This is a genomic window from Sporosarcina aquimarina, assembly GCF_033253705.1.
GTDB lineage: Bacteria > Bacillota > Bacilli > Bacillales_A > Planococcaceae > Sporosarcina > Sporosarcina aquimarina.
Map to the genome: position 1 here is coordinate 1 of NZ_JAUBDH010000008.1, position 115,343 is coordinate 115,343.

A 115,343-nucleotide genomic window follows, 5' to 3' on the forward strand; every position below is an offset into this window, starting at 1 on the left:
CCCACGTGTTACTCACCCGTCCGCCGCTAATCTCAAGGAGCAAGCTCCTATTGATTCGCTCGACTTGCATGTATTAGGCATGCCGCCAGCGTTCGTCCTGAGCCAGGATCAAACTCTCCATAAGTTCTGAGCACCGATGCATAGCACATCACGTCGTCTGCTTCACTCTCTCAGTCGGTCACGTACGTTAGTGCGCTCCCTTCTTCGTTCGATCGCATCCTAGTGCTGCACCATGCCTCGGCACTCAGACATTCCACTCATCAAAGATAAATGAAATGCTATAGAAGAATTGATTGCTCAATTCGTACTGGCATCATTTAAGATGTCTATCAGATCGTTCGATCTGTTTGTGTTCGTTCCGCCGGCAAAGCCGGTTTCCCAAACGATAATTCGTTGACATTTTGCTGTTCAGTTTTCAAGGTTCATGTCGCCGTTCTCTCGAAGCGACTTGATTATCTTAACATGTCTGATAAACTCAGTCAAGTTATTTTTGAAAAAATTTTTACGCTCGTTTCAGTGGCTAACAATGCTAGTTAGTTACCTCCGCGGCGACAAGAACTATAATACCATCGAATCCAATTCCGCGTCAACACTTTTTCTAAAAAAGTTTAGAAACCCTTTAACATCAATACTTGGGCAGGAAAAAACAGCCGTTGTTAACGGCTGTTAATCAATTACGCTGTACATTCGATGATATAGAAACTCATTTTTTGAATCCACACACTCTACCTTAATAATGTTTTTCTCTATTAAGAATTCAATAAGCATCTCAAGATCGACTGAATACATTTTCAGTTCTTCGTGTTCATGAAGTTCTTGTATGGTCCACGTCTTCTTTTGCGCCATCACATTAATAATGTGCCGTGCTCCATAATCAGTTCGGTTGTGGATAAAGAATTCACTTGCTAGAAACATTAATTCTAATCTTTTTTCGATTGGCTCGTCACTCATTATCAGTTCTTCATAGAGTTTATATATAGAAGGATCGATTTTCTTAACTTGTGACCATACAGTCACTTCTGGAAGGATTCCTTTTTCAATCACAGATAAACGTGCCAGATGATGAAGCGACTGCACAGCATGATGATAAGCATCCATATAATGATGTTGTTCGTAAAAAGTCTTTCCTTCCATATACCGTCTTACTAATTTCGCCAGTTCAATTCCCATTTTTAAATCTCTGCCGAAGAAAGGGTATTCTCTTAGTTCAGCTTTTAAGCTTTCCACATACTCATTACGATCAAAGAAAACTTTTCCGTAAAAAAGCCAATCGACGACTTTTCGTTTAGTACCTAACAATAACCACTTCTTCAGCTGATTTTCACTAATAATATGAAGTGCTGATTTCTCTTCACCGTCTGTGTAATGTTTTGTTTGGATTGGGATTGTGTTAGAAGACGAGATAATTAGCAGAATCTCATCGAATGTATCAGTTAGCGGATCGCCTTCCCAGCGCTTACTTACCAGCAGCACCCCTAATGTATCAGGAGAACTAGCTCTTTCTTGATAGATGGGTCTAAGTGTTTGTTCCATTGTAATTCCTCCCTAGATGCTAGTATGTTCGCCAGCGGCACCATGAAATCCTCCTTCTGAGAGACTCCTATGTTGCTTCAGTTGATTCTATGCTATATTAAGAGAGCGAATCATAAGGAGGTCTTGTAGTGAAACCTTACAAGAATAAAATCAATCGTATCCGATCATTTGCCCTTTCACTTATCTTTATCGGTGTGATTGTTATGTATATCGGTTTGTTTTTTAGAAAGTACGAAATTATCATGCTGTTGTTCATGGTAATCGGTGTCATTAGTATTTTAGCAAGTGTTGTCGTATATGCATGGATAGGAACGCTATCCACGCGAGCCGTGCAGATTGTTTGTCCGAACTGCGGCAAGCAAACTAAGATGCTTGGACGAGTCGATATGTGCGGACACTGCAGAGAACCGCTTACTTTAGATCCTACTCTTGAAGGTAAAGAATTTGATGAACTATATAATAAGCGAAAAAGCGAAAAGAATTAAAAAAACACCCATTTCTCAGTTGAGAAATGGGTGTTTTTTAATAAGCTGTTGCGGCGTGACCTGATTTAGCCTCACACGCAGGACATACTCCATATACTTCTAATCGGTGAGAATTCACTTTAAAACCGGTTACATAGGAAGCCAAACGCTCTACTTCTTCAAGTCCCGGATGATGAAAATCGACAATACTTCCACATTCATCGCAAATGATGTGATAGTGGTCATGTGTTACAAAATCGAATCTGCTGGATGCATCTCCATAAGTTAATTCCTTTACGAGACCGGAATTTTTGAATACGCGCAGATTATTGTAGACTGTCGCAACACTCATATTTGGAAAATCCTTTTCGAGTGCTTTGTAAATTTCATCCGCCGTTGGATGGGATTCAGAAGAAATGAGGAATTCTAAAATGGCATGTCGTTGCGGAGTAATCCTGACACCGCTCTCCTTTAATGTAACTAGCGCATCTTTAAGCATAGCACCAGACATAAACGAACACCTCTATTCCATAAGGATTACTAATTTATAATCATTATAATTAGTTTACTTAAAAAGGTGTAGGCTGTCAACCAATCCGGATTAATAAGCGAGCCGATATCCCATCAATATCCTCGATCTGTTTCAATTACGTTCTTGTATCCTTCATCACCCGAAAGCCACATTTCAAGATTCTCTTTAAAAATCTCTAACGCACGTTCCACATATTTTGCCGAAAGGGCAGATACATGAGGAGATACAGTACAGTTGGACAGTTCCCAAAGAGGACTGTCCGACGGCAGAGGCTCTTGCTCAAAAACGTCTAAAACTGCATGAGCGATCTGTTCGTTTTGAAGTGCGTGAACGACTACTCGTTCACGCACTAGATCCCCGCGTCCAAAGTTCATAAAAACAGCAGTCTTTTTCATTTTCTCAAAATGGGATTCGTCCAATAACCAGCGTGTTTCGGATGTACTAGGTAAAACTGATATGACGTAATCTGCCCTAGGCAACGTATTCTCAATCTCATTAAAAAGAATATCCTCATGCATTCCATCATGTCTATTTCCAGATCGACTGCACCCAATCGTATTCACTCCGAAAGCTTGAAGTAATCTGCCTACTTCCCCACCAATTGAACCTGGACCTAAAATGAGTGCGGTTGAACCTTTCAACTCATTTGACTTCATCTTCTCCCAGATTTTCTGTTTTTGCTGTTCCTGAATAATCGGAAGTGCTCGATTTAATGAAAGGATGTGTGCAAGAATGGATTCCGCCATAGGAGTTTTGTGAATCCCGCTAACATTCGTGACGAGTATTCCCCGTTCTCCTAATCCGGCCAGCGGCATTTGGTCTACGCCTGCAGAAGCAACCATTACCCACTTTAATTCGGTCAGTCCATCTAAGACTTTCTCTGTTAAATCCGAACCATATGTAACGAGTATCTCTACTTCTTTCTCGTCCGCTCCTTCAATCGTATCCGAAAAGTCAAAGTTAACCTTCGGGAATTGATCTTTTAAAGCATTCCTGAACCGCTCCTTAATCGGGAAGGTCAACAACACATTCGTCATTTTGAATCACCAAGCCCTTCATTAAGAACTTGAAGCAAAGTTTGATAGACCTCGTCAATATGACCGTCTACTTTTACTTTACGCCATTCTTTCACAACCGTTCCTGTTGGATCGATTAAGAACGTAGAGCGTTCGATTCCCATATATTCTTTACCAAAAGATTTCTTCAATTTCCATACGCCGTACTTCTCGGCTACGGCATGCTCTGTGTCAGATAGAAGAGAAAAAGGAAGCTGCTGCTTACTGCTGAATTTCTCATGAGAAACTTCATCATCAGGGCTAACACCTAAAATTACGGTATCACGTTCAGCAAAATCCTCGTAATTGTCTCTGAACGTTTGTGCTTGCAGTGTACAACCTGGCGTTGCATCCTTTGGATAAAAGTAAAGAACGACATGCTTCTTCCCCGTATAATCTGAAAGGGATACCCATTCGCCACTTTCGTTCTGTAATGAAAATTCCGGTGCGTGCATTCCTTCAAGCGTCGACATTTTCCATTCCCCCTATCGGATTCCTTCCTATAATAGTATCGGACTAATCCGTCTTTTTCAATTCCTTTGGTGTTTCGTCTAATCTTAGGTAAAATGGTAAAGAAGTTATTTGAACGGAGGAATAAATATGGAACGATCGAATTCAGAAATGATTTACGCAGAAGCATGCGAGCATATTGTAGGCGGAGTGAACAGCCCATCGCGAGGCTATAAAGCAGTAGGCGGCGGTGCTCCTACAGTAATGGAACGTGGAGAAGGTCCTTATTTCTGGGATGTGGATGGAAATAAGTACATTGACTATTTAGGCGCTTATGGTCCTATCATCACAGGGCATGCTCACCCCCATATAACAGCTGCAGTGACAAAAGCTGCAGAAAACGGATTGCTCTATGGAACTCCTACCAAGCACGAAGTGAAATTCGCAAAAATGATCAAAGACGCAATTCCAGGATTGGACAAAGTCCGATTCGTCAATTCCGGAACTGAAGCTGTCATGACAACGATACGTGTTTCAAGAGCATATACAGGCCGTACAAAAATCATGAAATTCGCAGGCTGTTACCACGGCCATTCGGATCTTGTGCTTGTTGCAGCAGGATCTGGTCCCGCAACTTTAGGTACACCCGATTCAGCAGGGGTTCCTAAAACAATTGCTGAAGAAGTTATCACGATTCCTTTCAATAATCCAGAAGCATTTAAAGAAGCAATGGACCGTTGGGGAGAAGAAATTGCTTGCATCTTAGTTGAACCGATAGTCGGGAACTTCGGTATCGTAGAACCTCAAGAAGGCTTTCTTCCATTAGTGCATGAAATCGCTAAAGAGAAAGGTGCTCTTATCGTCTACGATGAAGTCATTACAGCATTCCGTTTCCATTATGGATCAGCCTCAGAACTTCTAGGCTTGACACCTGACTTAATGGCCCTTGGTAAAATTATCGGCGGCGGCCTGCCGATTGGCGCTTATGGCGGCAGAACAGAAATTATGGACAATGTTGCCCCTCTCGGTCCAGCCTATCAAGCAGGAACAATGGCAGGAAATCCGGCATCCATGCTTTCAGGAATTGCATGTTTGGAAGTACTCCAAACACCAGGTCTTTATGCAGAGTTAGATCGCCTCGGTGCAATGTTAGAAGAAGGAATTCTTCAATCGGCACAAAAACATCATGTTCCGATTACCATCAACCGCAAAGGCGGAGCATTAACAGTATTCTTTACAGACGTAACTATTGAAAACTACGACCAAGCCGAAGCAACTGATGGTGAACGATTCGGTAAGTTTTTCAAACTGCTTCTTAAAAACGGAGTGAACCTGGCACCATCTAAGTATGAAGCTTGGTTCATCACATCTGCACATACAGAAAAAGATATTCAAGATACTTTAGTAGCAGTAGATCTTGCGTTTGCAGAATTACTCTAAGAATCACCTATTGACCAGTACCGGCATTTATTGTAAAGTAGCGCAAAAGAGACCGATGAAGAGAGGAATACATTCATGAAACTTGGTGCCCGAAGTGTAAAAACGGGTATTGCAATTGTGTTCTCATTATTCCTTGCCCAATTGCTCAACCTGCCCAATCCTGTATTCGCAGGAATTGCTGCCATTTTCGCAATCCAACCAAGCATTTACAGGTCTTATTTACAAGTTATTGAACGCATCCAAGGTAACTTAATCGGTGCAACAGTTGCAGTTGTCTTTGTTCTTATTTTCGGCCATCAGCTGGTCATTGTCGGGCTTGCAGCTGTGATTGTTATTTTGATTATGCTAAAACTCGGTCTTGAGAAGTCGATCGGCATATCACTAGTTACGATGGTTGCGGTTATGGAAGTTCAGGGAGATTCATTTCTCTTATTTGCATCACTTCGTGTATTAACAATACTAATTGGAGTATTGGCAGCGTTCTTAGTGAATTTGGTATTCTTGCCGCCAAAGTATGAAGTAAAGCTATTTCAATCCATTCATCAGGTGCAGGACGAAATTATCCGCTGGATCCGTTTAACCGGACGACAAGCATCAGATTACCTTGCTACTAAAAATGTCATTGTAAATTCAAGAGACCAACTGACTAAAATCGATCAGTTATATGCTCTTTATAAAGAAGAACGATATTATTTAAAAAAGAACCAATATGCCAAAGCACGAAAACTTGTCCTGTATCGTCAAATGATTGTCACTTCAAATGCCAGTTTACAAGTGCTCAAGAAACTTCATCTGCACGAAAACGAACTCGGTGTTTTACCAGAGCAATTTAAAATGATGATTCAAGAAAGACTGGATGCGTTACTCACGTATCACGAACAGCTTCACTTGAAGTTCGTAGGAAAGCTGAAAGCAGATCAGATGAGTACGGGGCTTCATGACGAATACATTCAGCGCCATGAAGTGATGGATATCTTTTTGAATGAAATTGCGTTATCTAAAGAGGAGAAAGAAGAATTCTCCACTTACTATTTGCTTCATATTTTGTCTTCCATCCTTAACTACGAAGAGCAGCTGGAACATTTGGACAGCCTGGTTGTGACGTATCAACGGAGATACGACAGTGAAGCAAATACTAAATTTGATGATGAAATCTATTGAAAAACTAGCGGCCTCGTTTAAGGCCGCTAGTTTTTTCGTATTAGCTTTTCATTTTCGGATCCAGCGCATCACGCAATCCGTCTCCCATTAAGTTGAATCCTAATACAGTGAGCATAATCGCAAGTCCTGGAAAAATCATCGTCCAAGGAGCTGATTGTAAATAATCTTTTGAATCCGCTAACATCTTCCCCCACTCCGGTTGTGGTGCCTGTGCACCCAATCCTAGGAAACCAAGTGCAGCCGCCTCTAGAATTGCAGTTGCGATTGCGAGCGTCCCTTGAACAATAACCGGTGCCATAGAGTTTGGCAGAATGTGCGAGAACAGTATCCTTGCATCCTTCATTCCGATCGCTTTCGCTGATGTAATGTATTCATCTTCTTTAATACTAAGAACTTTTGAGCGTATCAGTCGGCCGAAGTTCGGTACGTTGATGGTTGCAATGGCGATCAAGGCATTTCGTAAACTCGGCCCGAGTACTGCAACAATCGCAATGGCAAGTAAGATAGATGGAAACGCGAGCATAATGTCAAAAATACGAGAAATAATGACATCCACCCATCGGCCATAGTATCCTGCGATAATACCAAGGATACTGCCGACAACAACCGATCCGATTACCGAGAAGAATCCAACAGCTAGTGAAATTCGAGCACCATGTATAATTCGTGAAAGTATATCCCGACCAAAATCATCCGTTCCAAACCAGTATTCGGCAGAAGGTGGATGGAGCCGGTCAGCCATATTCTGATCATTGATACCTTGAGAGGCAATCCAAGGAGCAAAAACCGCGATAAGGATAAAGAAGATAACAACCGCCATTCCAACAACAGCTACTTTACTCTTTCGAAATCCCCTCCACGCATCACGCCAAGGTCCTGATTCTTTTTCAAGCTGCGCTTCTGCAATTCCATCAACCTTCGGGGTTAGTTCAGACATGGTTCCAACCTCCTTCCTCAATCATATTTTATCCTCGGATCAATGACGCCATAGAGCAAGTCAACGATTAGGTTAATCATTACAAAGAAGAACGCAACGACTAAAATTCCTGATTGAATGACCGGATAATCACGATAATTGATAGCGTCATAAATATAGCGTCCAATTCCCGGCCAAGCAAAGATTGTTTCTGTTAGAATCGCTCCGCCTAAAAGCATTCCCATCTGTAATCCTACAATCGTCAATACCGGAATAATTGCATTTTTTAAAGCATGCTTGTAAACGACCCAAAACATTTTTTGACCTTTCGCCCGAGCAGTTCGTATATAATCAGAACGCATTACTTCCAACATACTAGAACGAGTCATTCGTGCAATAATCGCCATTGGAATAGTTGCCAGCGCCAAGCCTGGAAGTATTAAATGTTTAAACACAATCCATAGCTGATCAAACCTGCCATTGAGCATGGCGTCAATCATATACAAATTCGTAATGGGCGAGACCGGATCTCGTACTTGTTCCCGACCTGTTGTCGGCAGCCATTGAAGTTCAATGGAGAACGCCCATTGGCCAAGCAAGCCAAGCCAAAAGATCGGCATCGATACACCTACAAGGGCTAAAATCATTGCTGTATAATCGAACCAAGAGTTTTGGAACCAAGCAGAAATGATTCCCGCATTGATGCCGATTACTACTGCAATAATCATGGCAAACAAAGCAAGTTCAAGTGTTGCAGCAAGATAGGGCCAAATTTCATCAGCAACCGGTAATTTTGTTCTCATCGATTCACCTAGATCACCAGTAAAAAGCCCCTTTAGATAACTGAAAAATTGTGTATACCATGGCTGGTCAAGACCTAATTTCGCGTTGAGTGCAGCGACCGCCTCAGGTGTAGCTTGTTGACCTAAAATTGTTTGTGCAGGGTTTCCAGGTATCGCGCGAATCATCATGAATACCACAAACGTCATCCCTAGTAATACGGGGATTAGTTGAAACAATCGTTTTCCTATGTAACTGAGCATTCGGTTCACCTCTCATGGCTCTTTTTTTCGTTCGCATGCAGCACAATCATTTTTAAAAAACAGGAAAGGGGGATATGGCGAATGGCCTCCCCCCTTCACTTTTACATGTGCATTACATACTTACTTGAAGTCTACGTTCGAAAGTAAGTCAGAACCAGTTGGGTGTGGCACAAATCCAGTAAGATCTGCTGCTCCGCCAAGTAGTGGTGTTGAGTGAGCAAGTGGTACCCACGGTGCTTCTTCGTGAAGAATTTCTTGTGCTTTCATGTAAAGCTCATTACGCTTATCTTCGTCAACTTCTGTTTGTGCTTCAAGGAATAACTTATGGGTTTCTTCATTTTTGAAGTACGTGTAGTTGTTGCTTCCGATGTTGTCTTCATCAAGCAGAACATAAAGGAAGTTGTCGGCGTCGCCATTATCCCCTGTCCATCCAAGCATGAAGGCATCTGCTTCACCCTTACTTGCTTTGTCTAGATAAGTTGCCCACTCGTATGAAACGATTTTTGCTTTAATGCCGACATCAGCCAAATTACTTTGGATAACTTCTGCGACTTTTGTGCCGTCCGGCATGTACGGACGAGGAACTGGCATTGCCCATAGTTCCATGTCAAATCCGTCTTCAAGTCCAGCTTCTTTCAACAATTCTTTTGCTTTTTCTGGATCATATGCATATTCTTCAATATCATCGTTGTAACCTGAGATTGAAGAAGGCATTGGGTTTTTCGCTGATTCTGCACGTCCTTCGAAAAATGATTCGATGATAGTCTGCTTATCGATTGCGTAGTTCATCGCCTGGCGTACTTCTTTCTTATCAAATGGAGGACGTGTTACTGTAAGTCCCAAGTATCCAACGTTCATAGATGGACGTTCGAACAATTGAAGTTTTGAATCTCCTTCGATTTTCGCACCATCAGCAGGGTTGATGCCATCAGCCAGGTCAATTTCTCCTGTAGTCAATGCATTCAAACGTGCCGCGTTGTCAGGAATTGCGCGGAATACGACTTTGTCCAACTTAGGAAGTCCTTCTTGCCAGTAATCTGCGTTCTTTTCAATTGTAATGGAATCATTCGCTTTCCATTCTACAAACTTGAATGGACCAGTTCCTACTGGATTACGCGCAAACTCGTCGTCCCCTTTTGCATAAGCTTCAGGGCTTGCGATTGCGAACATGCTCATAGCTAGGTTTTTCAAGAATGGCGCTTGCGGACGCTTTAGTTTGAAAACAACTGTGTTTTCATCTTCAGCTGTCACGGATTCGATAACTGCATCTTCGTCTCCTTCAAATCCACCAAACATCGAGCTATAGTATGGGAACATTTCAGCATCCCCGCTTGCCCAACGTTCAAAGTTCGCAACAACTGCGTCAGCGTTGAAGTCTGTTCCATCATGGAACTTAACGCCTTCTTCTAACTTGAATGTATACGTCAAACCGTCTTCAGATGGCTCCCACTCTTTAGCAAGACCCGGCTGAATCGTTGTATCTTCCTCACCGAAGTTTACAAGCGTTTCGAAAAGGTTGACTGTTACTTTAAATGTCTCTCCTTCAGTTACACGAGACGGATCTAGAGAAGTTGAATCGCCCCCGCGACCAAATACTAACGTCTTCTCCTTCGCACTCGCTTTCCCACCATCTTCTTTCGCGCCCTCATCGCTGTCGTCATTTCCACAAGCAGCTAGTGCAGTAGAAAGAACAAGAAGCATTACGAGAGCAAGTGACCATAATTTCCCTTTCCTCATACAGACCCCTCCATCTCTTTTTCTTTCATTTCTATGTCAGTGCCTTCTTGCCCACTGTAAAGGTGGCAAGCGACAGATTGACCATTCTCACGTTCGACCAATTTCGGGGAAACTTTCGTACAAATATCCATTTTAAACGGACAGCGTGTATGGAACGTACACCCTGAAGGCGGATTTGCCGGACTGGGTATATCACCATCAATCAGCACTTGTTCTTTTACATAATCCGGATCTGGTACAGGCACTGCAGATAGCAGCGCTTGTGTGTAAGGATGGAGAGGGTTTGCATACAACTGCTCACTTGGTGCGATCTCAACCATCTTACCTAAATACATCACACCGACCCGATCACTGATGTGTCGGACGACGCCAAGATCATGCGCTATGAAGATATACGTCAAATCGAATTCTTTCTGTAGGTCCTGCATTAAATTCAGTACTTGAGCTTGGATGGAGACATCAAGCGCAGATACAGGCTCATCTGCAATAATAAGCTTGGGATTGGTCATCAGTGCACGAGCAATCCCAATCCGTTGACGCTGTCCACCACTAAATTGGTGGGGATATCGTTTTGCGTGATAAGCATTCAATCCAACGATTTCCAAGAACTTCACTACGGACTTTCTCCGTTCTTTCGCATCGGAAATTCCATGAACAAGAAGCGGTTCTTCTAGAATTTTCCCGATTGTATGTCTCGGATTTAACGATGCATATGGATCTTGGAAAACCATTTGAATATCACGGCGCATCTTTCTCATTTCTGAGGTGGATAAAGAGGTCAACTCTTTTCCGTCAAATTCTACTGTACCTTCGGTAGGTTCCAGCAGTCTCATGAGCACCCTTCCCGTCGTCGACTTACCGCAGCCGCTTTCCCCAACAATTCCTAGAGTTTCTCCCTTGTTCACATAAAACGATATGTCGTCGACCGCTTTTACATAACCAGTGGTTCGGCCGAGCATGCCTTTTTTAATAGGGAAATACTTTTTAAGACCTTCAACTTTCAACAAAGGCTTTTGGTCCATCTTGAGTCACTCCTTCCTCACTGTATAAGAAGCATCTTGTTTGATGGCCTGTTTCTGTGTGAATCAGCTCAGGATTTTCCGCCAGGCACCGGTCGAACGCGAACTCACAGCGAGCTGCAAATTTACATCCTTTTTTAATTGAACCAGGTTTCGGAACGTTTCCACGAATCGAGAATAGGCGATCTTTTTTGTAACGCATATCTGGAACAGATTGAATGAGACCTTTTGTATAGGGATGCTGAGGATTTTCAAAAATCTTTTTTACCGGCGCTTCTTCGATAACTTGACCCGCATACATGACAATGACACGCTCACATGTCTCAGCTACGACACCTAGGTCGTGTGTAATCAGCATAATCGCTGTATCTAGCCGTGTATTCAAGTCTTTCATCAACTTCAAAATCTGAGCTTGAATCGTTACGTCTAATGCAGTAGTCGGCTCATCTGCAATCAGTAGTTTTGGATCGCATACAAGCGCCATCGCTATCATCACTCTTTGTCGCATTCCGCCAGACAGCTGATGAGGATACTCGTTTATCAATTCATCTGCGCGGGGCAAACCTACCAGTTTCAACATTTCAATAGCTTTGGCTTTCGCTTTTTTCTTAGACCATTTCTTTTCATGGAGTAAAATTGCTTCGGACATTTGGTTACCGATTGTGAATAATGGATTCAAAGAGGTCATCGGTTCTTGGAAGATCATCGCAATATCGTTGCCACGTATGTATCGCATTTCTTTCTCACTTTTCTTCAGTAAATCGTTACCTTGAAATAGTATTTCGCCACCCGTAATTTTACCAGGAGGTTTCGGCACTAGACCCATCACTGAAAGCGAGGTAACGCTTTTTCCACATCCGGATTCCCCTACAATTCCGAGTACTTCCCCTTCTTTTACATGGAAATCTACGTGATCCACTGCGGGAATTTCTCCTGAGTCTGTAAAGAAAGTGGTCTGCAAGTCTTTCACATCTAAGACCTTTTTTCGTTCGCTCATGGTACCGCCCTCTCCCAATACTATTTTTCTAAACATAACTTCTATTCAATATTATACGTTTTTTCAGACTTAAATCAAGGAAATTTTCTGACTATCAAAAAAAATAGACAATTGGGAAGTAGTTTCCCAATTGCCTAGTATAGAAATTATATGGATTGAACTTGAAATAGGTCGTAGTACGTTCCTTGCTTTTGCATAAGCTCTGCATGTGTTCCTTGTTCTTTCAGTTCTCCATGATCGATTACCAATATTTTGTCTGCATGTGTAATAGTCGAAAGTCTGTGCGCCACGATCACTGTCGTTCGATCGTGTGCAAGTCGATTCAATGAGTCTTGAATTAGTGCTTCACTTTCTAAATCGAGTGCCGATGTTGCCTCATCCAATATTAGCATTGGAGGATTCTTTAAAAATACACGCGCTATAGAAAGTCGTTGTTTTTGTCCGCCGGAAAGTTTAACTCCGCGTTCTCCAACTGTTGTATCGTATCCTTCCGGAAGTTCCATTATGAAGTCATGTGCATTTGCAGCTTGTGCCGCAGCGATTACTTCTTCATCAGTCGCATCAGGTTTACCCATTAAAATATTACTGCGAACAGAATCGCTGAACAAAATACTATCTTGCAGCACCATTCCAATTTGGTCACGAAGTGTTTTCGTTTGAATACCGCGTAAATCATGACCATCTATCTTGATAGCCCCACCCGTTACATCGTAAAAGCGGGGTATTAAGCTGACAATCGTTGACTTTCCTCCGCCACTCATCCCAACAAGCGCAACCGTTTCTCCAGGATTCACTGTAAAGTTCATATCTTTCAAAATCGGAAAGCCTTCTTTTTCATAAGCAAAATTCACATGATCGAATTGAATCTCTCCTTGAATTCTCGGAAGAGCTTGGGCGTCGTTTTTGTCAGTGACTTCGTATGGCTCTTCCATAAGTTCAAACACCCGGTCCATAGAAGCAAAAGATTGGGTAAGTGATGTCGAGGCGTTTACTAGACGCCGCAACGGATTGTACAGCCGATCGATATAGGCGATGAAGGCAACCATTGTACCTACAGAAAGATTGCCGTGAATAACATGGTACCCCGCATAAGTGATAACAAGCAGCGGAGCAACGTCTGTAATAGTATTTACAACAGCAAATGCTTTTGCATTCCATCTGGTGTGCTCAATTGCCTTATCCAAAAACTCACCATTTGTTTCATCAAAACGTTTTTGTTCTTTATCCTCTAAAGAAAAACTTTTAATGACGCTGACACCTGCAACTCGCTCATGTAAATAACTTTGAACGTTTGCCAAAGCTTGTGAACGCTCCCTTGTCAAAATCCGCAGTTTACCAAAGAAGTGTTTTACACTATATGCGTAGAAAGGGAATGCAAAAAGTGTTACTAGTGTTAACGGAACGTCCAGCGTCAACATAATCGAAATAGCAATCAGAATCGTTGCAAGGTCCAGCCAAACATTCATTAAGCCGATCATGACGAAATTCTTTGTTTGTTCCACGTCGTTAATGACTCTTGAAATAACTTCCCCAGCACGTGTTTCTGTATAGAAACGCAAGCTGAGTTTTTGTAAATGTCCATATAGACTTTGACGGATATCATATAATATTTTGTTGCTGACTAATTGTGCTAAATATTGCCGGTAGTATTCAACAGGAGGCCGGACGATGAAGAAGACCAGAGCTGTTCCGCCTAACCAGTAAAATAACTGCATCGTTTTTTCGTCTGGTGTCATTGTAGTTGAACCGATGACATCGTCAATTACGATTTTAATGAGAAAAGGAAGGAATAGCGGAATTGCAAATTTCACTATCCCTATCAAGACCGTTAATATAATTTGCCAATTATATGGTTTGACGAACTTTAAATAGCGTTTAATACTAGGACCCATTCCATCCCTCCTATTTAAAAAAGCCAGCCGCGATACAGCGCAGCCCGGCTACTTATTCTTCGTGCTTTAAATTTTTGTAAAACTCGTACCTTGAGGTCCAGACGTTTATAAAGTCTGGAGCAAATGGGCCTTTGCGTTGTTTGATCCAACTCAAAAGCGTTTCCAGGTTGCGTCTTAAAATTTTATCAATGACTTCAGGGTAACCCATCTTCTTCTTATGATCAGCGTATTCATCCTCATCTAATATGAGATAGCTCATGTCTGGGAACACTTTAACGTCTAAATCATAATCGATATATTTTATGGAATTGTTGTCAAAAACAAATGGAGAGCTGATGTTGACATAGTAATACACACCATCCTCGCGCAGCATGCAAATGATATTAAACCAGCGCTCTGCATGAAAATAGCAGATGGAAGGTTCACGCGTAATCCACGTTCGTCCATCTGATTCAGTCACGAGCGTACGGTCATTGGCGCCGATTATTATGTTGCGAGTCCCTTTTAAAACCATCGTTTCCTGCCAAACTCTGTGGATATGTCCATTATGCTTATAACTATGTACTTGTACAATTTCCCCTTCTTTTGGAATTTCCATATTTACTACCACCTTTTTATCCCCCATAATTTCCCGTTCTATTCTTATCACAACATTATACCAATGCAAGTTAAAAATAGAAAATGATTGACCCTGCAGTCAAATAAAAGCCGGCAGAGGACTATTTCCTCTGCCGGTTCCGGTGGTGTTTATCCAATTACTTTGTTTGGTTCCCGTACTTGTTCGCATATTTACCAGAAGCTTGTTGCTTATTCGCTTCAGCCTGCTGGTTTTGCTGCTTAACATGCTGCACATCTGTTTCGGCTCCAAACTCTTCGTTCATGAGCGGATTGTTTTGTTGGTTTTGTTGTTTGTATTGCTCTTGCTGGTTGTTTTTCTGATTCCGCTGGTTGTTTGTTGTCATGGATATTCACCTCCGTAACAACTAGCATATCCAGCTGGATGAAAATTATCCTGTCCTAAAAAAAATATTTTCCGAGCGCGGCTAAAATTTTACTCATTGGTTTCGATTGTGGAATCGCACGTAATTCCTCTTCTGAGAAAAAACGATATCCTTCAGGGAGAGGTGACGCATCCTGAAGGATTGCAAAGTGCCCTGTTACTTCCCATGTTACATGGGAAAAGACATGCTTGAAATGGACATACTCTTCATTTAAATCGAGTATAAGACCTGTGTTGTCTTTCATTTCCTGTTGAATGGTGTCCTGATTAGCAGTCTCTATTTGTGGGAACTCCCAAAAGTCTCCAAGCAAACCACCTGAAGGACGTTTTCTTAGTAACCACTGACCCCCTGGTTCTTGGATTGCAAAAGAATGAATAGACACCACTTTCTTTTTCATCTTTTTCGTCTTTATGGGAAGGCTTTCTTGGACTCCTTCTTCAAATGCATCACAAAACTCTCTTACTGGACAAAGTAAACAGCGTGGTTTCGGTGTACAAATCGTTGCCCCTAGCTCCATGATGGCCTGATTAAACGATGAAGGATCTGTTTCGTCAATCACTTCCATAACCCGCTGTTCAAATATCTTTTTCGTTTTAGGCAGCGCAATGTCTTCTTCTATTAAAAACAATCTGGAAAACACTCTCATTACATTGCCGTCCACTGCATGTTCTGGAACTCCGTAAGCAATACTGAGTACCGCTCCAGCCGTGTATGGTCCGATACCTTTTAAATTCAAAATTTCAGACCGCGTTTGCGGAATGACACTGCCGTAATTTTCCACGACCTCTTTTACACCTGCTTGTAAATTACGAACTCGGGAATAATAACCAAGACCTTCCCAATGCTTCAATACGTGTTCCTCTTCAGCATCAGCTAAACACTCCATTGTTGGAAATGAGGATATAAAACGTTCATAATAAGGAATCACGGTATCTACCCGTGTTTGCTGGAGCATCACTTCTGATATCCAAATGTAATAGGGATTTGAAGTATGCCGCCATGGTAAGTCGCGCTTCTCGCGATGATACCAAGCAAGTAGCAGTTCGTTAAATTCTTTTTTCTGGATGATTTGCATGCTTTAACTCCTTCAATCGTTTATTACTTTTAGGTTGTTCAAATTTGGGTATATAATATTAAGAGAACTGCTGAATTGAAACTTCAGTATGTATTTTCAAAACAAAGGGGTGATGTAGTGGACACAGGAACACATATTGCAATGGGTATCGCAATTAGTGGACTTGCAATGGCAGATCCTGTAGTTGCGTCACATTCAGCAACGATGGGACCAGTATTTGCTGGCATCATGCTGGGTTCACTGGCACCAGATACAGATACAGTTTTAAAATTACGAAATAATGCAGTTTATATACGGAACCATAGAGGCATAACACATTCTGTTCCGGCAGTATTATTATGGCCGATTCTTATATCCATCGTCTTATCACTTTTCGTTCCGAATGCGAATTATATTCATCTATGGGCATGGACTTTTCTAGCGGTATTCATCCATGTTTTTGTGGATATCTTTAATTCTTATGGCACACAGGCTCTTCGGCCGTTTTCACAAAAATGGGTCGCCTTAAGTGTTATCAATACATTTGATCCTATAATTTTCGGATTGCATGTCGTGGCCATTGCCGCTTGGTTGTTCGGGGCTCCTCCCGTTCTGACAATGAGTATTCTGTACGGCGTTGTATTCGTTTATTATTTGCTGCGATTCGCCGTTCGCGGCGCTGTAAAACGTGCAGTTTACAATACAATACCGAATGCTGTCGAAGTTTACGTCGCTCCAACTATGCGTTTTTTTCAATGGAGAATTGCAGCTTCCACAGAAAAAGACCACTACGTAGGCAGAGCATACGGTCGATCCGTTAATATTTACGATCGATTCGACAAAAAACCATTACCTGATTCACCTTACGTTGCAGCTGCGTTGACAGACAAAAACGTTGCCGCTTTCGTATCATTTTCCCCCATTTACCGGTGGGAAATCAGCAAAGTCGATGTGTTAACGGAAGTTCGTCTAATCGATTTGCGCTACCGCAGTAAAACGTTCTATCCGTTTGTTGCAGTAGCACATGTTGATGAAGACTTAACTGTTGTGAATTCATATACAGGTTGGATTTTCTCTGAAGACAAGTTGAAAAAGAAACTGAACTTCGTAGAAGAATCCTAAGTAATTGAAAGTTACTTACCTGTTTTTGCTGATGAAAGCATGGCAATAGGCAATGCTTCCGCGGCTAAGTCGCCGCCCATGCGATATCCCCATGCAAAACGGCCTTTTAAATAATCGACTTTGAAAAAATAGCCCTCATCTCCCTGGATTTTATAGATTTCTCCGGGGATGATTGTGGCTGGATCCACCAAATAAGATTGTGCCATTACTGCTTTTCGTTGGTAAACGGCATACTCATTCAAGATTCCAAGCTGTTCTGCTTTTCTTGCCTTCTCCATCAGTTTGGCAATTTCAGTACGCAGCTCTTGCTCAGTCATTTGACTATATTTCTTTTCATTCTCCATCTTCTTCAAGCTCCTTTTTTTCGATGAACGCATCGATGCGATCGAATGGAATTCCTTTGCGGTACATGGATTCTTTTACACGTCGTTTACGATCGTATCCTTTGTATTTAATGCTGACCCGACGCCAAGCTTTTTCACCGGTAGTTTCAGTTATGGCTGTCCATTCATCCTCATCAGGTTCAAATTCTACTCTAGATAGCGCTTCTTTAATAATATCAAATGAAAAACCTTTCCGCTGTAAAGCGTTTTGGATACGTTGTTTGAGTTGTGCGGGAGCGATCGATGAATGTTTACTTGCTGCCTTTTCCGCTAATCGGGTGGCAGTCGCCAGTTGTTCTTCTGGGTCATATTCCTCGAGAACTTCATCTTGAATTTCAGGATCTATTCCTTTTTTCTTCATTTCCTGTTTGATAGCATTCGGCCCCTTATCAGATGTATTTTTTTGAGTTCTAAGCAGTGCTTCTGAAAAAGCTTGATCATCTAAAAAACCTAACCTTTTCAACTTGAGAATAGCTTCCTTAATCACTGTCTCACCAAACTCAGCTTGAAGCAGCTTCTCTTTGACTTCATATTCACTTCTCATTCTAAAGCCGAGATAGTGAAGTGCTCGATTGAAAGCACGCTGAATCTCTTCTTCATAGACTAAGTCTTCTTTTTCCCAATTGTCTAGCTGCATCCCTTTGGTCAATCCAAACTTCACTAGGTTCGATTCGTGTACACTGAATGTGTAGACATCATCTAAAAAGATATTGTAGCGTTCTTTGTCCTTCTTCTGTTGCGTTATTTTCGTAATGACTGGCATATTATCACCTCGTTAACTACTAGTATACCTGTTCTCATTAAGTCGGTCAGCTGAACCGTTTTCACCACTCTCGAAAGGAGCTTACTACATGGATATTTTAATAACTGGCGGTACTGGTTTCATCGGTTCACGCCTCACTGAATTATTGATGGATGAAGGCCACGATCTCACAATTTTAACTCGAAGTGAATCTAAAAAAGAAAACGGAATCCAATACGTTCAATGGTTACATAAAGACTCTTCGCCTGAAAGAGAAATAACACCACCTAATGCTGTCATCAATTTGGCAGGCGTTTCAATTAATGATGGCAGCTGGTCAGAAGCGCATCAAGAAAAAATTTATAACAGCCGAATGGAAGCAACAGACGAACTTTTGCGCATTATGGATGCACTTGGTAAGAAGCCGGATGTATTTGTGAATGCGAGTGCAGTGGGAATCTATCCAACTTCAGAAATGCATGTATACACGGAAGAGTCCACAGAAGTTGCGCATGATTTTCTAGGTAAAACAGTTTACGACTGGGAACAAAAAGCATCCAAAATGAAAGAATACGGGACTCGAGTCGTTTATACACGTTTTGGCACAGTATTCGGTAAAGGCGGCGGTGCTTTGCCACTTATCGTCCTTCCTTATAAACTGTTCGCCGGCGGCCCGATCGGATCAGGTCAGCAATGGATCTCATGGGTCCATGTGGAGGATGTGGTGCGTGCCATTTCTTTTGCTATTCAAACCCCTTCTTTACATGGCCCAGTTAATGTAACTGCGCCTGCTCCAGTTCGAATGTCTGATTTAGGCAAAGCCATTGGTTCGGTCACGCACCGGCCGCATTGGCTTCCCGTACCAAGCATCGCTATGAAAATCGCACTTGGTAAGAAAAGTAAACTCGTATTGGAAGGACAGCATGTACTGCCTGAGAAGCTGAACAGCAGCAATTTCACTTTCAACTATCCTGCAATTCGTCCTGCACTTGAAAACATTTTAACTTAAGATTCGTGTATAGAAATAGCTTGAAAGCACACTCTATGTGAAAAGGAGTGTGCTTTTTATGTTGGAACAACATGGTCCTGGAATTTTAATGGCTGCCTTCGTGATCGTGGTTGGACTTGCTTTCAATCCTTTTGCAGCACATGCTGAAGAATTTCATTGGGGCTTTAAAAAATCAGCGAACGGTGAACCACCAAATGCGGGTTCAGTTTTAGAGTCAATGTTGAATGAGTATGGAGCAATATACAAAGGCAAACCTGACGAAAAAGTCGTTTATCTAACGTTTGACAACGGATATGAAAACGGGGAAACGGAGAGTATTTTAGATACCCTAAAAAAAGAAGATGCACCTGCAACGTTCTTCTTGACCGGGCACTATTTAAAGAGTGCCGCGCCACTCGTGAAACGGATGGTAAAAGACGGACATGGGATCGGCAATCACTCTTTCGATCACCCCAACATGGCAAAATTGAGTCCTGAAAAAATGCAGGATGAATGGCAGCGTTTTGACGAATTGCTGGAAAAGACGACTGGCGTCAAACGAACTGTTTACGCAAGGCCACCTGAAGGTATCTTCAACGAAGAATTGCTTGCCGTAGGGAATTCACTCGGTTACCGTCACATATTTTGGTCTGTAGCTTTCATCGACTGGTATGCGGATAAACCCCAAGGTAAGGCTTTTGCTTATAACGAGCTGATGAATCAACTGCATCCAGGAGCAGTGATTCTCATGCACACCGTCTCCTCCGATAACGCAGAAGCACTTCCAGACTTCATAAGGGATGCTAAAAAACAAGGGTATTCGTTCGGTTCTTTGGACGAACTCGTCATGGAATACGAAGACATTCAACTCGGGATGGCCCAATAGATTGTAATCCATCAAAAAACAGAGACCTTTATCGACGGTCTCTGTTTTTAACGTTGAGAAGTGAAGTAAGGATAGTGTTAATTCGAAACTCGATGCTTCATTGACTTCTTCCCGGTCATCGTCAATAAAAACAAGATTCCAAGCAACAAACCAAACAAGAAAAGATAACTTTGCTGGTGTGCTTCGAGAACGTATCCGCCTAATATTGGACCGGTTAAACTGCCGAAACTAAAGAAAATACCACACAATAAGTTACCTGTTGGAAGTAAATGCTTAGGTGTCAGATCAGACATATAGGCAACCCCAAGTGAAAAGAGCGAACCGGAAAAAATTCCTCCTATGAAAAACATCGCCATAATAGCAAATGCATAGCTGCTCAATAATGCAGCTCCAGTGAAGGCAAGCATTCCGCCACCTAGACCGAGCAGCAACACGGGCCGTCGTCCGATTTTATCGGACAAGATTCCAAGTGGAATTTGAGACAGAATCCCTCCGAATGCAAAAGCAGGAATGATCAAAGACACCATTGTCAGTGGAATTCCATTTCTAAGTGCAAAAACAGGAAACATCGCATTTAAAGAGGATTCTAAAAATCCATAAGCAAACGGCCCAAGTAAGGCGACCCATGCAACTACGATTGTAGCAATTGCCCGTTTTCCAAAATGTCCTGCTGAAGCGGTTCCTGCCATGACTTCAGGTAAGTCATTTTTCAATGTGAACACAAGTCCCCAGGCGCATAACGTTAAGAAAGCTGAGACAATAAAAGGTAATCCTTCATTGATGGACACAAGCGGAACGAACATTGGACCAATCGCGAATCCAACGCCTACAGACAATCCATAGATGGAAATGCTTTTTCCTAGACGGTCTGGGGAAACGGTGCTCGTCACCCATGTTTGCGTCGCAAAATGCAGCGCATGGTCACCAATACCGATGAATAAGCGAAGAACAAACCAAAATAAGACACTCTTCCATAACGGAAAAGCGAGCAATGAAATCATGACTATCAGACCGCCCGCAATGATGACGGGCTTGTATCCAAACTTTCGCAGCGGTGCTTCCATGAAAGGAGATATTAAAAGTGTTCCTATGTATAAGCCGGTCGCATTCAGTCCATTTAAAGTTCCCGAGATACCGTCTTGTTCAAAAATAGCCGAAATGAGCGGCAGCAACATTCCTTGAGAAAAACCAGAGATGGACACGATAATGACGAGCACCCAAAACCGGTGCTTTTGTCTAGTTTCAATGTTGTTCAATCAGCAAACACCCCTTTTTCCGCAAAAACATCTATAATGATAGCATATAAAGGGAGGGAATATTAATGAAATTTGAAATGACAGAATACGGTTTTGAAACAGAAACAGAATTCGGCAAGCTTGAAATCTCTTCTAATGAAGAAAAAGGATTCCGTCCCTACCAATTAATGGTCGGATCTATTGCTGCTTGTACGGGTGGAGTCATGCGAAAAATATTGGAAAAGAAACGGATGCCTGCTCAATCGATTACGATTGAAGTGAAAGAAGTGGTCCGTTCGCAGGATGATGCAAGCCGTCTAGAAAAGATCCATTATCACATTACTGTTCAAGCGGATGGTCTTACAGAAGAAAAGATGCCCAAAATTTTAGAGCTAACTCACAAAAACTGTTCGATGTATCAGTCCGTTGCGAATTGTATTGAAATTGAACAAACGGTTGAGATTTTAAAATAATTTTCAGACACAAAAAGACCCGGCCTCTTATGTATCCACTGAGAGCCGGGCTTTATGTTGAAATTAAATTATCCATAAGTTTGTTGCGAATTCGCCGATAGAATTTCCGTTTCCAGACGTCTTCGAATCGCCTCCTTTTTCTTGTACGAATACTTCGTTCTTCCCTCCTTTATTAGATTAGTTACATCATAACACATTAACTTTCAATTGTGAATAGTTAAAATGAATTTTATTTTCGACTTATTGTGCTGTTTGCTTATTTCCGTTAAACTGAAGGTATAGAAAGAGGTGTTGATCATTCAGAACTCTCCATCTAACCAAGTAGATGATTTAAAAATTCGACTCAATCAATTTTTAGAAACTCTTGATTCAATTGAACCTGAAACTACTGACTTAGAAGAAATTGACCGACTCATTAGTCTTGTTGATGATTTAGAAGTACGTATGGGAAAATTGAAGTAATCCAATTGAATTGCTCCTTGAGTGCTAAAGGTGCTGTCTACATCAAGTCATGAAAATGGCTTTTTGAGGCAGCACCTTTTAATTTATGTTTCCAATCTCTCATTTTCTTAGGTCTTCAGAGATATCTTACCTTCTAGTTCCCTTTTTAAAAAGTGATCTATAGCTCTATACATAATAATTATTCTTTCTTGTAACACTTATTTCTCAAGTATGATATACTACTATTAATAGTCATTATAAAGTAGTAACAGTTTTCATTTCAGTCGGATTCCCCTGTGGAATTCGACTTTGTGTCTTTTATAAGGTAAATGAAAGTGAAATTCATTCTCAATTAGGAGGGGTATTATGACAACTCATGCAAATAAAGAGCTGCCAAAGTCTATTGATTGGAAAGAACATATTGAACTCATTTTAGCAATTCTTTCAGGAGTGCTAATTATTGCGGCTTGGCTCAGCGGTAAAAATGGTTCGGAGCTATTTTCCATTTCCTTATATGTGGTAGCTTTTCTTATCGGCGGCTACGCGAAAGCAAAAGAAGGTATTGAGGAAACGATTGCAAATAAGGAACTCAATGTGGAAATGCTTATGATTCTAGCCGCTGTAGGATCCGCGATTATCGGGTATTGGGCGGAAGGTGCGGTTTTGATCTTCATATTTGCGTTAAGTGGCGCTTTAGAAACGTACACATTGAACAAAAGCCACAAAGAGATTTCGTCACTCATGGAATTACAACCTGAAGAAGCTTGGCTAATTCTAGAAGACGATTCTGAAGTAAGTGTTCCGACAAGTTCTTTAGCAGTTGGAGCGCGCATTCTTGTTAAGCCAGGCGAACGTATTCCAGTAGACGGGGTCATTTTAAATGGTAATACCTCTGTCGATATGTCTGCGATAAACGGAGAATCTGTTCCCGCAGACAAACGCATAGATGATGAATTATTTGCTGGAACAGTGAATATCAGCGGCGTAATTGAAATGGAAATGACAAAACCAAGCAGCGAATCTTTATTTCAAAAGATTATTACGATGGTTCAAAATGCACAAAGCGAAAAATCTCCATCCCAGCAATTCATCGAACGATTTGAAGGCAGCTATGTAAAGGTCGTTCTATTCACTGTAGCGCTTATGCTTTTCCTTCCCCACTTTGTATTCGGATGGGATTGGACTACAACATTTTACCGGGCAATTGTACTTTTGGTTGTCGCTTCTCCTTGTGCGCTCGTAGCTTCTATTATGCCTGCAACACTTGCAGCCGTTTCGAATGGCGCAAAGCGTGGCGTGTTATTTAAAGGCGGTATTCACTTAGAGCACCTTAGCTCATTACGGGCTATTGTTTTTGACAAAACAGGCACGTTAACAACAGGTAAACCTGTTGTAACCGATTTTCTAGTAAGAGAAGGGGCGTCTTCTACTGAATCACTTTCACTATTAGCTGGTATTGAATCTCGTTCGAATCATCCCCTCGCTATGGCCATTACAGCATACGCTAAAGACCAAGCTATTCAAATGAGACGCGATTTTCAGATTGAAGAAGTTCCTGGTAATGGCTTAAGAGCTTTCCCACCCGAAGGTGAAGTACTCGTAGGAAGTCCTCGTTTCGTCGGAACGGAAGAAGCTAAACTATTTGAGAATGGGGCTGCGTACGCACTATCTGAAGAAGGTAAAACGGTACTATTCATCAAAGACCAGAATGGAATTTTGGCAGCTGCCGCATTGCAAGACGTCCTGCGTCCTGAAGCCATTACTGCAATTCAAGAACTTAAAAAAGCAGGTCTTCAAACAATCATGCTGACGGGAGACAATGAAAAAACTGCAAAGGCGATTGCCGCCCAAGCCGGCATCGACTCGTATACTGCGGAATGCTTGCCCGATATGAAAGTGCAAAAAGTGAAAGAGTTAATGGAGAAATACGGAGCTGTTGGAATGGTTGGAGACGGCATTAATGACGCTCCTGCGCTTGCGACTGCTACAAGTGGTATTTCTATGGGTGAAGGAACCGATGTCGCTCTTGAAACAGCGGATGTCGTGCTGATGAAAAATGATTTAACCAAACTTCCTTACGCTATCAAACTATCACGCAAAATGCAGCGTATTGTTAAACAGAACGTTTTCTTCTCCATCATGGTAATCGTTATGCTGATCATTTCGAACTTCATGCAAGTTGTCGATTTGCCGCTAGGTGTTATTGGTCACGAAGGAAGTACTATTTTGGTCATCCTTAACGGACTGCGCATGTTAAATACAACAAAGTAAAAAGCAATGCCGCCGGTTTAAACCGTGGCATTGCTTTTTTCATCTTGTAGTAGCTCTGCTCTTTCTTTTGCAACTGCGTTAATCTGTCCGCCAATCATGAGAATGATGGCTGAGAAGTAGAGCCACAACATAAGGATAATAATTGTTCCAATACTGCCATATGTGTTTGCGTAACTGCCAAAGTTAGATACATAGAATGAAAATCCAAGAGTCGTGACAATCCACCCTACCGTAGCGAATAGTGCTCCAGGTAATGCAGTTTTAAAAGGAAGTTTAATATCCGGAACTAACCAATAAATGAGTGTAAATACTACGGCTATTAAAACTGGCGGCAATATGAACCGCAACTGATTCCAAAGTTCATTAAATCCATTTTCAAATCCAACATAAGAGAAGATAACAGAACCGATTTGTTCGCCAAATACAGGTAAAACAAGCGCTACGATTACAACAACGACGAGCATAATCGTAAATACAATAGACATCCCTCTTTGAACGATAAATGAACGGGAGTCTTCTTTGAAATAAGAACGGTTCAACGCCTTAGTCAGTGCATTCATTCCTTTAGAAGCCGACCACAACGTTGCTAAAATACCAATAGAAAGCAAGCCGCCATTTTTGTTCGTAAGTACTTCTTTCAAAATATCTTCAATCATTTTAGCAACTTCAGCTGGTGCATAATCTCTTATGAACAGCATGACTTGAGTCTGGTCTAAGTTTAAGTAGGGCAACAAAGTAAATAGGAAAATAAGTAGCGGGAACATGGAAAGCAAGAAAAAGTAAGAAAGCTCTGCTCCAAGACCAGACACGTCAACCGTCTTAATGCGTAAAATCAGTTCTTTTAAAAAACCATCTTTCGTTCTTACATCAAATGTGTGAAGTTCACCATCTTGAATATCTGTAACAAATCCACCTAATTTGGTATCCGAGAATCCACTTTTTTCGTCATGAGCCCGATGAGACATCTCGTTTATGTAGTTTTTGTCCTGATGGGCCTTTTCGAGAGAAGGTGACCCATCGGACGTTTTCTTATTGTTTTCTTCTTTCAACTCGTGTCACTCCTTTCCAGACATCAGGTTTAAGAGGTGGCTGGTGACTCTTTAATAATCGTTTCGTACTCTTCTTTTGAGTCTGCAAATGTATCTTTTGTATCTGTAACCAGTTCTTTCACTTGCGGTGTTAATGTCTTAAGCTCCTCAACTTGTTCTTTAATGTATGATACGTCGCCAGAGAGCTGTTCATACGCAGCTTGGAACTTATCTTTCTGATCAACTAGCTTTTGTTTTAGTTCATCCTGATTTTTAGCATAGTAGGAAATGGCATTTGACGCTTTTTTTGAATTGTCTACTATCGTATTTCGTGTAGAACGATCGATCATTGCAGCGGCTGCTCCAAGTAATGCACCAAACAAAATAAATCTACCTAGTTTACTATTCCCCATCATTATTACCTCCAAAATTATTAGTTATTTACTTAACGTATTATACCCTAGCAAGCAAAAAACAAACAAATTGGATTCGTCCTTTTAAAAATAGTTCTTGACGTATCAACAGAAATTTCGCAATATTAATACTTAATACAACTTAGTTAGCACGAATAACAATTTTAAGGAGGTGGATTTTCTTCTTTTTAGAAACATCTACGCATACTTTAGACAACCATTTAAGAGGGGGGAATTGGGATGGATAAAACGCTGGAAATATTGGGGAAAATGAGTGATATAATTTGGGGGCCGCCCTTACTTATCTTGCTCGTCGGGACAGGAATCTTTTTAACATTCCGACTTACGTTCATTCAATTTAGACTTCTCCCATACTCATTAAAACAAGTGTTTTCTCGAAATCATGATAAAAAGGCGACTGGGGACATTTCTCAATTCCAAGCCCTGATGACCGCAATGGCAGCTACTGTTGGGGTAGGTAATATTGTCGGGGTCGCAAGTGCTGTTGCCACAGGCGGACCAGGAGCAATTTTCTGGATGTGGGTCGCAGGTATTTTCGGGATGGCCACAAAATATGGTGAAGCGGTTCTAGCCGTCAAATACCGTGTGAAAGATTCAAAAGGCCAAATGGCTGGAGGACCCATGTATTATCTTGAACACGGACTGAAGCAAAAATGGCTAGGTGTCCTGTTTGCAATCTTTGGTGCATTTGCAGCATTTGGAATTGGTAACGGTACTCAATCCAAAGCAGTAGCAGATGCTATGAACAACGCATTTAATGTCCCTTTCTGGGTGACAGGTATTGCACTCGTTATTTTCGGAGCACTCGTTATTCTAGGTGGAATCAAGTCAATTGGGCGAGTAACTGCTTTCTTCGTACCGATTATGGCACTTTTCTATTTTATTGCAGGCGCAATTATTATTATTACAAATTTAGAATTAGTTCCCGCAGCATTCAGCTTAATCTTTAGTGACGCATTCTCAGGTGAGGCAATTGCAGGTGGTGCTATTGGAACAGTTATCCGACTTGGCGTTGCGCGAGGACTTTTCTCAAACGAGGCTGGACTTGGATCAGCACCAATTGCAGCTGCTGCTGCAAGAACAGATATGCCTGGACGTCAGGCCTTGATTTCAATGACACAAGTATTGTTCGATACACTCATCATTTGTACAATTACTGGAGTTACAATCGTCATGTCTGGTCAGTGGGACAAAGGAATTGACAAAGGCGCTTTAACAGGCGAGGCATTTGGAACGTTCCTAGGAAGCGCTGGTCCGATGCTAGTCACGATTGGGCTGATATTCTTTGCTACTTCTACAATTCTAGGCTGGAGTTACTATGGGGAGAAGTGCTTCCAATACTTATTCCCGAACCCAGCAGCTGTTTTCACGTACCGCATTGTATTTGTTCTCTTCATCTTTGTAGGAGCAACAGCATCTTTGGACGTGGTTTGGACACTGGCAGATGTATTAAACGGTCTAATGGCCATTCCGAACTTAATTGGTCTTCTCGGCTTGTCTGGAGTGATTGTGCTTGAATCTAAGCGATTCCAAGCGAAGATGGAAGAAGAGAAACGCATAAAAGCTGGGCTTCCTGTTGACAGTAAGTCGAAATAATGGAATGATTAAGTCCATAGATAGCGAAAGGCGGAAATTACTATGGACTTAACTCAACCAACTCCTGAAAACGTTTCGTATATGATCAACCAAATTAAAGAAAAACTGCGTATGGTGAACGTAGACGCGATGAAAGCTGAGAACTTCAGTACTTCACAATATGAAGACCTTCAATACATCTACAACATGGTGATGAAGCGCGATACGATTACACCGAATGAAATGCAAGCAATCGTTGCCGAACTCGGATCCCTACGCAACTGAGCATCTGTTACGCATACAAACAAAAGCGGCTTCCCCAGTTATATTAGGGGAAGCCGCTTTTTGTTATGAATCACTCAGTTGTTGAACCATCTTTAAATACAAGCGGTTGAATGAGCACTTCAACTCTTCTGTTTTTTGCACGTCCTGCTTCCGTATCATTTTTTGCAATAGGACGGAACTCTCCATACCCTTTTGCGCTGAATGCTACAGGGTTCACTTGCTTATTCTCGGCAATAATGGTCAAGAAGTTCACTGCTCTCATAACGCTCAATTCCCAGTTCGATGAATATTGTCCGGTTTGCATCGGCACATTATCTGTATGGCCAGCCACTACAATCGAACGTGGCTTTTCGAATATAAGTAACTTCGCAATGTCTTCTACGAGCTCACGATACTGGTGGTCAATTTCAGCCTTGCCTGGACTAAATAACACACTGTCTCGTATCGTTACAAGCAATCCTTCTTCAGTCAGTTTCGTATCAAACTGTCCTTCCAGCTCGTTTTCAGCGATATAGTTTTCTAGATTATCTTGGATTTCACCTAGAGAACGCTGATCTTCTAAATAGGAGGAGTTTTCATTCTCCCCGCCTAAGTCATCTTGAGGTACAGGAACGGTTGTCGGAGATGAACTATCCATCACCCCTCTCCCCCCGTCAAAAATATCATTAAAGACCGAAGACATCTGGTTAAATCTCGCTTCGTCTATTGTACTGGAAGCAAATAACACGATGAATAGTGCGAGAAGCAAGGTGAGTAAATCTGAATAAGGCAATAGCCAGGACTCATCCACGTGACCGTCATCTCTTTTACGTTTACGTTTCTTCGGCAAAATCCCCAGCCTCCTTACCTTTCGGGCTTTCGTTCGCAAGCTTACGACGTTCCTCCATTGAAAGATAAGATGACAGTTTTTGTTCTATGACACGCGGTGCTTCTCCCTCTAGCACAGAAAGAATACCTTCAATCATCATATTCTTTTGGCGAACTTCTTCTGCTGATTTGCGCTTTAACTTATTAGCAAATGGGTGCCATAGTACATACCCAGTAAAGATACCAAGTAACGTGGCAATGAATGCCGCGGAAATCGCATGACCCAGCGCGTCAATATCATTCATATTTCCAAGTGCGGCAATTAGACCAATAACGGCACCTAATACACCTAGCGTCGGTGCATATGTACCTGCTTGGGAGAAAATTAGCGATCCGGCACTATGTCTATCCGACATCGCTTCAACCTCTTCAGCGAGAACGTCCCGAATATAATCTGCATTTTGACCGTCAATCGCAAGCCCTAATCCGTTCTTCAAGAAAGGATCTTCAATTGAATCCGTTTGGGCTTCCAGTGATAGTAAGCCTTCCCTTCTGGCAATGTCTGCCCAAGAAGAAAACATCCGGATTATATTTGCATCTGAAGATAGTTTCTGCTCTTTAAAAATCACCCCGAATAGTTTAGGGATACGTTTAATTTCATTCATCGGAAAAGCGATCACGACCGATGCAACAGTTCCGAAGATAATAATCAAAATAGCTGCGGGGTTCAACAGGCTTGAAAGCGCGGCGCCTTTTAAAAACATCCCGACGACGATTGCGACAACCCCGATAATTAAACCAAATACGGTTGATAAATCCATGCAAAGACCTCCATGTCTTTCATTCTTCTTCTTATTTCGTCAGATTTCGTGATTTCTTTAGGAATTCCAACTGAGAATCTCAGGAAACTTTCGCTACAATTTTGTAAGCGGATTCAAAACTTTCTTTTTGCACTTTTCAAGCCTGTATTGTTACTATAGAAATAGATTGCGAAAGGGGTAGGAATGACTTGAATACATTTGAACAGCAATTGCAGAACTATGCAGAACTCGCGGTAAAAGTAGGCGTGAATATCCAGCCGAATCAATATCTCTTTATAAGCGCTTCAACGGACGTCCGGGATTTTGTCCGGATTATTGTAGAAAAAGCTTATGCAGCAGGAGCGCGCCAAGTATTTGTCGACTGGAGCGATGATGTCGTCTCACGCATTCGCTATGAACAAGCACCTGCGGATTCTTTCTCTGAATTCCCATCATGGAAAATTGCAGAGCGTGAACAGCTTGCTGAAAAAGGGGCAGCATTTATGAGCATTGTCTCACAAAGCCCTGACTTATTTAAAAATGTAGAAGCATCTCGAATCCGTGATGCTCAAAAAGCTAGCGGGCAAGCATTGGATCGATATCGGCAGATGATGCAGGCGGATAAGTTCAGCTGGACGGTAATAGCAGCCCCTTCAGCCGATTGGGCGTCACTTGTGTTCCCTGAATTACCAGTATCTGAACAAGTTCCTGCGTTGTGGAACGCCATCCTTAAAGCAGTTCGCGCAAACACTGCTAATCCTGTAGAAGAGTGGAAATTACATGATCAGACACTGCATGAAAAAGTAGATTATTTAAATAGCAAACATTACCACAAACTTCATTATACTGCGCCAGGAACTGATTTAACAATTGAGTTACCTGAATTACACACATGGTGTGGAGCTGGCAGTGTAAATGCTGATGGCGCAACATTTATGGCAAATATGCCGACTGAAGAAGTGTTTACTGCACCACTCAAAACCGGGGTAAATGGTGTGGTCTCAAGTACAAAGCCTTTAAGTTATGGCGGGACAATCATTGACGACTTTAAGATTACATTCAAAGATGGTCAAATTACGGATATCACTGCAGGTCAAGGTCAAGACGTTCTCGAAAACATGATCCAGGCGGATGAAGGTGCAAAGTATTTAGGAGAAGTTGCGCTTGTTCCTCATGAGTCGCCAATTTCAGCATCAGGTCTATTGTTTTATAACACGCTATTCGACGAGAATGCTTCGAATCACTTAGCAATTGGAAGTGCGTATGCATTCAACTTGGATGGCGGAAAAGAAATGGATCGCAAAGAACTTGAACAAAATGGCTTAAACCAGAGTATCACTCATGTTGACTTCATGATTGGATCCGGTGAAATGGATATCGACGGAATTCTCGCTGACGGTACTAAGGAGCCTGTCTTCCGTAATGGAAGTTGGGCATTTTAACACGACATTCACATAAAGTTCTTCAAGGCTCTTAAATTATTCATCAAAATGCGGTATACTAGTATTAGTCACTGATTACCAATAAGAGAGGAGACTAATAATGGGCTTACTTATCGTAACAATCATCGGTTTCGCAGTTACTTTCGGTCTCGCTGCGATGTTCATGATCCATTATATGAACGATTCTTTAGTTTCGCATGATTCAGAAGTAATTGATCCAAAACCGGACGTCCGCTATTAACCATTTCACCAATATGGACGATTGAGATATTTAAAAAGGGCGGCCAAACGGCGCCCTTTTTCTCTATAAATTAATAAAACTTCATCACTTTAAAAACGGAGGATTTCTAATGACAATACTTTCAACTATTTTAGATCATAACGACAAATTTGTAGGTGAACATCAATATGAACAATACGAAACAACAAAGTTCCCAAACAAACGGATTGTAATTTTGTCTTGCATGGACACACGTCTTACAGAATTGCTGCCAGCTGCTATGAATTTAAAAAATGGTGATGCTAAAATCGTTAAAAGTGCTGGTGCGCTTGTTGCACATCCGTTCGGCAGTATTATGCGAAGTTTGCTGATTGCAGTTTATGAACTTCAAGCAGACGAAGTCTACATAATTGGGCACTACGACTGCGGAATGAGCTCTATAGATACAGAGTCGATTATTGACAAAATGGTGGATCGTGGAATCAATAGAAACTTATTTAATACACTTGCTTATTCTGGCGTAGATCTTAAAGGATGGCTGCATGGCTTTAAAGACGTGACAGCGAGCGTTAAGCAAAGTGTTGATGCAGTTCGCAATCACCCTCTAATGGACAAAACAGTACCTGTGCACGGACTTGTCATTCATCCTGACACTGGAAAACTTGATGTAATTGACGACGGTTATAAGGACGTTAAGCCATCAAATGACTAATTTCTAACTATTTCCCGGGAAATAGACAAAAAAAACACACCCTTTTAAGCTGAAAGGGTGTGTTTTTTTAGTTAAACAGAATCCGGATGCGACTTTTTAAAAATCGCCACGCGGCCTTACCTTTTCAATAATCTCCTTCTAATTGGGCATACATATAATGATCTTCCCACACTCCGTTAATGTAAAGTAGTTTGCGGTGAAGGCCTTCGCGCTCAAAATCCGTTTTTTCAAGAACTCGGATTGACGCATGGTTGCGGGGGGAAACGTAGGCTTCGATTCGATGCAACCCGACTGTTTCAAAACCAAATTGAGTGATCAATTTCAGTGCTTCTGTCCCCATTCCTTTTCCAACACATTCGTGGTCAATGGAATATCCTACGAAACCACTCGAAAACGGCAGCCGTTTAATGCTGTATAAAGAGATTTGTCCAACTAATTTACTCGTTTCGCTATCAAAAATCCCGAAGTTATACTCGCGTCGGTCTCTCATTTGGTAAAGGGACTCGCGAATTTTTTCCTTTTGCATAGGTACCGTATAGTAACTTGCGTCGTGTCTGGGTTCAAATATTGTCCAATATTCTTTGTTGCGCAAGACAAGATCTGTAAACACCACCGCATCTTCTTCTGTTAAAATTCGCAAGTAACACGTGCTGCCTTCAAGTATAATCACGCTCTATTCACCCTTTGTCTGATCGTTGTCTTTTTCTCAATCGTATATGTACACGGATATGTCATCTTTTCGCTTAGTATACCATGTTTTTCCCAACATCTTCTGTCCTATACGCAGTATTTTTGGTAATTGTTGCGAAAACTTCATAATTCCTTTTTCATAACGTGTTTTTAACTAGTATACTGATACGAGGAGGGCATTACATGAAAAAATTTCTACTATCCATTGTTTTTCTGATTTTAACAACGGCACTTATCGTTGCAAATATAGCACCGCTTAACGGGTTAACAACTATTCAAATAGCTCATAAATTACCTATCCTTCTAATGCCTGCTGATTTCACTTTACTCATTCGGCCCGTAATATTCATATTTCTCGCATATTGGATCTATAAGTTCAACACTTCTGAAACAAAGACGACACTTCGTGTTACTTTATTCATAACTGCTTGTTTAACAAATACAGTTTGGTTCCCATTATGGCACTACGGCTTTTTCGGCTGGGCTTGCCTATCCACATTCGTCGCGTTATTTTCACTTTATGCACTCTATCGAACGTATCCCAAAAAACAAAATCTCTTTAGCCAACGGGTACCCGTTTCACTGTATTTTTCTTGGACATTACTCGATTTTGTCATCAATGCGAATTACTTACTCGTTTTGGATGAGTGGAATCGTTTTGGAATTAGTACTGTTCTTTGGACCATCCTTAACTTAACTATATTAACAGCCGTGGCGCTGCATTTTAGTTATCATCATTGTGAACGCATGATGTCATACGTATTCATATGGGTGTTTATAGGTATTATAGTGAATATCGGATTGGAAGAATTATTCGTTTCACTTGCCACTCTCTTTTTAATGACAATATTAGTGTTAGGCATGATGATGTGTTCTCCTTCCCAAAGTTCAAAAAACATAAAAGAGACTTCACTCCAGCAAAACTAATCAGCTGGAGAAAGTCTCTTTGTTTGTGTGAAAATGTTATTCTTTCCGTTGCTTTTGTAGAGTATTGGGCAATGCTGTTATAAAGCGTGTTAACGAAAGGATTTGAACGAGTATGGATCAGACAAGATTACTATCTTCTCTTAGTTATTTCAGTGTATTTTTCGCTCCTCTTCTTCTGCCATTCATTGTCTGGCTTGTCGCTGACAATCAAAAAGTAAAGTACCATTCGAAAAGAGCACTTATCTCACATCTCATTCCGACCATTCTATTAGTAGCTGCTTCGCTAATTTCGTTTTTCAGTTTGTTGCCTATGCGACAGCAGTCTTACGATTTCTTCCAAGATCCATTCATGATGTCACCAACCAGTCCATTCGGTTTTTGGGGCGCTGCGCCTATTTTGTTCATGATGATGTACAGTGTATTATTTTTAATTGTACTCATTTGGAACGTGGTGCAGGGTGTGAAAGTGTTTAAGTAAAAGTCAAACCGTCTTCTCGAGTAGTATTCCTGAAGTATGGTATAGTAATTAGTGACAATGAATGTACAGAAAGAAGGATTTCACATGATTGCAAAGACAGAAGAAGAAATTGCTGCCCTTCGAAAAATCGGGAAAATTGTAGCCGAAATTCGTGAAGAGATGAAAGCAGCAGCTACACCTGGCATGACAACGAAGGAACTTGACGAACTTGGAGGCAAACTTTTTGCTGAAAAAGGCGCTGTTTCTGCACCGATTGATCAGTACGATTTTCCTGGCTATACGTGCATCAGTGTTAATCATGAAGTTGCTCACGGCATCCCTGGTAAGCGCGTTCTTAAAGACGGCGATTTGATCAACATCGATGTCTCAGGTTCTTTCGGTGGTTACTTTGCAGATACAGGCATCTCTTTTGTACTTGGCACAAGTACAGAAGCAAAACAAAAGTTATGCGATACTGCAAAGAGTGCATTCGATCGTGCCATGACGAAAGTGAAAGCCGGCTCACGTTTAAACCAAATCGGTAAAGCTGTTGAACGTGAAGCGAAAGACAACGGACTGAAGGTCATTAAGAACCTGACAGGACACGGCATCGGAACAACGTTGCATGAGGAACCACAGCATGTCTTAAATTATTACGATCCTTGGGAACCGACCATCATGAAAGAGGGTATGGTGATCGCTGTTGAACCCTTCATCTCTGAAAAAGCCGAGCATATTATCGAAGAAGGCGATGGCTGGACGTTCATCACTCCTGATAAGTCACTCGTAGCTCAGATTGAACATACTATTATCGTTACGAAAGACAAGCCTATTATTTTGACAGAAATTTAAGCAAAAATGCAGTGCATGAGTAACTCATGCACTGCGTTTTTATTATTTCTTCTTTTTAGCGGGTGCTGTTTTTTGCCCGCTAACTGTTTTGGAATTCCCTTCAATCAGCTTGCCGCCGTGCCACACTTTTTGAACAGGTTTGTAGCCTTTGGCAAGTTTTCGGTAATCCCGCTCTTCAGGATAGGATAACAGCGTGAGGACTTCCCCGTCTGCACCCGCGCGGCCTGTTCTGCCGGACCGATGGACGTATTGTTCCACAGTATGGGGTACATTTACGTGAATGACATGTGTCAGTCCATCAATGTCTAATCCACGAGCCGCCAAGTCTGTTGCAATTAGGATCCTGATCTCCCCTTTACGGAACTTATCAAGCGTTTCTTGTCGTTCGAACTTGTTCATATCTGAATAGAGGACAGCTACAGGAGCCCCTTCGTATTGCAGCTTCATTTCTTTCATACGCAATTGGTCAACGTTGTTGATGAATGCCAGTGCGCGGAGTCCTTGTATATGGGACAATCCACGCAATACATCAGTTTTGTCCCGTATTTCTGTTTTGACATACGAATGGACAATTTTACCGGATGACGGCATTTCTGCTGCAGTTACTTTTAGACGAAGCGGGTTATTCATGAATCGGAGTGCAACGTCTTCAATATCCTCAGTAATCGTTGCAGACACTACCGCTACTTGGCGTGATTCATGAGCCGCCTCAATCATATTTTTCACGCCAACCCGATGATCACGAGATAACAACTGATCTCCTTCATCGAGGATGATATGACGAATGTCACCCATTTTCAGCTTTTTGTTTTTTATCAACTCAGCTAGACGCCCCGGTGTTCCGACTACAATCGTCGGTTTCTTTTTCAGTTTTTCAATTTGACGCTGCATATTAGCCCCGCCAATCAGTTGTGTGACAGTGACAGGTGTACCTTCTGTCCATTCTCGGATTACGTTGACAATCTGCATCGATAATTCCTGAGAAGGTGTGATAATTAGCGCTTGCGTTTGCTGTTTTGTACCATCTGTCAACTCTAATAGCGGCAGTACATACGCTAATGTTTTGCCTGAACCTGTTGGAGATTCCGCTACTACATCCCGACCGGCCAGCATTTCTGGAATCATTTGTTCTTGTATCGGCATAACGTTTTCAAATTTCCATTTTTCTTTAACTTCTTGACTCATTCCTTCTAAAAAGGACATTTCCATCCCCACTTTCGCTCTCTTCTTTTCAGTTTACCATACTCCTGCCTTTGCTTGTTTATTTCTTATTAGACGAATTCAATAGACGTCTAGACTGTGTCTGTTGTTCAAAAGCATAGGCATATCCAAGTAACGCGGGTTCTGAATAGGCAGTCCCTGTAAATGTTAGCCCAAATGGCTCCCCCGACCTTGAAACTGCCGCTGGAATTGTGATGGATGGATAACCAGCTGCAGCTTGCAAACTGCACCCGTGGTCTTGTGGAAAGGCTAAAATATCGACATGGTTATCTTTCAATGCTTTACCAAGAGCTATGCCCTCTGCTAAATGTCGATTGCGCATCAATGCCTCAATGTACTGTGGTTCAGTCAGCGTGCCGCTGCGTGAATTTATCGTCTCGAGTAGTTCTTGTCCATAGCGTAACGTTTGTTTTGCATGTTTTTTGTTGAATTCAAGTAGGTCATCTATCGAACGAATCGGATTTGTTTCCGCCGTTTTTCCTAAATAGGAATTGAAAGCGGCTTTGCATTCATGTAATAGCACATTATAAGCAAGATCATCCTCCTGCGTTCCAATGTCGATGTCTGGAACAACTTCTGCACCCAATTGTTCCAGTGTCATCAGCGCATCTTTAAATAATTCCATTCGTTCCTCGGACACTTCGTTTCTGAATATCGAACTGGCAATCCCTATTCTAACTCCTTGTAGTGCGTCTTTCTTTAAGCACTCCATCCAGTTAACTGAGGCATACTTTTTAGAATAGATTGTGATGGGGTCCTCTGGATCGTAACCAAGTAACGCTTGAAAAATAAGTGCAGCGTCTGTCACCGTCCGTGTCATAGGGCCAGGAGTATCTTGTGTGATGGATAAAGGAATAATCCCGTTTCGACTGATAGCGCCTATCGTCGGTTTAAGTCCAACAACACCGTTCTGTGAAGCTGGATGGATAATCGACCCTGTCGTCTCGGTTCCAATGGAGGCCGATGCTAAACTTGTTGCAGCTGCTGCTGCAGCTCCCGAGCTCGAACCACCGACTTCAAACTCACCATGCGGATTGTGTACTTGGCCGCCGCGTGAGCTCCATCCATTTGGCATCTGATCGGACATGAAGTTCGCCAGTTCCGTCATATTTGTTTTCCCTAAAATCACGGCCCCCGCTTTTCTCAGCTGTTTAACTAAAAAAGCATCTTGTTCGGCATAGTAGTCGGCCAGCGCCAAGGTTCCTGCACTTGTATGCATTGCGTCACCAGTGTCCATATTGTCTTTCAGCAAAATAGGAATACCATGCAGCACCGAGCGTTTCCCTGATAGCGTTCTTTCGTAATCCAGTGCTTGCGCAATTTGCACTGCATGCGGATTGACTTCCAAAACCGCATTACTCGTTTGGCCTTCTGTTGAGATCCGGTCCAAGTAGAACAGCACTAATTCTTCAGAGGTCAGTGTTTCCTCTTCTAATGCAGTTTGAATCATGGGTATTGAAGCTTCTGTCACCCATTGGAATCGATTTCGAATAGATTGGTTGTTTTCCATTTTTGCTCCTTTCTTCAATCATCTAGTAGTATGAGAAAACCGGTTAAGGAAAACTCCCCAACCGGCATACGTTATTTAATCTGATTATAGTATTCTTTCATTAATAGAAATAAGGGCAGTTCATACAACTGTTTACCTTCAATTTTAAAGATTCCCCGCTCTACGAGCCGCTGGATGACATCTTCTCTTTTCATATCCATTTTAGTTTCTTCGATTTTCAACATGGTACTGTTCCTCCTTGATAATGTACACACTGTTCTATTCCTTTAATTAGGAAATCATAAACATGAAATACTTATTATCATTTCAACTGAAAGAGGTTTTTTTTACGTGAACTTGTTGTTCAATTACGGATTTTTCCACCGCACTGAACAATTGCTGTTTCCGCTAATACACGCAATGCATCTAAGAATCTATAGTCCAGTTGGAGTTCTTTTTTCACGATAGAAAGTTCTGTGCATCCTAGAATAATCCGCTCACATTCCAACGTTTCCATCGCTTTTGTGATTTTCTCCCATTGCTTTCTATCTGTAGGACGTCCTGCCTTCACTTGGTCGTAGATAACAGACATTACATCTTGTTGAATTTCTTCATCAGGCAGTAACGGGATCAGTCCTGCTTCCATACACGATTGTTGGAAAACACCTGCTTGGATTGTGCCGGTTGTCGCTAAAATTCCTACACGTATAGCACCTTCAGCTGCTGCACGTTGAACCGTCTCATTGATCATATGAATCACGGGGACATTCACTGCACTTTGAATTTCCTTGAAAAAAGTATGTGCGGTATTACAGGGGATGGTAATGACTTCAGCCCCCATTGCTTCTAGTTGCTGAGCATCTTGTTGAAGGACTGGCACTGGATTTGTTTTTGTGGGATCTACTATATATGCCGTCCGATCCGGTATGTTGGTGTCATTTAAAATGATCATATTGATATGATCTTGGTCTTTTTCTGCATCTGTCAGCCGAACTAGCATATCCCCGTAATACATTGTAGCCAAGGGACCTACTCCGCCGATAATTCCTAGTGTTTTCATAAGGGCATCTTACTTTCTGTAATTAGTCTAAGCGGCTGTGCCGATTGAAAAAGTATATCACAAATACTTGAACGTTTGAAAATCGGACAAGTTGCATGTATTCGGCCATTCAAAAAAGGGATGCGTGAGCAATCCCTTCTACGTCAATTCCGTTTTAACTTTTTCTTCAACTGCTGGACCTTCGGAACAACTTTCACAAACATGTTGTACATGAATGGCTTGTACACATGGTCAATTTCACCAATATACGTCGTGACACTTTCGTCTTCATCATTAAAGAAACTCTTTTTGAATGCATAGAGCCCGTCTTCTTCTGAATTCGTACTGAATATACCGCCTAGATCGTATTGAATCGCATCTTCTTCCAGTCCCCACTTCATCATTTCAAAATTCATCAAGTGGTTTGGATTCATGTTTCTTTTCACGTTGCTGCTGCCTGCGTATAAGTAATACATTTTACCGGAATAATTGATAGTTACTGCTGCCGCTAACTTGTCTTCCTCATGTGTCATCAAGTACACGCGTAAGCCGTCATAGTTGTCGCGCAGCTTAACGAAATACTCGTATGAACGCGTCGTAATATGATTACGTTCAGCCATCGTTTTATAAATCTCAAAAAAGTCTTTTAAGTATTCGTCTGAGCGGGACCACGAAGTCTCAACGCCCTTTTTAGCAGCACTGCGGACTAGGTTCCGTGTCTTTTTACGGAATCCCGCCATCAACGAATCCTCGTCTTTTCCTTCTAACGATACGATCATGTTCATCCTCGGCTGTATCAAGTCATCTTTTCCAGCATCGGTATTGTGCACCGTGTATCCAGCGTTTCTGTAAAGCTGATCAAGTGACTCATCATACACGACTTCCGGATCCATTTTTAATGCAAAGGCTTTATGTTTTTTCGCCAACGGCTCTGCTTCTTTCAGCAGTGCTGCGACTTTACTTTCGTCATACACATCACAGACTGGTCCGCGGGGGGCATATAACAGTGAATATCCTCCGGGCACTTTTTTGATGAGTAACGACATTGCAGCAGTGATTTCACCGTTTTCTTCTAAGTATACTTGTTCGTTTCCCCAGTCATCTTTGATGAACGACCAATTCAAGTCTTGAGTTAACGAACGATACGGGGATGACCGGACAAACGCATGATAGCGTTCGACATCGGCCGCGTTGTTTTTATCCAATATAGGCACTGATTTTGACACTCCTTAGTCATGACGCCCTCAGAAATTCAGGCGTAATCTACTGTTTGAAATCAGTTTTTCTTTTTGAAATACTGTTCAAATCGTTTGTAGTAATTGCGGTAATAATTATAAAGCTTCAATGTGCGGATGAGTGACTTATCCTGGTCATAGTACAGTGTAGACGCAGTTTTTCCTTCTTTGATGAGACGCTGTACTTTTGTTTTCAACTCTGGATCCATCGTATAGTTCACCAGCAGCTTTTTAGGTACAGCATGCCACAGCACTTCGTTGCGGCCATACTCGATTGGATTGTCGTGATGATAGACACGGTCTTCCACTAAGTATTTTGCCATATTGTAGCCATTCGCAGTCACAAAGAAACTGCTTCGTCCTTGACGGATGTTGAGTTCAAAGATTTTGAACTTCCTATCGCGCCGATCGTATTTCAAGTCGATGTTGGCGTAGCCTGTAAACCCGATTGCTTCTAAAAACGTTTTGTATTGATCATAGAGCTCTTGGTTTTCTTCGCCTACAATCCCGACGTAATTCCCGATTAATACCGGCGTATAATCCTCCAGGACAACATGACCCAAGCACATCATACGCACTTTTCCATTGCGGTCACAGTAAGCATTCAACACGCGCATCACTGTATCGTCGCCCGGAATATAATCTTGGATAATCAGTTTTCCGTCATATGAAGATTGATAGATGCGTTCAATTGCATCCACATACTCTTCCTTAGAGTGTAATACGTACGCTTTTTTCTTCCCTTCAAACTGCGCGACGAAATAACGCATACTATCCGAAGGCTTGACCACTACAGGGAAATCGAAAGGCAGCGGCTGCTGCGGATCCATTCCCTTCTCAAACATGACGGTATCAGGGTAGTCCAAGTTGTACGTTTCCGCCATTTCATAGAAGTTTTCTTTAAAAATGATGGCATCCATCATTTCTTCGTCTACGAATGGCACTATGTAATGAGGCTCTAATTTACTTCGGCTTCGCACTGCAAGTTCAACGTAATTTTCGTTACTCGCAATTAATAGCAGTTTGTCTGCTTGCTGCAGCAGCTCGTCTTTTAATGTAAGAAGACTTTTCACAAATGTCTCAGGCTGATCGAAATCAGCAAAAATCCGCTTGTCTACAATTTTACTATGCATCGTTGACAAAAGTTCTCCTTTTGTTGCAACGATACTGACAATCCCATATTGTTCGTGGAAAGCACGCGCCATTCCATAAGCATTATCGTCTGATCCAAGAATAACGGGGATGAAATCTTTTTTATGCATGGTGTTCCTCCATTCCAAGACAGCAAAAAAGCGTGCTGACACACTCTATCTAACTGTCCATACCTGTCACAAGTTTAGCTTACCCCCATTTGCAAGTCAAGAAACGCAAGGGGAGTGTACGCATTAAAAAAACCACTCTTCATGAAAGAGCGGTTTTGATCAATTATTCTCCAAGATCAACGTTGTGGTACACTTGCTGGACGTCTTCAAGGTCTTCAATGGCATCAATCATTTTTTCGAATTGCTCTGCTGATTCTGCATCGAGCTCTACATCATTTTGAGCAAGCATCGTCAATTCTGCAACTGTGAATTCTGTGATGCCTTCTGCTTTAAATGCTTCTTGGACATCGTGGAATGCAGTTGGATCCGCATAGACGAGAACTTGTCCTTCTTCTTCAGCAATGTCGTTCACATCCACGTCATGCTCCATCATGAGTTCCAGCACATCGTCTGCTATTTTCCCTTCGATTCCAAACACAGCAGTGTGATCGAACATGTAAGCAACAGAACCGCTGACTCCCATGTTGCCGCCGTTTTTACCGAATGCTGCCCGGACTTCAGAAGCCGTACGGTTCACGTTATTCGTCAGCGCATCGACGATGACCATCGATCCGTTCGGACCAAACCCTTCGTAGCGAAGCTCATCATAACTTTCCTCGCCACCGCCCTTCGCTTTTTCAATCGCACGCTCAATAATTGTTTTCGGAACACTATACGTCTTCGCACGCTCCAGAACAATTTTTAATGCTTGGTTCGATTCTGGATCCGGCTCTCCCTGCTTCGCTGCTACATATATTTCACGTCCGAATTTTGCGTAGATCCGGCTTGTGTTGGCATCTTTAGACGCTTTCTTTTCCTTAATGTTATTCCATTTACGGCCCATCGTGACCACTCGCTTTCTGTTTAGATGAATCAGAGGTTAAAATCCTTTTATTAGTATATCATGAGTGAATTCATTGCGGAAAGAAAAAACGTCGATTCTACTGCACTTGCAAGTCACAGAAAAGTGTGGCAAAGTAGTAAATGAAACAAGACAACTTCATCACTGACAATATGTAGGGGTACCGGTAAACCGGTTGAGATGCATGCGAGATGCAGACCCTTTGAACCTGATCTGGGTAACGCCAGCGGAGGGAACATATTCATTTCATAATGATTATGTGACGCATACTCCCGTTGTTTGGGAGTATGCGTTTTTTGTTGCAGTGTGAAATTCAGAAAAGGGGGATTTCATTGAAACGGATACTTACAGTTTTGTTTGCGGCTTCCTTATTAACTGCTTGTGGAACAGATAGTGACTCAAGCGCCTCAAAAGACAGCGGCAATGACAAGGTTAAGAAAGTCCACTTCGCGCTCGATTGGACACCGAATACAAATCACACCGGTTTGTATGTGGCACAAGAAAAAGGGTATTTTAAAGACGAAGGTCTCGATGTGGAAATTATGCTGCCTGGTGAAGCTGGAGCTGACCAGCTCGTTGCTGCAGAAAAAGCAGATTTTGGAATTGGTGCGCAGGAAGCACTGACTGAGGCACGCGCGGCTGGTATTCCAATAGTGTCAATCGCAGCTATCATACAGCACAACACTTCCGGCTTCGCATCTTTGAAAGAAAAAGGCATTGAGTCACCTAAAGACTTTGAAGGTAAAAATTATGGCGGCTGGGGTGCTCCAGTCGAGCAGGCTGTCGTCAAATCGTTAATGGAGAAAGATAACGGAGACGTAAACAAAGTGAAATATATCAACATGGGTTCATCGGACTTCTTTACTGCAATCCAACGTGATATCGACCTGGCATGGGTCTATTATGGATGGACAGGTATTGAAGCGGAGCAGCGGGGAATGGAACTTAATATTCAATATCTAAAAGATTATTCCGAGAAACTCGATTACTACACACCCATTATTACAACTAGCGAAAAAATGATTGAAAAAGATCCTGAAACCGTGAAAGCCTTTATGGCAGCTGCCGTAAAAGGGTATGAGTTTTCAATAGAACATCCGGATGAGGCTGCAGATATATTGAGCAAAGCCGTTCCTGACTTAGATCCTGAACTCGTCAAGAAAAGCCAAGAGTGGCTGTCTCCTAAATATCAGGACGACGCTCCGCGTTTCGGTGAACAGAAGCTCAAGACATGGGAAAACTATGCAGAGTGGATGAACGAAAACGAGTTACTCGATGGCGAGTTCAATGCAGAAGACGCATTCACAAACGAGTTCTTACCTAACTGAGGAGGCATACTAAATGGCTAATGCGCTTGTGAGTATTCAAATTATCCCAAAAACACCGAATGGTGAAGATGTTATTCCCTACGTAGATGCGGCAATTGAAGTAATCGACCAAGCGGGAGTACCCTACCAGGTTTCTCCGCTGGAAACGACAATGGAAGGCGACCTTCCGAACTTGCTGAGTATTATAGAAAAGATGAATACACGCATGACCGAACTCGGAGCGACGAGTGTCATTTCTCAAGTGAAAATTTACAGTAATCCTTCAGGTGCTTCAATGGACAAACTTACGGAGAAATACAGATGAGTACCGCAGTAAAAAAAGGATGGCGGCCGCTTGCGGTCTTCATCCTTTTACTCATCCTATGGGAAGGCATCGCGCGCGTACTCAGTGTTCCGTCTTGGCTGCTTCCGCTGCCCACCCAAATTGCCAAAGAGGCGTTTACAGGATATGCGCTCTTTACGCCTCATATCCTTTCAACAATTACACTTTCCGCATCTGGTTACCTCATTGGTATTTCAGTAGGGATTTGCGTTGCAATCTTGTTGTTCCGAATTCCAATACTCCAGCAAGCGTTTTACCCGCTTCTGATTTTATCGCAAAATATTCCAATCATCGTTCTGGCACCGCTTCTGGTTATTTGGTTTGGATTTGGGATGCTGCCTAAAATTATCGTCATTGTTTTGGTTGTCTTCTTCCCCGTCACTATTGCTGCGTTAGATGGTTTCAGGCAAACGGATCGCGATATGCTGCACTACTTAAAAATGATAGGTGCAAGCGACCGTCAAATATTTTGGAAGCTGCAATGGCCTCATTCATTGGCTTCTTTGTTTTCGGGGTTGAAGATTGCCGCTACGTATAGCGTCATGGGTGCGGTAATTTCTGAATGGCTCGGTGCGAACAAAGGAATCGGCGTCTATATGACACTCGCCTCTTCTTCGTTTAAAACGGACCGCGTCTTTGTAGCCATTGTCCTTATCATGATACTCAGCTTGCTCTACTTCGGAATCATTTTAATCGTTGAAAAGAGCTTATTGAAATGGCGCGGACAAGGAAGGAGTGAGTCAAATGGGACAACTAACACTTGAACACGTATCGAAGTCTTATGGACAAAACCACGTACTTGAAGACATTACGTTAACTGTGGACGAAGGAGAATTCGTCTCGATCGTCGGTCCTTCCGGAAGCGGAAAGAGCACCATTTTTCAATTGATTGGCGGTCTATTTCCACCTGATTCGGGGACAATCTCACTCGACGGAACTGTCCTTAATAATCGTCGTGGACATATTAGCTACATGCCGCAAAGTCCTGCGCTGTTTCCTTGGCGTACGGTCGTCCAGAATGTTGAATTGAGTGCAGAAATTTCAGGATTGAAGCCAGATACTCAAAAGACACTTGAGCTGATCCGCAGTGCGGGGCTTGCTGGGTACGAGGATGCCTATCCGAGTGAATTATCCGGTGGCATGAAGCAGCGGGTTTCCTTCATTAGAAGCTTGAACGCACCACAGTCCATCATCTGTCTTGACGAACCATTTTCCGCGTTGGATGAATTCACAAGGCTCGAGATGCAGACGTGGTTACTATCCATTTGGGAAACCTATCGGAAATCGATTCTTTTCATTACACATAATATCGACGAAGCGCTGTTCCTATCCGACCGAATTGTCATTTTGTCTGACAAACCCGCAATCGTCAAAAAAGAAATTACGGTTCCGTTTGAACGGCCCCGCTCTGAAGAACTGCTACTAAGTGAACCGTTTCTTACCCTAAAAAAAGAAATCTATACTAATTTGCGAAGCTGAACGTTGGAAATTCCTTACATGTTTAAGACCTCTTACTATTTGGGAAAAGAGGTATATAACGTTGTCGAAGGAGCGAAACCTATGAAACTTGGAAGAGTTGTTAAAACAGCTATTAAATGGGGACCTATTGTATTACCCGTGATTATGAAATTTGTTAGTGATAAAAAGCAAAAAGAACAGCCGCTGAAACGCAGACGCTAAAAGAGGACAAGCCACAACCTGGCTGTCCTCTTTTTCATTGATAAGAAACTAATTCTGGAGCAGTTCCGCAAGCAAGTGCGTGTACTTCAGCTCCATCTAACGTTTCTTTTGTATATAATTCATTCACTAAATTCTCAAATTGCTCAGCATGACCGCGAATAAGCTCTTCGGTCCGTGCTACGGCTACCTGAAAGAGTTCTTGCATTTTAAGATTTTTCTCACGTTCACTAAACGTCAATGTGAACCCATCTTGAAGCAAGCCCGTATCGACCATTCGTTCAATGATGTCTTTCGCTTGCTGCACGTCACCGCTTACTCCGATACTATGTTCTCCGAGATAAATTCGTTCCGCAATACCGCCGCCTAAAATCATACTAACCTGATCGAGGAGTTCGCTCGCGGTTTGCAAGTGCATCTCTTTTTGGATTGGCGCAACATACCCAAGCGCTTGACCGCGTGGGATGATTGTTGCTTTACGGACCGAATGCGGTTTCGTAATAGCAGCTATTAGAGCATGGCCTGATTCGTGAATTGCTACACGGCGTTTAGTCAGCGGGTCGTTTAAGCTGCGAGACGTATTGCCCAGAATTGTCCGATCAATCGCAAAATCCATGTCGCTCTTGTCGATTTCTGTACGGCCTTCACGAATCGCACGTTTACTTGCCGTTGTGAATAATGCACTGATTTGTGCCCCTGAAAAGCCTGAAGTACTTTCCGCCAGCATATCGAGTGAACTCGCAACATTCGGAGCAAGAGCTTTCCCTTTTGTATGGATGTCCATAATTTCTCGACGCCCTTGTGTATCCGGGAGCGGCACTTGGAATGAGTAATCGATTCGTCCAGGCCGTAAGAAGGCTTCATCGAGCATGTCTTTCCGATTGGTTGCAGCGATGAACAATACCCCTTCATTGTCTGCTCCGCCGTCCAGCTGTACAAGAAGTTCAGTGAGTGTTTTCTCTGATTCTTCTCCGCCATGCGCCTTCCGTTTACCTGCGAGCGCATCGACTTCGTCAATGAAGATAACCGCCATTTCTTGCTTCCGTGCATTTTGGAACATCGTACGGATTCTGGATGCACCGACTCCTACGAATAGTTCTGTGAACGCGGCACCGCTGGATGAATAGAATGTAGCTCCTACTTCATGAGCGATGGCTTGTGCGAGTAATGTCTTCCCTGTTCCTGGAGGCCCTTCAAGCAAAATACCTTTTGGAGCCTTTACACCAAGCGCTTCCGATTGTGTCGGATTCTTGATGATATTTAACGTTTGATGGATTTCGTCCTTCATCTCTTGTGATAATCCGCCGATATCGTCGAGTGTAATATCTGGAAGGGCTGTCTCTTTCGAAGCGCTATGCTTCATGGAAGACGCTCCGACGCCGAGTTTCCCTTTCCTTTGGAGGATGAAAAACGTCAGTAACGCTGCCAGCAGGAGTCCTCCTACTAAATAACCTGACCCATTTCCGCCTGAGTACGTATACGATACGTTATATGTTTTCACAAGTTGTTCGACCAGTTCACTTCCCGGCCGTACTTTCGTGACGAAGAGATCATTTGCTGTTTCTAAATAGAGTGCACCTGAAGACGTTTCTTTCAAAGTGGCTGCATCTACAGATGTAAGCTTTTGTTCTAATGCGGTGAAAGAAATAGGGGTTGCACGATGAGCATCGCTTGATAGCCAAAACAAAACGGATGCTGTTCCAATGACTAGGAGGGACAGGACGATAACCACTTTTGAAGTAGAGGACTTGATAAACTTCAAATTTCCCAGCTCCTTATTTAAGATATCTCCATTATAGGGAGTCCCCTTACAAAAAGACAATAAGTTATCTCACAATTTAGTGTCTATCTAGTGAACATGCTTTTTTCATTTTAATGTAAAAAAATCCTCAATTTAAAATGACTTAACTTGCACGTACATAATCAGCTGTTTTCAGCCCATACTGTCATTGTAATGCAAAACGATATTCGGGAGGTTTTACAGTGAAAGAGGACGTAAAAAAACAAGCAAATAGTACAATTAAGACGACTTCACAAGCAGAACAAAAAGCTGATCAATCCATCAAGAATATGAAAGAGGAAATTTCACTCGAATTGTCCGAGTTGGGAAACCTGGCACCTAAACACGAGCCCATGACCCCAAACCAGAGAGATAAATCCGAACGGGAGAAGCATTATTAAGACCGCTTAAGGAGAAGCCAGCGTCTGTTCAATTACAGGCGCTGTTTGAAGTGAGGACGAATGGCTTTAGACAATACACACAAACATTACCATTGCATTTTGAACTTTATAGCAGTAAGATAAATACATAAGCTGCATTGTACGTATTCCCATAAAGTTTTAACCTTTAAGCTGTAAAAGGGAGTTTTATATAGAACTGGAAATGGCAAACCAATCATTTTATGGTTGGACAGACAGGAATAGTTCTGCGAACACCCACTTTGAGGAGTGGTGGTTTAAAACTTTCTATGAATTGTAGTACGGCAAAGGCGGCAATAAAGAAAACGCACCCTCCCTAACGGAAGGTGCGTTTTTTTAGTTATTCAGATGAAAGTTATTTGACCCACTGGTGCGCAACGTCCGCTTCTGCCAATAAGCCGCATGTAAGCAAACCTTTCATGATCCCATCGTTCGAACACGTATCGGTCACGAGATCGGCTTTTTCTTTCAACTCAGGAATCGCATTTCCCATCGCAATCCCCGTTCCTACACATTCAATCATTTCAAAATCATTCGGTCCGTCCCCGAAAGCGTAGCTGTTCTCAACTGGGATATTGAGATGCTCTATCACTTTAAGGACTCCTACAGCTTTAGAGGCACCTTTAGGCAGCATGTCCACTGCATTTTCATTCCAGCGGATGAAGTCATAGTCTGGATAATGCTCCTGATAAGAACGGATATCATCCATATTGCCATAAAGTTGAATTTGATGAACAGGAGAATGGACAAAGATTTCGGAATCCACTTCTGGATATCCGATCTTTAGACTGCCCAGACTTCCTTCAACAAGAGGATGATCCGCTTGGTTCACCGCAAACATATCATGATTGGAATACGTGATTCCATGGCCATTTTCTTTGGCGAAAGAACTTAGTTCTGTAAGCAGCTCCGTGTTCATCGGATTGGAGAAAAGCTCTTCTCCTTCAAAGACAACGTGCTGACCATTCATAGAAATGTAGGAAACGAACTCTAGCTCAATCAGCAGTTCCCGAAACATTTTAGGAGCGCGTCCTGTACAAATGACCGTAATAATCCCTTTTCCCCGCAGCGCTCGTAACGCTTCTTTTGTAGATGATAAAATTGTTTTATCGTCACTCATTAACGTTCCGTCCAAGTCAAAAAACACGACTTTCTGATCTGTCAATTTAGTTCCTCCTATTCGAAACGAGCTGGTTCCAATACTTTTTCATTCAGCTCATCTTCATACCCCGTGCTTCAATTTAGCCATAGCCCGTCATAAGTTACAACTATTCCGTTTGAGGAGTTAAAACGGGGTTATTCTACTTTCCTAAGTACATAGTGATCCTTCAACGCTTGCTGCAACGAACTGTGCGTTCGAATCATTGAAAAATCCAACCCTAATTGAATCGATGTTTGCGCAATTTCAGGACGAATTCCTGTAATTATCGCTTTTACACCTAGCAAGTCAAGCACTTGAATGATTTCATAAATTTGGTTCGCTACCATTGTATCTATAATCGATACTCCTGAAAGGTCGATGAATAAGTTTGTAATGTCTTCTTCCATGCATTTAGTCGGAACAATTTCTAAAATGCTTTTGGCACGTTCGGTATCGATATCTCCCACTAATGGTAGAATGCCGAGAGTATCATTAATTTTAATAATAGGTGAACTCAATTCATGTATTAAACTTTGCTGAGCGTTCAGTCGGGAATTCATCAACGTGACATACATTTCAGAAAAGCCAGTGAGCAATTCGTCAAACGCTAAGTGGATGGTTTCCCCCCACTGCAAAATCACCGCAACGGGAACAGGTTCAATTTGCTGACCGACGAATCGTTCAATTTGACGCCAGAAAACTTTTCGCACACGGCTGAGGGCATCGACTACTTCAGAAATCCCAGTGTTTGAAGCGAGACGGCTCTTCGCAATCAGTTCCGACCATTCTGCTTTTTTCTCATCAAAATTCCCCGATGGGCCGAGTAAACTGCTGGCAATGGTTCGGTTTGTTAAATTATTCTGTTCTCGCAATGTTTTTTCTGCTTTAGCTCCTGCACCACTTGCATAGATTGAAGCTTGCCCCGGGTCGCGCAAAGCAAGCCAGTCATTCGTTATCGCTTCAATATGGTCTATTAAATAGTCATGTAATTCTTTGTTCCAATCTATCATGCTCAACTCTACCCCTATCTGATAATCGTATGTACTCAAAAATGCCTCATCTAAGTTTACCTCATTTCCACTTTTTTTGCAGAAAAAAGCCGAAGAGCGCGCTCTCCGGTCTAGTAATTATTTGTTCAATACTTTCACTTTTACTGTTTTTACGCCCCATGCCATAGCCGAATCCTGACCGGGGATGAATACATCAATTTTGTTTCCTTTTATGGCACCGCCAGTATCTCCGGCAATGGCTTCTCCATAACCTTCGACCCAAACCCGTGAACCAAGAGGAATGACGGATGGGTCGACCGCAATGACTTTCAAGTTAGGATTGGCCCTTAAGTTGATGCCGATTTTAGTCGTTCCTGAGCAACCCGTACAATAGGCCGTATAGGCTGTAGCCCGCATCGTCATCTCTCTGCCTGTTTGGGAAGAAACTGGGGTGGTTGCTTGTGCTGACGCTGTTTTGGTTTCAGATGGCGGCTGCACTGCTGGCTGCGCTGTTTTACTCGTATTTGTGTTTGTCTGAGGTGGTTTGGTGGCTGCAGGTTTTGCTGCAAGTGTTTTGGTTTTCATCAAGTTTGTCGTTGAGCCTGGTGCTTCTATCGAGACATTTAACTGATCCCCCGGCCGTATTAAATCACTCGTTAACCCATTCCACCCCATGAGGGATTGCACAGATATGGAATGGGCCTTCGCTATACGAAACAAATTATCTCCTGCCTGAACTGTGTACGTAAGGGCAGGCTGTTGTTCTTCTAATAATGGGTTATCTACAACCAACTCTGTCGCGATTGCAGGTTGGAAAGGATAAGCATCCCGTCCTTCTTTCAATTCCGTCTTATCTGTTGTCAGCGAATCATTCGACTCGGCAACGACAGGCGATGCCAGCATAAAAATTGCCAGCAAGAAAATCATGGCTTGTACGATCTTTCTCAAATGAGTTCCTCCTTCAATGATTAAAAGTTCCGCGTCTCTAATTAGCAAAAAGCTTGGACGCTGTTTGTCAGTCTCTCCACTCGCAACCTTTTTAATCATTCATTTGAGAATTGACTAGTCTTCAAACTCAACAAAAAAAGAGCAGCTCTGTAAGTTACAAGAGTCTGCTCCTATGCATCTCGATTAATGATTACCATTTTAGAGAGTGCAGCTTATCGATTAAAGCCGTTTGACTCCAACCGCTGATCGGCCATGTCCGAATGTCTTCAGTCAATTCGGTTATAGTTCCGAACCCTTTAACAAATCCATTTAAACGCGCAGCAAACGTTGAGTCGATTAGCATGTCTTGGTCGGGAAATAAGTTTTCCATTTGCTCCAGAGCTTTTGGATATCGTTTCAAGTAATACTTTTGATGGCGTTCATCTGCAGGAGTAAATGTCTTAAATGGTTCTACTTCCGTTTCAATCGATTCACCAAGAGCTGCTTCCATCTCCGGTTGAATGCGTTGAATAGCGGCGAGCTGCTTGTCATCCTTGTACCGTATTATGGATGAATACTGGCGGCCTTTATACGCATCCCGATTCGGATAATGGTTCTTCCAGAATACGCGCAGTAAGTCTTCGTAAGCGATTCGATCAGGATTAAACACCACTTCCACCGTTTCGGTGTGGTCTCCCATTTCCTTGTAAGTCGGATGTTCAGTCGTGCCGCCAGCGAATCCAACGCGGGTTCTTATAACGCCCGGGATACTGCCGAATCGCGCTTCCGGTCCCCAAAAGCAACCCATTCCAACAATCAAGGTCTCTTCAAGATGCTCATGCAGACCCTTTTCCAGATCTGTAATAATCAGCTGTTCCGTCATGGTCTCACCTCTTTTGATATACTGTACCCCTTTTTAAGTGGGGGTATCTCAAGTTATGGAAATAAAGTTAAAAGACTCTCTGGGCTTCTTGGACACATTTGGGGGGTTGTCCGACATTGGGGGTGGGTTGTCCGACACTCGACATGGCTTCTCCATCACAAGTGGAATTTTCTCCGACATTACGCTGAGTTTCTCGATAACGGGACACAATCCGGCATGGATAAGGGATTTATTGGCAGCGCTTGGCTTAATATAAAAAACCTGCACGTATACCAACTGTCTTTGGCATGCGTGCAGGTCTCCTAGTTAAAACATTTTGGTCGTCCAAGTTTCGCCGTTCCAGATTTTATTGACGACCCCTTCATAAAAGTCGGGTTCGTGGGAAATGAGGAGGACGCTTCCTTTGAACTCTGTTAATGCGCGCTTTAGTTCCGCTTTGGCATCGACATCCAAGTGGTTGGTTGGCTCATCCAGCACAAGCAAGTTGGTTTCCTGGTTCACCAGTTTACACAAACGGACTTTCGCACGTTCTCCACCGCTTAATACTTTCACTTTACTCTCAATATGCTTCGTCGTCAGGCCTACACGAGCAAGCGCTGCGCGCACTTCATATTGCGTAAAGTGTGGGAATTCACTCCAGATCTCTTCCAGGCACGTTTTGTCACTATCCGACTTCATCTCTTGTTCGAAATAGCCGATTGCCAAATGCTCACCGCGCTCCACTGTACCAGACAATGCAGGGATTTCTCCAAGCAAACTTCTCAACAATGTTGTTTTACCGATTCCATTTGCACCTGATAATGCGATTTTCTGGCCGCGTTCCATGGAGAGATCCAATGAGCTGGATAACGGTTCGTCGTACCCGATCACGAGCTGATTTGTTTCAAACAAATATTTACTCGGTGTCCGTGCTATTTTGAAATCGAAATGCGGCTTTGGCTTTTCTGAATCCAGTTCAATCATGTCCATTTTGTCGAGCTTCTTTTGACGGGATTGCGCCATTTTACTCGTCGCCGCGTTCGCTTTGTTTCGTGCAACGAAATCTTTCAGGCCGGCAATCTCTTTTTGCTGCTTTTTATACGCTGCTTCGACTTGCTGTTTCTTCATCTCATGGACACGTAAAAAGTCATCGTAATCGCCAGGATATCGTGTGATTTGCTGATTCTCCATATGATAAATCAAGTTGACAACACTATTCAAAAACGGAATATCGTGCGAAATGAGGATGAATGAACTTGGATAGTTTTGCAAATACGTGCGCAGCCATTCAATATGCTCCACATCCAAATAGTTCGTCGGCTCGTCCAACAGCAAAATATCCGGCTTCTCTAAAAGCAATTTACCGAGCAATACTTTCGTACGCTGTCCACCGCTCAAATCGTTCACATCGCGGTCTAGTCCAAATTCATCCAATCCTAGGCCATTTGCGACTTCTTCCACTTTCGCATCTAAAATATAAAAGTCATGCTGCTCAAGATCGTCTTGAATTTGACCCGTTTCTTCTAAAATCGCTTCCAGTTCTTCCGGATCGACTTCGGCCATCTTTGCAAACAAATCGTTCATTTCACTTTCCATATCATACAAATATTGAAACGCAGTCCGTAACACATCGCGAATCGTCATTCCTTGCTTCAGCGCAGCATGCTGATCTAAATAGCCAACACGCGCACGTTTTGCCCAAGACACGGTTCCAGCATCGGGCTCCAATTTCCGCGTAATTATATTCATAAACGTCGATTTTCCTTCACCATTTGCGCCGACAAGCCCAATATGCTCGCCCGCCAACAGCCGGAACGACACGTCTTCAAAAATTGCACGGTCTCCAAAACCATGACTCAAATTCGTAACTGACAATAAACTCATGATGTACACCTATTCTTTCTTCCCAGATTCAAGTGAAACGACGGTCTCCCTCATTTCACATCTATTCGTTATCATACTAAAAACAAAGAGTCACCGCCACCTTCTCAGCAAAAAACGCCTCTATTCATAAGAGACGTTTTCCACTCAGCCTAGGTCATGACCTGTCACTAAAATATATCCGATCAGAAACACATTCAAAATGATGATGACGACTGTACTTGTCCATGCCAGAATCTTGATAGGCATAGAATTCACAAACTCGCCCATCCTTTTCTTATCACTTGTAAATCTGACAAGTGGAACCACAGCAAAAGGAAGCGCCAAACTCAGTATGACCTGACTCCACAATAGCAATTCTCCTGTACCTTTAGAACCTGCAATCCACGTGACGATGAAAGCAGGAATGACCGCTAACAAGCGAGTAATCAGCCGGCGCAGCCAAGGAGTGATCCGTAACTTGATGAACCCCTCCATCACAATTTGACCGCTGATTGTTCCTGTTATGGTTGAATTCTGACCAGATGCAAGGAGCGCAACCGCAAACAATGTACTTGCGATACCGACCCCAAGCGTTGGACTGAGCAAGTGATACGCTGCTTCAATTTCAGTGACATCCAGTTTTGTTCCATAAAACGCAGCCGCACCAAGAATCAGGATCGCTGAGTTTATCAAAAAAGCTACAGATAATGAAAATCCGGAGTCGATCAACGAAAACTTGATGGCCTCTTTCTTTCCGGCTTGAGTCCGTTCATAATTCCGCGTTTGCACAATCGAGGAGTGTAAATAGAGATTGTGCGGCATGACCGTTGCACCCAAAATCCCAAGTGCGATGAACAGCATGCTTGGATTGGTGACGATTTCTGTTCTAGGAACGAATCCTGCAAACAGTGCAGAAACTTCAGGTTTGGATGAAATCACTTCAAACACGAACACAACAAAGATCGTTGCCATCAACACAATCACGATAGACTCGATAATGCGGAACCCTTTTCTCTGTAAATAGAGCAGGAGTAAAACATCCAAAGTCGTAATCGCGATTCCCGCTAATAACGGAATCCCGAACAATAGATTTAACGCGATTGCCGAGCCGATGACTTCCGCTAGATCGGTTGCAATAATTGCTAATTCTGTGATGATCCACAAAAAGATGGACATCTTTTTACCGACAGAGGCACTCGTTGCCTGAGCTAAATCCTTACCTGTTACAATTCCGAGCTTTGCAGACAACGACTGCAGAAGTACGGCTATTAAATTTGAAATCAGAATGACACTTAACAGCAAATAGCCGAAACGCGCACCGCCCGCAATGGATGTCGCCCAGTTTCCGGGATCGACATAACCTACTGCGACAAGGGAACCCGGACCGGCAAATGCCAGCAGCTTACGCCAGAATCCTTTTTTGTTTCGGACATCGATTGTACTATTGACTTCTTCCAGACTCACCCCTGAGCTTTGTCGAAGCCAACCATTGTTTTCATCACTCATGAGCAGCCTCCTAACTATCTTTCCCTTGTGCAACTTTTAAATTACAATAAGGAACTCACTTTTAATATTTTATAGCATACTACGATTTTTCTAGATGTAAATTACTTTGCTTGAATGTTCGAAATCCGTAAACAAAAAAACCGTTCAGATTAGTCTGAGCGGTTTCTTTACTATCTATTCCAATCAGGCTTGTTTTTCAACACTTTCCAAAGTCTTCTTATGAAGGACATGCTGTGTGCCCCACTCGTGCATGGCTTCCAATATCGGACTCAGCGTTCTTCCATAGTCTGTCATCGAATACTCCACTTTCGGCGGAACCTGCGGATACACAACACGTTGGATAATGTCTTCTTCTTCCAATTCACGCAGCTGTTTCGTCAGCATCTTCTGCGTAATTCCCGGCATACTCCGTTTCAGCTCACTGAATCGTTTCGTTCCCTCATGAAGTAAATATAAAATGATGACCGGCTTCCATTTCCCTACTACGATTTCGAGCGCTTCTTCAACTCGACATTGAGACACTTCATCTTTCATATTTACTCCCCCTGACGGTATCTTTTAGGATACTATACCACTTTAAAGTGCGTACTTCCATAAAGAACAGCGGCTGACTATACTAATAGAGAAGTGAAGCCGGCCATTTAAAAGCCCTTTACGTAAAACTAAGGAGGAATTCATCTTGTCACAAACCTTTTTGAAGTCCGTTGAAAACCGCCGTTCTATTTATGCCATCAATAACGAAACGATTCTATCCGATGAGAAATTGGAAGGACTTATCCAGCATGCCGTGAAGCATACACCCTCTGCATTCAATTCGCAGACGGCGCGTGTCGTTGTACTTTTAGGAGAACAAAACAAACGTCTATGGGAAATCACGAGTGATACGTTAAAGAAAATAGTGCCTGAAGAGAATTTCGAATCGACTGCACAGCGCATGACGATGTTCGGCAGCGGATACGGAACAATCCTTTTCTTTGAAGACATGCAAATCGTCGAGAACTTTCAGGAACAATTTGAGGAGTATAAAGACAATTTCCCGACATGGTCACAGCAATCATCCGGTATGGTCCAACACGTCATCTGGACGGCATTGTCCGATGAAGGATATGGTGCAAGTCTGCAACATTACAATCCATTGATTGACGATGAAGTGAAAGCGGAATGGAATCTGCCTTCTTCTTGGAAACTCATGTCGCAAATGCCATTTGGAAAGATAGTCGCGCCTGCGGGAGAGAAAGAATTCCAGCCTGTTGAAGAACGGATGCGTGTATTTAAATAAGAGATTCTTCTTAATACAACAGAGAACACACGTGACTTGTGTTCTCTGTTTTTTTGTTTTCTATAGATTGCGCAGTTTCTTTGCAGTTCCCTTAACAAATTTTGTATAGGGGGACTGCGGCATCAGACTCATATTCGCTTCCGCGATATTAATGAGCTTCATCGCATTGTTTAAATCCCCCAGTTCTGCTGCACAAAGAGCAGCATACGCATCTTTCTCATAGTATATTGACAGATCGAAGGGGTGATGCAAGTCATCACTGATGACGACTTGTCCCAAAAGTTTCCACGCTTCTTCATAATGTCTCATGCCATACAGTGCTTTTCCACGTTCCAGAAGAACGAAATTCAAGAAAAACTCTTCTTCGGAGGGCAATTCCTCGATGGTATCGAGTTTGCTCATCGCCTTCGCATAATCATGGTGAAACGAATTCAACTGGTGGATCCGAATTATTTTTGTGTACCAGATTGCGTGCTTATCTTCTGCGAACTCCCCGTATTGTATAATCTTCCTTTCGTAATGCGACAGCATCTCCTCATCCCCATCGATGACCGCCCGATATGCAGCCACCCTGTACAATTGACCTGTCTGATAAAAGATGAGCTCCTTCTTCGAGTACTCGATTGCTGCATTCATCACTTTCGTTCCTGCTTCTGTATCGTTCACTGCAAATCGTAAAATCGCTTCATATGTATCCAAATCCAGCTTAGTCAATGGATCAATGTAGCCGCTTTTTTCTTCGACTTTCGCCCGTTCTCTCATCAGCCACTCTAAAGACTCTTCATAGCGGTGCTCGGTGAATAGCACCAGCGCCTGGAAGATCCCTACTGCTGCCCGCCGCGGAATGATATTAAGACCATCGTAAATAGCGGAAGCTTTTTCTACAGGTTCCTGCCAATTCTTATGCTTCAAATTGAACGCAAGTCTGCCATAGATCTCAAGCAATCGGCCCGATTCGTACCCTTTCGAAAGCTTGGACAGAATCGGTTCAATCATCTTCACGGCTTTCGCATAGTCCTCCTGGTTTTCTGATTTATACAGCCGCTCCGCTTCATCAAGCAGCGTACGAAGTTCACTTCCACTCACTTCTTCCCACAATTCCGAAACGTCCACCTGGAGCCGTTTTGCCAAGTAATTCAAGTTCTCCATAGAAGGGTTTGCTTTATTATTTTCAATCAGACTGAGCATGCCTTTTGTCATCTGCTCACCTGCGCAGGCTTCTAACGTCATTTTCCGTTCTTTCCTAAGCGCTCTAATCCGCTCTCCTAATGTCCTCATAACGCTTCACTCCTGAAACAATCATTTAGTTTAATTATATTAAACTTCTTCTTGAATTGGAAGAGTCTTCATGCTATTATTTGTTTAATCAAATTAAACTATCTGAATGGAGTGACTGTTTTGAATGAAACCGCTAAAAAGTTGAAGCGTGCAACTTATCATTTGTGGACCTTTACTGCGAGTAAGATGATTAGCGCATTCGGAGCGCAAATCTATGCATTCGCAATCAGCTTCTATATTTTACAGCTGACTGGTTCTGCCACGAGTTTTGCAGCGAACCTCGTTTGCAGTATTTTGCCACGCACACTTTTGGGGCCATTCGCCGGCTATGTTGCAGATACGTATTCCAGAAAACAGATTGTCATTATAGCTCAGATTGCTTCTTCCTTGGCAATCCTTGGACTTCTTGCCGTCAGTTTGACGTATGGGCTATCTTTGCCTGCTATTTACGCGACAACCGTTGTCCTGTCTATGGCGTCGACATTTTCTGGTATCGCGTTCACCTCTTCAATCACGGGACTGGTCGATGAAGACCGGATCCAAAAAGCGATGTCTTTGAACCAAATGTCGATTTCTTTTGCCGCGATCGGCAGTCCGGCAGTCGGAGGCCTGCTCTATGGAGCGGTTTCAATGCCGGTGTTCCTGATCCTTTATGCCAGTGCTTCTGTCTTTGCTGTGTTGCTGGAATCAACGATGGATTTCAATCTATTCGCCAAGCGTAAAGCGAAAGAAGAAGGAGCACCGAAAGAAAAAATGCTCGACAGCATGAAGGCCGGATTAGCCTATGCCCGAATGCAGCCGTTATTGATGGCGATGATTTGGGTCGCCCTTCTCGTCAACTTCCTGTTTGGCGCAGTTTCGGTCGGCTATTCGTTCATCCTCATCGAAAAGCTGAAAATGCTTCCGACCCATTTCGGACTGGTCGAAGGAGCGATGGCGGTCGGTATGCTTCTCATGTCTATCTACTTGGCGGCCCGCAAACCGTTCACTTCGCCGATCCTTGTATCCAAATGGGGAATTGCGGCACTCGGACTTGAAATGGGACTCATCTCGGTGCCGCTGCTGATTCTTCTGCCGTATGGCGGCATGTTCACGTTTTATGTGACGATTTCGTTCATCAGCGGTGCCTTAGGACCTCTTATCAATACCCCTTTGCAAGTCTTTATGATGAAACTGATTGAGGATGACTACAAAGGACGGGTGTTTTCCATTTTGGAAACGATGGCGATGGCGCTTATGCCGCTTGCGATGGTTCTCTTCGGATTTCTGTATGATATCTTGCCTGCACCTTGGATTTTAATCACTTCTAGCGTACTCCTAATTGTCACGGTATTCGTCTTGCTGCGCGCGTCTGTCATTCGCCAAGTGACGGGGACTGTTCCCTTAGCGGGAGTCGAGCAAGCTATAATCGATCAATGAAGATCGGACAAAGAAAGAGCCGACAGAAAAAGGGATTCTCCTTTCCTGTCGGCTCTTCACTTAGTTCACAAGCGTTACTTCTTCCACATTACTTCCATCTGGGTCCATCTTATATAATCTGTTATCCGGGCGTCTTTCCCCGAATTCGTGATCGACCACGAAATACACTTTTCCGTCTGCTCCGTAAATTGGGTATTCTGCATAAGCGTGCAATTCGGTGAGCTGATTGATGCTTTGCGTCTCCCAATTATACGAAAACAATTCGTATTCATAGATTCCTTTCGAATTGGTTCCCGCTATCGCTTGGTATACGAGTTCCGAACGATCTGGAATAAGTACAAAATCATAGAGATCCTGCGTATCCTCAGGAATACTGATGACCAGCTGACGATTCGGATTTACTAAAGGAATTTTAAAAACGCGTCCCTTCGTTTCAATGACCACTTCATCAGTTTCGGCATCCACATCGTCATCCATTTGAATATAAATCGATTCGTCTTCACTGGACACTTGAAGGGAGGCCATACTGTATTTGTTCAATTCGGTATGTTGTTCGTGCTCACCACTATCCAACTGATAGCTGTGCACATCAAAGTCATACGGATATAAGCTCGCCCCGGGTGAATAGGGAGAGAACTGAGCCGCTTGTAAGTAAAATAACCGATTTTCATCTTTTGGGTCAATTACCAGTTCCATTACGATGGCGTCTCTTGTAAAAAGGACTTCATCCTCCCCTGATTGGATATCCACTTGATGGAGTGAGCTGGTACTCTCCGCATTCAGCTCTTTGTCTGAATTTACATAGAGCACTGTCTTCCCATCAGGCATTATCGTTAAATCTTGAATGGATTGGTCCGCAGGAAGCTGTACAACTTGTCTCACTTGATCGGATTTCGCATAGAGTGTCGGTTTGCCCCTTTCGTATTGGACATACGCAATAGCGCCATGTTTCGAAACGTCAAATAGTCCAGTCAGTCCTTGCTGTTTTTCTTCATCTGGAATGCTATATGCAAAGCCAAGCAACAAGCAGGTACCAGTCAGGAGTACAATCACGCATGTGAACAGAGCCGTTTTTTTCAAAGTATTCCCTCCCCTGCAGCTAGTGACTTCCATAGTAGCATGAGAACAACTGGAATCAGGATCTGTATAGCAGCAATACTATACGCCACTTTTGTACGCTGTATCTTCAATGCCTTCATTTGAATGATATAAACAATTCCATACACCCCAAGCGGAACGAATAACTTCCAAGTTTCACTGTTTCCCTCTTCACTGAACAGATAGAATATGTATACGAAGTACAGCGTACCTGCTGATAGAGCGATTCCAATCGTAATCGTAAATCCATGTAATACTTTGGCGTTCGCAGACGGTTCTCGAACCAGACTTGTAGCATAAATTCCTATTACGATTCCCGCCACCAACAGATAGCCAATGATTGATAGAATAGATGAATAAGGGCGCAGCATGCCTAATGCAAGAAACGTTCCATAACCGACAGAAAGTGTATTGAGCACTAGAAAAGTATTCATCACACTACGCCGGTTCATCCAACTTTTTGGATGTGTAGAGCTAAATAGAAGTGCGGAGCCCATCACAATACTGATAAGCAGCCACCCCATATAGGCATCTCCCAGGGTGAATAACTGAAGCAAGTACACACTATACGTAAAAAGAAGAGCGAAGATAGATAGGAAGAACGGCAATTTTACAAAACTAGACACCATGTATGGACCCCCACAATACGATGAACATTTTTGTTTAAGAATACCATTCCAGTAAGCTTGTTACAATGAAAGATTCCATCGTGAAGCTGTTTAAAAACTTTAGATCAGAACTCACTGCTGTGCCTACGAACGATTTTGCTTTGACATGTTAAATGTTGGCAGACACTGTAAGATGTATACTCTCTCCTACAGTCAGGATTGTTGTTAAAGAAAGGATAATCTAGGATCCAAAGTTTCCAGTCATTCTAATAGTGACAACAAAAATAATAACCACGAGTAATCCAAGCATGCCGATTGAGGAGAAAGTTAAAGTAATCACTTTCAGTGGTCCTTTCACACTGAAAATAGCCAGTATAAACGAGCCTATTAATAAGAACAACAAGAACCAGGTATTAAATGTATACGGTAAAGGGGTCAAAACGTTTGGCGCAACAAAACAAAGTATGGAGAACACAGTAATCATAACCAATGAAATTAATCCGAAATACTTCCTCAATCTCATCCCTCCCATCAGTTCTCTTCTAAGACTCTTTAAATTCTTTTTGCACTTGAATGATGACGTACTTTTCCGTCCACATTTGAGTCGTAACAATCGTTTTCAGATTCTCTTTTTCAAAAAACAGACCGGCCCCCAGTTTTTCTGTGAACGTCCACCCAGCTGATTTCATCATGTCTTTAATGGCTTCATCGGCTGACAGCACACCATTACCGCCACTCTCCGTGATAAACCAAGTTGCCCCATTTTCTTCGGCAATTTCTACAACCTCTTCATCCGAGTTTTTCAGTTTTTCTATCACTTCGGTTGATGTTAAATTCTCTACTGGCAGTGACGGATAATACGATTTATTTACAACTGCATACACCACCACACTGACTAATAGCGCACCCACTATGATTCCAAGTGCTTTCATACGTGTTCATCTCCTCAATCCCTTAGATTCCTAGTCGTTTTGTGGCGGCAAATCCCACTGTATCCTTTTCTCCAAATAAGAAAGACTAGGAATTACATAGTTCCCGACAATTATGATTGTGAGTAAAGCGTTACTTTTTACGGCGCAAAGTTCATTTGACCTGTTAGCAACAGCACGATGATAATGATCCAAAAAATCAGGAAAGAAGAGGAAAGAATGAGAGACAGAATAGGAATTACATTCTTCTCTTCTTTCATCGTAATTCCAATAACCGATACGATTATGCCGACTATTGTCAGAAATATTGTAAGATAATCTCCTGCTAGGTTTCCTACGCTCGCAATACGCGTAGGCGGTACAAACACGATGAAAAAGCAGACCACTCCTATTATCAGAGAGAGATAGCTGACTTTCCCAACCTTTTTACGCACTGCACTCGATTGTGCCATCACATCACACCCCTTCAAATTCAATTGTTATTCATCAAGTGAGACTTGTTCTGTGTCGCCACTTTCCGGATTTAACCGAAATAGCTCATACTCCGTATTCCTTCCGGCAAAATTATAATCGATCACATAATAGAGATAGCCATCGGCTCCGAAAACGGGACGAGCAGTGTGTTCTTTGTGGAAGGTAAGACGTTTGGTTTCCATCGTCTCCCAGTCATAGGAAAACAATTCATATTCATAGATTCCCTTACTGTTCGTTCCCGCCACTGCCTGATAGATCAGCAGTGACTGATCAGGCACTAAAACAAAATCATAGAGATCATTTGGATCATTGGGCATGAAAATCATTTTGGACTGTTCCGGATGTGCAAGAGGAATTTGAAAGATGCGCTGTTTCATTTCAAAAATCTCTTCAGCCGTCTCAGCATTTTCATCCGCATCCATTTGAATATAGACGGAATCCTCTTTACCTGAAACTTGCAAAGAAGCCATTCCATACTTCTTTAGATCAGTGATTTGCTGATGCGTTTTTTGCTTCAAATTGTATCTATGCACGTCAAATTCATGCGGCTGTGCACTCGCTACAGGAGAGTAGTTCGTAAAAATGTCTGCTTGCAGATAGAAAATCTGGTCTTCTATTGCAGCGTCATACGCAAGTTCTGTAATTATTGCGTCTTTTGAAAACAGAACTTCATCTGCGCCCGTTGCAACATCCACTTTGTGTACTGCCCTTTCAGTTGTATCGCCACGATCTTTGCTAGAATTCACATAGAATAATGTATTTCCGTCTGGCATTATGACAATATCAGCGATTGCGCGATCTGGCGGCAGCTGGGCCACTTGTCTTACATCCTTTGACTTCACGTAAACCGTGGCTTTTCCACTTTCATACCTTACATAGGCGATATCTCCTGAAACCGACACATCAAATATCCCTGTTAGACCATTTTGCTTTTCATCATCGGGTACTTGTTGGGTTAGGCCGAGTCCGACACATACACCGGTTGTAAGTAAAATTGCAATGCCGATTAGGACTAGTTTTTTCATCACGACAAGCCCCCTCTGACAACCAGTATCCAGAATCCGAACAATGCGAGTGGCAGCAGCAGTTGAACCGCCGTCACGATGTAGGCGATTTTCTTCCGGTTATGCTTCAGCAAAATCAGCTGCAATGAATAGAAAATTCCCCATAACGCTAAAGGAACAAACAGTTTCCACAGTCCCCAATATCCGTCAGATGCAAAAATCAGATATGCGTAGAGGAAAAACAATGTACCGAGCAGCAGCAAAATACCAAATAACAAATTGAAGTAATGGACGAATTTTGTACCCGTCTTCAAATTAAGCTCTGTCGCGGGCACATCATAGATTGTCGTCCGGAAAATCAACACAATCGTAAATAACACAATCAGTGCATCAAGAATTGAAAACACGGTCGTATACGGAGGATCCAGATCCAAAGACAAAAGCATTCCTGCTCCCATCACGAACATATGGATAACTAGCAATGTGTTCATAACTGCACGCCGATTCAGCGAAACGACTGGGCGCAATGTTAAGAACAGCAAACTGGAACTGAAAAGCACACCTAGCAACAGCCAGCCAATGTGAGTATCTCCCATGACAAACAGCTGGCTCAAGTAGATGCTGTACGTCAGAAGCAGCGAACCGATGCTTAGTGTCATCAGCATTTCTCTCCTGTATGGATACATCGCATGCTGCAGCGTTTTACCTACATTCTTTCCGTCCCCGAAGTTGATCATTGCGAGACGCGCCGCTTCCACCTCTGTATGACCGTCCCTTTTGAAATCCTCGCACGCACATTCCAAATGGACGACTAGCTCTTCAAATAGATCTTCCCGTTCTTCCCGGCTGCAATCTGTTTCTTGTATCACTTTTTTCACGAATCGTTCAAAGATAGGGTTCATAGCAGACCTTCCGAACTTTTATGGACAAGGGCATTCATCCATTCCCAATTCTCTTTTTTCATTTCCAGCGCTTTCGTCCCTTCATCCGATAGATGGTAATACTTCCTCCGACCACTCTCCGTCTGTTGCCAATACGATACAATCCACGACTTTTTCTCAAGCCGTTTCAATGCCGCATACAATGTGCCTTCACTCATTTCATACGTTTCTTCACTTAGCTCTTTCAACACTTTCACCATTTCATATCCGTACATATCACGCTGGCCGATCAAAGACAAAATAAGCAAGTCGATGCTGCCTTTCATCATTTCCTGATCCACAATCATCACCTCATATTCATACTTGTTTAGTACCTCGCTTTACAAGGTACACCTCTTTACCATATATTACTATTCACTACCTCGCATTGCAAGGCCCTTTAACTAGTTGAAAAAAAAATCCCGTTACTCAACACATTCAGTTTGAGTAACAGGATGCTAACTTTATAGTGAAGCAGCTTCCAAAATATCCACGATTTCTAAATATCCTTTATCTTTCGCATGTTGAAGTGGTGTGATTCCGTCTTTGTCCGTAATCGACTGATCCGCTCCATGTTTCAGCAAAATTTTAATGATTTCTTGGTGTTGAACGCCGCCATCACTTAACACAACGGCTTCCATAAGGGCCGTCCATCCAAGATCATTCACATGATTCACATCCACCTTCGTTTCATTCAGCAGGGCTTCGACCATTTCAACATGGCCGCGCTCAGCTGCAGGAATGACAGCAACTCCGCCATACCGGTTTGTGAGAGTAACGTCTGCTCCCGCTTCGTTTGCGAAGCGCATAATGTCAATATACCCTTCTGCTCCCGCATATAGGAAGCAATTGTTTTGCATGTTGTCCTGTATGTCGACATCCGCCCCAGCATCCAATAGCGCTTTGACAGTGGGGGCGTCGTTATTGTACGTTGCAATCATAAGTGCGGTTCTTCCTTCGCTATCTTGAGTATTCAACTCTGTATTTTGCTCGATCAATTCCTTCACTCTCTTTGTATCTTGCTGATTGGCAGCTTCTACTAGTTCAGTTGTCATTGAATCTCCTCCTTGTTTAATGACGGTATTCCCGTCTTTCTCTTCAGGCACACATGCTGTGATGAGACTGGCAGCGAGTCCTGCTAGGATAAGCTTACGCATCGGAAGTTCCAGATTCAATCGGAGCAACAATTTCAACCTTCATCCGATCAGGATCTTCAAAATAGACCGCATAATGGGATTCCCCGCCTGCGAACGGATGAGTATCCGGGTAAAGAATTCTCACGTTACGATTTTTCAATTGTTTTGTGATTAAGTCCACGTGCTCCTTGGTTTCCGCATGGAACGCTAGATGATTCAGTCCAGTCCTACATCGATGGTACGGAACATCCAGAAATCGCTCTTCAGTTTGAACAAAAACAAGATACGTTTCCCCAAGTTTCCAACTCTTCCCCTCGGCCCAATCCTGATACACTATGTAGCCTAGTCTTCCAGCAGCCATCCCCAAAACTCTACAGAGCGTTCCAAATCAGAAACGTATAATTCAATGTGATGAAGCAATCCTTTCACAAGCAGTCCCCCCTTTTGAAAAACGCCCGCTAATCTATTGAATAGCGGACGTTTTGGATATTTTTATTATAACGCAGCTTTGATCGTTTTCCGATAATAACCGACGGTCAAGAACGCAAACACTAAATAGATGGCTATATAAACGGACATTGCAATGACGGTCGGAACCGTAACATCACTCATGAAGATGAACGACGCAGATTTCAATGCAAAAATCGAATGCAATAATCCGATCAGAAGAGGCAATCCGAATACGAATACTTGCTTCTTAATAACGCCTCTCATAATTTCCTGCACACTGAATCCTAGCTGGCGCAGCGTTGTGTAACTTGCTTTCTCTTGTTCTGCTTCCGTCATCTGCTTGAAGTAGAGAATACTTCCTGTTGAGATGAGGAATACGAGACCGAGGAATCCAGCGATGAAGATGAGCATACCGCTGGACTGCAGCGTATTTTGGTATTGTGTATAGTAGTCGAATCTTTTACCGGAACTTTCAATTCCATTATACAGCTCCGTAGCTTCTTTTAGCTGGTCTTTATTTTGTAAATTGATTGCAACAGTATTGATTTGAGCGATTTCACCTGATTCCTTATATCCTGAACGGATCGTCTGGAATAGCTCATCTTTTACGACGATTATCGACGCAAAGTCATAATCATTGAAGGCATTACCTTCTGCAAATCGTTCAATCGCAACGTTTTTGTTCAAACCTCCAGGTTCAAGTATAAGATTAACCGGAGTTTCCACAGACTTCAGCATCCAATGGGTGTAACCGGCCATCAAAACACCCGACTGCGGGTCATTCACTTCAATCGTCAACCCCGCTTTACTTAATTGACTTTCGCTTACGACTCGGATTTGCACATCCTGATAATAAAGCATGGGATTCAGTTCCTTTTCATAGTCACCCTTTAATTCAAATCCTTCGATATCAGAAGCATGATATGAAATATCCGCCTTATCAAGCAATTTCAGGAACTGATCCGATGCGGAGGGATCTCCGACAATCATATAATCGAACGGCTCCATTAAACGGCTTTCTTTTCCCGATGAATAGTAAGTTGAGTATGCAGCAGCAATCATGGTCAGCGTCATTGCAGATAACACCGTAATAATCGTCAACGAATTCGCATTGGCTTTCAACCGGTGGATCAATGGCGCTAGTGACAAACTATTCGACAAACCGAGGTGTCCATTTTTGGATGTTCTGATTTGGAATATTGCCCAGCCAATCGTCACACGGAACAGCAGATACGTTCCAAGAATGACAGAAACTAATACGACAATCATATAGAAAAACAGCAAACTGTTAAGCATATGTCCAGATAGCCAATAACCGAAGCCAATTAAGAGTACCCCTAAAGTTCCAAATATAGCGGAAACCGCTGTTTTCGGCTTTTTAACACGTTCTCCCGACTGATCCACCTTAAACAGCTCAAGCAATGTACTGCGTTTCACTGCTACTGCCATTTGCAGTGAGGTTAGCACGAGCAATGCGACAAACACGAAGATTGTTTGCAGTATCGCAGCTCCGGAAAATGATAACGTCAACACGCCATCTATTCCTATAAGTTTCATCAACAGCAGTAAAAATACTCTGGAAACAAGCAAGCCAATACCAATTCCAATTGCGAGAGCTCCTGTTCCAAGCAGAAGGTTCTCTGTCACTAGCATCCGGGTTACAGTGAACTTGGACAACCCGATAAGCTGATAGAGTCCCACTTCGCGGCCTCTGCGTTTCAAGAAAATGGAATTCGCATACAGCAGGAAGACACCCGAGATGAACAGTAAGAGGATACCTGCAGCTTTAAAGCCCGATGCCATTTTGAATGAAGTATCCGTCTGTTCCAATACCGATGCGTCATGCTGCAGCGAAGCAAAAACAAAATACAGCACAACACTTAAAATCAATGCAAAAAAGTATAAATAGTAATGTTTCAGGTTTTTCCGCATACTGCGGACAACGAGATCAAAGAGCGTCAACGCTGTCACCTCCAAGAATCCCTTGCACTTTCAGGATTTCTTGAAAGAACTGCTGCCTCGTCTGTTCCCCGCGATACAGCTCGGAGTAAATCGTACCGTCTTTCAGAAATACAACGCGATTGCAGTAACTCGATGCAACAGGATCATGCGTCACCATCATAATCGTGACGTCCCGCTCGTCGTTCACTTGCGCCAATGTTCCGAGCAGTGAGGCGGCTGATTTCGAATCGAGCGCACCTGTCGGCTCATCTGCAAACACAATTGAAGGTTCGTTGATCAGAGCCCGCGCAGCTGAAGTCCGCTGCTTTTGGCCGCCTGAAATTTCACCAGGGTATTTATTCGCTAATTCTGTAATTCCCAGAGTACGAGCAATCGATTTGAAGCGATCTTCCGCCACGACACGTTTCACGTTTCCAACTGAGATCGGCAGTAAAATATTTTCTTTCACGGTCAATGTATCGAGCAAATTATAATCCTGGAAGATGAACCCGAGCTGATCGCGTCTGAACTGCGATAGTTTGCGGTCGTTCATCGAAGAAATATCTGTTCCATTTATTTTAATCGAGCCTTCTGTTGTCCGGTCGATAGTCGCCAGGACATTCAATAATGTCGTTTTCCCGGCACCTGAAGGCCCCATGATTCCGACGAATTCGCCTTCCATAACACGGAAATCCAATCCTTTTAAAACCTGCTGCACTTGCCCGCGCGTTCCGAACGATTTACGAATCGATGCAGCTTCCAACATAGTTGTTTTTTGTGACACTCAAAACGCCTCCTTGTTTCTATACTCTTACTTTACTGCAGAAAAACAGCGGAGTCGTTCGATTTGGATGACAAACAGCGGTCGCAACGTTACAGTTTTGTCACTTACGGGCTGCATCAAATTCTGTTTGACTGAGGAGGCAAGACATAATTATTTAAATCCTGGATTGGGATCATAAACTATGGGATGTGATCATTAATTCCGGATTTCGCTCATAAACTCTGGAGTGTGCTCATAAACTCTGGATTCCGCTCATAAATTCCGAATTCCGCTCATAAACTCTGGAATGCGCTCATAAATCCCGAATTCTGCTCATAAACTCTGAAATGTGATCATAAATCTCGCATTCCGCTCATAAACTTTGGAATGTGATCATAAATCTCGCATTCCGCTCATTAACCCTGGATTGTGCTCATAAATCTCGCATTCCGCTCATAAACTCTGGATTGTGCTCATAAATCTCGCATTCCGCTCATAAACTCCGCAATGTGCTCATAAATCCCGGATCCCGCTTATAAACCCTGGATTGTGCTCATAAATCTCGCATTCCGCTCATAAACTCTGAAATGTGCTCATAAATCTCGCATTCCGCTCATAAACTCTGAAATGTGCTCATAAATCTCGCATTCCGCTCATAAACTCTGAAATGTGCTCATAAATCTTTCACTTACGGGTGGCATCAAATTCATTTTCCACTGAGAATGTTATAACCATTTGTGTCCCTGTCGACCCGTCGGATTGTCCATCCAAGCGGACACCTATTTTATCAGCAGCCTGTTTTGCCAGATAAAGCCCCAAGCCCGTTGCTGCGTGTTGTATACGACCCGCACTTCCCGTGAACCCCCGGTCAAAAATACGGGGCATTTCATGTGCAGGAATTCCTGGTCCTTCATCCGCTACAATAATAGATAAATGACCTGTTTCATCCACTGAAGTTTGTAAGGCTATCGTTCCACCTGGCGGACTGTATTTCACTGCGTTCGTTAATAATTGCCTAAGAATGAAGCGTGACCATTTTTGGTCCGTCACTACTTCCAAAGATTCCTCCGCAATTTCAAACGCAATATTCTTCTCCAAACACCATGGCATCAGCTGGCGGACTTCTTCTGCAGCAATCCGAACGATGTCGGCTTGTTCCACTACGTAATCCGCTTCCAATGAAGGAAGTCGAGATATGTACAGTTGCTGGTCGATCAGCAAATGAACACGCAGCCATTCCGCTTCGATTTTTCGGAATTCGGGTATTTTTCGATTTGCGTCAATCAGTAACTTCATCGCAGTGAGCGGCGCCTTCACTTCATGAACCCAAGCTGCCGTATCATTTTGCTCCGACTGCACAAACTCCCGCATCTTTGCCATCTGTTTTCTGTACGATGCATCGACGTGCTGGAGCAGTTCGGACGTCATGGCATCTTGATGAAAAATGGTGGATGGAAGTCCTTCTTGCCAGTCATCGGGCAATTCCTCCAAAAGTCTACTCAGCGACCTTGTATAAGCCGTCTCTTTGCGATAACGCCAGATCACGAACACTATGAATATCGAAAGTAACAGCACATTCAAGTAGCCGACTGAGACTGGATTGATGGCGAATCCTTGATCCAAAAACAGCAGCAAGTCTGTCAGCAGCAAAGATCCTAGAAATAGAGCAATCCAACTTTTCCGATCCACAATATAAATTCGCAGCATTACGTATTCTCCTGTACTGTAACTGCCATATAACCCATTCCTTTTTTCGTAACAATCGCTTCTTCCAGCCCTAAATCACTGAGTTTTTGCCGTAAGCGTGTCACGTTAACCGTCAGTGTATTGTCGTTGACAAAGCGTTCATCATCCCACAACTTCCGGATCAGATCATCTCTTGAGACGATTTCATCTTTTGACTCCACCAGAATGGACAGAATGAAAAACTCATTTTTCGTAAGCTCGATTTCTTGGTTTCTCCCTTTAATGACACAGCGTTTCAAATCAATTGTTGTTCCATTCCACTTCAACTCGTCCATCGGTTCATCTAGTTCGGCATATGCATACGCACGGCGTAACGTAGCTTGTATCTTAGCAAGTAACACATCGGTGTGAAACGGCTTTTGTATGTAATCATCCCCGCCCATATTCATGGCCATGACGATGTCCATCGGATGGTCTCTCGAAGAAAGAAAAATGATCGGTACATTGGATAGTGCACGGATTTCGCGGCACCAATGGAATCCATCGTACGCGGGGAGTTGAATGTCCATAATGACGAGCTGCGGATTGAATTGCGTAAATGGCGTCATAATATCCTGAAAGTTTTCCGGACCTGCCACTTGAAATGACCATTGTTCTAAATGCTCTTTCAACGAATTAAAGATAGCACTATCGTCCTCCACGATGAAAATCTTTTCTTCCATGTCGCGACCTCCTTCGTTAGTTCTGCATACGATTCAACACATGCAATGTATCGAGTACGTGCTCCAAAAACATCGATAGCTCCTCCATATTATCTTCAGTGAGCCGCGGTTTAAATGCAGCCTTAATAGAATTCATCATCTCGGGATTCTCTTCGCCATGAACATAACGGATGGTTTGAGTGAGTTCAATATCCTGTTCCCAGATGGAGGCCATAACTTGTTCAATTCCAGCACATTCTGTTTCAGGATCCTGGATGCTTTTCTGAAAACAAATTGACAATGAGCACGCGGCATTTGCATTCGGATCTTCCATGATTTCGCCAGCTAGATCTCGGACACTTGCGTGCAGCACGACTTCCACTTCGATTTCAGGATGATTGCGAAGGACAAACCGCAGTGCGAATTCTCGGGATAGCACGGCGAAGTCCATAACATCGCGTCTGTTCTTTATGTCAATGTGTTCATCTAAATTATCTAAGTCATATAATCGATTTTCGAGAGCAACCTTCAGATTATCAAATATCGTTGGATCGTACATGGTCGTGATTTCCTCCTAACCGTATTAAATACAATTCATGCTAACTTGTTTTTTTCGTTCTATCCAAAACCTGCGGACCACTGTGCCATCTTCTTCAGTCAAACTAACATCTTCCTCGCCGCCGTTGTGCAGAATCGTCTTTGCGGATCCGATATTATCATCGTTACACGTGACGAGTACAGATTTTATCCCCAGCTTATCAGTGACCTTTAACGCTTCCGCCAGCATCCGCGTCGCATATCCTTTTCGGCGCTCTGACGGCCGGACCCCGTAACCGATATGCCCGCCGAATTGGTGCAGATACTCATTTAAGTCATGCCGGATATCAATCATTCCGACGACCCGATCCGTTTCATCCACCAAGAAGTAGTTCGTACAAGGCAGCCATTTGCCCTGTCCTGCTTCCCGCTTCCGGAGCTCTTCCAGATAGACTTCATAAGGTATTCCGTCTTTCAGATGAAAGCTGCTGGGAGTCATTCCATCCTCGTCCCATTCTTTCATATACGCTTCGTGCTCGTCTTTCCATTTCATACTTGGCCGTTCAAATCGCATGATGATCCCCCTCCTCAGTCTAATGAAAAACTTCCCGTCTTCAAAAATCTAGCTGTCAAAACTGCTGTTTCATAATGATAATGAATATCTTTATGTCCAAATGGGAGAGTGGTGAACTCTGTCAGATCGGGAATGTCCACAGAAGAAACTTCCACACGTCCATCATTTTCTCCTTTGATGAGATGTCCTAACCACAAGTTACTGTTTGTGCCTGCGATAGCACCCATTTCAATTGGAGTGTCATTTAGTAAAGACAGCTTTTCTATATAGGCAATGTGCAAAGATTTCAACGTTCTGAACCAGTTTGTGTACCCTTTAATGGTACCTGCTAACATAGCCAGTTGACTGCCTTTGTTCGGGGTTGCAAGTTGGACACATCGTCCGATGTGTATCGCAGCCTCCCGATCCAGCAACAAATGCCGGATGAGTAAACCGCCTGTGCTGTGACCGACTAGATGAACCTTTCCTCCAGTTGAATCTGCCAGTTTTTCCACCTCATTCGTCACAAGTTGCGTAACACGATCGAATTCTTGTCTCGTTAATGGGAGTGTGAGCGCGTGACACCGAAATCCGAATGCCTCAAGATACTCAGACAGCACTGCCATATCTTTCGATGACTTATTGAAACCATGTAACAGCAGCACGTGATCCATTTTGCATTTTCACTTCCTCGTTCATTCACTTTTCAATTACCTATAGTGTATCATGCCAGTCACTGACGAATCGGGGATTATCCACAAGTTTTACAGCACACTTTTCCAAGGCGGTTTTCACATGAAATATGCTATAATCGTGTTACTGATGAAGGAGGTGAAAACAATGAGCGAGGTATTGTTGCAGCAAATACTTTCTGAGCTGAAAGACGTGAAAACAGGTCAACGCGATATGCAAGGTCAAATGGATGGTATGCAAAGCCAAGTGGATGGTATGCAGAGCCAAATGCACGGTATGCAAAGCCAAATGGATGGTATGCAGAGCCAAATGGATGGTATGCAGAGCCAAATGCACGGTATGCAAGGCCAAATGCACGGTATGCAAAGCCAAATGGATGGTATGCAAGGCCAAATAGACGGTATGCAAAGCCAAATGGACGGTATGCATAGCCAAATGGATGGTATGCAAGGCCAAATGGACGGTATGCATAGCCAAATGGGTGGTATGCAAAGTCAAATGGACGGTATGCATAGCCAAATGGGTGGTATGCAAGGTCAGTTGGATCGTATTGAAAACAAACAAGACGCCATTTTTGAGCAGACTGGACAGTTAATGGAATTCCGTCAAGAAGTACTTGTTAAATTTGACCATGTCACAACAAAAGAGGACATGCATTATATTGAAGCCAAACTGATGGAACACGATCGGGATTTATTCAATTTGAAAAAGCGGGCATAGCTGACTCCCCTAATCCAGTTATATGTAGCCCGCCACACCCCATATTCTTCCCTAACCATGTATGATTTCCCATCATTTCAGGCATCTTACCAATAGGAGGTGACCTGCATGGGAAACAAAAATAATCCAAAAACAATGAATGAGCGGACGCATAATCCGTTCGATACGTATCAAAACAAAGACCGTGATGCGAGTAATAGCAACAGCAACAATCCGCTAGACAACGCAGATACGGAATTTGCTCCTGAATTTGATGCGAAAGTGAAGAACAAAAATAATAAAACCAATCACGATAAGAACCAGCAATCGAATAAGAATAAAAAGAAATAGGTAAAAGCCGGGGATCTCGAATGATCTCCGACTTTTTTTATTCGTCTACGTACAACTCTCACCATGTCTTCAATGCATCTTTAATGGACAGCCACCTAGAAATAATTACTTCTTCAATTCTGCTTCATAGTGAGCAATATACTCTTCAACTGAGATCTTCCTACATAACTCAGCAATCAATTCATAAGGGATAGTTTCCATCTTTTTTAATCGAATGCAGCTTTTCCCCATATCCAATTTTGTTTTCACGTGCTTTGGATACTCCGCTACGAACCAATCATGTACTTCAGGAAATGCGTATATCCCCATATGATAGAGACCGATGAAGTTTTTCTGGGAGCCAATGCTTAGAAATGGCAGCGGTTCTTCCGGTTTGCAGTGATACCCGTCCGGAAATATACTATGCGGGATCACATATCCAATCATGCCGTAGGAGAGTGTTTCTTCAAAACCAGGCGGTAAATTTTCTTTAATCGTCAGACGCAGTTTTTCAATCGCTTGCTGTCTGTCTTCAGGAAGCTGTTGAACGTATTCTTCAATGGTTTCCGCTTCAATTCTCATAACAATCCTCATTTCTTTTGTTTTCTATTTATCACTACAATAGCATATCTCAGTTAGGATTCAGTCTTACATAAATGAGAATTAGCATCTGTTCCGCGTTCAACAGATGCTAATTCTTATGTATGCAGTCCCCGAACCCACCCTCGCGAAGAGCTGTAAATTAGTGCATGGTAGTTACAATGACAATCTATTTGTACAAGTGTCACTTTACTGGGCATCAATGTTCTGCGGTCATTAGCCGCAAAGCTGGCCCCGCTGCTTTTCGTAATCCAACGTTCCCTGTTGGCGGGTTTGCACTCACCTTTACAACCTCTCGCTACCGACTGTCTTACGTTAGTCTAGCAAATCAATATTCCAGTTCATCCCTTGAATCTTCGTATCTAATTCTCGATAGGCTTTCGATAACTGATCAACTTGTTTTTGAATTGCCTTTACACTAACTGTACTAATGATTCGAATTTCCGACTGGCTGTATCGATCAACCTGATGGGAAGCCTCGTCTACCACTTTTGTCAGGACCGATCGCTGGTCAAAAAGCTGATCACGTTCAGTTAACGCATCCGCAAGTGTACGGTCTTCATCAAATTTAATCTCGCAATTGGTCCGGTTAATTTTTTTAATTACCGAGGTAAGCTCTTGACGGATCTCCGCGAGTTCCGATAGCATCTCATTCGGATCCTCATAAGGGGCATCGCCCTCTTGAACTTTCAAATTCATGAGAATTCGTTTTTTTAACTGTTCAATTCGTTTCTGATAATCCGCCCGTGCGATTAAAGCTTCTGCTAACTTCATGTTCGAAACCTCCTAAAGCCAATCTGTATAATATTGTTATTCTGCATTCAACCGATTATTCCTCTTTTTTGGAACGATGAGTAAACGGAACACAGTCTATGACTTGCTCCGCCCGACAAACCTGGTAATCATTCCTGCCACAATAAGACTGAACACCAAATGGCTCGATGTCCAGTAGAACCAAGCCATCCCGTCATCCGCAGCTGGAGGCTGATCGGTCAGCAGCGTCAAAAAATATAAAATACCGCTCCCTAGCGTATAGACTGCAACATAGGGCCACATTTTGTATTGCCAGCCGAACAATTTCAATATGTAAAACAAACCGATGACACTCGCAACGCAAAAAGCGAAGTGAAAGACGATGCCGAACCAGGTGCTGTCCTGCCAGATATGAATAATCGGAAAGTAATCCACATTATACAAAAGGACGTACGCCTGATTTCCTGTCAGCGTATAGACCAGCTGCATCAGTGCCGCTAACACTGCGCCGCTTGCTAGTCCGATACCTATCAGCTGCATGAACTGTTTCATCCGCGTTCCTCCTATCCTTTTCTACCTGATTATCTATTCCCTTTTCACTTGCCGCAGTAAACAGCAGTCCCACCACTTTTTAAAAATAAGGCCGTATCCATCCGTTTGGAATGGATACGGCCTTATCATTTTCACCACCATGGTTCGTCCATCGGATTCTCCAGCTGCAATTCCACATAGAATGGAACCAAGCGGATGGTTAATAGGGCTAGAAATGCGAGGTAGATAACCATTCCATAAATGCCATGTTCAAATAAGTTAGCTGCGATGATCATCACAGGAATGAAAAGCTGGAACAAGCTCGTCTTTTTTCTGGACTTCCTCGTTTGGTAATTCATCTCACCACAATTCGGACACGCTGTCTTTTCATTTCTGAATGCTTTTTTCAATGCCAGCTTATGCGTCCACACAGCCCCGCAATTCGCACAGACAGGCAGCGTCCTTCCCTCTTTTCGAATACTGCGTATAAACAAGCCGTAAATGATGAAGAACAAAATTGCCAGCAGCAGCGTCTTTACCGAGTCATATCCAAGTAGATCCATAATAGTAAGTGTCCCACCGCCATCCGCTTGCGTAACACTTGAAGGGTTCTCTGCGTTTTGGTTAATCCACCCAAAAGCCATAGACAACAATACAAAAGACGATAGCACAATTCGATAGGTCCAAACAGGTGCGCGTGTTTTTGGTTTCCGGCTGTTTTTGACAGAGTGAATGAGCTCTTGTTTCCGTTCATCGTCGAAGGTGATTTTTTGCAGCTCGGCATTCAACTGTTCTTTAATCGAATCCATGAGAAAACCCCTCCTGTTCTTCTAATCGCTCTTTTAATTGAGCGCGGGCACGTTGAAGTCGAGTCCGGATTGTTGGTTCAGGACAATTTAAAATCTGTGCAATTTCCACCGTTGACGATTCTTCGTAATAGTACAATACCAATACTTCACGATAGATCAGTTTCATCGAAAGCAAAGCAGTTAATAGAGATTCTGTAGTTTCCTCTTCAACCAATCGTCGTTCTGGAGTTTTCATCGATTTCGTGCCAATAATCTTTTCTTTGAATACAACTCGTTTATGAGTCCAGCTCCTTAAGTAATCGTGGCTGCGGTTCACGGTCATTTTGACAAGATAGGTCTTCAACGAACTCTTTCGTCTGAATTCATCGGATTGCTGATAAAATCGAATGAATACGTCTTGCACAATATCTTCTGCAGTACTTTGATTTTTGACATAGACATAAGCGACCCGCAGCAAATAATCGCCATAATCGCCCACCACTTTTTCGATATTCACGAACGAATCCACCTGCCTTTCTTCTATAGACGGATGTCATTTCATTTCCGATTCACTTTCAGGAAAAATAAAAACCTGCAGCGTCCTTTTCAGGATACTACAGGCTGCACTATTATGAACAAGAAGCGACTGCCTTATCGGTATCGCGCTCTTGAATTAGAATATTTTTTTGTGCATCCAGTTTAAACTCGATGCTTCTATCGTCCAGACAGTTTATTAAATAGTCTTTTGACGAATCACTCATGTTTTCATGATTTCCGTAGATGACAAATTCATTGGCTTCATCTGCGCACGCCCCTAAAGACATCAGTGTTACTAGAGTAACCAAAGGAATAATGAATAACTCCTTTTTCTTCATATCGTTCTTCTCCTTTCACTAGTTTTTCACTGATTCTATTGTTTCAATTCGGCAATGTACAGCCTACTAATCTGAGTATACGAACAAACTAGATCGATAGCTATCTAATTTTGTGCTTTTTTGACATATTTCGTGTTTGTAAAGTAATTGAAAGTTGAACTGAAATAATAATATAGGCATTTCCCTTATATGAAATCGGGAGAAGTTAACGTAAGATTGACATTGAGAACGATTATCAATTATATCCATAGGAGGAATTCCATTGTCACAAATAACACTCGACCAACACGTCTCAGATATTGTCACAGCTATCCCGCAAAGTGCCGATCTGTTCCGGAACTTACGTATCGATTATTGCTGTGGAGGTAAAATTTCATTGCAAGAAGCCGCTGTTCAACGCGACCTCAATCCAACGGATGTTTTAACACGCGTTCAAGAAATTGAGAAAAAGCGAGAGTCACGTGATCAGATGGAGCCTTCCTCCTTTGGAGAAAAGACACTCATTGCATACATTCAAGAAAAATATCATACCGGTTTACGTGAAGAGCTTCCATTGCTCGCGCCATATGTCACGAAAGTCGCCCGTGTCCACGGTGAAAACCATCCACATCTGCTGCGTGTACAAGAAATCTACAAACTATTGCGTGCTGAATTGATTGACCATACAGATGATGAAGACCTAAACGTATTCCCTCTTATTCTGGAGTTTTTAGCAAACCCGACGCCTGGGCTAAAAGAGCAGCTAAAACCTCATGTCGCTGAACTCGAACACGAACATGATAACGCCGGCCGACTACTTCATGAACTGCGGGAGATCACGAATAATTTCACTCCTCCTGATGAAGCATGCGGCACGTACCGGCTCGTGTATGCACGTCTTGAACAATTTGAAAAAGATACATTCCAGCATGTCCATTTGGAGAATAACGTCTTATTCGACCGAGTCCGAGAAGCAATTTGATGAAACAAAAGCCACGTACCGCGCAATCTCGAACACGATACCTGGCTTTTCCGACATGTACGCAGGTTACAAAAACGCTCCAATCCCTTGTGTGACAAAGGACTGGAGCGTTTAATTTTTTTATAAAACTCACGTTAAGGTAAGGCTTCGCGACCAGTTAAGGCATAATACATTTGAGACGACAGTAACCTATACCAACTTCTCACAAGACGAGCTACGAGTGATAATAAAGTAAATTATTTATTCATAAACGTTTTGATCTCTTCTTCTGACATGGATGAATCGCATTTTACGTTTAGAGTATCACCTTTCGTATAGATGAATCCAGGGACTGTTGGAATGTTGTATGCATTACGGAAAGCTGTAATACCTTCCATATCAGACTTTTCCACGCTATTTACATAATAAATAGTAGTGTTAGTTTCCTCACTAACCTTTTTTAGTTTTTCAACAAATAGTTGGCAAAAAGGACATACAGCCTTGCCTACATAGATGACTGCTTCCATATCGCCTTTTACCAATTCTTGTGCTTTTACAGAATCAATCTTATCAAAGCCTGCTACATTTTCTTCATAATTCATTATGACTCAATCTCCTTTTTATATAGCAAATTATAGTAAATAACGTATAAATTCTGAAACCAATCATGGTACTCTATTGAACTCTAACAAAACTTATAGTGAAATACAAAAATTCCTTTACATCCTGAAAATTTCAGCTGTATTATTCTGATGGCATTTTTCTGCTATACCTATAATCGTCAATAGACAAAAGCACTTGCTTTTTTGTGAGCAAGTACTTTTGCCTATCTTTTCTAACTACGGAAAGTTCATTCTTATAATCCATCAACTGCTGGATAATCATTCATCCCATTATCTAGTTTAGATGCAGTTTTGCGATGTTCAACTGTTTTCTCATGAAATTTATTTAATTTTTTAATGCCTAACTTTGAATCAGTTTTTTTCAGAATACGTGAGGATCGTACGGATTGACTCACCTTTATGAAGCAAGTCAAATGCCTCATTGATATCCATAAAGTCTAAATGATGTGTAATGAACGAATCCAAGTCAATTTTACCATTCATGAAGTCTTCAATCATTCCTGGAAGTTCGGTTCTGCCTTTAACTCCGCCAAACGCTGATCCCTTCCATACACGTCCAGTAACTAATTGGAACGGACGAGTGGAAATCTCTTTACCACCAGCAGCTACGCCGATAATAATACTTTCTCCCCAACCTTTATGACAGCATTCTAGAGCCGATCGCATCACTTCGACATTCCCGATACATTCGAAGCTGTAATCTACTCCTCCATCAGTCATTTCAACGATAACTTCTTGGATTGGTCTATCTAATTTTGAAGGATTGATAAAATCAGTTGCGCCCATCTTTTTAGCCAATTCAGCTTTACCATCATTCATATCAATTGCAATAATGCGGCTCGCTTTTGCTTGAGCCAATCCTTGGATTACAGCTAACCCAATAGCTCCTAAACCAAATACCGCTGTCACTGCCCCTTCTTCCACTTTCGCTGTGTTATGGACAGCACCAATACCTGTAGTGACTCCACATCCAAATAGGCAAACTTTATCAAGCGGGGCTTTTTCGTCTTCAACTTTTACTAATGAAATTTCAGAAACAACTGTGTACTCGCTAAATGTACTCGTTCCCATGTAATGATAAATTGGCTCTCCATTGTAAGAGAAGCGAGTCGTTCCATCAGGCATTAGCCCTTTACCTTGCGTTTCACGTATTGCACTACATAAGTTTGTTTTGCCTGAAAGACAGAACTTACATTTTCCACATTCTGGAGTGTAGAGTGGAATAACATGATCGCCTGGCGCTACTGAAGTAACTCCTTCACCTACGGCTACGACAACACCAGCGCCTTCGTGTCCTAAAACGGCAGGGAATACACCTTCTGGATCATCCCCCGATAATGTATAAGCATCTGTATGACAGACTGAAGTGTACAGAATCTTTACTAGAACCTCTCCAGCTTTTGGATCCTCAACATCGATTTCTACAATTTGAAGCGGTTCTCCCGCTTTAAATGCAACGGCTGCTCTACTTTTCAAATAAAACCCTTCTTTCTTTCTGTTTTTATAGCGTTACTATACCCATAATCACATTTTGAAAATCAGTTGACAATACTGACATATTTGTCATCCAGACAAATTAGAACATGTAAAATCGTGAAACACATTTTGTTTTCACTTCCATGATTACACATCCTAACTTAACACGCCATACTGACCACTATGTCATAACAGTCAATAGTGTATTGGACAGGAATTTCAACAGAAAATAACATGTTAGTTATTTCTTTCTTACACCCAGGCGTAAATTAAGTTATTCAGTCTCTGGTATATTTACATCTTTTTCTAAAGAATCGCTAAAAATATCTCCCCAATCACAGATTGAAGTGACGACAGGTTCCAAGAGAAGACCGATTTCACTTAGTTGATATTCGACTTTAGGCGGCACAACGGGATATACAGTTCTAATAATTATGTTATCATCTTCTAATTCCCTTAATTGTCTAATTAGCATGCGCTGATTCACTTCAGGAAGTTTCTTTTGCATTTCACTCAACCTTAATGGTGACTCTTGCAGCAAACACCAGATAATCACTATTTTCCAACGTCCACCTATAACAGATAAAGCCAGATCTTTTCCAGTAAAATAAGTTTTATCTTTATAATTAATTTCCATCTATATTCACACTCTCTACAAATATTTCTAGTCTAAAGGAATAATCTACACATCATACCCATTGGGATTTCTATTTCAAGTTGTCCTAAAGCTCCTATCTTTCAGCATTATAACATAGTGACAGGAATGTCAGTATTGTAGAATGCATTACATTATGTGATTATGGGTATGGATATTAAAAAGGCTATTGGTTTTCTTCGTTAACATAAATCATCCCTCACACTATAAATAAATGGAGAGTGAAATAAATGACTTTAAAACTAATTGAACAACATTTCTCATTTGATGGAGTACAATCTAAGTACAGCCATTATTCAGAAGTTTTACAATGTGATATGACGTTTAGTATCTACTTACCTTCAAATCAAGAAAAGAAAGAAATCCCACTCATATGGTGGTTATCTGGTTTGACGTGTACAGATGATAATTTCAGTCAAAAAAGTGGTTTCCAACGATTAGCCGAAAAACACCAAGTGGCAGTCATTATCCCCGATACGTCACCTCGTGGAGAAAATGTTGCGGATGATGCTGCGTACGACCTTGGTCAAGGAGCCGGTTTTTACTTGACTGCTACACAAGAGCCTTGGGCAAAGCATTACAATATGTATGCATACATAACGGATGAGTTATCACGTATTGCAGCCGCTTTGATCCCTAACTTCTCGGGTAAAGAAAGTATAATGGGACACTCAATGGGAGGTCATGGCGCATTAGTGATCGGGATGAAAAATGCCGCCAAATTCAAAGCAATTTCTGCTTTTTCCCCTATTTTAAGTCCTAGTCAAGTTCCTTGGGGAATAAAAGCTTTCACAACTTATTTAGGCGAAGACAAAGCATCTTGGAAAGAGTGGGATGCGTCAGAGCTCATTAAAACAACTGATGCGCCTCCTATTCTAATTACACAAGGAACTGGAGATCAGTTTTATCCAGAACAATTGGATGAAACGACTTTCTTAGAAAATGCTAAAGTAACTGACGCAAAAGTAACTTATAAGAAAGTGAAAGGCTATGATCATAGCTATTTCTTCATCTCAACATTCTTGGAAGACCATTTCGACTTCCATATCGAGCAATTGTCATGATGATTTTTAACAAATAACATTTGGAATGGCAAATATCCACATTCAATTTAAATGTGGATATTTTTGCTTGTTTCTTAAAAAGGTACGAGAATTAGGAGGTATAGATATCATGGATTTTAAAAGAATGTTAGAAAATAATCGTGTTAAGCCCTATCTATTAAAAGCTCGTTTCGGGGTTGAAAAAGAAGGTCAACGCGTTGACTTACTAGGTAATTTAGCTAAAACCGATCACCCTGAAAGCATTTCATTAAATGATGAACATCCGTATATTCAACGAGACTTTTCAGAGACGCAGATGGAATTGATTACACCGGTTTCTGATTCTCTGGAGGAGCTGTTTAATTACTTATCGGCTATCCACGATGTTGCCTATCAGTCTATAGGTAAAGACGAAATGCTTTGGCCGTTAAGTATGCCTCCTGAGTTACCGGATAAAGAAGATGACATTTCGATTGCAAAGTTAAAGAATTTCGCAAACGTTCTATACCGCCGTCATTTATCACATTCGTATGGCCGTCGAAAACAGATGATCAGTGGTATTCATTATAATTTTGAGTTTGGTGAAGAGTTACTTGAAACATTATTTAACGTACAGTCAGAGATTAAGGATTATCAACAATTTAAAACGGAGATTTATCTTAAAGTCACAAGGAACTACTTGCATTACCGCTGGCTTATAACTTATTTTTACGGGGCTTCTCCAAGTAGTGAAAAGAACTTTTTCGAAAAAAGCTCTTTGAATGAGCCTGTTAGAAGTATTAGAAACAGTAAATTTGGTTATTCCAATCATGAAGACCTTCATGTGTCCTTCAGCAGTATACAAACCTATATTGAAAATCTTTTATCAATGGTTAAAAAAGGTGTATTAATTGAAGAAAAGGAATTTTATTCGGCTGTTCGTTTAAGAGGCACTGCTCAAGTTTCAGAGTTAGAAGACCAAGGTGTCAAATATGTTGAGCTCCGAAACATAGATATTAATCCTTTCGATAAAAACGGAATTAGTTATGAACAAGCAGAGTTTCTTCATCTATTCTTAATTTACTCTCTATGGAAAGACGAAGGTATACATTGTGATGAGTGGGTTAAAGAAGGTGACTTAACGAATGAGGTAGTGGCTCTAGAGCACCCATTAAAGCATACGCAATTTGAAAAAGAGGCTGAAACAGTAATTGATGAAATGGAACAGTTAGTTAGAATGTTCGATTTGAATGTTTCAGACACGCTATTTATCAATCTCCGGGAAATGTTAAGAGACCCAAGTAAGACTTTAGCTGGAAGACTCTACGAAAAAAGCGTAAACACCAGTCAAAGTGAAGTCGCAACGGATATTGCTAAAGAAAACTACAAAAATGCATGGGAGAAACCCTATCAGTTAACAGGATTTACTGACATGGAACTGTCCACGCAAATTATCATGTTTGATGCTATTCAGCTAGGAATCAAAGTCGAAATCTTGGATCGCCAGGAGCAATTTTTAAAACTTAAATTAAACGATCATGTTGAATATGTAAAAAACGGAAATATGACGAGTAAAGATAGCTATGTCTCTACTTTAATTATGGAGAATAAGACAGTGACAAAGAAGATTCTTCATCAACATGGATTCCGCGTACCCTTAGGTGATGAATTTAATGACAAAGAGCAAGCTATACGTGCTTATGATAAGTTTGCTTCCAGACCTTTCGTTGTGAAACCAAAGTCAACAAATTACGGACTAGGAATTTCGATATTTAAGGAAAAAGCAAGTTTCGAAGATTATCAAAAAGCAATCACACTTGCCTTCAAAGAAGATTCTTCTGTACTAATAGAGGAATTTCTTAGTGGGACAGAATATCGTTTTTTTGTGCTGAATGATAAAGTTGAAGCTGTTTTATTGCGCACTCCTGCCAATGTTTTAGGTGACGGGGAACACACAATCGAAGAGTTAGTCAATCAAAAGAACAGTGACCCATTACGAGGCAGAGACCATAGGACACCTTTAGAAACTATACAGCTAGGTGAATTGGAAATCCTTATGCTTAAAGGCCAGGGGTATCAATTGACCTCGATTCCAAAGATGGACGAAGTCGTCTACCTGCGTGAGAATTCTAACGTAAGTACGGGTGGAGATTCCGTTGACGTGACGGATCAAATTCCTGAGGATTATAAAAAAATAGCAGCGGATGCGGTAACTGCACTAGGAGCTACTATTAGTGGCATCGATTTGATTATCAACGATATTGACGTCCCAGCTGCTGAGCCAAATGCCTATGGGATTATTGAAGCGAACTTTAACCCATCAATGTATATGCATATCTATCCATACAAAGGTAAGTCACGACGTTTAACTATGCATATCCTATATTGTCTATTTCCTGAACTATTATAAAACCAAAATTATTCACCGAACTATACAGAATCCCACTGAAAGTTGAGTTATACAACTTTCAGTGGGATTCCATTTTTCTTTGAATGTATGAAATGCATCAAAATAGTCTTATCGATCATCAGGCGTTATGATTCATTATTTCCTTGGCCAGCTAGTTTGCCACAAGAGTTATCGTGTAAACCGGCTTTACTTTTGCTTACTTTTTCCGTCCCACAAATTGAATGACATGAGACAATCCACTATGCCCTGCCCCTTCTTCACGCACGACTTCTTTCTTTTCAACATGCAGCTGATCCCAATCAGCAAATACATCAAAGTCTTTCAGCTCATACAAATACTCAAGATCTTTCGGCCCGCCTGTTCCATAGTCGATCTGCTCTTTAGCATAGACTTCTGTCACAAACAGCCCACCAGGTTTGACCGCTTGTCGAATTCCTTCAAGCGTCCGTTTCCGCAATTCCGGATTGAAATGGCCAAATACGCAAATGATCGTATCGTACTTGTCTTTCGGCCATTCTGCCTCCTGCAAGTCTTGTATCTGTGTCTTTAGCTGAACACCCTTCTCTTTTGCAAGAGCCTTCGCTTTGTCGAGTCCCGATTGGGCGAAATCCCAAATCATGACATCACAGTCCTGCTCCGCTAAAAAGACTGCATTTCTTCCTTCTCCTTCAGCAACGGCTAAAATCGATGGCCCCATCTCAAAACGCTCTGCTGCTTCTTGAATGAAAGCATTCGCTTCTTTCCCGAATACATACTCCGTCTGACTAAAACGCTCTTGCCATTTATTCATCATGATTCATCCTTTCTGTCATCCTGTTTGTCCCTTCAATATACAAAAACAATTTCGCATAATATGACTTGACCTTAGTGACTTCAATCCCCGATTTTTTGATCATCTCTAGCGTATCTCGATTTAACTGGCATCCATCACAAATCTTTTGCCATAATGGATTCAAGATATCTTGGGTTTTACTCAAGAAGATCGGCTCCATCCGGACATGTTCAAAAAACAAAAGGCGGGCTCCGGGTTTGCTCACACGCTGAATTTCTGCAAGTGCTTTCATCGGGACTGGAATAGTACAAAATACTAGCGTGGCAACGACAGTGTCGAATGTATTATCTGCAAACGGCAATGCTTCTGCTCCGGTTTCATGGACACGTATCGGCACTTGTGCGTGCCGCAGCTGTTCATCCGCCCGCTTGCTCATGGAAGGATTAGGTTCAATCGCATCCACTTGGCGTGCATTCTTGTAGTAAGGAAAGTTAATCCCTGTTCCTGATCCTATTTCTAATACCCGACCTTCTGCCTTTTCAACGAGGTCCCTTCTAATTTCTTTAAATCGGGACGCTTCCAGCGGTTTCATCGCCACATCATATACTTTTGGAAACCAGGTTCTCATTGACTGAGCCACCTCCCTTTTTGCATAAATTCCACATGTCTTTAACTCCGATTCTATACTACTATCGTAACACGAACTGGTTTACATGCTCATTGCTCTCGTTTGTTCGGCTCTTACTTGGCAACGTCAAATTGGAAATGATAAACTATAAAATAGAGCGATTGGAGGAGAACTCATGACAACAACTCAAACGATGTCCATTCACCGCGCACTATCCGAACTCAAAACATTGAACGATCGAATAGCGAAAGCGACCCAAGAAGCGGATTTCATCGCAACGGACCGAAAATCTGCACAAAAAATCAATGGTCTCTCTATTGAAGACTATGAAAAAACAATTCAAGCAGGTTTCGACAAAACCATGTCTTTAATTGAACGTCGTAATTCTATTAAAGACGCTGTAGTTCAGTCCAACGCCGCAACACAAGTGACGGTTGCTGGTGAAACAATGACAGTCGCGAAAGCAATTGAACGCAAAACTTCTATTCAGCTGGAAGAAAACTTACTCGCTGCGATGGTATTTAAACGCAGAAAAGCCATCAACCGTCTGACTATGGAAAATGACACACTGACGCAGCGGTTGGAATCTTACTTGACCGAGATCTTAGGTAAGAAAGAGAACGCAAAAAAAGAAGAAGTTGAACTGCATACAAAATCCTTCATGGAGCGTAACGAGTTTGTTCTTATAGACCCTTTGAATCTCGACAAACGTATTGATGAATTGGAAGAAAGCATTTCCAATTTTAAAACAGAAGTAGATGCAGTCCTTTCTGAATCCAATGCCGTGACACAAATTTCAATTTAACGTCCAGGATTGCATGGGTAATTGAAAACGATGTCCACAAGACCCTTCTTTTCCGAGTTTTCTTTGGGACAATAAGTAAAACCGGACAACCTACTTTAATTACTTTAAACGTATAGTAGTAAAAGCGAACTGAAAGCTTAACGATCAGCGCTCAAAGCTTTAAAACTTACACCTTAAAGTTCTTACCGTTTAAAATTTAAAAGTTAACAGTTAAGGTTCTTTCAAATCTTGGGGCTTCAGTTATGGGATTCTTGTGTTGGCCCTTCGTTATCTGCCAAGCTGATTATGCCGTGCAATCCAGAAAAAACCGTTGAGGAAATCCAGTTTTCCTCAACGGTTTTCTATTTGCTTATAATTTGAATGTGTTTTCCATAACTTTTAGCATAGTGCATGCCTTCAATCATCAGGGTATCCGGCAGTTCATCGCTTTTAAAGAGCAGAACTCGTTCGTTGTACGGTTCCTCATTCCCGTAATCTACAAGGTCTGCCCTTAAAGTGGTGTGAAGAGGAATTGATTTCCCTTTTGACTTGATGGAAACTCCATCTAATAGGATATTTTGTTCCGTCGCAATCTTTAGTTGGATACCTTCCGTTGTTTTTTCGATTTTACTAATGATCAGTTCCTGACCATGGATTGTTTCAGTTTGTTCATTTTCTCCAGATAATAGAATCGATTCGTTTAGTGATTCGTACCCCACAAATTTGTCCACAACCACCTCTAATGCCTCAATATCCGTCGGTAACCGGTCATAATAAAGTTCAATAGATGATCCAAAAATTGCTGATTTGCTGCTTGAACCTGTCATATCCACCGGTTTGCCATTTGCTAGTAAATGAATCCCTGATCCCCCTAATTGGATCCGGTCAAAGTTATCCACATTCACCTTGCCTTTAATCGTAGTACGGCTAGGTGTTGCGGTGATTGAGTCAAACCTGATATTCCCTTGGTCAACATGAACCTTTTTACGAATTGGCTGTTTCAGTTCAGTTTGCATCGCTTGCTTAGGATTATAAGGGAATGTAATTTTTCCTTGTTCAGCGTTTTCATTGTTCCTATACTCTAACGTCAGTTCTTTTGTAAACGGATTTACCGCTTCGAATGCCTGAATTCCTTTAATTTCCGTTCCAGCCTCGTTTACAGAATACGTTCCATTTGTTGCATGCGCTTTTGTCCATAAACCGTGAAGACTATCAAAATAAGATTCTTCCGAGATTCCATTTGGATTTTTCACTGTGTAATAGAGAATGGATTGGTTTTCATCTGTCAGCAACCCGTCTAAATACAGTTCAGTTCCATCAAGGAGTGTAATTTTTTTCTCAATCGGCTGCCCGCTGCCCTGTTCATTCAATTGAGCTAGCGTTTCGGTCATTAATTCATCATAGCCAAGCAGTTTGTTGCCATAGTATGCGAGTGCGTTGTAGTTATAGCTTACGATGAAGAGAAATAGTAAAGCGGCAACGCCAGCTACCCATTTCGGCATCTTATTCTTACGTCGGGAAGGCGTTTGTTCAAGTGCTTGTCTTAGACGCTCTCCTAGTTCCTCAGGAGCTTTACTGCGCTCTAACCGTTCCTTTTCTACTTCTAGCTGCTTTTCCAACTCATTCATTCCACTCACCTCCGAAGTGTTCACGCATTTTCTTCAGACCTTGAAAAATACGGGATTTCACAGTCCCAATTGATACATTTGTCATTTCGGAAATTGTTTGAAGGTCCAAGTCGTGTAAATACTTTAATTTGATTGCCTCTTGCTGATTCGTATTCAATGTATTCAACATCTCTATCAAGTCCATGCGCTGCTCGGTCTGTGTAAAATAGTTAGCCGGATCAGCAGGCAGAACGGGTTCTTCCAAGCTATCCTCAGGATGCTCCATAAAGACAATTTTGTTTTGCTGCTGCAATAGCTTTTTACATCGATTGACAAGGATTGTTTTGCTCCAACTGTAAAATGATTCTTCTTTTTTCAATTGAGGAATCGAATGATAGAGGCTCACAATCATATCTTCCAAAGCATCCATCGCATCATGGGAATTGCCCATGTACGTTAAGGCCAATCGATAATAAGCGTCTTGTTGCTCAGTAATCAGTTGCAACAGCGCTTCTTTGTTTCCTTTTTTTGCTTTCTTGACCAACTTGACGGTCCTCATCGACTCACCTCTTTCTTATAAGAGTTCCCAGGCAGATAAAAAGTTCATTTTAAAACTATGTATTTTCTTTTTGGGTGTTATTCACAACTACGCTACTTCATTCTAAAATTTTTTCTTAGGTTGTCAGACGTCTTACTCTTGCCATCATCACTATTTCGTGATAAATTAATGAGAAGGAAAAATTTCATACTAAAATCAATCTGTATAACCTCGATAATATGGTTCGAGGGTCTCTACCAGGATCCGTTAAGTCCTGACTACAAAAGAATTTTTGTAGTCGGGACTTTTTTGTATTAACAAATTCGATAGTAACCAATAGCAGGAGGAGATTAGTTGGACATTCGTGTATTTTTATTAGCCATTTCAGCAATTACGGTTGGTTTAGTTGAACTGGTCGTAGGCGGGATTCTGCCTGTGATTGCCGATGATTTACAAGTTTCAATAGCAACTGCTGGACAGCTCATTACAATTTTCGCGTTGGTCTATGCAATCGCGGGACCCGTATTGCTGTCACTTACAGCTAAAATAGAACGTAAAAAGCTATACTTAATCACCTTATCGGTCTTCTTCTTAGGTAACGTTTTCACTTATTTCAGCACAACATTCGGAATGATGATGACAGCAAGAATCTTAACGGCTGCAAGCGCAGCGTTAGTGATTGTTCTGTCTTTAACGATTACAGCACGTATTGCAAAACCGAGTCAACGTGCGAAAGCATTAGGATACATCTACATGGGAATCAGTTCGTCGCTCGTGTTAGGAGTTCCTATAGGGATTGTCATTACGAACGCCTTCGGCTGGCGGACAGTGTTTCTTGGAATCGCAATTTTGTCGCTTGGTACTATTGCGCTGATCATGAAATTTTTCGACAAAATTCCGACAGGCGAAGTACAGCCTCTAGCTGAACAGCTGAAGTCCTTAGCGAACAAAAAAATTGTCTTCGCTCATTTAGCAACGATGTTCATGCTTGCTGGTCATTATACGGTGTATGCCTATTTCACACCGTTTCTTGAAACAACGATGAATCTCAGTTCCTCTTGGATCAGTGTCTTCTACTTCCTATTCGGAATCGCGGCAGTTGCAGGCGGCGCATTTGGCGGCGGACTGGCAACTCGGCTTGGCTCGCAAAAGAGTATCCTGATCATTTTAGGCGCATTCTCAATCAGCTTGTTTGTTCTTCCATACTCTACCATATCCATTCCGGTGTTCATCATCGTCATGATGATCTGGGGAGCGCTTAGCTGGGCACTTGCACCTGCACAGCAGGACTACATCATTCAAACGGATCCCGTATCATCGGATATCCACCAAAGCTTTAACAATTCCGCACTTCAAGTCGGAATTGCACTTGGTTCAGGTGTCGGCGGCGTTGCGTTCAGTCATACAGGCAGTGTTACGAGTATGCCTGCGGTTGGCGGTTTCATCGTCGTGATTGCATTTGTATGTGCAGCCATTTCACTTTCAATGGCTGTACAGAACAGCAACTCTTCAAAGAAAAGCAAAAATCAGGTTTCAGAAAGAACACATTAATCCATTAGAAAAAGGAACCGCCTCGTTTGCATCCTTGCAAAACGGACGGTTCCTTTTCTCTGTTCAATTCCCTATTTTCACTGCGAGATCTTTGTTTTTCAATACAGCTAAAATACTTAAAGCTGCAAGAAGGCTCGTTTTAGGATTGTTCGGCATCGGGTTATTTTCAACTTGAAAGTGCATCTTTCCGAAATCCCCTTCCGCTTCTATCGTGTGAGTATTGCGTTCTGCAGCTGGATCCACAATGACACAGACTTCGGTCTTTTCAACTCCAACACCCGCGAGCGCCAGCACAAGCGCTACGTTAACATTTTTAGGAAATTGTTCAACTGCTTCCCTGGCGGAGCCTTCGAAGAGAATTTGTTTTTTATGTGAACCGTCAAGCCCAAGTGAAGCTGGCGACTTCCTTGTTGTGATTTTCACAGATTTAAGTCCGTTTGTTGCTTGAGCGGATTGCAGCAAATCCAAACCTCCTATTGCACCTGAAGGCAGATAGATCTGCACCCCATTGAGTGCGGCGATTTCTTTTAATTCATCATAGAAGTGAATGTCTTTAAAAACGCCGATGCTGCTTATTACGAGGTTCTTCTTATGAGCAACAACATCTTTTACATACGCAGAAGCCGCCTCAACAGTTGCAGCTTCGACGACAAGTTCGATTGGCGAATTCAAAAAACCTTGGAGATCGGTATAAAAGTCTATATGAAATTGCTCACTTAACTGATGCCCTACTTCCTGATTCCGACCAAAGAGCGCGACAACTTCACATTCAAACTCGTGATTTGGGTTCACGTGTTCCAACAAATACGTCGCAATGTTGCCTGTGCCGATAATTCCGATTTTCATGATTGGCCTCCTCTTCGTTCTGTTGCTATGCACTATTCTTCCATTCTTCTTATCATACCCATTCCTGATCATCATTCAACTAGTATTGAAGAAACCTAGATTTCATCTGCTATGTTGCAATTTTCTTTTTCAAGACAAAACGGCCGAACTTCCACTTAGAAGTTCGGCCGTTCACGTGATATGTAGAAACAAGTTAACCCGTAACCATTTAAACCTTCAAATCTATTATAACGAGTAAAAACCACATATACAATTTGACAGCCGCAAGTCCTAATCTTTACTGCGCGGTATACCCGCCATCTATAACAATCGACTGCCCAGTTAACCCAGTCGCTTTATCACTTGCGATGAACAATGCGAAATCGGCCACTTCTTGAACTGTCAGCAATCGTTTTTGCGGAACGAGCGGATAAATGACATCTTCTAATACTGTTTCGAGTGATACGTCACGGCTTTTCGCCAAATCTCCTAATTGGTTGCGCACAAGTGGTGTATCCACATAACCCGGGCACAATGCATTGACAGTAATTCCGTGTTCAGCAGCCTCTAACGCAGCGACTTTAGTCAATCCAATCAAGCCGTGTTTCGAACTGTTGTATGCAGATTTCCCAGCAAAACCGATGACGCCATTGATAGATGCCATATTAATGATTCTTCCAAACTTTTGTTCTTTCATAATCGGCATAACGTGTTTAATAGCCATAAATGGAGCCACCAACATCATTTTCACCATTAATTCAAAGCGATCGGTTGGGAAATCTTCAATCATTGCAACATGCTGCATTCCCGCATTGTTGACCAATACATCCAGTTTGCCGTAATATTCGACTGTCTTGTCAATCGCTCGCTGAATCTCTTCTTCTTTGGTCACATCGCATTTAACTGCCAGACAATCCGCACCTTCAGCAACTAACCGTGCTACAACATCATTCAGCTTGGCTTCATTAATATCCGAAAATACGACTTTTGCCCCTTCTCTAGCAAATTCCTCGCCAATTTTATAGCCCAGCCCACTCGCTGCTCCTGTTATGAAAACCACTTTACTTTCACTCATTCCGCATTCCTCCTGCTAATCTGAATAGATCTCTTATTGAAATTTTACACCTCTGAATCCTGCAAAACTAGCTAAAGGAATCATTCTAGTTTTTGTATAGTAGATGCCATGTGAAGAATCATTAACTATTCAAATTATGAAATACCATCATCAAGCGATACATGCTAGTAGGAAATCTTTGAATCCATTTGATAGTACAAAAACCAGCAGACCAAATAATCAGAAAAATGATATACTCATTTTAGGAGGTGTTGCGGCTTTGAAAAAACTTATACTCTCTTTAGCTGGCGGTAGTTTGGCAGGAATCATCCTTTCATTTTTGCTTATGAATTATGAAAGCATGTCTTACGAAATCTTTGACCAGGCTGGTGTTGCGAAAAGAACTGTCAAAGACATGGACTTTGATTTCGTATTTAGTGCTGCGTTGCTAGTTGTAGGGTGTACAATCGTCATATACGTGATTTGGACATATATCGAAAAGAAGAAGGATGATACGTTTTACAACGAATTCAACAAGAAGTAAACGGCAGCCACTCCACCACGATGTACACTGCGTTTCAGTGAGCAATTATAGAAACACCATCCTGCTCACACATATTGTTCAATGGCATCCAATACAACCGATTGTTTGATTTGATAACGAGTCGCTTGCCAAATCGCTTTCTTGTTTTTGATGATGAATAACTGTGGTGCTTCGTGTGGTATACCTGTTTCTTGCTCTACTGCTTTGGACACTTTCTTATCTAATTGCACAATCACTACATATCGAGGCAGCTCTGTAACTAACGCCTCCATTTCTTTCTTTGCAGTTACACTGCTCAAACTGGTGACACTCACTTTAAATAGAAGAAAAGGCTGTTCGTCGGAATTCTCGAGAAGTTCCCGCCATTCGTCAATAGATTTAAGTCGGTTCATAGTTCATTCTCCTTTAGCTCAAGTTCAGTTATTCGTTCCCTTTATAGAATATCTTGAACGAAAGAATACCTCTTGTCACTCGAGAAGATTTAATAACCCACTTTCACATCAGATAAATTCAGTAAAAGTTTTTGTTACAGTTTTGAATGAACGTGTTTCCCCTGCTAGTACTTGTTACATTGTGTATGCTATATTGATTTTCAAATTTCAGAGGAGCGTGTCGGAATTATGATTACACCGATTTTCAGGATTTTCGATGTTGATAAAGCAATAGACTTTTACATCGGTTATTTAGGATTTCAACAAGATTGGCAACATACGTTTGATGAAAACATGCCTAAATATATCCAGGTTTCATTAGGCGATCATGTCATTCATTTATCCGAGCATTACGGAGATGGAACCCCTGGAAGTATTGTTCGTGTAAAAATAGATGACGTGAAAAAATACCACGCCGCGCTTACAGAGAAAAATTATAAGTATGCCCGTCCTGGTTTGCATAAAACAGACTGGAACACCCTTGAAGTTGCAATTCATGATCCTTTTTCTAATAAGATTGTGTTTTACGAAGACCTTCAGAGTTGAATACTCACTTTACTATTGAATGGATAAGGCGAGCACAAAAACTCAATTACATGAGTTTTTGTGCTCGCCTTTTGGAAATTATAAATATCCGTTAATCCGTGATTTGTCTTCCTCATGAATTTCATCTTTAATATCGTCAATGCTTTTCTTACGTCGTTCATTTTTCTCCTTGATCGTCTTAAATTCCTTACCATCCGCGAACTTCATCGCCTCTTCAGCTGCTTCCATATTACTAATTGTTTTGTTAAGCCGCTCCTTATTATCCGCGGGATCATTCGGTTTTGGATAATTTCCAGTCATGAAAAGTCCTCCTTTTTTCTGATTATCGGTAGTAGTATGCCCCTTTTAGTGAGAATTATTATGGTGATATACCCGCTGAGAGCTTAAGCAAAAACTTTCCAACCGAAAACTGACCAGATCAATACTTTTTACGCTTATCCAAAATAGGATAACCAAAAAGGAACGTTTACATTTGTTTCATTCTCTTTACGGAAACACGTTTGAAGTATCTCCTCCCCTAGTTAACAAAAATCGCTCCAATTATGGGCATCTTTGTCACTTCTTCAATCCTCATAACTCTCCGATTTTACGAAAAAACTCTATCTTTCAAATAACTTCAAAACCACAGATAATAATATTTTACTCCCGATTAATTAGCAGCCAAAGCAGTTTGCTCATTCTTAGATGAAGATAAGAACCTTTTGTGACACAGGTACTTAGCTATTGTAATCTCTTTTTCATCGGACTAGTATAGGTTTCGAACTAAAGCCTTTTGACATTTAATTGAAAAATACAGTTCGTTTTTAATTATATGAATATACTTTTTCAGTAAATAATCAGGCTTTCTTACAAATATATATTACTCGTTGAAAGGAGTACGAACATGAAGAAAAAGTGGATTGCACTTGCGCTATTCTCTGTGACAGCCATTTTACTCGCTGGCTGTGATAACCCACTGCTAATATTCGATCCGAAAGGACCTCAAGCTAGAGAGATTTCCAGCACGATTCTGTTCTCTATTGCGATGATGGCAGGAATTCTATTTGTTGTTTATGTACTCTATACAGTCGTCCTAGTAAAATATCGTGCTTCAAAACTCGATGACGATTACGAACCGCCACACGAAGAAGGTAATAAGTGGCTGGAGATTATCTGGACAGCGATTCCAGTAGTCATTGTCGTGATTCTTTCAGTTGTTACTGTGTCGTCTACAAGCACAGTTGAACAGAAGTCAGTCGTCTATGCGGATCAGGAACCGCTCGTCATCTATGCTTCATCGTCTAACTGGAAATGGCATTTCAGCTATCCAGAAGAGGGAATTGAAACGGTGAACTATGTGAACTTCCCCGCAAACCGTCCGATTGAATTCCGTCTCTATTCTTATGGACCGATTACAAGTTTCTGGATTCCGCAGCTTGCAGGTCAAAAGTATGCGATGAGTGACATGGTCACTTCAATCCATATGTCAGCAGATGTACCGGGCTCGTTCATGGGTAAGAACTCGAACTTCAGCGGTGAAGGGTTCGCCAAAATGGAATTCGAAGCACAATCGCTGTCCGATGAGGATTACAAAGAATGGGTACACGATGTGAAAACAACAGCACCTAAACTAACAGAAGACGAGTTCGATAAGTTGTTGAAAGCGGAGCACCTCGGCCGTAAAACGTATTCTTCAAACCATCTTGAGTTCAAACCTGCTCCTGAAGGTGAGCATAGCGGACACCATCATGGCGGATCCGATTCAGAAGATGCACAACAGCACGAAGGACATGAAGATATGAATATGGATGGGATGGATATGAGTCATGATGAGTAATAAAAGAACCGCCATCATGCTTTCTAAGCTGTCTTCCTTAACTGACGAAAGGAGTTCAACAATATGAAATGGGACGAATTTTTCGTAACCGGTGAACCGATGATTTACGCAGCAATGGTCAGTATTGTTGTTGTCTCTCTCGCGATTCCGATTGCGCTCACATACTTAAAAAAATGGAACTGGCTTTGGAAGAACTGGCTGACGACTGTCGACCATAAGAAAATCGGAGTCATGTACATTCTCGCTGCGCTCCTTATGCTCTTCCGCGGAGGCGTGGATGCGCTCTTAATGCGTGCACAGACAGCTATTCCGGATAACGGATTGCTGGACGGCCAGCATTACAACGAAATCTTTACAACACACGGGGTCATTATGATCCTGTTCATGGCAATGCCATTCATTATCGGATTAATGAACGTCGTCATTCCGCTTCAAATCGGAGCACGTGACGTTGCATTCCCTCGATTGAATGCTGTCAGTTTCTGGCTCTTCTTTGCCGGTGCGATGCTGTTCAATATTTCATTCGTCATCGGTGGTTCACCGGATGCCGGATGGTCTGCCTATTTCCCACTAGCCAGTCTTGAGTTCAGTCCGACTGTCGGGAATAACTACTATTCACTCGCCTTGCAAATTGCCGGTATCGGTACGTTGTTAACAGGCATTAACTTCTTGGTGACCATTATAAAGATGCGTGCACCAGGTATGACATTGATGAAAATGCCGATGTTTACATGGTCGGTCTTAATAACAAATGTAATTATCGTTTTTGCATTCCCGGTTTTGACAGTGGCTCTAGCATTGATGACACTAGATCGACAGTTCGGCACACAGTTCTTCGCCATGCAAAGCGGCGGAATGGACATGCTCTGGGCGAACCTGTTCTGGGTGTGGGGCCATCCTGAAGTGTATATCGTTATTTTGCCTGCGTTCGGGATTTACAGTGAAATCATATCTGCTTTTGCCAGGAAAAACCTCTATGGATATAAATCCATGGTTGTCAGCATGGTAGCAATTTCACTTCTATCGTTCGTCGTATGGGCTCACCACTTCTATACAATGGGTCACGGCGTTATGGTCAACAGTGTCTTCTCTATTACAACAATGGCGATTGCAATACCGACCGGTGTGAAAATATTCAACTGGCTGTTTACGTTACGAAAAGGAAAGATCAGCTTTACCACACCGATGATGTATGCTCTGGCATTCATTCCGATTTTCACAATTGGCGGCGTAACAGGAGTCATGCTTGCTATGGCAAGTGCTGACTATCAGTATCATAATACGATGTTCTTAGTTGCCCACTTCCACTATGTACTTATTCCAGGTACAGTGTTTGCGGTCATTGCCGGTTTCCATTTCTGGTTCCCGAAAGTGTTTGGTTTCATGTTGAACGAAAAGCTTGGAAAACTGTCATTTTGGTTCATTACCATTAGCTTTAACGTGACGTTTTTCCCGCTCTTCATACTTGGACTAAACGGAATGACGCGCAGGATGTATACGTATTCGGAAAGTACGGGTTATGGTCCTCTCAATATGTTATCCATGGTCGGTGCTGTCGGTCTTGCGATCGGTTTCATCCTCCTTGTGTACAACATCTATTGGAGTATTCGTTACAGCCCTCGGGATAATGACGGCGATCCTTGGGATGCGCGTTCACTGGAGTGGAGCACACATAGCCCAGTTCCGGAATATAACTTTGCGTTGATCCCTACTGTTAACAAACTGGATGCACACTGGTTTGCGAAGAAAGAAGGCAAACCGCTGACATCAGGAACGTACGAACCGATCCATATGCCGAATAATAGCGGACTGCCAGTCATTATGGGGGCTGCATTCTTCTTCTGGGGCTTCTTCATGGTATTCAGCTGGTGGACCCCTGCGATTGTCTTTGGTGTTGTAATCCTAGGAACACTTGCCTATCGATCGTTCGAGAAAGATCACGGCCGTTACATTTCTATTAAAGAAATCGAACGGACAGAAAACGCATTGCGAGGTGAACAGCATGAAAATTGATCATACAGTACCGATGGAATATAGTACCGATGAGAACAAGATGAAGATCCTCGGATTCTGGATTTTCTTGGGGGCGGAAATCGCCCTCTTCTCCACATTGTTTGCGGTGTATTTCACGTTGCAAAGCAATACAAATGTAGGACCGGCCGCAGAGGACTTGTTTCACCTAAGTCCCGTTATGATTGAAACGATTCTGCTGTTGTCCAGCAGTTTCACGATTGGTTTAGGTGTCCATGCAATGCGACTTGGCTTGAAGAAACCGATGATGACATTCTTCGGAATTACATTAGCTCTCGGTGCTGCATTCCTAGGCGTCGAAGTGTATGAATTCGTAACATATGTAGGCGAAGGTGCGACGATCCAGACGAGCGGGTTCTTGTCAGCACTCTTCACACTTCTCGGAACGCATGGATTGCACGTAACGTTCGGTCTCCTTTGGGGGGGCGCGATTTTACTGCAAATTAAGAAACGCGGTTTCACACCAGAAACTGCAAATAAGTCGTTCATCTTCTCGTTATATTGGCACTTTCTTGACGTGGTTTGGATTTTCATCTTCAGCTTCGTCTATCTGAAAGGACTGATGTAACATGAAACAATTGTTTCCTCCCCAGCACGTAATGGGATTCTTATTCTCTTTGCTGCTGTCACTTGTTGCACTAGTTGCAGTGCTTTTTGACTTATCATTTGCAGCAGGCATGACGATCCTCGTCGTCACTGCGATTGTACAAGCAGGGCTGCAGCTGTTCTTGTTCATGCATGTGAAAGAAAACGCAGAAAGCAAGACGCTTTATATGAATATCCTTTATGCGTTATTTGTAGGACTTGTTACGATCTTCGGGACATTGTTCACTATGCACTGGGGCTATATGGTGAAATAAGAAGGACACAAAAAAGAAGCTGTCTCAGGAAGTCTAGTTTGACTTTCTCAGACAGCTTTTTAAATTTGGTTAAAACATTTCTTTCCTAACTGTTGAAAAGTAAATCCGAGTTAATTTCTTGAATGGTGCGTGCGCCTGCTAATGCCATTGAAGTTTCAAGTTCGTGACGGATTTTATGGATGACCTGTCTTACCCCTGCTTCTCCGTTTACAGCGAGACCGTAAATAAATGGCCTGCCCAGTAAAACTGCGTCTGCACCGAGTGCGAGCGCTTTGAATACATCTACGCCGGTTCGGATTCCGCTGTCTAGAAGAATGGGAATACGTTTTTGAATGACTTGCGCTATATCCGGTAATGCGTCTAATGAAGCGATGCAATGGTCAAGCTGTCGGCCGCCATGGTTCGAAACAATGATGCCGTCAATGTTGTGTTCTAGGGCTAGCTTTGCATCTTCAGGATGTAAAATTCCTTTTAATAAAATCGGTAACTTTGTCATTCGCCGAATCTTTTTCAGTTCATCCCAATCGAGTCCTGGCTGGTCGATAATATCAATTTGCTTTTGCAGTGCTGCTTTCATATCTGCTTCCGGAGGACGCGCAAGCAATGCGCGAAACGCCGGGTCATTCAGGTAGTTTCCGCATCCATCTCCTTCTTCTAAAGGAGAGTACTGATTATGTGCATCCGTTTCTCGAATTCCGAGTACCGGTGTGTCTACCGTTATGACGATTGCAGAGTAGCCATTCGCTTCAGCACGGTTCACTAAACTTTTGGTTACTGTATCTTCAAGGGAACAATATAACTGAAACCATCGTGTGCTCTCTTCTAATTCACTCGCAATCTCTTCCATTGAATAGGAGGCTGCACTGCTGACTACAAATGGGACATCTGTTGCTTTAGCCACTCTTGCAGAAGCCAACTCTCCGTCGGGATGGGCAATTCGTTGAACACCAATTGGTGCAAATAGAAATGGTGAAGAGAGCTTCCGGTTGAATAACGTTGTCGACAAATCGATTTCAGCAACATTCCGTAACACGCGCGGACGAATTTTCCACTTGGAAAACGCTCCAAGATTCTCTTTCATTGTCGCTTCACTTCCGGCTCCCCTGGCTATATAGTCAAATGCTTCTCTTCGAATTCTTTCAAATGCTTTTCGTTCTAACAAACTTTCAAACTCTGGTTGTATTTCTGCAGCTGTAATCATCTTAGAATTCTCCTTTTCGCATAGAAGTAAAAAAGCTTTATCTCCCTCAGCCATTACTTCTCACTGGGTCGATAAAGCTCCTTTCGTCGTTAAAAAATGAATAAATGAGCGATCAATACGATGATTGGCAACGTAATAATCGTACGCTCAATAAAGATGATAAACAACTCAACAATTGATACAGGAATGTTCGACCGCAAAATCAGAATTCCGATCTCTGACATATACACAAGCTGAGTTAAGGACAAAGCCGCAACAACGAAGCGTGTAATTTCAGCATCGATCGATCCTCCGATTACAGCCGGTAAAAACATGTCTGCAAATCCGACTAACATCGTAGGTGCTGCTTCAGCTGCTTGCGGTAATTGCATGAGTTCAAGTATTGGAACTAATGGATAGGAAATAATGTTGAAAACAGGAGTGAATTCCGCAACAATAAGTGCAATTGCTCCCAAACTCATGACAAGTGGAATTAGCCCAAGCCAAATGTCTAGTACTGTTTCAACGCCGTCTTTCACTAATCCCATCGGACTCTTTGCATTACCAGCTTTGTCTAATGCCTGCTTCCAGCCCCATTGAATATTGGAGACACCTTCAGGCTGTGTTTCATCGATACGCTGGCCTACTGGCTCATAGTACGTATCGGTCTTACGCGACAACGGTGGAATACGAGGCATGATAATCGCTGCAACAACACTCGCAATCGAAACCGTAATATAAAATGGAACAAACATATGGCCAATATTCGCAACGTTTGCGACAACGAGTGAAAATGCGACTGAAGCTATGGAAAACGTAGTCGCAATGACTGCCGCTTCACGTTTCGTATAATAGCCTTCGTCATATTGCTTCATGGTCACTAACACGCCAACAGTTCCCGCGCCCATCCATGACGCCATCGTGTCAATCGACGATCGGCCCGGAAGTGTAAATAACGGGCGCATCACTTTTTTCAGTAACGCTCCTACAAACTCCATCAATCCGAACTCCACTAAGAGCGGCAGTAAAATACCTGCAAACAAGAACCACGTCAGTAAGACTGGTGCCAAGTCATATAATACGACCCCACCCGTGTTTCGCGATGCGATGAATTCTGGTCCAACTTCGAAGAAAGCCATGACTCCGACAGCAAGACCGAATACACGCATCGTAATTCCGAACCAACCAACTAGAAACACATTCTTCAAAAATGGACGATTGACAATCGCTGCAGGTTTAAATGCGACGGTAACCAGAGTCAGCGCAACCGTGACAGCAAGTAATACTAAAATGAAATGCGGGATATAATCCCCGGCACCTTTAAGGAGAAACGACGCGAGGACCCCGACCCCGATCGTAACTTCCCCATTCACTTTAATAGGTACTAAAAATAGCAGGACACCAATGAGTGATGGAATTAGAAACTTCCAAACCGCACCTTTCGATCTAACTTTCTCCCCTTTGAACGCGACTGACATGGCGTTTCCCCCTTTAGTTTGAAACAGATTGAATTGCAGTTTTCAACACGTCAATACCTGTATCAATTTGCTCTTTTGAAATCGTGAGCGGTGGAATCATGCGAATCACTTCACCTGAATTTCCACAAAGATAGAACAATACACCGTCAGCGAGACATTTATCGAGTACCTTCATCACGACTTCCCCGGAGGCTTCCCCTGTGACTGGATCCCCTAACTCGATACCAATCATAAGCCCCACGCCGCGTACATCCCGAATGACCGGGAACTCTTCCTTCATCTCAAGCAGTTTTGCCACCGCATAGGCACCCATTTCTTGTGCATTCATTAGCAGCTTCTCTTCTTTGATGATTTCCAGTGAAGCAAGTGCTGCAGAACATGCGATTGGATTCCCGCCAAACGTTGTACCATGAGCACCAAGCGGCCATTGATCCATCAATTCTTTTGAAGCGATGGTCGCACTAAGTGGTAAGCCCGCGCCAATCCCCTTCGCAACCGCCATAATATCTGGCGTTACATCGAACGTTTGAGCAGCAAACCAATTCCCGGTACGGCCAAAACCGGTCTGAACTTCATCAAAGATCAGCAAAATCCCATGACGATCACAGATTTCACGAATTTTTTTCAACCACGATGCAGGAGGAATAATATACCCGCCCTCACCCAGAATCGGCTCGATAATCATGCACGCAACTTCTTCAGGATCGACTTGATGGCTAAATAATGCTTTTACATCCCGCTCCAGCTTTTCAGCGAAAAATACTTCGGGATCCGCTCCTTCGGGCAAATATTCCGGGAGTGCATAGGGCAGCTGATACGCAAGCCACGAGGGCTGCAGATGTTTTCGATATTTGCTTTTAGATGTCGTGACACTCAGCGCACCTATTGAACGTCCATGGAAACAGCCTGTAAACGAAACTACATACGGTCGTTTCGTAACATACTTTGCAAGTTTGAGAGCTCCTTCAATCGCTTCTGTACCGCTATTTGCAAAAAAGAAATTATCGAGTTTTGGCGGCAGTACCTTTTGCAATTCGGCAGCCAACTTCAAAATGGATTCGTAGATGATGACACCTGATGGTCCGTGAACCAAATGATCGGCACTGTCTTTAATGGCTTGAACGACTTTCGGATGTCGGTGCCCCACATTTTCAACCGCGATCCCGGAAGTGAAATCCAAATACTCTCTTCCGTCGACACCATAGTAATAACAACCTTCTGCTTTCGTCACCGGAAGGTTCGGATGGTCCTTCGCCATGCTTGGCGCTAAGAAATTTCCAATTGAATCTACCATGTGAACCCAGCTATTCTCACGATCTGTTTGTTTTTGCATAAGATAACCTCCAAGTATGTTTGATTCACGTTGTATTGTGTATAAATATATAACATTAAGAATAATTATACAAACGCATAGTTATAAATCAGATTCAGTTTGTGTGTACTTTTTTAACTTACGAACAACTGAAGGCTGGCTGATCCCTAAGATCTTAGCCATCTCGGTAGTTGTTCTATAACGTTTTTTCGCTCTGTTAATCACTTGCATCTCTACTTGCTCCAAGATCCCCGGCAGCGTTTCCCCTTCAAAATTGAACTCGAGAAACTCGTCTTCTGGCAAACGATATTCATGCGGCAAGTCATGGACATCGATTATTTCTCCTTCACTATGGACAACCATACGCTCAATAACATGTCGGAGCTCCTGGATATTCCCTTTCCATTCAAGCTGTAATAATTGTGCAAATACCTGATCCGTCACCATCTTATCCACTTTGTATTTCACTGAGAACGACTGCAGGAAGTGAGATATGAGAACGCTTACATCCTCTATGCGCTCCCGTAATGGAATGAGTCGAATCGGTACAATGTTGAGCATATAATACAATTCACTTAAAAATGTTCGTTGACTCACAGCATCTTGTAAATCGGTTTCAGTGGAAGAGACAAACCTCACATTCATCGAGCGGTAAGAATCCGAACCAATAGGTTGGTAGCGTTCTTCTTTTACCATTTTGTAAAGTTTCGTTTGCAAGTGAAGTGCCATTCTATCAATGTTTTTCAAAAACAATGTCCCGCCTTCAGCAATACCGAGAAGCCCTAGTACAGCGGGTTGACTCTGCGCAGTTTGCTCACCAACCAATTCTTTTAACAATAAAGACTCAGGTATGGTTGCACAATCTAATTCGATGAACGGTCCATTGCTCCTTTTACTGTCTTTATGGATCTCTTTAGCAAGTGTCGTTTTGCCCGTTCCCTTTTCCCCCGAAAGAACAACAGATACATCTAGTGAAGCAACACGATGTGCCGTCGCAAATGCCTCTTGTGTACTTTTACTTCTCATCACTAACTCTTTTTTCGTAAACATCTGCCTGCGTAAATATTGGACCTCTTCATGTGCTTTGGACATTTCATATTCAATCTCTTTCATGTAGTCCTGAATGACTAGCAGTTCCGAAACATCATAAGAATAGCTGATGACATAATCGACATCCCCGTTGTAATTAAAGAATGGCATTCCTGTTATCAAAATCTTTGAGCCTGATTTCGTTTCTTGGATCCGCACGACTTTCTTCTTTTCTTTAAGGACAAGCGGAGTAATCGCAGGTGAAAAGATTCCTTTCCTTTCAAGTTCATAGACAGACTTGCCGATTAAATCTTCTGCTTCTATTCCATATCTTTGACCGCTGATTCGTGTCGCTTTTACAATGATTCCTTCATGATTTGTAACGATAACGTCTTCATCATGGGTTTCCAATACTTCTTGGACGGAATCCGGTGTTAAATGAAATTGAGCCATATATTCACCCTTCACTGAGACTAGAATTTTCAGATATTATCAAGATATGAATCAACTATACAATACTGAATAACTAATATGCAATAGTGTATTCGAATTTTCAATAAATTAATTCAACAAAAACTATTCCCCCTGTCCACCTTTTCGTTCCTCAGCTCTATATAGAGGAAAAAGGGGGAATTACTATGACACACTACTTATTTAACTACGCAAAGTTCAACACGAAAGCAGAAATGGACGCAGCTGCCAGACAACATACCGACATTCACTGGAACGCGATGAACAAAACGGATCGAGCTGTTCTTGAAATGATTCGATGCTATTCAGTGAAGTATTTGGCAGCACATTTGAAGCATGAAACTATTGAGAAAAAGTTGGGGTTATCGAATTCGACAGTCCGTCGTGCAATTCGCAAACTAGAACTGCTTGAAATCATCGGACGCATTCATTACGTACGACCTGTCATGAGCGGACTTGGCGCCAATATTTATGTCATTTTGCCTGTTCGTGACCAGGGGAAAACGACCACTGGAGCGAACCCGAAGGATGCTGATGAGAACAAGGTTTCCGAGACAAAATCCAAAAAGGAACCTTTCTTTTATAAATCTAAAAATCTTAAAGATCTTATAAAGACGTCTCAGCCTGCGGCAGAAGAGTTATCCACAACGCTATTCGGGAAGATGAAATATTTACTTTCATTCACGGGAGATAACTCCAAAGCAAGGAAGTTTTTCGGGATTCATAAAGCGCTCTCCGGACAGATGCTGAAGTTTGACATCCACAAAGGAAAAGAGGAACTATTCGAGGATTTGGCGTATCAAGCGATGCATATTACAGTAATGGCAACGAAGAAAAAGAAAATCCGCAATTTACCCGGTTATTTTAGCGGTGTGTTGCGTGAGGTTATTTGCGATGCGCTGTTTAAAGACAGTTACCAGGAATTTTCTGTATCTGTCGACGATTTCTATTGTCCAGGATACTAATAACAGGGGTATTTTACATTATTACCAGTGTCTGGAGAAACGGTTTTAAATGGATTACTTTATTTACAAATCGATTGGTTTTATGGAAGTTTAGATAATATAAAGCGCTTTTCAATGGCCTTGTTTAGAAGTTGGCAATCTTCAAACAAAAAAGCCCCTTATCCAAGGAGCTCTTGTTAAATATTTTTCTGAACTGAATACTCATTGAGCTTTGTTTGCCGCACTGGAGTTCTTCAAAAACGTTAGGATTTCCGCAACTTTTAGTCGTGGAATTATTCTGCTGCATCTTCCAACTCCACTAACTCTTTCGTAATAGCTTCCTTCTCGCGGCCGCCAGTCTCGCTTGAAATCACATCACTCTTTAATAGTGATTCAATCGCCTCATACCGCGCATACAGTGCATACTTCTTCAACGTAAGCTGTTGGTCCTCTTTCAATTCAGGATACTTTAGGAGCAGCTCATTCGATTGCTTATGAAGTTGCTCGAGCTTTCTTTTATATACTTCGGCCACTTCATTCGAAACCGATTCCGGAATGAACAAATTCTTTTTCACTCGTTCAATTTCTTGAATCGCCGTCTCATATTGGTAGGCATCCGCAATCACTTTTTCATATTCCATGTTCCCTTCTTGCTGACTAATGATACCGAGTTTCGTCAGTAACGTCTTGATGGTCAGTCCTTGAACGAGTAATGAGAACAACACGACACTGAATGCGACAATCAAGATATCCTCCCGTGCCGGGAAATCCCTTGGAAGGCTTAGGACAAGTGCGATAGATAGAGATCCTCTTAACCCGCCCCAGTTAAACACATGCTGCCACGAGGACGGTATGCCTTTGACAAATGCCAAACTGAGATAGACGGCCACAATTCTCGAAATGAGAACAATCCCGATTGCAAGAAAAATCAGCCCCCACTTTTCGTGTACGTCAATTCTTGCAATTTCAAGACCCACCATCAGGAACACGAGTGAATTCGCGAGGAGCGCAGCAACGTCCCAGAAATTATTAATGTTGAGTTTGGTCGTTGGACTCATCCCGATTTTCCCACCATAATTCCCAAAAACGAGTGCACCGACCACAACGGCAATTACACCGGATGCATCCAGTGCTTCCGCGAGTAAGAACGCCCCGTAAAAGAGAATAATACTAAAAATGATTTCTAATGGATAATCGTCAAAATAACGAGTTAGCCTGGAAAATCCGAATCCTAGGACTCCCCCAACTAAAATGCCAAGTGTGATGACTTTGATGAACTCCCAAATCCCCATTCCTACTCCGCCAAGACCCATATCTAAGTAAGCGAGTAAAGAGAATGCCGAAATGTTAAATAACACAACAGCCAGCCCATCATTGAACAAACTTTCGCCTTCAATTATAGTCGAAAGTTTCTTATTCACACCCAAACCTTTGAATATCGAAAGAACACTAACAGGATCCGTTGCACTCATCACAGCAGCAAACACGAAGGCTGCCGGTACAGGAAAGTCCAAAAGCCAAAGTGACAAAAAGCCTACCACGAGAAAAGATAGAAATGTCCCGCCAAAGGCAAGTGTCAAAATGGGTGTCTTATTTTCGTTCAATCGGGAAAACGGAAGTTTAATGGCCGCCTCACCTAATAATGCTGGTAAAAAAAGTGTAATAATGACAAAGTTAAAAACTTCACCTTCCGTAATGAAATCCGTCAAAGGTTCGAGTATAGAAATATTAGATAGACCAATAACCGCGCCCACAACGACAAGTGCAATTGAATACGGCTTATTGAATTTTTTCGCAATCGCTGTAATTCCAGCGGCGATCATTAGAAGAAAAAGTCCGATTTCAACGATATGATGCAAATCCACTTCCTGCATGGGCCACCATTCTCTCTGTATAGATTGTAGTACTCTAGCCATTACCTGAAATGGAGCACCGTAAACACGGATATACTAAGCAGCCTCTCATTCATTTCTTTTCTTTGAGATCCGGTATATTCACTTACAAAAACTCTCTTCTTGTATCGAAAATCATATTGAGGGGGTATAGTCTTTTTATAGACTTCATTTTATGAGGTGCATGACTTTTCACTAGTTGAATAATAGTAAAAGCCTGAGCGCCAACACTAAATAGCGTTTGGCACTCAGACTTTTTTCTTCTTATAAATTCGGCAGCTGTTACGCTCCCGCTTCCAAAAACATGGCGTCCATTCGTTCACGGTTTGCATCCTCAATCCATTCATTATACGTGTCATACAAAAAGCGCAGTTGCTCTATATCAGCAGCAATTATATCGCAACCAAACTCACTATAATGGTTAAAGATTATGTTTCGTGACAAGTTAATAACAAACACTTCATATCTGCTATTAGGGACTTTTTTCAGCCCAGTCAATGGCATTCTGATATCTTCCGTACATTTTAGTTCCATCAGAAGATGATATTCAATGTCTTTTTTTCTACCCGGCTGCAGAAAACGATGGGTAACCATAGTATCTCCATTTTGATGGGGGCTCTCCGGTATTTCAACATACCTAAGATTAGCAAGTGTCTCTTGGTTTTTGACGAATGTCCGATAAGTTGTGAGCGGTCGCCTTTCAAGAAAGTTATGCCCTTTCTTTGTATAGACCTGAGCTACAACAAGTAAATCGTCTTCTTCACGAAATACTTCCTCGAACAACGTAACCGCACGTTCTACAGTTTGTTTCAGCACATCAGCATCCGTCATTTTAGCTGCAGGCTCCGCTATTTCAAATCGCAGCGCCTTCTCCCAAGTAGTAAACAAAGGTTGTTGAAATAAGTCTTCTTTAAAATGTTGGAGTAAGTACTTTTCTAACGTTTCTATAACAGTCATCCTTCTTTCCATCTAACAGCCTGCCACACGTTTATGGACACTTCAATCTCAACAAGTAGCATTGGTTTATATTAGGCAATGAAACGTTTCGTAAATCCTCAATTTACTTAAGAGTCTCCGATATACCCAATACAATATTTACCCAGATTCTCAAAAGATAATCATGATTTTATTTCCAATTGAATTTTTTGTATGAAGTCTGATAGAGCATAGCGTGGCTAGATTGCCTACTATTTAATTCTTCTTTATCCTCTTAGTTATTTCTTTTCGTACTGAGGTCCTTCACTAAATACCAGGCACTCATCCAGGAAGCGATCGGAATCACAAGAGCCACCCCAATGCCAGCACAGAGAATGAGAAGCAATTCTGAACTAAATACTTTGGAATTGACGATATCCCCAATCGAATACTGCAAATCTTTAAACCATAAAAGCAATGCCAAATGACCGCCGAAGAATGCAAAAAACAACGTATTCGCGTCCGCTCCTAATATATCTCTTCCTACATGCATCCCGGCTGATGCCAACTCCTTCGTGCGCAGCATCGAATTGTGCTTGTTCAGCTCGTGGATGGAAGACGTAATTGAAATCGCCACATCCAAAATCGCGCCAATTGTACTGACGATAATGACCGACGCCCCCACTTTCATGAAGTCGACCCCAATATACAGAGACAGTCCACTTAGTGAGTCAGCCTCTTCCTCACCGAATCCCTGGATCATCATCGTCTCAGAGAAGTAGATGATGAAAAGTAACATACATCCAGTAACCAGCAATGTTGAAACAAACGCAAGAACCGTTTTACTATTCACTTCGTTCGTAAAAAACAAACTGATGCAGCCAACTAAAATACTCGCACCAAACGTAACAACTATTGGATTAACTTCTGGATTCGTCATGAAAAATAACATAAGAAACAGCACACCGAAATTGAGAAACAACGCAGCAAAAGAACGCAGCCCTGTCCTCCCTCCGACAAACAACATAGACAGCAACAGGATGATTGCGAGTATAACTAATGCATTCATGATGCCGCCCTCCTTCGTCTAATGAAAAATAAGACCGTCTGCAGCACAATCGGAATTGTTAACACCACACCAATTCCTCCTGCTAATGCACGGGCGACTTCGAGTGAGAGGTTAATGGATAACGTAAATCCTAGCGGCGCGGCATTTTTCAAATAGAGAATTAGGATTGGAAGTGAACCACTCATATACGCAAGCAGCAAAATACTTGTGATAGTTCCCATAATATCTTTTCCGATGTCTACACCGGAAGCACGCAATTCACTGTCTGTGATATCGGGATTTCGTTCATATAAAGCAAACAGTGAGGACGATATCGTAATTGCGACGTCCATGATTGCTCCAAGTGAGCCAATGAAAAGGCCAGCGAGAAACACTGATTGGTAGGGTCTGGATAAGAATTGCATCTCTTCATAGTGCAGACCGCTGCCGGACGTCAGCCAAATGACTAAAGAGGCAATTCCGAGCGAAACGAACGTGCCAATTAGTGTTGCTCCAATTGCCGCATACGTCTTTTGTGTGAACCCATTAATAAGCAGCAACGATGTCGACGCAAACAGCAAAATGCATATACTTGCAATTCCTAACAAACTTGAAGAAAAATCATGAATATACAAATCGAGCGCAAACGAGAGAATCATTACATTTAACGCAAAGCTCGCTAGCGAAAGAAGTCCTTTCTTCCGTCCGATAATCAGCAATGTAAAAACGAAAATCCAAGCAATAGCTACTATATAGCGGTCCCGTTTTACATCGATTACTTCACCCGATAACTTGCTTGTGTCCCCGTCTTGTTCATTGATAGATACAAACAACTCATTATTTACGTGATACTGCTGGTCATATGCGCCCGTTGTAGAATACATATTGGACAGTTCAATACTCTGTCCTTTGTTCTTCCCATTCTGCAACACTGCAACCAACTGCTGAGATACTAGTTCGTCCTCATTATTATGTACATCCGTTGCTTTTGTCCGCTCCGTTACTTCCACAGAAGTCACTTTAGCAATCGGCCGTTCATACAACGAATAGTTATGGGTTACGAAGATGATTGACCCGATACAGCATAGAACTAAAACACTGTATAGCCATATAGTCGTTGCTCTCATTTTCCTGAACTTCATGATATTTCTACTCATAGGACCACCTTCCAACGCTATGATCTGCGCTGCTTTTCAAATGTGCGTTAACTAGGCAATTGCCTACATCTTACCATCTCGGATGGTGTCTGCGCATGACACACCCTTTATCCCCTATTAAACAATTGCGGTAAAAACAACACAAAAGGACGCAATTTATTAGCGCGTCCTTTTGTCTGATTATTTATTTCCCTCGCAGCACTCGATTATTTATTGTCAGTAACAGTCAATGTGAATGTGTCCGCTTCATATCGTCCAGGCAATTCACCAATACCAGGAACAAAAACTCCATCTTCTCGTACTTCCGGCTGTTCATCCAGCAATAGGGTTAATTGAGGTGATCGGAATAAATCCGTTCTATACTCCGCAATAACTGGCCGGCGGAAAAGATAAGGACTCCCTAAGATTTCCACGCGAATAAAGCGGTTGTGCAACGCCCGCTGGTGTCCAAGAACGATATTCATCGGATCGAAACCGACAATCTTGAAGTCTCCATTAATAGTTAACTTCGCAGCCGCTGACTGTTCTGCTTCAGCAAAGGCTGCTGCCCGTTCCGCTTTCACACGAGATAATATCTCGAGCAATTCGTCACTCACTTCAAGCGGCTCTACCGGTTCTATTACCGTGTCCTCTCTGAACTCAACTGATTGTTGTACCAACGAGTAAAGCGTGACATCCGACGCAAATAGTTCCTCTTGCCAATTTGGACGAATTCGATCGAGCACATAACAAAGGAATACCCCTGAGCTATAACAGCTTTTACGAATATGACGCACTGTGTCTTCTTTATCCAGCAAGCCTTCCCCATAGTTCCGGACGATTTCAACATCCAACAAATCACTATGCTCCATCATCACTTTACTTTCTACGTAAAATGCCGGTCCTTCCAACGTCTCCGTTAACAGCTCATACTGCATACTTGTACCTAACGCAGCCATTCGCTTTTGACGATAAACAATGAATTGACGCAGATGACGATCTCTCGCCATTTTGTCCGTAGGCAAAACTGCGTGGTATAAATAATATCTTTCCAACGCACGGAGCGCTGCGTTTTCTGTATCAAGCGGATACAAAACACCTTGCACCTCATCGGGAAAACGTAATTCTCCCTGCAAGTTTTGGTAACCATGAAACAGTTCATGAACCATCACCGCCACAAGCTCCACATCATCCGCGCAATCTGCACGTCTTACTATCGCCGTCGGATAGTCGTGAAACTGAATGAGCGTGTTCCCGACAAACGCCTCACTCCAGGGCAATTGTGTATACAGTTCTTGAGGATAGTTCGGATGGTTGAACAAGTAGACAGATTCATCATCATAAACGGCATAGGCAACTGCTTGGAAACCAGGCCAGTAAGTCGACAAATCGGCTGCAGCCAAGGATGGCAAAGTTGTTGGAATTTGCATGATGTCGCCTCCTTTATAAATAGAATACGGCATTCAAGCAAAAAAAGATTCAAAAAGGGGTAACCTATCAGCCGATAAGCATCCTTTTTGAACCTTGTTACTAGTTATACATGTTGGTAAAACAAGCCATGCTCGGTGCAATACGATAACAGCATCCCATGTTTGCGATTCGCAATCCGTGCTTGCAGCGCCCATTCAGGAAACTGCTTGATGACCAGAACTTGGTCGCCTGTTGCAAATGCCAAGAAAGAAATGTAATGATCCTTACTCATTATATGATCACTTGAAACATACAGTTCCCCATCTATAAGCTCCGTGTTAAGCAGATGGTCGTCTGATGCTTTCTTCGCTTCTAACGGCGCCAGTTTCCTGCCGCAGCAAGATACAGATGCATTTCCAGTATTAAATGCTATATTTCCACACGCGTCGCATACAAAATAATTCGATTTTTTCATATTGCCTCCTACAAAGTCGTTGGCGTTTAGGTCGCCATCCAGAATTTCTTCGATATTCGCACCAAGAAGGGCCGATAACTCGGTCAATAACGAAACATCCGGACACCCTGCCCCCCGTTCCCATTTCGAAACGGTCCGATCCGACAGATGCAGGCGATCCGCCAACTCTTTCTGCGTCCACCCTTTTTCCTTCCGCAACGTTAAAATGACGTGTCCCACTTTTTCATAATCCATGGCATGCCCTCTCCTTCCTGATAGAATCATCTTACTCTCTGGTTAGTTTTATACACAACCAACGCTCCGTAGAGTCCGCTATTTAAGCACTATTTTCAAATCAATTCCCTTTTACACAACTGCATAGAGACATCGTGGCATCTTGGTTCACGAGGTGTGTTTTTCCGCATAAAAAAACGACCCTACAAGTAGGATCGCTTTTAAGCAGTAATTAGTTTTTTTGAACGTTAGTAGCTTGTAGGCCACGTTGTCCTTGCTCAATTTCAAATGTTACACTTTGACCTTCGTCTAAAGATTTGAAACCGTCGCTTTGAATTGCTGAGAAGTGTACGAATACGTCATCCCCTGCTTCACGCTCGATGAATCCAAAACCTTTTTCTGCATTAAACCATTTAACTGTACCTTGTTCCATAATTATTGCCTCCTAATGTGTGGATCTCCACACAATCTGTTACTATACTTGCTCAAATACCTTAGACGAAAAACAAAATCTTTTTCTCAATTTGAAAAGAACAAAGATAATACTCATTAAATATAACACCTATATAAAAAAAAAGCAAATAATTCAACAAAGTTATTTTTAATTACTTTATAACAAGTAATTTTCATTCAGACGGTTTATCTTTTTGTTTTTGCTTTTTCTCCAAATACTCCGTACGAATTTTTTCAAGCTGTTGCTTTTTATCAAACTTTTCAGGCTTTAATTTTTCATGATACTTTGACACAGCCTTCAGCCCTTTGTAATCCAATTGATATTTCCCCAACTTCTTCACCTCTTTTACCTATTTATATAAAGAATCTATAGTTCATCGAATCAGTCCATCATGAATCATAAGGATTGTTCACATGCACATATTCCTTAGCTGTTCCATTATCGCACCTTCACGCTTCACTGAAAAGCCCTGCCAGTAAATCTTAATAATATAGTGCATAGCAGAGCCTGAATTTAGACACAGTCTTTCACTTCAACCTTCAAATTCTTCTTGTCCTGCTTACCGACAGACGTATAAGGGATGGTGTCCATAAAAATAATTTCCTTAGGGATCTGATATCTAGCAGCCCTGCTTCCCAGCCAGTCCAGAATGTCTTTGCTTGTTAGTCCGTCAGTTTCCGGTTCCACAAAGGCGCATAGTCTTTGACCAAACAGCTCATCGTCTATGCCTATGACAGCAACATCTTTTATTAAATGATGATTGATAAGCAGCTGTTCCAATTGAACGGGATAGACATTTTCGCCGCCAGACACAATCATGTCATCCGTTCTTCCGCACAAATAGAACAATCCAAGGTGATCTGTATAACCCAAATCTCCTGTAGCAATCCATGCATTCACATTATTTTTCATCGACCACCTGGTTTTAATGAAAAATTGACCTACTTGCCCATTTTTCACTTTGTTTCCATTTTCATCGAGTATTTTTAAGTGCACTCCAGTAATTGCCTTACCGATTGTCTGTTTATTTGCATGTAGATCTTCTGGAGCTGCAATGCAATTCAAACCGGATTCAGACGTTCCATATAAGTTAAATAGCACGTCACCTAGTTTCGTGGTCACTTCGACAACCAATTTTGGATTTATGGACGCACCTCCTGAGGCGATACAAGTGAGCGATTTTAAATCCTCAGCATTATGGTCCATCATCTTATCGATCATTAACGGAACGACAGTAACCGCTTCAATTTGATGAATGCGGATCTGTTCGCATACGTGTTCAGCGGAAAACCTTCTATTAAGAAAAACAGTTTTCCCTAAACCGATAAACGACAGCAAAATTGCAATCCCGTATCCATGATAAATGGGTGTTGCGATTAGCATATTCTCTTTCCGCAGCAGCTTTAGCTTAGTTAACAACGTTAAGAACGGATTGACATAATTCATAAGCGAAGGCTGATGGACAACTTTCTTAGGCTTCCCCGTTGTGCCTCCCGTCAGCAGAATAATTTTACTCGCGGATGTTCTTTTCAGTTTACACGCCACATGGTTCTTTTTATGACTCAACTGATGAATGGAGTTTATACTATTACGATCACACACAATTTTCTTCTTATCAAAAGTAGAAATTTCCACTAAGTCCATTAATCCTTCATCATAAATGAGCAGATCGAATTGATGCTTCGCTGCTAATTCATTAAATTGACTCAAGCTCATTTCTGCATTTAATAGGAAGACATCTGATCCTAATCGAGAAACCGAAAAAATCGCTTTGACGAATGAGATATGATTCCGGCAAAGAAACGCTACTTTTTTATCCTCATCTAATTCGAATTCCTGCTGAAGGTTCATTGCGAGAGTTTCACATTGAATCCGCAACTGCTTATAACTGATTGACTCCTCATCGTCAGTCAACGCAATCTTATTTCCATACACTCTTTCGGAAAGTTGGAGCAGAATCATGATGTTAATGCCGTGCTTTCGAATAGCAGTCACGAGTCGAACAATTCTTTTCGGAGAAAGCAAATACATTTTGAATAGAAGTTGAACGAAATTAAGAACCTGCACGCGGATCCCCTTTTCTCTCATTTACTTTTGTCATGACTCTTTCAAGCCCCCCTCTACATACAATCGATGCCAGTTGACCGAATAGAAGCCACCATGGTCTATACTTTTTTCTTTTGGTGTACAAAGACTTGCAGATGATTTCCGCAACATGGTTCGGACACATAGCGGGCATGCGATCATAAGCAGCAGTGGGTCGGATCATATCAGTCTTAACGAGCGGAAGGTAGATTGAAGTGGTATCGACGCAACTCGCCTTCAATTCGATTGCGACTGAACGGAACCATGTATCAAAAGCGGTTTTCGAAGCTTGATAAGCCGCCCAATTCGGAATGGGGATGAGTAAAGAATTGATTGTTGAGACGTTGACGATCTGCCCTTGGCTTTTTTCCAATAACGGAATGAGCGCTAACAGCAGTTTGACAGGGGCAAAATAGTTAATGGCCATCGTTCGTGTAAAATCATGAACCCGGTCCAATGACTGATGAATCGATCGATTGATGGATAGTCCGGCATTGCTAATGACCACGTCAAGCCCTTCAGGTAATGCACGAATGAGCTGCACGACTACGTTTAAGTCATCGTCTATTCGTAAATCCGCTTTATAGATCGTGACTGCAGCTTCTGCTTTTTCAATTTCGTTTTTTATGTAACGCAAGTTTTCCTCACGCCGAGCAACTAAAATTAAATGGACAGGCAGATCTTTCAGCATATAGGCTACTTGTTCGCCAATGCCTGAACTTGCCCCTGTGATGAGTATCGTTTTACCGCTCAGTTCCTGTTGCAGTTTCTTCCTATTGAAATGAGTGGGCTGAAATAAAACTTTTTCAATTAAGTTATAAGCATGAACAGCAGGTGGTTCTTTTTCTAAACTCATCATGTCTCTTCCTTTTCAACTGCAGATTATTTAACCCGCGGATCACCACATGGTCCATTTCACACTTTCTATATTCCGCTATAAAACTTTGCGAAATATAGAATCCCCTGTTTCCTAACCTGATAATTTTTCAATTCACTGCCTGTAGCTTTTTCTGTCGGTGGGTTTTTGAGAGAATAGGATTGAGTGTGCATTCTATTGTGCTCTCTCGGATACTCATCTGGTTCAATACCGGAAGTGACTGCTGCTACTGGATGCCCTA

123 protein-coding genes, 1 rRNA gene, 1 pseudogene and 2 riboswitches (1 of these 127 running past the window's edge) are annotated in these 115,343 nt (G+C 42.2%); of the genes and pseudogenes, 38 read left to right on the plus strand and 87 right to left on the minus strand.

Features of this window, described 5'->3' with window-relative positions; all coding sequences use genetic code 11:
• Together QT716_RS12385 and QT716_RS12390 are read right to left on the minus strand one after the other, a co-directional pair.
• Positions 1 to 124: ribosomal RNA gene (locus tag QT716_RS12385) — 16S ribosomal RNA — on the minus strand; the annotation flags it as partial.
• Positions 125 to 666: 542 nt separating this feature from the next.
• Complete coding sequence (locus tag QT716_RS12390; RefSeq protein WP_317936387.1) at positions 667 to 1,533, minus strand: nucleotidyltransferase-like protein; 867 nt, start codon at positions 1,531 to 1,533, stop codon at positions 667 to 669.
• Positions 1,534 to 1,661: 128 nt separating this feature from the next.
• Here QT716_RS12390 and QT716_RS12395 point away from each other — a divergent pair, with 128 nt between their 5' ends.
• On the plus strand, positions 1,662 to 2,018 hold the full coding sequence (locus QT716_RS12395; protein ID WP_317936388.1) for a YgzB family protein: 357 nt from the start codon (positions 1,662 to 1,664) through the stop codon (positions 2,016 to 2,018).
• A gap of 37 nt (positions 2,019 to 2,055) precedes the next feature.
• On the opposite strand, the gene perR is transcribed toward QT716_RS12395, so the two are convergent.
• The 3 genes from perR to bcp form a co-directional block, all read right to left on the minus strand.
• Entirely contained in the window at positions 2,056 to 2,508 is a 453-nt protein-coding gene (gene perR / locus QT716_RS12400) for a peroxide-responsive transcriptional repressor PerR (RefSeq protein ID WP_317936389.1), read from the minus strand.
• A gap of 113 nt (positions 2,509 to 2,621) precedes the next feature.
• The gene (locus QT716_RS12405; RefSeq protein ID WP_317936390.1) at positions 2,622 to 3,566 is read right to left on the minus strand and encodes a D-2-hydroxyacid dehydrogenase; all 945 of its coding nucleotides are present in this window, start codon (positions 3,564 to 3,566) and stop codon (positions 2,622 to 2,624) included.
• Positions 3,563 to 4,057, minus strand: coding sequence for a thioredoxin-dependent thiol peroxidase (gene bcp / locus QT716_RS12410; protein WP_317936392.1), 495 nt, complete (start codon positions 4,055 to 4,057; stop codon positions 3,563 to 3,565). The genes QT716_RS12405 and bcp overlap by 4 nt, the downstream gene beginning before the upstream one ends.
• Before the next feature lie 127 nt (positions 4,058 to 4,184).
• Here bcp and QT716_RS12415 point away from each other — a divergent pair, with 127 nt between their 5' ends.
• On the plus strand, positions 4,185 to 5,474 hold the full coding sequence (locus QT716_RS12415) for a glutamate-1-semialdehyde 2,1-aminomutase (RefSeq protein ID WP_317936393.1): 1,290 nt from the start codon (positions 4,185 to 4,187) through the stop codon (positions 5,472 to 5,474).
• Positions 5,475 to 5,549: 75 nt separating this feature from the next.
• On the plus strand, positions 5,550 to 6,635 hold the full coding sequence (locus QT716_RS12420) for an FUSC family protein (protein ID WP_317936394.1): 1,086 nt from the start codon (positions 5,550 to 5,552) through the stop codon (positions 6,633 to 6,635).
• Positions 6,636 to 6,675: 40 nt separating this feature from the next.
• Here QT716_RS12420 and nikC read toward each other — a convergent pair whose 3' ends face one another.
• From nikC to mutY, 9 genes are all read right to left on the minus strand, one after another.
• The gene (nikC, locus tag QT716_RS12425) at positions 6,676 to 7,572 is read right to left on the minus strand and encodes a nickel transporter permease (protein ID WP_317936395.1); all 897 of its coding nucleotides are present in this window, start codon (positions 7,570 to 7,572) and stop codon (positions 6,676 to 6,678) included.
• Between the two features lie 17 nt (positions 7,573 to 7,589).
• A complete protein-coding gene (locus tag QT716_RS12430; RefSeq protein WP_317936396.1) occupies positions 7,590 to 8,594 on the minus strand; it encodes an ABC transporter permease in 1,005 nt (334 codons plus the stop codon).
• Between the two features lie 120 nt (positions 8,595 to 8,714).
• Positions 8,715 to 10,331 (minus strand): ABC transporter substrate-binding protein, encoded by a 1,617-nt coding sequence (locus QT716_RS12435; protein ID WP_317936397.1) that lies wholly within the window; start codon positions 10,329 to 10,331, stop codon positions 8,715 to 8,717.
• The gene (locus QT716_RS12440; RefSeq protein WP_317936398.1) at positions 10,328 to 11,353 is read right to left on the minus strand and encodes an ABC transporter ATP-binding protein; all 1,026 of its coding nucleotides are present in this window, start codon (positions 11,351 to 11,353) and stop codon (positions 10,328 to 10,330) included. The genes QT716_RS12435 and QT716_RS12440 overlap by 4 nt, the downstream gene beginning before the upstream one ends.
• Positions 11,325 to 12,347 carry an ABC transporter ATP-binding protein gene (locus tag QT716_RS12445; RefSeq protein ID WP_317936399.1) on the minus strand — a complete coding sequence of 341 codons (1,023 nt, stop codon included), beginning with the start codon at positions 12,345 to 12,347 and terminating at the stop codon, positions 11,325 to 11,327. Before QT716_RS12445 ends, QT716_RS12440 begins: the two co-directional genes overlap by 29 nt.
• A 146-nt stretch (positions 12,348 to 12,493) precedes the next feature.
• Complete coding sequence (locus QT716_RS12450; RefSeq protein ID WP_317936400.1) at positions 12,494 to 14,239, minus strand: ABC transporter ATP-binding protein; 1,746 nt, start codon at positions 14,237 to 14,239, stop codon at positions 12,494 to 12,496.
• A gap of 52 nt (positions 14,240 to 14,291) precedes the next feature.
• On the minus strand, positions 14,292 to 14,837 hold the full coding sequence (gene ntdP, locus QT716_RS12455) for a nucleoside tri-diphosphate phosphatase (RefSeq protein WP_317936401.1): 546 nt from the start codon (positions 14,835 to 14,837) through the stop codon (positions 14,292 to 14,294).
• Positions 14,838 to 14,994: 157 nt separating this feature from the next.
• On the minus strand, positions 14,995 to 15,201 hold the full coding sequence (locus tag QT716_RS12460) for a gamma-type small acid-soluble spore protein (RefSeq protein WP_317936402.1): 207 nt from the start codon (positions 15,199 to 15,201) through the stop codon (positions 14,995 to 14,997).
• A gap of 55 nt (positions 15,202 to 15,256) precedes the next feature.
• Positions 15,257 to 16,315 carry an A/G-specific adenine glycosylase gene (gene mutY, locus QT716_RS12465; RefSeq protein ID WP_317936403.1) on the minus strand — a complete coding sequence of 353 codons (1,059 nt, stop codon included), beginning with the start codon at positions 16,313 to 16,315 and terminating at the stop codon, positions 15,257 to 15,259.
• Positions 16,316 to 16,432: 117 nt separating this feature from the next.
• On the opposite strand from mutY, the gene QT716_RS12470 reads away from it, so the two are divergent.
• Positions 16,433 to 17,416, plus strand: coding sequence for a metal-dependent hydrolase (locus QT716_RS12470; RefSeq protein ID WP_317936404.1), 984 nt, complete (start codon positions 16,433 to 16,435; stop codon positions 17,414 to 17,416).
• Positions 17,417 to 17,427: 11 nt separating this feature from the next.
• Here the strand turns inward: QT716_RS12470 and QT716_RS12475 are convergent, their stop codons facing one another.
• Positions 17,428 to 17,760, minus strand: a complete 333-nt coding sequence (locus tag QT716_RS12475) for a YfhH family protein (protein WP_317936405.1) — start codon at positions 17,758 to 17,760, stop codon at positions 17,428 to 17,430.
• Entirely contained in the window at positions 17,750 to 18,562 is an 813-nt protein-coding gene (gene recX / locus QT716_RS12480) for a recombination regulator RecX (RefSeq protein ID WP_317936406.1), read from the minus strand. Before recX ends, QT716_RS12475 begins: the two co-directional genes overlap by 11 nt.
• 88 nt (positions 18,563 to 18,650) lie before the next feature.
• Between recX and QT716_RS12485 the strand changes: the two genes are divergently transcribed.
• Both QT716_RS12485 and QT716_RS12490 read left to right on the plus strand, forming a co-directional pair.
• Entirely contained in the window at positions 18,651 to 19,550 is a 900-nt protein-coding gene (locus QT716_RS12485) for a TIGR01777 family oxidoreductase (RefSeq protein WP_317936407.1), read from the plus strand.
• A 58-nt stretch (positions 19,551 to 19,608) separates the two neighbouring features.
• On the plus strand, positions 19,609 to 20,415 hold the full coding sequence (locus QT716_RS12490; protein WP_317936408.1) for a polysaccharide deacetylase family protein: 807 nt from the start codon (positions 19,609 to 19,611) through the stop codon (positions 20,413 to 20,415).
• 77 nt (positions 20,416 to 20,492) lie between these two features.
• Here the strand turns inward: QT716_RS12490 and QT716_RS12495 are convergent, their stop codons facing one another.
• Positions 20,493 to 21,671 (minus strand): MFS transporter, encoded by a 1,179-nt coding sequence (locus QT716_RS12495; protein WP_317936409.1) that lies wholly within the window; start codon positions 21,669 to 21,671, stop codon positions 20,493 to 20,495.
• A 65-nt stretch (positions 21,672 to 21,736) separates the two neighbouring features.
• On the opposite strand from QT716_RS12495, the gene QT716_RS12500 reads away from it, so the two are divergent.
• The 3 genes from QT716_RS12500 to QT716_RS12510 all read left to right on the plus strand — a co-directional run bounded on the left by QT716_RS12500 (position 21,737) and on the right by QT716_RS12510 (position 24,835).
• Entirely contained in the window at positions 21,737 to 22,123 is a 387-nt protein-coding gene (locus tag QT716_RS12500) for an OsmC family protein (protein WP_317936410.1), read from the plus strand.
• 288 nt (positions 22,124 to 22,411) lie between these two features.
• Positions 22,412 to 22,585, plus strand: coding sequence for an SE1561 family protein (locus QT716_RS12505; RefSeq protein WP_398293415.1), 174 nt, complete (start codon positions 22,412 to 22,414; stop codon positions 22,583 to 22,585).
• 345 nt (positions 22,586 to 22,930) lie between these two features.
• Entirely contained in the window at positions 22,931 to 24,835 is a 1,905-nt protein-coding gene (locus QT716_RS12510) for a heavy metal translocating P-type ATPase (RefSeq protein WP_317936411.1), read from the plus strand.
• A 17-nt stretch (positions 24,836 to 24,852) separates the two neighbouring features.
• Here the strand turns inward: QT716_RS12510 and QT716_RS12515 are convergent, their stop codons facing one another.
• Both QT716_RS12515 and QT716_RS12520 read right to left on the minus strand, forming a co-directional pair.
• Positions 24,853 to 25,884, minus strand: a complete 1,032-nt coding sequence (locus tag QT716_RS12515; RefSeq protein ID WP_317936412.1) for a YihY/virulence factor BrkB family protein — start codon at positions 25,882 to 25,884, stop codon at positions 24,853 to 24,855.
• A gap of 29 nt (positions 25,885 to 25,913) precedes the next feature.
• Entirely contained in the window at positions 25,914 to 26,276 is a 363-nt protein-coding gene (locus QT716_RS12520; protein WP_317936413.1) for a YtxH domain-containing protein, read from the minus strand.
• Positions 26,277 to 26,516: 240 nt separating this feature from the next.
• Between QT716_RS12520 and QT716_RS12525 the strand changes: the two genes are divergently transcribed.
• Positions 26,517 to 27,893, plus strand: a complete 1,377-nt coding sequence (locus QT716_RS12525) for an alanine/glycine:cation symporter family protein (protein ID WP_317936414.1) — start codon at positions 26,517 to 26,519, stop codon at positions 27,891 to 27,893.
• Between the two features lie 42 nt (positions 27,894 to 27,935).
• Complete coding sequence (locus tag QT716_RS12530; protein ID WP_317936415.1) at positions 27,936 to 28,157, plus strand: DUF1128 domain-containing protein; 222 nt, start codon at positions 27,936 to 27,938, stop codon at positions 28,155 to 28,157.
• A gap of 70 nt (positions 28,158 to 28,227) precedes the next feature.
• Here QT716_RS12530 and motB read toward each other — a convergent pair whose 3' ends face one another.
• Both motB and motA read right to left on the minus strand, forming a co-directional pair.
• Positions 28,228 to 28,986 (minus strand): flagellar motor protein MotB, encoded by a 759-nt coding sequence (gene motB / locus QT716_RS12535; protein WP_317936416.1) that lies wholly within the window; start codon positions 28,984 to 28,986, stop codon positions 28,228 to 28,230.
• Positions 28,970 to 29,785: a flagellar motor stator protein MotA gene (gene motA, locus QT716_RS12540; RefSeq protein WP_317936417.1), complete on the minus strand. Its 816-nt coding sequence runs from the start codon at positions 29,783 to 29,785 to the stop codon at positions 28,970 to 28,972. Before motA ends, motB begins: the two co-directional genes overlap by 17 nt.
• A gap of 188 nt (positions 29,786 to 29,973) precedes the next feature.
• Here motA and QT716_RS12545 point away from each other — a divergent pair, with 188 nt between their 5' ends.
• The 3 genes from QT716_RS12545 (at position 29,974) to QT716_RS12555 (ending at position 32,138) form a co-directional block, all read left to right on the plus strand.
• Positions 29,974 to 31,206: an aminopeptidase gene (locus tag QT716_RS12545; protein WP_317936418.1), complete on the plus strand. Its 1,233-nt coding sequence runs from the start codon at positions 29,974 to 29,976 to the stop codon at positions 31,204 to 31,206.
• A gap of 100 nt (positions 31,207 to 31,306) precedes the next feature.
• Positions 31,307 to 31,447, plus strand: coding sequence for a hypothetical protein (locus QT716_RS12550; RefSeq protein WP_317936419.1), 141 nt, complete (start codon positions 31,307 to 31,309; stop codon positions 31,445 to 31,447).
• A 109-nt stretch (positions 31,448 to 31,556) separates the two neighbouring features.
• Complete coding sequence (locus QT716_RS12555; protein ID WP_317936420.1) at positions 31,557 to 32,138, plus strand: beta-class carbonic anhydrase; 582 nt, start codon at positions 31,557 to 31,559, stop codon at positions 32,136 to 32,138.
• A gap of 124 nt (positions 32,139 to 32,262) precedes the next feature.
• On the opposite strand, the gene QT716_RS12560 is transcribed toward QT716_RS12555, so the two are convergent.
• On the minus strand, positions 32,263 to 32,808 hold the full coding sequence (locus QT716_RS12560) for a GNAT family N-acetyltransferase (RefSeq protein ID WP_317936421.1): 546 nt from the start codon (positions 32,806 to 32,808) through the stop codon (positions 32,263 to 32,265).
• Between the two features lie 203 nt (positions 32,809 to 33,011).
• Here QT716_RS12560 and QT716_RS12565 point away from each other — a divergent pair, with 203 nt between their 5' ends.
• The 3 genes from QT716_RS12565 to map all read left to right on the plus strand — a co-directional run bounded on the left by QT716_RS12565 (position 33,012) and on the right by map (position 35,064).
• Positions 33,012 to 33,755: a hypothetical protein gene (locus QT716_RS12565; RefSeq protein ID WP_317936422.1), complete on the plus strand. Its 744-nt coding sequence runs from the start codon at positions 33,012 to 33,014 to the stop codon at positions 33,753 to 33,755.
• Positions 33,756 to 33,867: 112 nt separating this feature from the next.
• The gene (locus QT716_RS12570; protein WP_317936423.1) at positions 33,868 to 34,233 is read left to right on the plus strand and encodes a DUF4870 domain-containing protein; all 366 of its coding nucleotides are present in this window, start codon (positions 33,868 to 33,870) and stop codon (positions 34,231 to 34,233) included.
• Between the two features lie 84 nt (positions 34,234 to 34,317).
• Positions 34,318 to 35,064: a type I methionyl aminopeptidase gene (gene map / locus QT716_RS12575; protein WP_317936424.1), complete on the plus strand. Its 747-nt coding sequence runs from the start codon at positions 34,318 to 34,320 to the stop codon at positions 35,062 to 35,064.
• A gap of 42 nt (positions 35,065 to 35,106) precedes the next feature.
• Here map and QT716_RS12580 read toward each other — a convergent pair whose 3' ends face one another.
• From QT716_RS12580 to QT716_RS12610, 7 genes are all read right to left on the minus strand, one after another.
• Positions 35,107 to 36,267 carry a DEAD/DEAH box helicase gene (locus QT716_RS12580; RefSeq protein WP_317936534.1) on the minus strand — a complete coding sequence of 387 codons (1,161 nt, stop codon included), beginning with the start codon at positions 36,265 to 36,267 and terminating at the stop codon, positions 35,107 to 35,109.
• Positions 36,268 to 36,325: 58 nt separating this feature from the next.
• Positions 36,326 to 37,795, minus strand: a complete 1,470-nt coding sequence (locus QT716_RS12585; protein WP_317936425.1) for an amidase family protein — start codon at positions 37,793 to 37,795, stop codon at positions 36,326 to 36,328.
• Positions 37,796 to 37,866: 71 nt separating this feature from the next.
• Positions 37,867 to 38,019 carry a Fur-regulated basic protein FbpA gene (locus tag QT716_RS12590; protein WP_317936426.1) on the minus strand — a complete coding sequence of 51 codons (153 nt, stop codon included), beginning with the start codon at positions 38,017 to 38,019 and terminating at the stop codon, positions 37,867 to 37,869.
• A 119-nt stretch (positions 38,020 to 38,138) separates the two neighbouring features.
• Positions 38,139 to 38,834, minus strand: coding sequence for a cysteate racemase (gene cuyB, locus QT716_RS12595; RefSeq protein ID WP_317936427.1), 696 nt, complete (start codon positions 38,832 to 38,834; stop codon positions 38,139 to 38,141).
• Between the two features lie 143 nt (positions 38,835 to 38,977).
• On the minus strand, positions 38,978 to 40,027 hold the full coding sequence (locus QT716_RS12600; protein ID WP_317936428.1) for a lipid II:glycine glycyltransferase FemX: 1,050 nt from the start codon (positions 40,025 to 40,027) through the stop codon (positions 38,978 to 38,980).
• 62 nt (positions 40,028 to 40,089) lie between these two features.
• Positions 40,090 to 41,310 (minus strand): carboxylate--amine ligase, encoded by a 1,221-nt coding sequence (locus QT716_RS12605; RefSeq protein WP_317936429.1) that lies wholly within the window; start codon positions 41,308 to 41,310, stop codon positions 40,090 to 40,092.
• A gap of 163 nt (positions 41,311 to 41,473) precedes the next feature.
• On the minus strand, positions 41,474 to 42,193 hold the full coding sequence (locus tag QT716_RS12610) for a YebC/PmpR family DNA-binding transcriptional regulator (protein ID WP_317936430.1): 720 nt from the start codon (positions 42,191 to 42,193) through the stop codon (positions 41,474 to 41,476).
• A gap of 164 nt (positions 42,194 to 42,357) precedes the next feature.
• Positions 42,358 to 42,463, plus strand: a riboswitch (TPP riboswitch).
• Between the two features lie 80 nt (positions 42,464 to 42,543).
• Here QT716_RS12610 and QT716_RS12615 point away from each other — a divergent pair.
• From QT716_RS12615 to QT716_RS12630, 4 genes are read left to right on the plus strand one after another with little or no spacing between them, the layout of a single operon-like run.
• Positions 42,544 to 43,539, plus strand: a complete 996-nt coding sequence (locus tag QT716_RS12615; RefSeq protein ID WP_317936431.1) for an ABC transporter substrate-binding protein — start codon at positions 42,544 to 42,546, stop codon at positions 43,537 to 43,539.
• Positions 43,540 to 43,552: 13 nt separating this feature from the next.
• Positions 43,553 to 43,843, plus strand: coding sequence for a thiamine-binding protein (locus tag QT716_RS12620; protein ID WP_317936432.1), 291 nt, complete (start codon positions 43,553 to 43,555; stop codon positions 43,841 to 43,843).
• Complete coding sequence (locus QT716_RS12625; RefSeq protein WP_317936433.1) at positions 43,840 to 44,625, plus strand: ABC transporter permease; 786 nt, start codon at positions 43,840 to 43,842, stop codon at positions 44,623 to 44,625. Before QT716_RS12620 ends, QT716_RS12625 begins: the two co-directional genes overlap by 4 nt.
• Complete coding sequence (locus tag QT716_RS12630) at positions 44,606 to 45,340, plus strand: ABC transporter ATP-binding protein (RefSeq protein ID WP_317936434.1); 735 nt, start codon at positions 44,606 to 44,608, stop codon at positions 45,338 to 45,340. The genes QT716_RS12625 and QT716_RS12630 overlap by 20 nt, the downstream gene beginning before the upstream one ends.
• 235 nt (positions 45,341 to 45,575) lie before the next feature.
• On the opposite strand, the gene QT716_RS12635 is transcribed toward QT716_RS12630, so the two are convergent.
• Positions 45,576 to 47,300, minus strand: coding sequence for an AAA family ATPase (locus QT716_RS12635; protein ID WP_317936435.1), 1,725 nt, complete (start codon positions 47,298 to 47,300; stop codon positions 45,576 to 45,578).
• A gap of 221 nt (positions 47,301 to 47,521) precedes the next feature.
• Here QT716_RS12635 and QT716_RS12640 point away from each other — a divergent pair, with 221 nt between their 5' ends.
• Positions 47,522 to 47,719 (plus strand): hypothetical protein, encoded by a 198-nt coding sequence (locus QT716_RS12640; RefSeq protein WP_317936436.1) that lies wholly within the window; start codon positions 47,522 to 47,524, stop codon positions 47,717 to 47,719.
• Between the two features lie 373 nt (positions 47,720 to 48,092).
• Here QT716_RS12640 and QT716_RS12650 read toward each other — a convergent pair whose 3' ends face one another.
• From QT716_RS12650 to QT716_RS12680, 7 genes are all read right to left on the minus strand, one after another.
• Positions 48,093 to 48,902 (minus strand): Cof-type HAD-IIB family hydrolase, encoded by an 810-nt coding sequence (locus QT716_RS12650; RefSeq protein WP_317936437.1) that lies wholly within the window; start codon positions 48,900 to 48,902, stop codon positions 48,093 to 48,095.
• A 131-nt stretch (positions 48,903 to 49,033) separates the two neighbouring features.
• On the minus strand, positions 49,034 to 49,888 hold the full coding sequence (locus QT716_RS12655) for an STAS domain-containing protein (RefSeq protein WP_317936438.1): 855 nt from the start codon (positions 49,886 to 49,888) through the stop codon (positions 49,034 to 49,036).
• Positions 49,889 to 50,005: 117 nt separating this feature from the next.
• On the minus strand, positions 50,006 to 50,815 hold the full coding sequence (locus tag QT716_RS12660; protein ID WP_317936439.1) for a 3D domain-containing protein: 810 nt from the start codon (positions 50,813 to 50,815) through the stop codon (positions 50,006 to 50,008).
• 190 nt (positions 50,816 to 51,005) lie between these two features.
• Positions 51,006 to 51,677 carry a peptide-methionine (S)-S-oxide reductase MsrA gene (msrA, locus tag QT716_RS12665; RefSeq protein WP_317936440.1) on the minus strand — a complete coding sequence of 224 codons (672 nt, stop codon included), beginning with the start codon at positions 51,675 to 51,677 and terminating at the stop codon, positions 51,006 to 51,008.
• 306 nt (positions 51,678 to 51,983) lie between these two features.
• Positions 51,984 to 53,540, minus strand: coding sequence for an ABC-F family ATP-binding cassette domain-containing protein (locus QT716_RS12670; protein ID WP_317936441.1), 1,557 nt, complete (start codon positions 53,538 to 53,540; stop codon positions 51,984 to 51,986).
• Positions 53,541 to 53,684: 144 nt separating this feature from the next.
• Positions 53,685 to 55,025 (minus strand): Nramp family divalent metal transporter, encoded by a 1,341-nt coding sequence (locus tag QT716_RS12675; protein ID WP_317936442.1) that lies wholly within the window; start codon positions 55,023 to 55,025, stop codon positions 53,685 to 53,687.
• Positions 55,026 to 55,208: 183 nt separating this feature from the next.
• On the minus strand, positions 55,209 to 55,559 hold the full coding sequence (locus tag QT716_RS12680) for a winged helix-turn-helix transcriptional regulator (RefSeq protein WP_317936443.1): 351 nt from the start codon (positions 55,557 to 55,559) through the stop codon (positions 55,209 to 55,211).
• Between the two features lie 142 nt (positions 55,560 to 55,701).
• Here QT716_RS12680 and QT716_RS12685 point away from each other — a divergent pair, with 142 nt between their 5' ends.
• Positions 55,702 to 56,304: a nitroreductase family protein gene (locus tag QT716_RS12685; RefSeq protein ID WP_317936535.1), complete on the plus strand. Its 603-nt coding sequence runs from the start codon at positions 55,702 to 55,704 to the stop codon at positions 56,302 to 56,304.
• 60 nt (positions 56,305 to 56,364) lie between these two features.
• On the opposite strand, the gene QT716_RS12690 is transcribed toward QT716_RS12685, so the two are convergent.
• Positions 56,365 to 57,582, minus strand: coding sequence for a helix-turn-helix domain-containing protein (locus tag QT716_RS12690; RefSeq protein WP_317936444.1), 1,218 nt, complete (start codon positions 57,580 to 57,582; stop codon positions 56,365 to 56,367).
• A gap of 120 nt (positions 57,583 to 57,702) precedes the next feature.
• On the opposite strand from QT716_RS12690, the gene QT716_RS12695 reads away from it, so the two are divergent.
• Positions 57,703 to 59,001, plus strand: a complete 1,299-nt coding sequence (locus QT716_RS12695) for an MFS transporter (protein ID WP_317936445.1) — start codon at positions 57,703 to 57,705, stop codon at positions 58,999 to 59,001.
• A 60-nt stretch (positions 59,002 to 59,061) separates the two neighbouring features.
• Here QT716_RS12695 and QT716_RS12700 read toward each other — a convergent pair whose 3' ends face one another.
• From QT716_RS12700 to QT716_RS12780, 17 genes and pseudogenes are all read right to left on the minus strand, one after another.
• Positions 59,062 to 60,081: a TolB family protein gene (locus tag QT716_RS12700; protein ID WP_317936446.1), complete on the minus strand. Its 1,020-nt coding sequence runs from the start codon at positions 60,079 to 60,081 to the stop codon at positions 59,062 to 59,064.
• Positions 60,078 to 60,728, minus strand: coding sequence for a hypothetical protein (locus tag QT716_RS12705; RefSeq protein ID WP_317936447.1), 651 nt, complete (start codon positions 60,726 to 60,728; stop codon positions 60,078 to 60,080). Before QT716_RS12705 ends, QT716_RS12700 begins: the two co-directional genes overlap by 4 nt.
• 220 nt (positions 60,729 to 60,948) lie before the next feature.
• Positions 60,949 to 61,224, minus strand: coding sequence for a histidine kinase (locus tag QT716_RS12710; RefSeq protein WP_317936448.1), 276 nt, complete (start codon positions 61,222 to 61,224; stop codon positions 60,949 to 60,951).
• A 25-nt stretch (positions 61,225 to 61,249) separates the two neighbouring features.
• Entirely contained in the window at positions 61,250 to 61,639 is a 390-nt protein-coding gene (locus QT716_RS12715; protein ID WP_317936449.1) for a hypothetical protein, read from the minus strand.
• Between the two features lie 137 nt (positions 61,640 to 61,776).
• On the minus strand, positions 61,777 to 62,088 hold the full coding sequence (locus QT716_RS12720; protein WP_317936450.1) for a hypothetical protein: 312 nt from the start codon (positions 62,086 to 62,088) through the stop codon (positions 61,777 to 61,779).
• A 27-nt stretch (positions 62,089 to 62,115) separates the two neighbouring features.
• Complete coding sequence (locus QT716_RS12725; protein WP_317936451.1) at positions 62,116 to 63,135, minus strand: TolB-like translocation protein; 1,020 nt, start codon at positions 63,133 to 63,135, stop codon at positions 62,116 to 62,118.
• Positions 63,135 to 64,016 carry a permease prefix domain 1-containing protein gene (locus tag QT716_RS12730; protein ID WP_317936452.1) on the minus strand — a complete coding sequence of 294 codons (882 nt, stop codon included), beginning with the start codon at positions 64,014 to 64,016 and terminating at the stop codon, positions 63,135 to 63,137. Before QT716_RS12730 ends, QT716_RS12725 begins: the two co-directional genes overlap by 1 nt.
• Positions 64,013 to 64,336 carry a PadR family transcriptional regulator gene (locus tag QT716_RS12735; RefSeq protein ID WP_317936536.1) on the minus strand — a complete coding sequence of 108 codons (324 nt, stop codon included), beginning with the start codon at positions 64,334 to 64,336 and terminating at the stop codon, positions 64,013 to 64,015. Before QT716_RS12735 ends, QT716_RS12730 begins: the two co-directional genes overlap by 4 nt.
• Before the next feature lie 162 nt (positions 64,337 to 64,498).
• Positions 64,499 to 65,191, minus strand: a complete 693-nt coding sequence (locus tag QT716_RS12740; protein ID WP_317936454.1) for an ankyrin repeat domain-containing protein — start codon at positions 65,189 to 65,191, stop codon at positions 64,499 to 64,501.
• Positions 65,184 to 65,599: pseudogene (locus QT716_RS12745) on the minus strand (VOC family protein). The gene QT716_RS12740 and the pseudogene QT716_RS12745 overlap by 8 nt, the downstream one beginning before the upstream one ends.
• 66 nt (positions 65,600 to 65,665) lie before the next feature.
• A complete protein-coding gene (locus QT716_RS12750; protein WP_317936538.1) occupies positions 65,666 to 67,591 on the minus strand; it encodes an FtsX-like permease family protein in 1,926 nt (641 codons plus the stop codon).
• Positions 67,569 to 68,327 carry an ABC transporter ATP-binding protein gene (locus tag QT716_RS12755; RefSeq protein WP_317936539.1) on the minus strand — a complete coding sequence of 253 codons (759 nt, stop codon included), beginning with the start codon at positions 68,325 to 68,327 and terminating at the stop codon, positions 67,569 to 67,571. Before QT716_RS12755 ends, QT716_RS12750 begins: the two co-directional genes overlap by 23 nt.
• 681 nt (positions 68,328 to 69,008) lie before the next feature.
• The gene (locus tag QT716_RS12760; RefSeq protein ID WP_317936456.1) at positions 69,009 to 70,031 is read right to left on the minus strand and encodes a sensor histidine kinase; all 1,023 of its coding nucleotides are present in this window, start codon (positions 70,029 to 70,031) and stop codon (positions 69,009 to 69,011) included.
• The gene (locus QT716_RS12765; protein WP_317936457.1) at positions 70,031 to 70,732 is read right to left on the minus strand and encodes a response regulator transcription factor; all 702 of its coding nucleotides are present in this window, start codon (positions 70,730 to 70,732) and stop codon (positions 70,031 to 70,033) included. The genes QT716_RS12760 and QT716_RS12765 overlap by 1 nt, the downstream gene beginning before the upstream one ends.
• A gap of 16 nt (positions 70,733 to 70,748) precedes the next feature.
• Positions 70,749 to 71,270: a hypothetical protein gene (locus QT716_RS12770; RefSeq protein WP_317936458.1), complete on the minus strand. Its 522-nt coding sequence runs from the start codon at positions 71,268 to 71,270 to the stop codon at positions 70,749 to 70,751.
• Positions 71,271 to 71,294: 24 nt separating this feature from the next.
• Positions 71,295 to 71,822, minus strand: a complete 528-nt coding sequence (locus QT716_RS12775) for a GNAT family N-acetyltransferase (RefSeq protein ID WP_317936459.1) — start codon at positions 71,820 to 71,822, stop codon at positions 71,295 to 71,297.
• A gap of 14 nt (positions 71,823 to 71,836) precedes the next feature.
• Positions 71,837 to 72,475: an esterase/lipase family protein gene (locus QT716_RS12780; RefSeq protein ID WP_317936460.1), complete on the minus strand. Its 639-nt coding sequence runs from the start codon at positions 72,473 to 72,475 to the stop codon at positions 71,837 to 71,839.
• Positions 72,476 to 72,641: 166 nt separating this feature from the next.
• On the opposite strand from QT716_RS12780, the gene QT716_RS12785 reads away from it, so the two are divergent.
• Positions 72,642 to 73,214: a hypothetical protein gene (locus QT716_RS12785; RefSeq protein WP_317936461.1), complete on the plus strand. Its 573-nt coding sequence runs from the start codon at positions 72,642 to 72,644 to the stop codon at positions 73,212 to 73,214.
• A gap of 108 nt (positions 73,215 to 73,322) precedes the next feature.
• Entirely contained in the window at positions 73,323 to 73,544 is a 222-nt protein-coding gene (locus tag QT716_RS12790; protein ID WP_317936462.1) for a hypothetical protein, read from the plus strand.
• Between the two features lie 105 nt (positions 73,545 to 73,649).
• Here the strand turns inward: QT716_RS12790 and QT716_RS12795 are convergent, their stop codons facing one another.
• The 6 genes from QT716_RS12795 to QT716_RS12820 form a co-directional block, all read right to left on the minus strand.
• Positions 73,650 to 74,105 carry a DUF1801 domain-containing protein gene (locus QT716_RS12795; protein ID WP_317936463.1) on the minus strand — a complete coding sequence of 152 codons (456 nt, stop codon included), beginning with the start codon at positions 74,103 to 74,105 and terminating at the stop codon, positions 73,650 to 73,652.
• A 333-nt stretch (positions 74,106 to 74,438) separates the two neighbouring features.
• Entirely contained in the window at positions 74,439 to 74,897 is a 459-nt protein-coding gene (locus tag QT716_RS12800; protein ID WP_317936465.1) for a DIP1984 family protein, read from the minus strand.
• Positions 74,898 to 74,993: 96 nt separating this feature from the next.
• Complete coding sequence (locus QT716_RS12805) at positions 74,994 to 75,416, minus strand: hypothetical protein (RefSeq protein WP_317936467.1); 423 nt, start codon at positions 75,414 to 75,416, stop codon at positions 74,994 to 74,996.
• A 143-nt stretch (positions 75,417 to 75,559) separates the two neighbouring features.
• Positions 75,560 to 76,216, minus strand: a complete 657-nt coding sequence (locus QT716_RS12810; protein ID WP_317936468.1) for a TIGR04104 family putative zinc finger protein — start codon at positions 76,214 to 76,216, stop codon at positions 75,560 to 75,562.
• Positions 76,203 to 76,712 carry a sigma-70 family RNA polymerase sigma factor gene (locus QT716_RS12815; protein ID WP_317936469.1) on the minus strand — a complete coding sequence of 170 codons (510 nt, stop codon included), beginning with the start codon at positions 76,710 to 76,712 and terminating at the stop codon, positions 76,203 to 76,205. The genes QT716_RS12810 and QT716_RS12815 overlap by 14 nt, the downstream gene beginning before the upstream one ends.
• A gap of 112 nt (positions 76,713 to 76,824) precedes the next feature.
• Positions 76,825 to 77,070 (minus strand): hypothetical protein, encoded by a 246-nt coding sequence (locus QT716_RS12820; RefSeq protein ID WP_317936470.1) that lies wholly within the window; start codon positions 77,068 to 77,070, stop codon positions 76,825 to 76,827.
• Between the two features lie 262 nt (positions 77,071 to 77,332).
• On the opposite strand from QT716_RS12820, the gene ric reads away from it, so the two are divergent.
• Positions 77,333 to 78,031 carry an iron-sulfur cluster repair di-iron protein gene (gene ric / locus QT716_RS12825; RefSeq protein WP_317936471.1) on the plus strand — a complete coding sequence of 233 codons (699 nt, stop codon included), beginning with the start codon at positions 77,333 to 77,335 and terminating at the stop codon, positions 78,029 to 78,031.
• A 236-nt stretch (positions 78,032 to 78,267) separates the two neighbouring features.
• Here the strand turns inward: ric and QT716_RS12830 are convergent, their stop codons facing one another.
• From QT716_RS12830 to QT716_RS12840, 3 genes are all read right to left on the minus strand, one after another.
• Positions 78,268 to 78,612 carry a thioredoxin domain-containing protein gene (locus tag QT716_RS12830; protein WP_317936472.1) on the minus strand — a complete coding sequence of 115 codons (345 nt, stop codon included), beginning with the start codon at positions 78,610 to 78,612 and terminating at the stop codon, positions 78,268 to 78,270.
• 372 nt (positions 78,613 to 78,984) lie between these two features.
• Positions 78,985 to 80,109, minus strand: a complete 1,125-nt coding sequence (locus QT716_RS12835; protein WP_317936473.1) for an S-(hydroxymethyl)glutathione dehydrogenase/class III alcohol dehydrogenase — start codon at positions 80,107 to 80,109, stop codon at positions 78,985 to 78,987.
• A 274-nt stretch (positions 80,110 to 80,383) separates the two neighbouring features.
• Positions 80,384 to 80,746, minus strand: coding sequence for a winged helix-turn-helix transcriptional regulator (locus QT716_RS12840; protein WP_317936474.1), 363 nt, complete (start codon positions 80,744 to 80,746; stop codon positions 80,384 to 80,386).
• A gap of 248 nt (positions 80,747 to 80,994) precedes the next feature.
• Here QT716_RS12840 and fghA point away from each other — a divergent pair, with 248 nt between their 5' ends.
• Both fghA and gshAB read left to right on the plus strand, forming a co-directional pair.
• On the plus strand, positions 80,995 to 81,828 hold the full coding sequence (fghA, locus tag QT716_RS12845) for an S-formylglutathione hydrolase (protein WP_317936475.1): 834 nt from the start codon (positions 80,995 to 80,997) through the stop codon (positions 81,826 to 81,828).
• 109 nt (positions 81,829 to 81,937) lie between these two features.
• Positions 81,938 to 84,196: a bifunctional glutamate--cysteine ligase GshA/glutathione synthetase GshB gene (gshAB, locus tag QT716_RS12850; RefSeq protein ID WP_317936476.1), complete on the plus strand. Its 2,259-nt coding sequence runs from the start codon at positions 81,938 to 81,940 to the stop codon at positions 84,194 to 84,196.
• Positions 84,197 to 84,392: 196 nt separating this feature from the next.
• On the opposite strand, the gene QT716_RS12855 is transcribed toward gshAB, so the two are convergent.
• A complete protein-coding gene (locus tag QT716_RS12855) occupies positions 84,393 to 84,989 on the minus strand; it encodes a class I SAM-dependent methyltransferase (RefSeq protein ID WP_317936478.1) in 597 nt (198 codons plus the stop codon).
• The gene (locus QT716_RS12860) at positions 84,979 to 85,596 is read right to left on the minus strand and encodes a class I SAM-dependent methyltransferase (RefSeq protein WP_317936479.1); all 618 of its coding nucleotides are present in this window, start codon (positions 85,594 to 85,596) and stop codon (positions 84,979 to 84,981) included. Before QT716_RS12860 ends, QT716_RS12855 begins: the two co-directional genes overlap by 11 nt.
• 175 nt (positions 85,597 to 85,771) lie before the next feature.
• Here QT716_RS12860 and QT716_RS12865 point away from each other — a divergent pair, with 175 nt between their 5' ends.
• Complete coding sequence (locus tag QT716_RS12865; protein ID WP_317936481.1) at positions 85,772 to 86,401, plus strand: hypothetical protein; 630 nt, start codon at positions 85,772 to 85,774, stop codon at positions 86,399 to 86,401.
• 341 nt (positions 86,402 to 86,742) lie between these two features.
• Here QT716_RS12865 and QT716_RS12870 read toward each other — a convergent pair whose 3' ends face one another.
• Positions 86,743 to 88,008 (minus strand): DUF4179 domain-containing protein, encoded by a 1,266-nt coding sequence (locus QT716_RS12870; RefSeq protein WP_317936482.1) that lies wholly within the window; start codon positions 88,006 to 88,008, stop codon positions 86,743 to 86,745.
• Positions 88,001 to 88,546, minus strand: a complete 546-nt coding sequence (locus QT716_RS12875) for an RNA polymerase sigma factor (RefSeq protein ID WP_317936483.1) — start codon at positions 88,544 to 88,546, stop codon at positions 88,001 to 88,003. The genes QT716_RS12870 and QT716_RS12875 overlap by 8 nt, the downstream gene beginning before the upstream one ends.
• A gap of 180 nt (positions 88,547 to 88,726) precedes the next feature.
• A riboswitch (purine riboswitch) is annotated at positions 88,727 to 88,826 on the plus strand.
• A gap of 53 nt (positions 88,827 to 88,879) precedes the next feature.
• Here QT716_RS12875 and QT716_RS12880 point away from each other — a divergent pair.
• The gene (locus QT716_RS12880; protein WP_317936484.1) at positions 88,880 to 90,076 is read left to right on the plus strand and encodes an MFS transporter; all 1,197 of its coding nucleotides are present in this window, start codon (positions 88,880 to 88,882) and stop codon (positions 90,074 to 90,076) included.
• Between the two features lie 63 nt (positions 90,077 to 90,139).
• On the opposite strand, the gene nadX is transcribed toward QT716_RS12880, so the two are convergent.
• Both nadX and QT716_RS12890 read right to left on the minus strand, forming a co-directional pair.
• Positions 90,140 to 90,922, minus strand: coding sequence for an aspartate dehydrogenase (gene nadX, locus QT716_RS12885; protein WP_317936485.1), 783 nt, complete (start codon positions 90,920 to 90,922; stop codon positions 90,140 to 90,142).
• Between the two features lie 277 nt (positions 90,923 to 91,199).
• On the minus strand, positions 91,200 to 91,976 hold the full coding sequence (locus QT716_RS12890; protein ID WP_317936486.1) for a 3-hydroxybutyrate dehydrogenase: 777 nt from the start codon (positions 91,974 to 91,976) through the stop codon (positions 91,200 to 91,202).
• 259 nt (positions 91,977 to 92,235) lie between these two features.
• Between QT716_RS12890 and QT716_RS12895 the strand changes: the two genes are divergently transcribed.
• Positions 92,236 to 92,499, plus strand: coding sequence for a hypothetical protein (locus QT716_RS12895; RefSeq protein WP_317936488.1), 264 nt, complete (start codon positions 92,236 to 92,238; stop codon positions 92,497 to 92,499).
• Positions 92,500 to 92,564: 65 nt separating this feature from the next.
• Here the strand turns inward: QT716_RS12895 and QT716_RS12900 are convergent, their stop codons facing one another.
• Positions 92,565 to 92,891 carry a monothiol bacilliredoxin BrxC family protein gene (locus QT716_RS12900; RefSeq protein WP_317936490.1) on the minus strand — a complete coding sequence of 109 codons (327 nt, stop codon included), beginning with the start codon at positions 92,889 to 92,891 and terminating at the stop codon, positions 92,565 to 92,567.
• Between the two features lie 228 nt (positions 92,892 to 93,119).
• On the opposite strand from QT716_RS12900, the gene QT716_RS12905 reads away from it, so the two are divergent.
• Complete coding sequence (locus QT716_RS12905; RefSeq protein ID WP_317936491.1) at positions 93,120 to 93,476, plus strand: glyoxalase superfamily protein; 357 nt, start codon at positions 93,120 to 93,122, stop codon at positions 93,474 to 93,476.
• Between the two features lie 78 nt (positions 93,477 to 93,554).
• Here QT716_RS12905 and QT716_RS12910 read toward each other — a convergent pair whose 3' ends face one another.
• Entirely contained in the window at positions 93,555 to 93,776 is a 222-nt protein-coding gene (locus QT716_RS12910) for a small, acid-soluble spore protein tlp (RefSeq protein ID WP_317936492.1), read from the minus strand.
• A 583-nt stretch (positions 93,777 to 94,359) separates the two neighbouring features.
• On the opposite strand from QT716_RS12910, the gene qoxA reads away from it, so the two are divergent.
• The 4 genes from qoxA (at position 94,360) to qoxD (ending at position 98,183) form a co-directional block, all read left to right on the plus strand.
• Entirely contained in the window at positions 94,360 to 95,292 is a 933-nt protein-coding gene (gene qoxA, locus QT716_RS12915; RefSeq protein ID WP_317936493.1) for a cytochrome aa3 quinol oxidase subunit II, read from the plus strand.
• A gap of 63 nt (positions 95,293 to 95,355) precedes the next feature.
• Positions 95,356 to 97,305, plus strand: coding sequence for a cytochrome aa3 quinol oxidase subunit I (qoxB, locus tag QT716_RS12920; protein ID WP_317936494.1), 1,950 nt, complete (start codon positions 95,356 to 95,358; stop codon positions 97,303 to 97,305).
• On the plus strand, positions 97,295 to 97,891 hold the full coding sequence (gene qoxC, locus QT716_RS12925; RefSeq protein ID WP_317936495.1) for a cytochrome aa3 quinol oxidase subunit III: 597 nt from the start codon (positions 97,295 to 97,297) through the stop codon (positions 97,889 to 97,891). The genes qoxB and qoxC overlap by 11 nt, the downstream gene beginning before the upstream one ends.
• Position 97,892: 1 nt before the next feature.
• Positions 97,893 to 98,183 (plus strand): cytochrome aa3 quinol oxidase subunit IV, encoded by a 291-nt coding sequence (gene qoxD / locus QT716_RS12930; RefSeq protein WP_317936496.1) that lies wholly within the window; start codon positions 97,893 to 97,895, stop codon positions 98,181 to 98,183.
• Positions 98,184 to 98,268: 85 nt separating this feature from the next.
• Here the strand turns inward: qoxD and QT716_RS12935 are convergent, their stop codons facing one another.
• The 4 genes from QT716_RS12935 to QT716_RS12950 all read right to left on the minus strand — a co-directional run bounded on the left by QT716_RS12935 (position 98,269) and on the right by QT716_RS12950 (position 103,635).
• The gene (locus QT716_RS12935; RefSeq protein WP_317936497.1) at positions 98,269 to 99,384 is read right to left on the minus strand and encodes an alpha-hydroxy-acid oxidizing protein; all 1,116 of its coding nucleotides are present in this window, start codon (positions 99,382 to 99,384) and stop codon (positions 98,269 to 98,271) included.
• Positions 99,385 to 99,473: 89 nt separating this feature from the next.
• Complete coding sequence (locus QT716_RS12940) at positions 99,474 to 100,841, minus strand: YjiH family protein (RefSeq protein WP_317936498.1); 1,368 nt, start codon at positions 100,839 to 100,841, stop codon at positions 99,474 to 99,476.
• Between the two features lie 13 nt (positions 100,842 to 100,854).
• On the minus strand, positions 100,855 to 102,174 hold the full coding sequence (locus tag QT716_RS12945) for an aspartate aminotransferase family protein (RefSeq protein ID WP_317936499.1): 1,320 nt from the start codon (positions 102,172 to 102,174) through the stop codon (positions 100,855 to 100,857).
• An 81-nt stretch (positions 102,175 to 102,255) separates the two neighbouring features.
• Positions 102,256 to 103,635, minus strand: a complete 1,380-nt coding sequence (locus tag QT716_RS12950; protein ID WP_317936501.1) for a sigma 54-interacting transcriptional regulator — start codon at positions 103,633 to 103,635, stop codon at positions 102,256 to 102,258.
• Between the two features lie 185 nt (positions 103,636 to 103,820).
• Here QT716_RS12950 and QT716_RS12955 point away from each other — a divergent pair, with 185 nt between their 5' ends.
• The gene (locus tag QT716_RS12955) at positions 103,821 to 104,618 is read left to right on the plus strand and encodes a hypothetical protein (RefSeq protein ID WP_317936502.1); all 798 of its coding nucleotides are present in this window, start codon (positions 103,821 to 103,823) and stop codon (positions 104,616 to 104,618) included.
• 272 nt (positions 104,619 to 104,890) lie between these two features.
• Here the strand turns inward: QT716_RS12955 and QT716_RS12960 are convergent, their stop codons facing one another.
• The 11 genes from QT716_RS12960 to QT716_RS13010 all read right to left on the minus strand — a co-directional run.
• A complete protein-coding gene (locus QT716_RS12960; RefSeq protein ID WP_317936503.1) occupies positions 104,891 to 106,471 on the minus strand; it encodes a cation:proton antiporter in 1,581 nt (526 codons plus the stop codon).
• A gap of 300 nt (positions 106,472 to 106,771) precedes the next feature.
• Positions 106,772 to 107,458, minus strand: a complete 687-nt coding sequence (locus QT716_RS12965; RefSeq protein ID WP_317936504.1) for a DUF3885 domain-containing protein — start codon at positions 107,456 to 107,458, stop codon at positions 106,772 to 106,774.
• A 241-nt stretch (positions 107,459 to 107,699) separates the two neighbouring features.
• Positions 107,700 to 108,473, minus strand: a complete 774-nt coding sequence (locus QT716_RS12970) for a YibE/F family protein (RefSeq protein WP_317936505.1) — start codon at positions 108,471 to 108,473, stop codon at positions 107,700 to 107,702.
• Entirely contained in the window at positions 108,470 to 109,609 is a 1,140-nt protein-coding gene (locus QT716_RS12975) for a YibE/F family protein (protein ID WP_317936506.1), read from the minus strand. The genes QT716_RS12970 and QT716_RS12975 overlap by 4 nt, the downstream gene beginning before the upstream one ends.
• A gap of 206 nt (positions 109,610 to 109,815) precedes the next feature.
• Positions 109,816 to 111,018 (minus strand): hypothetical protein, encoded by a 1,203-nt coding sequence (locus QT716_RS12980; RefSeq protein ID WP_317936507.1) that lies wholly within the window; start codon positions 111,016 to 111,018, stop codon positions 109,816 to 109,818.
• Positions 111,019 to 111,122: 104 nt separating this feature from the next.
• Positions 111,123 to 111,707, minus strand: a complete 585-nt coding sequence (locus QT716_RS12985) for a helix-turn-helix domain-containing protein (protein ID WP_317936509.1) — start codon at positions 111,705 to 111,707, stop codon at positions 111,123 to 111,125.
• A gap of 211 nt (positions 111,708 to 111,918) precedes the next feature.
• The gene (locus tag QT716_RS12990) at positions 111,919 to 112,119 is read right to left on the minus strand and encodes a cold-shock protein (RefSeq protein WP_317936510.1); all 201 of its coding nucleotides are present in this window, start codon (positions 112,117 to 112,119) and stop codon (positions 111,919 to 111,921) included.
• A gap of 193 nt (positions 112,120 to 112,312) precedes the next feature.
• Positions 112,313 to 112,471 (minus strand): hypothetical protein, encoded by a 159-nt coding sequence (locus QT716_RS12995; protein WP_317936511.1) that lies wholly within the window; start codon positions 112,469 to 112,471, stop codon positions 112,313 to 112,315.
• A 182-nt stretch (positions 112,472 to 112,653) separates the two neighbouring features.
• A complete protein-coding gene (locus QT716_RS13000; protein ID WP_317936512.1) occupies positions 112,654 to 114,207 on the minus strand; it encodes an AMP-binding protein in 1,554 nt (517 codons plus the stop codon).
• The gene (locus tag QT716_RS13005; protein WP_317936513.1) at positions 114,194 to 115,084 is read right to left on the minus strand and encodes an SDR family NAD(P)-dependent oxidoreductase; all 891 of its coding nucleotides are present in this window, start codon (positions 115,082 to 115,084) and stop codon (positions 114,194 to 114,196) included. Before QT716_RS13005 ends, QT716_RS13000 begins: the two co-directional genes overlap by 14 nt.
• A gap of 65 nt (positions 115,085 to 115,149) precedes the next feature.
• Positions 115,150 to 115,343, minus strand: partial view of a hypothetical protein gene (locus tag QT716_RS13010; protein ID WP_317936514.1) — the 3' portion only. The gene runs 127 nt beyond the window's last position; the window shows 194 of its 321 coding nt (coding positions 128-321); its start codon lies off the right edge, out of view; it ends in the stop codon at positions 115,150 to 115,152.

Coding starts and splice junctions, on each gene's coding strand:
- nikC (WP_317936395.1), bottom strand. CDS start 7,572: ATGTCTGAACTAACCCCGAAGGTTGATGGAATTGCAGAAGCGCAGCTT.
- QT716_RS12775 (WP_317936459.1), bottom strand. CDS start 71,822: ATGCGATTTGAACGGCCAAGTATGAAATGGAAAGACGAGCACGAAGCG.
- QT716_RS12460 (WP_317936402.1), bottom strand. CDS start 15,201: ATGACAACAAACAACCAGCGGAATCAGAAAAACAACCAGCAAGAGCAA.
- QT716_RS12675 (WP_317936442.1), bottom strand. CDS start 55,025: ATGAGTGATGAAAACAATGGTTGGCTTCGACAAAGCTCAGGGGTGAGT.
- QT716_RS12990 (WP_317936510.1), bottom strand. CDS start 112,119: ATGGAACAAGGTACAGTTAAATGGTTTAATGCAGAAAAAGGTTTTGGA.
- QT716_RS12820 (WP_317936470.1), bottom strand. CDS start 77,070: ATGAAGAAAAAGGAGTTATTCATTATTCCTTTGGTTACTCTAGTAACA.
- QT716_RS12965 (WP_317936504.1), bottom strand. CDS start 107,458: ATGGAAAGAAGGATGACTGTTATAGAAACGTTAGAAAAGTACTTACTC.
- QT716_RS12910 (WP_317936492.1), bottom strand. CDS start 93,776: ATGACTGGAAATTATCCAAAACCGAATGATCCCGCGGATAATAAGGAG.
- QT716_RS12590 (WP_317936426.1), bottom strand. CDS start 38,019: ATGTTGAAAATCGAAGAAACTAAAATGGATATGAAAAGAGAAGATGTC.
- QT716_RS12610 (WP_317936430.1), bottom strand. CDS start 42,193: ATGGGCCGTAAATGGAATAACATTAAGGAAAAGAAAGCGTCTAAAGAT.
- QT716_RS12805 (WP_317936467.1), bottom strand. CDS start 75,416: ATGCAGCTGATAGGTATCGGACTAGCAAGCGGCGCAGTGTTAGCGGCA.
- QT716_RS12960 (WP_317936503.1), bottom strand. CDS start 106,471: ATGCAGGAAGTGGATTTGCATCATATCGTTGAAATCGGACTTTTTCTT.
- QT716_RS12490 (WP_317936408.1), top strand. CDS start 19,609: ATGTTGGAACAACATGGTCCTGGAATTTTAATGGCTGCCTTCGTGATC.
- QT716_RS12810 (WP_317936468.1), bottom strand. CDS start 76,216: ATGGATTCGATTAAAGAACAGTTGAATGCCGAGCTGCAAAAAATCACC.
- QT716_RS12800 (WP_317936465.1), bottom strand. CDS start 74,897: ATGAAGTTAGCAGAAGCTTTAATCGCACGGGCGGATTATCAGAAACGA.
- QT716_RS12905 (WP_317936491.1), top strand. CDS start 93,120: ATGATTACACCGATTTTCAGGATTTTCGATGTTGATAAAGCAATAGAC.
- QT716_RS12790 (WP_317936462.1), top strand. CDS start 73,323: ATGGGAAACAAAAATAATCCAAAAACAATGAATGAGCGGACGCATAAT.
- QT716_RS12520 (WP_317936413.1), bottom strand. CDS start 26,276: ATGGGGAATAGTAAACTAGGTAGATTTATTTTGTTTGGTGCATTACTT.
- QT716_RS12550 (WP_317936419.1), top strand. CDS start 31,307: ATGGGCTTACTTATCGTAACAATCATCGGTTTCGCAGTTACTTTCGGT.
- QT716_RS12680 (WP_317936443.1), bottom strand. CDS start 55,559: ATGAAAGATGAAGTGTCTCAATGTCGAGTTGAAGAAGCGCTCGAAATC.
- fghA (WP_317936475.1), top strand. CDS start 80,995: ATGACTTTAAAACTAATTGAACAACATTTCTCATTTGATGGAGTACAA.
- QT716_RS12730 (WP_317936452.1), bottom strand. CDS start 64,016: ATGAACCCTATCTTTGAACGATTCGTGAAAAAAGTGATACAAGAAACA.
- QT716_RS12890 (WP_317936486.1), bottom strand. CDS start 91,976: ATGAGTGAAAGTAAAGTGGTTTTCATAACAGGAGCAGCGAGTGGGCTG.
- QT716_RS12715 (WP_317936449.1), bottom strand. CDS start 61,639: ATGAAAGCACTTGGAATCATAGTGGGTGCGCTATTAGTCAGTGTGGTG.
- QT716_RS12605 (WP_317936429.1), bottom strand. CDS start 41,310: ATGCATAAAAAAGATTTCATCCCCGTTATTCTTGGATCAGACGATAAT.
- QT716_RS12980 (WP_317936507.1), bottom strand. CDS start 111,018: ATGCAAATTCCAACAACTTTGCCATCCTTGGCTGCAGCCGATTTGTCG.
- QT716_RS12935 (WP_317936497.1), bottom strand. CDS start 99,384: ATGATTACAGCTGCAGAAATACAACCAGAGTTTGAAAGTTTGTTAGAA.
- QT716_RS12765 (WP_317936457.1), bottom strand. CDS start 70,732: ATGGAAGAAAAGATTTTCATCGTGGAGGACGATAGTGCTATCTTTAAT.
- QT716_RS12580 (WP_317936534.1), bottom strand. CDS start 36,267: ATGTCCTTTTTAGAAGGAATGAGTCAAGAAGTTAAAGAAAAATGGAAA.
- gshAB (WP_317936476.1), top strand. CDS start 81,938: ATGGATTTTAAAAGAATGTTAGAAAATAATCGTGTTAAGCCCTATCTA.
- nadX (WP_317936485.1), bottom strand. CDS start 90,922: ATGAAAATCGGAATTATCGGCACAGGCAACATTGCGACGTATTTGTTG.
- QT716_RS12780 (WP_317936460.1), bottom strand. CDS start 72,475: ATGGATCACGTGCTGCTGTTACATGGTTTCAATAAGTCATCGAAAGAT.
- QT716_RS12405 (WP_317936390.1), bottom strand. CDS start 3,566: ATGACGAATGTGTTGTTGACCTTCCCGATTAAGGAGCGGTTCAGGAAT.
- QT716_RS12445 (WP_317936399.1), bottom strand. CDS start 12,347: ATGAGCGAACGAAAAAAGGTCTTAGATGTGAAAGACTTGCAGACCACT.
- QT716_RS12785 (WP_317936461.1), top strand. CDS start 72,642: ATGAGCGAGGTATTGTTGCAGCAAATACTTTCTGAGCTGAAAGACGTG.
- QT716_RS12970 (WP_317936505.1), bottom strand. CDS start 108,473: ATGAATGCATTAGTTATACTCGCAATCATCCTGTTGCTGTCTATGTTG.
- QT716_RS12585 (WP_317936425.1), bottom strand. CDS start 37,795: ATGGAAAACAACCAATCTATTCGAAATCGATTCCAATGGGTGACAGAA.
- QT716_RS12955 (WP_317936502.1), top strand. CDS start 103,821: ATGACACACTACTTATTTAACTACGCAAAGTTCAACACGAAAGCAGAA.
- QT716_RS12670 (WP_317936441.1), bottom strand. CDS start 53,540: ATGAGTTTATTGTCAGTTACGAATTTGAGTCATGGTTTTGGAGACCGT.
- QT716_RS12415 (WP_317936393.1), top strand. CDS start 4,185: ATGGAACGATCGAATTCAGAAATGATTTACGCAGAAGCATGCGAGCAT.
- QT716_RS12720 (WP_317936450.1), bottom strand. CDS start 62,088: ATGGCACAATCGAGTGCAGTGCGTAAAAAGGTTGGGAAAGTCAGCTAT.
- ntdP (WP_317936401.1), bottom strand. CDS start 14,837: ATGGAAATTCCAAAAGAAGGGGAAATTGTACAAGTACATAGTTATAAG.
- QT716_RS12475 (WP_317936405.1), bottom strand. CDS start 17,760: ATGGAGAATGAAAAGAAATATAGTCAAATGACTGAGCAAGAGCTGCGT.
- QT716_RS12870 (WP_317936482.1), bottom strand. CDS start 88,008: ATGAATGAGTTGGAAAAGCAGCTAGAAGTAGAAAAGGAACGGTTAGAG.
- QT716_RS12975 (WP_317936506.1), bottom strand. CDS start 109,609: ATGAGTAGAAATATCATGAAGTTCAGGAAAATGAGAGCAACGACTATA.
- QT716_RS12630 (WP_317936434.1), top strand. CDS start 44,606: ATGGGACAACTAACACTTGAACACGTATCGAAGTCTTATGGACAAAAC.
- QT716_RS12950 (WP_317936501.1), bottom strand. CDS start 103,635: ATGGCTCAATTTCATTTAACACCGGATTCCGTCCAAGAAGTATTGGAA.
- QT716_RS12945 (WP_317936499.1), bottom strand. CDS start 102,174: ATGCAAAAACAAACAGATCGTGAGAATAGCTGGGTTCACATGGTAGAT.
- QT716_RS12795 (WP_317936463.1), bottom strand. CDS start 74,105: ATGAGAATTGAAGCGGAAACCATTGAAGAATACGTTCAACAGCTTCCT.
- QT716_RS12485 (WP_317936407.1), top strand. CDS start 18,651: ATGGATATTTTAATAACTGGCGGTACTGGTTTCATCGGTTCACGCCTC.
- QT716_RS12430 (WP_317936396.1), bottom strand. CDS start 8,594: ATGCTCAGTTACATAGGAAAACGATTGTTTCAACTAATCCCCGTATTA.
- QT716_RS12435 (WP_317936397.1), bottom strand. CDS start 10,331: ATGAGGAAAGGGAAATTATGGTCACTTGCTCTCGTAATGCTTCTTGTT.
- qoxC (WP_317936495.1), top strand. CDS start 97,295: ATGAAAATTGATCATACAGTACCGATGGAATATAGTACCGATGAGAAC.
- QT716_RS12840 (WP_317936474.1), bottom strand. CDS start 80,746: ATGGAAATTAATTATAAAGATAAAACTTATTTTACTGGAAAAGATCTG.
- mutY (WP_317936403.1), bottom strand. CDS start 16,315: ATGCAAATCATCCAGAAAAAAGAATTTAACGAACTGCTACTTGCTTGG.
- QT716_RS13005 (WP_317936513.1), bottom strand. CDS start 115,084: ATGATGAGTTTAGAAAAAGAACCACCTGCTGTTCATGCTTATAACTTA.
- qoxB (WP_317936494.1), top strand. CDS start 95,356: ATGAAATGGGACGAATTTTTCGTAACCGGTGAACCGATGATTTACGCA.
- QT716_RS12450 (WP_317936400.1), bottom strand. CDS start 14,239: ATGGGTCCTAGTATTAAACGCTATTTAAAGTTCGTCAAACCATATAAT.
- QT716_RS12725 (WP_317936451.1), bottom strand. CDS start 63,135: ATGAAAAAACTAGTCCTAATCGGCATTGCAATTTTACTTACAACCGGT.
- QT716_RS12440 (WP_317936398.1), bottom strand. CDS start 11,353: ATGGACCAAAAGCCTTTGTTGAAAGTTGAAGGTCTTAAAAAGTATTTC.
- recX (WP_317936406.1), bottom strand. CDS start 18,562: ATGCCAGTCATTACGAAAATAACGCAACAGAAGAAGGACAAAGAACGC.
- motA (WP_317936417.1), bottom strand. CDS start 29,785: ATGGATTTATCAACCGTATTTGGTTTAATTATCGGGGTTGTCGCAATC.
- QT716_RS12420 (WP_317936394.1), top strand. CDS start 5,550: ATGAAACTTGGTGCCCGAAGTGTAAAAACGGGTATTGCAATTGTGTTC.
- QT716_RS12940 (WP_317936498.1), bottom strand. CDS start 100,841: ATGTCAGTCGCGTTCAAAGGGGAGAAAGTTAGATCGAAAGGTGCGGTT.
- QT716_RS12690 (WP_317936444.1), bottom strand. CDS start 57,582: ATGAGGACATTAGGAGAGCGGATTAGAGCGCTTAGGAAAGAACGGAAA.
- QT716_RS12570 (WP_317936423.1), top strand. CDS start 33,868: ATGGATCAGACAAGATTACTATCTTCTCTTAGTTATTTCAGTGTATTT.
- QT716_RS12830 (WP_317936472.1), bottom strand. CDS start 78,612: ATGAATTATGAAGAAAATGTAGCAGGCTTTGATAAGATTGATTCTGTA.
- QT716_RS12625 (WP_317936433.1), top strand. CDS start 43,840: ATGAGTACCGCAGTAAAAAAAGGATGGCGGCCGCTTGCGGTCTTCATC.
- QT716_RS12865 (WP_317936481.1), top strand. CDS start 85,772: ATGACAACAACTCAAACGATGTCCATTCACCGCGCACTATCCGAACTC.
- map (WP_317936424.1), top strand. CDS start 34,318: ATGATTGCAAAGACAGAAGAAGAAATTGCTGCCCTTCGAAAAATCGGG.
- QT716_RS12855 (WP_317936478.1), bottom strand. CDS start 84,989: ATGATGAATAAATGGCAAGAGCGTTTTAGTCAGACGGAGTATGTATTC.
- cuyB (WP_317936427.1), bottom strand. CDS start 38,834: ATGAAAACACTAGGAATTATCGGCGGAGTAGGTCCCTTGGCTACAATG.
- QT716_RS12565 (WP_317936422.1), top strand. CDS start 33,012: ATGAAAAAATTTCTACTATCCATTGTTTTTCTGATTTTAACAACGGCA.
- QT716_RS12705 (WP_317936447.1), bottom strand. CDS start 60,728: ATGGTGTCTAGTTTTGTAAAATTGCCGTTCTTCCTATCTATCTTCGCT.
- bcp (WP_317936392.1), bottom strand. CDS start 4,057: ATGTCGACGCTTGAAGGAATGCACGCACCGGAATTTTCATTACAGAAC.
- QT716_RS12760 (WP_317936456.1), bottom strand. CDS start 70,031: ATGCTGCGAATTTATATTGTGGATCGGAAAAGTTGGATTGCTCTATTT.
- qoxD (WP_317936496.1), top strand. CDS start 97,893: ATGAAACAATTGTTTCCTCCCCAGCACGTAATGGGATTCTTATTCTCT.
- perR (WP_317936389.1), bottom strand. CDS start 2,508: ATGTCTGGTGCTATGCTTAAAGATGCGCTAGTTACATTAAAGGAGAGC.
- QT716_RS12620 (WP_317936432.1), top strand. CDS start 43,553: ATGGCTAATGCGCTTGTGAGTATTCAAATTATCCCAAAAACACCGAAT.
- QT716_RS12510 (WP_317936411.1), top strand. CDS start 22,931: ATGACAACTCATGCAAATAAAGAGCTGCCAAAGTCTATTGATTGGAAA.
- QT716_RS12875 (WP_317936483.1), bottom strand. CDS start 88,546: ATGAGGACCGTCAAGTTGGTCAAGAAAGCAAAAAAAGGAAACAAAGAA.
- QT716_RS12390 (WP_317936387.1), bottom strand. CDS start 1,533: ATGGAACAAACACTTAGACCCATCTATCAAGAAAGAGCTAGTTCTCCT.
- QT716_RS12755 (WP_317936539.1), bottom strand. CDS start 68,327: ATGTTGGAAGCTGCATCGATTCGTAAATCGTTCGGAACGCGCGGGCAA.
- msrA (WP_317936440.1), bottom strand. CDS start 51,677: ATGACGGAACAGCTGATTATTACAGATCTGGAAAAGGGTCTGCATGAG.
- QT716_RS12655 (WP_317936438.1), bottom strand. CDS start 49,888: ATGATAGATTGGAACAAAGAATTACATGACTATTTAATAGACCATATT.
- QT716_RS12900 (WP_317936490.1), bottom strand. CDS start 92,891: ATGAACCGACTTAAATCTATTGACGAATGGCGGGAACTTCTCGAGAAT.
- qoxA (WP_317936493.1), top strand. CDS start 94,360: ATGAAGAAAAAGTGGATTGCACTTGCGCTATTCTCTGTGACAGCCATT.
- QT716_RS12500 (WP_317936410.1), top strand. CDS start 21,737: ATGAAATTTGAAATGACAGAATACGGTTTTGAAACAGAAACAGAATTC.
- QT716_RS12860 (WP_317936479.1), bottom strand. CDS start 85,596: ATGAGAACCTGGTTTCCAAAAGTATATGATGTGGCGATGAAACCGCTG.
- QT716_RS12530 (WP_317936415.1), top strand. CDS start 27,936: ATGGACTTAACTCAACCAACTCCTGAAAACGTTTCGTATATGATCAAC.
- QT716_RS12770 (WP_317936458.1), bottom strand. CDS start 71,270: ATGTACGATCCAACGATATTTGATAATCTGAAGGTTGCTCTCGAAAAT.
- QT716_RS12525 (WP_317936414.1), top strand. CDS start 26,517: ATGGATAAAACGCTGGAAATATTGGGGAAAATGAGTGATATAATTTGG.
- QT716_RS12555 (WP_317936420.1), top strand. CDS start 31,557: ATGACAATACTTTCAACTATTTTAGATCATAACGACAAATTTGTAGGT.
- QT716_RS12740 (WP_317936454.1), bottom strand. CDS start 65,191: ATGCGTAAGCTTATCCTAGCAGGACTCGCTGCCAGTCTCATCACAGCA.
- QT716_RS12985 (WP_317936509.1), bottom strand. CDS start 111,707: ATGGATTATGAAAAAGTGGGACACGTCATTTTAACGTTGCGGAAGGAA.